This is a genomic window from Paenibacillus kribbensis, assembly GCF_001705305.1.
GTDB lineage: Bacteria > Bacillota > Bacilli > Paenibacillales > Paenibacillaceae > Paenibacillus > Paenibacillus kribbensis_B.
Window position 1 is genome coordinate 287,492 of the sequence record NZ_MCBP01000004.1, and the last position, 115,343, is coordinate 402,834.

The 115,343-nt window shown below is 47.9% G+C and carries 104 protein-coding genes and 4 pseudogenes (2 of these 108 running past the window's edge); 87 read left to right on the plus strand and 21 right to left on the minus strand.

Annotated elements, in window-relative coordinates; translation table 11 throughout:
* From aroH to BAZ21_RS10050, 17 genes are all read left to right on the plus strand, one after another.
* Positions 1-157 carry the 3' portion of a chorismate mutase gene (gene aroH / locus BAZ21_RS09970; RefSeq protein WP_007430824.1) on the plus strand. It extends 218 nt beyond the left edge of the window, so the window shows 157 of its 375 coding nt (coding positions 219-375); its start codon lies beyond the left edge, outside the window; the stop codon is at positions 155-157.
* A 376-nt stretch (positions 158-533) separates the two neighbouring features.
* The gene (gene trpE, locus BAZ21_RS09975) at positions 534-2,084 is read left to right on the plus strand and encodes an anthranilate synthase component I (RefSeq protein WP_068499515.1); all 1,551 of its coding nucleotides are present in this window, start codon (positions 534-536) and stop codon (positions 2,082-2,084) included.
* A gap of 75 nt (positions 2,085-2,159) precedes the next feature.
* A complete protein-coding gene (gene trpD, locus BAZ21_RS09980; RefSeq protein WP_068499517.1) occupies positions 2,160-3,206 on the plus strand; it encodes an anthranilate phosphoribosyltransferase in 1,047 nt (348 codons plus the stop codon).
* Entirely contained in the window at positions 3,196-3,990 is a 795-nt protein-coding gene (gene trpC / locus BAZ21_RS09985) for an indole-3-glycerol phosphate synthase TrpC (protein WP_068499522.1), read from the plus strand. Before trpD ends, trpC begins: the two co-directional genes overlap by 11 nt.
* Positions 3,987-4,673: a phosphoribosylanthranilate isomerase gene (locus BAZ21_RS09990; protein WP_068499523.1), complete on the plus strand. Its 687-nt coding sequence runs from the start codon at positions 3,987-3,989 to the stop codon at positions 4,671-4,673. Before trpC ends, BAZ21_RS09990 begins: the two co-directional genes overlap by 4 nt.
* On the plus strand, positions 4,670-5,866 hold the full coding sequence (trpB, locus tag BAZ21_RS09995) for a tryptophan synthase subunit beta (protein ID WP_068499524.1): 1,197 nt from the start codon (positions 4,670-4,672) through the stop codon (positions 5,864-5,866). Before BAZ21_RS09990 ends, trpB begins: the two co-directional genes overlap by 4 nt.
* A complete protein-coding gene (gene trpA / locus BAZ21_RS10000) occupies positions 5,863-6,669 on the plus strand; it encodes a tryptophan synthase subunit alpha (RefSeq protein ID WP_068499525.1) in 807 nt (268 codons plus the stop codon). Before trpB ends, trpA begins: the two co-directional genes overlap by 4 nt.
* A 60-nt stretch (positions 6,670-6,729) precedes the next feature.
* Positions 6,730-7,833 (plus strand): histidinol-phosphate transaminase, encoded by a 1,104-nt coding sequence (gene hisC / locus BAZ21_RS10005; protein WP_068499527.1) that lies wholly within the window; start codon positions 6,730-6,732, stop codon positions 7,831-7,833.
* A 26-nt stretch (positions 7,834-7,859) separates the two neighbouring features.
* Complete coding sequence (locus BAZ21_RS10010) at positions 7,860-8,948, plus strand: prephenate dehydrogenase (protein WP_068499529.1); 1,089 nt, start codon at positions 7,860-7,862, stop codon at positions 8,946-8,948.
* 820 nt (positions 8,949-9,768) lie between these two features.
* Positions 9,769-10,365, plus strand: coding sequence for an RNA polymerase sigma factor (locus BAZ21_RS10015; RefSeq protein ID WP_007430814.1), 597 nt, complete (start codon positions 9,769-9,771; stop codon positions 10,363-10,365).
* Entirely contained in the window at positions 10,362-10,988 is a 627-nt protein-coding gene (locus tag BAZ21_RS10020; RefSeq protein ID WP_068499531.1) for an anti-sigma factor, read from the plus strand. Before BAZ21_RS10015 ends, BAZ21_RS10020 begins: the two co-directional genes overlap by 4 nt.
* Before the next feature lie 33 nt (positions 10,989-11,021).
* Complete coding sequence (locus BAZ21_RS10025) at positions 11,022-11,624, plus strand: histidine phosphatase family protein (protein ID WP_068499533.1); 603 nt, start codon at positions 11,022-11,024, stop codon at positions 11,622-11,624.
* A 168-nt stretch (positions 11,625-11,792) separates the two neighbouring features.
* Positions 11,793-12,902, plus strand: a complete 1,110-nt coding sequence (locus tag BAZ21_RS10030) for a hypothetical protein (RefSeq protein ID WP_068499954.1) — start codon at positions 11,793-11,795, stop codon at positions 12,900-12,902.
* A 52-nt stretch (positions 12,903-12,954) separates the two neighbouring features.
* Positions 12,955-13,461 carry a gamma carbonic anhydrase family protein gene (locus tag BAZ21_RS10035; RefSeq protein WP_068499957.1) on the plus strand — a complete coding sequence of 169 codons (507 nt, stop codon included), beginning with the start codon at positions 12,955-12,957 and terminating at the stop codon, positions 13,459-13,461.
* 22 nt (positions 13,462-13,483) lie between these two features.
* Positions 13,484-13,663, plus strand: coding sequence for an IDEAL domain-containing protein (locus BAZ21_RS10040; protein WP_068499535.1), 180 nt, complete (start codon positions 13,484-13,486; stop codon positions 13,661-13,663).
* Between the two features lie 277 nt (positions 13,664-13,940).
* A complete protein-coding gene (locus BAZ21_RS10045; RefSeq protein WP_068499538.1) occupies positions 13,941-14,591 on the plus strand; it encodes a DUF1405 domain-containing protein in 651 nt (216 codons plus the stop codon).
* A gap of 86 nt (positions 14,592-14,677) precedes the next feature.
* Positions 14,678-15,535, plus strand: coding sequence for a sporulation protein YpjB (locus tag BAZ21_RS10050; RefSeq protein ID WP_068499540.1), 858 nt, complete (start codon positions 14,678-14,680; stop codon positions 15,533-15,535).
* Between the two features lie 94 nt (positions 15,536-15,629).
* On the opposite strand, the gene BAZ21_RS10055 is transcribed toward BAZ21_RS10050, so the two are convergent.
* A complete protein-coding gene (locus BAZ21_RS10055) occupies positions 15,630-16,499 on the minus strand; it encodes a YitT family protein (RefSeq protein WP_068499541.1) in 870 nt (289 codons plus the stop codon).
* A 211-nt stretch (positions 16,500-16,710) separates the two neighbouring features.
* Between BAZ21_RS10055 and BAZ21_RS10060 the strand changes: the two genes are divergently transcribed.
* The 30 genes and pseudogenes from BAZ21_RS10060 to tnpA form a co-directional block, all read left to right on the plus strand.
* A complete protein-coding gene (locus BAZ21_RS10060; protein WP_010345792.1) occupies positions 16,711-17,040 on the plus strand; it encodes a nucleotide pyrophosphohydrolase in 330 nt (109 codons plus the stop codon).
* A 50-nt stretch (positions 17,041-17,090) separates the two neighbouring features.
* Positions 17,091-17,609 (plus strand): tetratricopeptide repeat protein, encoded by a 519-nt coding sequence (locus BAZ21_RS10065; protein ID WP_068499542.1) that lies wholly within the window; start codon positions 17,091-17,093, stop codon positions 17,607-17,609.
* 31 nt (positions 17,610-17,640) lie between these two features.
* Positions 17,641-18,444, plus strand: coding sequence for a 4-hydroxy-tetrahydrodipicolinate reductase (gene dapB, locus BAZ21_RS10070; protein ID WP_068499543.1), 804 nt, complete (start codon positions 17,641-17,643; stop codon positions 18,442-18,444).
* 57 nt (positions 18,445-18,501) lie between these two features.
* Positions 18,502-18,939, plus strand: a complete 438-nt coding sequence (mgsA, locus tag BAZ21_RS10075) for a methylglyoxal synthase (RefSeq protein ID WP_068499545.1) — start codon at positions 18,502-18,504, stop codon at positions 18,937-18,939.
* Complete coding sequence (gene bshB1, locus BAZ21_RS10080) at positions 18,936-19,628, plus strand: bacillithiol biosynthesis deacetylase BshB1 (RefSeq protein WP_068499547.1); 693 nt, start codon at positions 18,936-18,938, stop codon at positions 19,626-19,628. Before mgsA ends, bshB1 begins: the two co-directional genes overlap by 4 nt.
* A 127-nt stretch (positions 19,629-19,755) precedes the next feature.
* Positions 19,756-20,919 carry an N-acetyl-alpha-D-glucosaminyl L-malate synthase BshA gene (gene bshA, locus BAZ21_RS10085; protein ID WP_068499549.1) on the plus strand — a complete coding sequence of 388 codons (1,164 nt, stop codon included), beginning with the start codon at positions 19,756-19,758 and terminating at the stop codon, positions 20,917-20,919.
* A 54-nt stretch (positions 20,920-20,973) separates the two neighbouring features.
* Entirely contained in the window at positions 20,974-22,320 is a 1,347-nt protein-coding gene (locus BAZ21_RS10090) for a CCA tRNA nucleotidyltransferase (protein ID WP_068499551.1), read from the plus strand.
* The gene (locus BAZ21_RS10095; RefSeq protein WP_068499553.1) at positions 22,313-23,287 is read left to right on the plus strand and encodes a biotin--[acetyl-CoA-carboxylase] ligase; all 975 of its coding nucleotides are present in this window, start codon (positions 22,313-22,315) and stop codon (positions 23,285-23,287) included. Before BAZ21_RS10090 ends, BAZ21_RS10095 begins: the two co-directional genes overlap by 8 nt.
* A gap of 347 nt (positions 23,288-23,634) precedes the next feature.
* Positions 23,635-24,534: a 3-methyl-2-oxobutanoate hydroxymethyltransferase gene (gene panB, locus BAZ21_RS10100; protein ID WP_068499960.1), complete on the plus strand. Its 900-nt coding sequence runs from the start codon at positions 23,635-23,637 to the stop codon at positions 24,532-24,534.
* Positions 24,531-25,472, plus strand: a complete 942-nt coding sequence (gene panC, locus BAZ21_RS10105) for a pantoate--beta-alanine ligase (RefSeq protein ID WP_068499555.1) — start codon at positions 24,531-24,533, stop codon at positions 25,470-25,472. Before panB ends, panC begins: the two co-directional genes overlap by 4 nt.
* A complete protein-coding gene (gene panD, locus BAZ21_RS10110) occupies positions 25,465-25,848 on the plus strand; it encodes an aspartate 1-decarboxylase (RefSeq protein ID WP_007430795.1) in 384 nt (127 codons plus the stop codon). Before panC ends, panD begins: the two co-directional genes overlap by 8 nt.
* An 82-nt stretch (positions 25,849-25,930) precedes the next feature.
* Positions 25,931-26,578: a tetratricopeptide repeat protein gene (locus tag BAZ21_RS10115; RefSeq protein ID WP_068499557.1), complete on the plus strand. Its 648-nt coding sequence runs from the start codon at positions 25,931-25,933 to the stop codon at positions 26,576-26,578.
* 158 nt (positions 26,579-26,736) lie between these two features.
* A complete protein-coding gene (gene dinG / locus BAZ21_RS10120) occupies positions 26,737-29,604 on the plus strand; it encodes an ATP-dependent DNA helicase DinG (RefSeq protein ID WP_068499560.1) in 2,868 nt (955 codons plus the stop codon).
* A 45-nt stretch (positions 29,605-29,649) separates the two neighbouring features.
* Entirely contained in the window at positions 29,650-30,303 is a 654-nt protein-coding gene (locus BAZ21_RS10125; RefSeq protein WP_068499563.1) for a redox-sensing transcriptional repressor Rex, read from the plus strand.
* Positions 30,290-31,591, plus strand: coding sequence for an amidohydrolase (locus BAZ21_RS10130; protein WP_068499566.1), 1,302 nt, complete (start codon positions 30,290-30,292; stop codon positions 31,589-31,591). Before BAZ21_RS10125 ends, BAZ21_RS10130 begins: the two co-directional genes overlap by 14 nt.
* Positions 31,592-31,628: 37 nt before the next feature.
* Positions 31,629-32,153: a cell wall elongation regulator TseB-like domain-containing protein gene (locus BAZ21_RS10135; RefSeq protein WP_068499568.1), complete on the plus strand. Its 525-nt coding sequence runs from the start codon at positions 31,629-31,631 to the stop codon at positions 32,151-32,153.
* A 726-nt stretch (positions 32,154-32,879) separates the two neighbouring features.
* Entirely contained in the window at positions 32,880-33,662 is a 783-nt protein-coding gene (locus tag BAZ21_RS10140; protein WP_218061419.1) for a (S)-acetoin forming diacetyl reductase, read from the plus strand.
* Positions 33,663-34,186: 524 nt separating this feature from the next.
* Positions 34,187-34,720 carry a hypothetical protein gene (locus BAZ21_RS10145; RefSeq protein WP_068499570.1) on the plus strand — a complete coding sequence of 178 codons (534 nt, stop codon included), beginning with the start codon at positions 34,187-34,189 and terminating at the stop codon, positions 34,718-34,720.
* Entirely contained in the window at positions 34,713-36,215 is a 1,503-nt protein-coding gene (locus tag BAZ21_RS10150; RefSeq protein WP_068499571.1) for an AAA family ATPase, read from the plus strand. Before BAZ21_RS10145 ends, BAZ21_RS10150 begins: the two co-directional genes overlap by 8 nt.
* Positions 36,216-36,351: 136 nt before the next feature.
* Positions 36,352-37,224 (plus strand): 3-hydroxyacyl-CoA dehydrogenase family protein, encoded by an 873-nt coding sequence (locus BAZ21_RS10155; RefSeq protein ID WP_068499573.1) that lies wholly within the window; start codon positions 36,352-36,354, stop codon positions 37,222-37,224.
* On the plus strand, positions 37,221-38,417 hold the full coding sequence (locus BAZ21_RS10160) for an acetate/propionate family kinase (protein ID WP_068499575.1): 1,197 nt from the start codon (positions 37,221-37,223) through the stop codon (positions 38,415-38,417). The genes BAZ21_RS10155 and BAZ21_RS10160 overlap by 4 nt, the downstream gene beginning before the upstream one ends.
* Before the next feature lie 128 nt (positions 38,418-38,545).
* Positions 38,546-39,841 carry an asparagine--tRNA ligase gene (gene asnS / locus BAZ21_RS10165; RefSeq protein ID WP_068499578.1) on the plus strand — a complete coding sequence of 432 codons (1,296 nt, stop codon included), beginning with the start codon at positions 38,546-38,548 and terminating at the stop codon, positions 39,839-39,841.
* 3 nt (positions 39,842-39,844) lie between these two features.
* A complete protein-coding gene (locus BAZ21_RS10170; protein WP_068499579.1) occupies positions 39,845-40,573 on the plus strand; it encodes a DnaD domain-containing protein in 729 nt (242 codons plus the stop codon).
* Between the two features lie 316 nt (positions 40,574-40,889).
* Complete coding sequence (locus tag BAZ21_RS10180) at positions 40,890-41,378, plus strand: RNA polymerase sigma factor (protein WP_256020537.1); 489 nt, start codon at positions 40,890-40,892, stop codon at positions 41,376-41,378.
* A complete protein-coding gene (locus BAZ21_RS10185) occupies positions 41,375-41,845 on the plus strand; it encodes a hypothetical protein (protein WP_068499585.1) in 471 nt (156 codons plus the stop codon). Before BAZ21_RS10180 ends, BAZ21_RS10185 begins: the two co-directional genes overlap by 4 nt.
* Before the next feature lie 43 nt (positions 41,846-41,888).
* Positions 41,889-43,163 (plus strand): multi-tm2 domain protein, encoded by a 1,275-nt coding sequence (locus tag BAZ21_RS10190; protein ID WP_068499586.1) that lies wholly within the window; start codon positions 41,889-41,891, stop codon positions 43,161-43,163.
* 1 nt (position 43,164) lies between these two features.
* The gene (locus BAZ21_RS10195) at positions 43,165-43,908 is read left to right on the plus strand and encodes a hypothetical protein (RefSeq protein ID WP_068499588.1); all 744 of its coding nucleotides are present in this window, start codon (positions 43,165-43,167) and stop codon (positions 43,906-43,908) included.
* Positions 43,909-44,065: 157 nt separating this feature from the next.
* Positions 44,066-44,677, plus strand: coding sequence for a flavin reductase family protein (locus BAZ21_RS10200; RefSeq protein ID WP_068499590.1), 612 nt, complete (start codon positions 44,066-44,068; stop codon positions 44,675-44,677).
* Positions 44,678-44,826: 149 nt separating this feature from the next.
* Positions 44,827-45,600, plus strand: coding sequence for an acetoin reductase (locus BAZ21_RS10205; RefSeq protein WP_068499592.1), 774 nt, complete (start codon positions 44,827-44,829; stop codon positions 45,598-45,600).
* 41 nt (positions 45,601-45,641) lie between these two features.
* Positions 45,642-45,970: pseudogene (tnpA, locus tag BAZ21_RS10210) on the plus strand (IS200/IS605 family transposase); the annotation flags it as partial.
* Between the two features lie 318 nt (positions 45,971-46,288).
* On the opposite strand, the gene BAZ21_RS10215 reads toward tnpA, so the two are convergent.
* Entirely contained in the window at positions 46,289-47,143 is an 855-nt protein-coding gene (locus tag BAZ21_RS10215; protein ID WP_043891073.1) for a helix-turn-helix domain-containing protein, read from the minus strand.
* A gap of 111 nt (positions 47,144-47,254) precedes the next feature.
* On the opposite strand from BAZ21_RS10215, the gene BAZ21_RS10220 reads away from it, so the two are divergent.
* The 3 genes from BAZ21_RS10220 (at position 47,255) to BAZ21_RS10230 (ending at position 49,671) form a co-directional block, all read left to right on the plus strand.
* Positions 47,255-48,415 carry an epoxide hydrolase family protein gene (locus BAZ21_RS10220; RefSeq protein WP_068499593.1) on the plus strand — a complete coding sequence of 387 codons (1,161 nt, stop codon included), beginning with the start codon at positions 47,255-47,257 and terminating at the stop codon, positions 48,413-48,415.
* 135 nt (positions 48,416-48,550) lie between these two features.
* The gene (locus BAZ21_RS29565) at positions 48,551-49,000 is read left to right on the plus strand and encodes a hypothetical protein (protein WP_141694962.1); all 450 of its coding nucleotides are present in this window, start codon (positions 48,551-48,553) and stop codon (positions 48,998-49,000) included.
* 143 nt (positions 49,001-49,143) lie between these two features.
* Positions 49,144-49,671 carry an NAD(P)H-dependent oxidoreductase gene (locus BAZ21_RS10230; RefSeq protein ID WP_068499597.1) on the plus strand — a complete coding sequence of 176 codons (528 nt, stop codon included), beginning with the start codon at positions 49,144-49,146 and terminating at the stop codon, positions 49,669-49,671.
* Positions 49,672-49,739: 68 nt separating this feature from the next.
* On the opposite strand, the gene BAZ21_RS10235 is transcribed toward BAZ21_RS10230, so the two are convergent.
* From BAZ21_RS10235 to BAZ21_RS10270, 8 genes are all read right to left on the minus strand, one after another.
* Positions 49,740-50,093, minus strand: a complete 354-nt coding sequence (locus tag BAZ21_RS10235; protein ID WP_068499599.1) for a winged helix-turn-helix transcriptional regulator — start codon at positions 50,091-50,093, stop codon at positions 49,740-49,742.
* A 72-nt stretch (positions 50,094-50,165) separates the two neighbouring features.
* Entirely contained in the window at positions 50,166-50,822 is a 657-nt protein-coding gene (locus BAZ21_RS10240; protein WP_068499601.1) for a methylthioribulose 1-phosphate dehydratase, read from the minus strand.
* Positions 50,823-51,500 (minus strand): 2-hydroxy-3-keto-5-methylthiopentenyl-1-phosphate phosphatase, encoded by a 678-nt coding sequence (locus BAZ21_RS10245; RefSeq protein ID WP_068499603.1) that lies wholly within the window; start codon positions 51,498-51,500, stop codon positions 50,823-50,825.
* Positions 51,497-52,708, minus strand: a complete 1,212-nt coding sequence (locus tag BAZ21_RS10250; protein WP_068499605.1) for a 2,3-diketo-5-methylthiopentyl-1-phosphate enolase — start codon at positions 52,706-52,708, stop codon at positions 51,497-51,499. Before BAZ21_RS10250 ends, BAZ21_RS10245 begins: the two co-directional genes overlap by 4 nt.
* Entirely contained in the window at positions 52,705-53,571 is an 867-nt protein-coding gene (gene proC, locus BAZ21_RS10255) for a pyrroline-5-carboxylate reductase (protein ID WP_068499607.1), read from the minus strand. The genes BAZ21_RS10250 and proC overlap by 4 nt, the downstream gene beginning before the upstream one ends.
* 39 nt (positions 53,572-53,610) lie before the next feature.
* On the minus strand, positions 53,611-54,903 hold the full coding sequence (locus tag BAZ21_RS10260; protein ID WP_068499610.1) for a glutamate-5-semialdehyde dehydrogenase: 1,293 nt from the start codon (positions 54,901-54,903) through the stop codon (positions 53,611-53,613).
* Positions 54,904-54,915: 12 nt separating this feature from the next.
* Positions 54,916-56,022, minus strand: coding sequence for a glutamate 5-kinase (gene proB, locus BAZ21_RS10265; RefSeq protein WP_068499612.1), 1,107 nt, complete (start codon positions 56,020-56,022; stop codon positions 54,916-54,918).
* Positions 56,023-56,363: 341 nt separating this feature from the next.
* Positions 56,364-57,545: a pyridoxal phosphate-dependent aminotransferase gene (locus BAZ21_RS10270; protein ID WP_068499614.1), complete on the minus strand. Its 1,182-nt coding sequence runs from the start codon at positions 57,543-57,545 to the stop codon at positions 56,364-56,366.
* 176 nt (positions 57,546-57,721) lie between these two features.
* On the opposite strand from BAZ21_RS10270, the gene BAZ21_RS10275 reads away from it, so the two are divergent.
* Entirely contained in the window at positions 57,722-58,540 is an 819-nt protein-coding gene (locus BAZ21_RS10275) for a carbon-nitrogen family hydrolase (protein ID WP_068499615.1), read from the plus strand.
* 97 nt (positions 58,541-58,637) lie between these two features.
* Positions 58,638-58,832 carry a hypothetical protein gene (locus BAZ21_RS27820; protein ID WP_256020422.1) on the plus strand — a complete coding sequence of 65 codons (195 nt, stop codon included), beginning with the start codon at positions 58,638-58,640 and terminating at the stop codon, positions 58,830-58,832.
* 285 nt (positions 58,833-59,117) lie between these two features.
* Here the strand turns inward: BAZ21_RS27820 and BAZ21_RS10280 are convergent, their stop codons facing one another.
* On the minus strand, positions 59,118-59,888 hold the full coding sequence (locus BAZ21_RS10280; RefSeq protein WP_068499616.1) for a YukJ family protein: 771 nt from the start codon (positions 59,886-59,888) through the stop codon (positions 59,118-59,120).
* 507 nt (positions 59,889-60,395) lie between these two features.
* Between BAZ21_RS10280 and BAZ21_RS10285 the strand changes: the two genes are divergently transcribed.
* The 3 genes from BAZ21_RS10285 (at position 60,396) to BAZ21_RS10295 (ending at position 62,947) form a co-directional block, all read left to right on the plus strand.
* Entirely contained in the window at positions 60,396-61,346 is a 951-nt protein-coding gene (locus BAZ21_RS10285; RefSeq protein ID WP_068499617.1) for a helix-turn-helix transcriptional regulator, read from the plus strand.
* A 100-nt stretch (positions 61,347-61,446) separates the two neighbouring features.
* Positions 61,447-62,106, plus strand: coding sequence for an NAD(P)H-dependent oxidoreductase (locus BAZ21_RS10290; RefSeq protein WP_068499618.1), 660 nt, complete (start codon positions 61,447-61,449; stop codon positions 62,104-62,106).
* A gap of 64 nt (positions 62,107-62,170) precedes the next feature.
* Complete coding sequence (locus BAZ21_RS10295; RefSeq protein ID WP_068499619.1) at positions 62,171-62,947, plus strand: DNA/RNA nuclease SfsA; 777 nt, start codon at positions 62,171-62,173, stop codon at positions 62,945-62,947.
* 137 nt (positions 62,948-63,084) lie between these two features.
* Here the strand turns inward: BAZ21_RS10295 and BAZ21_RS10300 are convergent, their stop codons facing one another.
* Positions 63,085-64,002 (minus strand): LysR family transcriptional regulator, encoded by a 918-nt coding sequence (locus BAZ21_RS10300; protein WP_068499621.1) that lies wholly within the window; start codon positions 64,000-64,002, stop codon positions 63,085-63,087.
* A gap of 240 nt (positions 64,003-64,242) precedes the next feature.
* On the opposite strand from BAZ21_RS10300, the gene BAZ21_RS10305 reads away from it, so the two are divergent.
* The 3 genes from BAZ21_RS10305 to hydG all read left to right on the plus strand — a co-directional run bounded on the left by BAZ21_RS10305 (position 64,243) and on the right by hydG (position 68,657).
* Positions 64,243-65,859, plus strand: coding sequence for an alkaline phosphatase (locus BAZ21_RS10305; protein ID WP_068499624.1), 1,617 nt, complete (start codon positions 64,243-64,245; stop codon positions 65,857-65,859).
* Between the two features lie 283 nt (positions 65,860-66,142).
* Positions 66,143-67,192, plus strand: coding sequence for a [FeFe] hydrogenase H-cluster radical SAM maturase HydE (gene hydE / locus BAZ21_RS10310; RefSeq protein ID WP_256020539.1), 1,050 nt, complete (start codon positions 66,143-66,145; stop codon positions 67,190-67,192).
* Between the two features lie 52 nt (positions 67,193-67,244).
* Positions 67,245-68,657: a [FeFe] hydrogenase H-cluster radical SAM maturase HydG gene (gene hydG, locus BAZ21_RS10315; RefSeq protein ID WP_068499627.1), complete on the plus strand. Its 1,413-nt coding sequence runs from the start codon at positions 67,245-67,247 to the stop codon at positions 68,655-68,657.
* A 75-nt stretch (positions 68,658-68,732) separates the two neighbouring features.
* On the opposite strand, the gene hydF is transcribed toward hydG, so the two are convergent.
* The 7 genes from hydF to BAZ21_RS10350 form a co-directional block, all read right to left on the minus strand.
* Positions 68,733-70,001: a [FeFe] hydrogenase H-cluster maturation GTPase HydF gene (gene hydF / locus BAZ21_RS10320; RefSeq protein WP_068499629.1), complete on the minus strand. Its 1,269-nt coding sequence runs from the start codon at positions 69,999-70,001 to the stop codon at positions 68,733-68,735.
* Positions 69,988-71,436 (minus strand): aspartate ammonia-lyase, encoded by a 1,449-nt coding sequence (locus BAZ21_RS10325; protein ID WP_084011564.1) that lies wholly within the window; start codon positions 71,434-71,436, stop codon positions 69,988-69,990. The genes hydF and BAZ21_RS10325 overlap by 14 nt, the downstream gene beginning before the upstream one ends.
* On the minus strand, positions 71,433-72,023 hold the full coding sequence (locus BAZ21_RS10330) for a 4Fe-4S dicluster domain-containing protein (protein ID WP_068499635.1): 591 nt from the start codon (positions 72,021-72,023) through the stop codon (positions 71,433-71,435). Before BAZ21_RS10330 ends, BAZ21_RS10325 begins: the two co-directional genes overlap by 4 nt.
* 120 nt (positions 72,024-72,143) lie before the next feature.
* A complete protein-coding gene (locus tag BAZ21_RS10335) occupies positions 72,144-73,655 on the minus strand; it encodes a [FeFe] hydrogenase, group A (RefSeq protein ID WP_256020434.1) in 1,512 nt (503 codons plus the stop codon).
* Between the two features lie 32 nt (positions 73,656-73,687).
* Entirely contained in the window at positions 73,688-74,317 is a 630-nt protein-coding gene (locus tag BAZ21_RS10340; protein ID WP_068499638.1) for a 4Fe-4S dicluster domain-containing protein, read from the minus strand.
* On the minus strand, positions 74,314-76,479 hold the full coding sequence (gene fdhF, locus BAZ21_RS10345; RefSeq protein WP_068499640.1) for a formate dehydrogenase subunit alpha: 2,166 nt from the start codon (positions 76,477-76,479) through the stop codon (positions 74,314-74,316). The genes BAZ21_RS10340 and fdhF overlap by 4 nt, the downstream gene beginning before the upstream one ends.
* A gap of 128 nt (positions 76,480-76,607) precedes the next feature.
* The gene (locus BAZ21_RS10350; protein ID WP_068499642.1) at positions 76,608-76,970 is read right to left on the minus strand and encodes a DUF2294 domain-containing protein; all 363 of its coding nucleotides are present in this window, start codon (positions 76,968-76,970) and stop codon (positions 76,608-76,610) included.
* Between the two features lie 381 nt (positions 76,971-77,351).
* On the opposite strand from BAZ21_RS10350, the gene BAZ21_RS10355 reads away from it, so the two are divergent.
* The 24 genes and pseudogenes from BAZ21_RS10355 (at position 77,352) to BAZ21_RS10465 (ending at position 108,343) form a co-directional block, all read left to right on the plus strand.
* Positions 77,352-78,167, plus strand: a complete 816-nt coding sequence (locus BAZ21_RS10355; RefSeq protein WP_068499644.1) for a DUF2935 domain-containing protein — start codon at positions 77,352-77,354, stop codon at positions 78,165-78,167.
* Positions 78,168-78,391: pseudogene (locus BAZ21_RS30200) on the plus strand (hypothetical protein); the annotation flags it as partial.
* A gap of 124 nt (positions 78,392-78,515) precedes the next feature.
* On the plus strand, positions 78,516-79,940 hold the full coding sequence (gene leuC / locus BAZ21_RS10360) for a 3-isopropylmalate dehydratase large subunit (protein WP_068499646.1): 1,425 nt from the start codon (positions 78,516-78,518) through the stop codon (positions 79,938-79,940).
* A 21-nt stretch (positions 79,941-79,961) separates the two neighbouring features.
* A complete protein-coding gene (leuD, locus tag BAZ21_RS10365) occupies positions 79,962-80,564 on the plus strand; it encodes a 3-isopropylmalate dehydratase small subunit (RefSeq protein WP_007430744.1) in 603 nt (200 codons plus the stop codon).
* Positions 80,565-80,766: 202 nt separating this feature from the next.
* Positions 80,767-82,329 (plus strand): N-acetylmuramoyl-L-alanine amidase family protein, encoded by a 1,563-nt coding sequence (locus BAZ21_RS10370; protein WP_068499648.1) that lies wholly within the window; start codon positions 80,767-80,769, stop codon positions 82,327-82,329.
* 303 nt (positions 82,330-82,632) lie between these two features.
* The gene (locus BAZ21_RS10375; protein WP_068499650.1) at positions 82,633-84,132 is read left to right on the plus strand and encodes an N-acetylmuramoyl-L-alanine amidase family protein; all 1,500 of its coding nucleotides are present in this window, start codon (positions 82,633-82,635) and stop codon (positions 84,130-84,132) included.
* Between the two features lie 45 nt (positions 84,133-84,177).
* Positions 84,178-84,828 carry a GerMN domain-containing protein gene (locus BAZ21_RS10380; RefSeq protein ID WP_068499652.1) on the plus strand — a complete coding sequence of 217 codons (651 nt, stop codon included), beginning with the start codon at positions 84,178-84,180 and terminating at the stop codon, positions 84,826-84,828.
* A gap of 212 nt (positions 84,829-85,040) precedes the next feature.
* Complete coding sequence (nth, locus tag BAZ21_RS10385; protein ID WP_068499654.1) at positions 85,041-85,715, plus strand: endonuclease III; 675 nt, start codon at positions 85,041-85,043, stop codon at positions 85,713-85,715.
* Between the two features lie 58 nt (positions 85,716-85,773).
* The gene (locus BAZ21_RS10390) at positions 85,774-86,046 is read left to right on the plus strand and encodes a hypothetical protein (protein ID WP_007430739.1); all 273 of its coding nucleotides are present in this window, start codon (positions 85,774-85,776) and stop codon (positions 86,044-86,046) included.
* Positions 86,047-86,413: 367 nt separating this feature from the next.
* Positions 86,414-90,091 (plus strand): dynamin family protein, encoded by a 3,678-nt coding sequence (locus tag BAZ21_RS10395; RefSeq protein ID WP_068499656.1) that lies wholly within the window; start codon positions 86,414-86,416, stop codon positions 90,089-90,091.
* 284 nt (positions 90,092-90,375) lie between these two features.
* Positions 90,376-92,151 (plus strand): ABC transporter ATP-binding protein, encoded by a 1,776-nt coding sequence (locus BAZ21_RS10400; RefSeq protein ID WP_068499658.1) that lies wholly within the window; start codon positions 90,376-90,378, stop codon positions 92,149-92,151.
* Complete coding sequence (locus BAZ21_RS10405) at positions 92,148-93,986, plus strand: ABC transporter ATP-binding protein (RefSeq protein ID WP_068499660.1); 1,839 nt, start codon at positions 92,148-92,150, stop codon at positions 93,984-93,986. Before BAZ21_RS10400 ends, BAZ21_RS10405 begins: the two co-directional genes overlap by 4 nt.
* Positions 93,987-94,115: 129 nt before the next feature.
* On the plus strand, positions 94,116-95,300 hold the full coding sequence (gene purT, locus BAZ21_RS10410; protein WP_068499662.1) for a formate-dependent phosphoribosylglycinamide formyltransferase: 1,185 nt from the start codon (positions 94,116-94,118) through the stop codon (positions 95,298-95,300).
* Positions 95,293-95,754, plus strand: coding sequence for a GNAT family N-acetyltransferase (locus BAZ21_RS10415; RefSeq protein WP_010345864.1), 462 nt, complete (start codon positions 95,293-95,295; stop codon positions 95,752-95,754). The genes purT and BAZ21_RS10415 overlap by 8 nt, the downstream gene beginning before the upstream one ends.
* 220 nt (positions 95,755-95,974) lie before the next feature.
* On the plus strand, positions 95,975-96,721 hold the full coding sequence (locus BAZ21_RS10420) for a CAP domain-containing protein (RefSeq protein ID WP_068499664.1): 747 nt from the start codon (positions 95,975-95,977) through the stop codon (positions 96,719-96,721).
* Between the two features lie 229 nt (positions 96,722-96,950).
* Positions 96,951-97,631, plus strand: a complete 681-nt coding sequence (locus BAZ21_RS10425; protein ID WP_068499666.1) for a TIGR00266 family protein — start codon at positions 96,951-96,953, stop codon at positions 97,629-97,631.
* A gap of 206 nt (positions 97,632-97,837) precedes the next feature.
* Positions 97,838-98,784, plus strand: a pseudogene (locus BAZ21_RS10430) (GDSL-type esterase/lipase family protein).
* A complete protein-coding gene (locus BAZ21_RS10435) occupies positions 98,784-99,860 on the plus strand; it encodes an ABC transporter ATP-binding protein (protein WP_068499668.1) in 1,077 nt (358 codons plus the stop codon). The pseudogene BAZ21_RS10430 and the gene BAZ21_RS10435 overlap by 1 nt, the downstream one beginning before the upstream one ends.
* Positions 99,853-100,842 (plus strand): ABC transporter permease, encoded by a 990-nt coding sequence (locus BAZ21_RS10440; protein WP_068499669.1) that lies wholly within the window; start codon positions 99,853-99,855, stop codon positions 100,840-100,842. The genes BAZ21_RS10435 and BAZ21_RS10440 overlap by 8 nt, the downstream gene beginning before the upstream one ends.
* Positions 100,843-100,940: 98 nt before the next feature.
* The gene (gene parE, locus BAZ21_RS10445; RefSeq protein ID WP_068499671.1) at positions 100,941-102,920 is read left to right on the plus strand and encodes a DNA topoisomerase IV subunit B; all 1,980 of its coding nucleotides are present in this window, start codon (positions 100,941-100,943) and stop codon (positions 102,918-102,920) included.
* Between the two features lie 22 nt (positions 102,921-102,942).
* Positions 102,943-105,405 (plus strand): DNA gyrase subunit A, encoded by a 2,463-nt coding sequence (gyrA, locus tag BAZ21_RS10450; protein WP_068499673.1) that lies wholly within the window; start codon positions 102,943-102,945, stop codon positions 105,403-105,405.
* 274 nt (positions 105,406-105,679) lie between these two features.
* The gene (locus tag BAZ21_RS10455; protein ID WP_068499675.1) at positions 105,680-106,150 is read left to right on the plus strand and encodes a MarR family winged helix-turn-helix transcriptional regulator; all 471 of its coding nucleotides are present in this window, start codon (positions 105,680-105,682) and stop codon (positions 106,148-106,150) included.
* Between the two features lie 221 nt (positions 106,151-106,371).
* A complete protein-coding gene (locus BAZ21_RS10460) occupies positions 106,372-106,857 on the plus strand; it encodes a MarR family winged helix-turn-helix transcriptional regulator (RefSeq protein ID WP_068499678.1) in 486 nt (161 codons plus the stop codon).
* Positions 106,841-108,343 carry a DHA2 family efflux MFS transporter permease subunit gene (locus tag BAZ21_RS10465; RefSeq protein WP_068499681.1) on the plus strand — a complete coding sequence of 501 codons (1,503 nt, stop codon included), beginning with the start codon at positions 106,841-106,843 and terminating at the stop codon, positions 108,341-108,343. Before BAZ21_RS10460 ends, BAZ21_RS10465 begins: the two co-directional genes overlap by 17 nt.
* A 130-nt stretch (positions 108,344-108,473) precedes the next feature.
* On the opposite strand, the gene BAZ21_RS10470 is transcribed toward BAZ21_RS10465, so the two are convergent.
* Together BAZ21_RS10470 and BAZ21_RS10475 are read right to left on the minus strand one after the other, a co-directional pair.
* On the minus strand, positions 108,474-109,220 hold the full coding sequence (locus tag BAZ21_RS10470) for an RluA family pseudouridine synthase (RefSeq protein WP_068499683.1): 747 nt from the start codon (positions 109,218-109,220) through the stop codon (positions 108,474-108,476).
* An 8-nt stretch (positions 109,221-109,228) separates the two neighbouring features.
* A complete protein-coding gene (locus tag BAZ21_RS10475; protein ID WP_068499686.1) occupies positions 109,229-110,092 on the minus strand; it encodes a class I SAM-dependent methyltransferase in 864 nt (287 codons plus the stop codon).
* Positions 110,093-110,420: 328 nt separating this feature from the next.
* Between BAZ21_RS10475 and araA the strand changes: the two genes are divergently transcribed.
* The 5 genes and pseudogenes from araA to BAZ21_RS10500 all read left to right on the plus strand — a co-directional run.
* Positions 110,421-111,902 (plus strand): L-arabinose isomerase, encoded by a 1,482-nt coding sequence (araA, locus tag BAZ21_RS10480; protein WP_068499689.1) that lies wholly within the window; start codon positions 110,421-110,423, stop codon positions 111,900-111,902.
* Between the two features lie 212 nt (positions 111,903-112,114).
* Positions 112,115-112,573: a flavodoxin gene (locus BAZ21_RS10485; protein ID WP_068499692.1), complete on the plus strand. Its 459-nt coding sequence runs from the start codon at positions 112,115-112,117 to the stop codon at positions 112,571-112,573.
* Between the two features lie 20 nt (positions 112,574-112,593).
* A pseudogene (locus BAZ21_RS10490) lies at positions 112,594-113,395 on the plus strand (hypothetical protein).
* A 307-nt stretch (positions 113,396-113,702) separates the two neighbouring features.
* Positions 113,703-114,356, plus strand: coding sequence for an HlyD family secretion protein (locus tag BAZ21_RS10495; RefSeq protein ID WP_068499697.1), 654 nt, complete (start codon positions 113,703-113,705; stop codon positions 114,354-114,356).
* A gap of 15 nt (positions 114,357-114,371) precedes the next feature.
* A protein-coding gene (locus BAZ21_RS10500; RefSeq protein ID WP_068499702.1) for a DHA2 family efflux MFS transporter permease subunit crosses the window boundary here: on the plus strand, positions 114,372-115,343 show its 5' portion. The gene runs 546 nt beyond the window's last position; only the first 972 of its 1,518 coding nucleotides appear in the window; the start codon lies at positions 114,372-114,374; its stop codon lies beyond the right edge, outside the window.

The window sequence follows — 115,343 nt, forward strand, 5'->3', positions numbered from 1 at the left end:
TATGTGTGGATTGGAAATTCCTGTCGCGGGTAGTTTACCCAAATGTATCCGTTTGTTGGTACAGGTGAACACCCATAAATCCCAACGGGAAATCAAACATGTATATTTAAACGGAGCGCAGGCGCTAAGACCGGATCTGGCTTCCGAAGGGAAGTAACGCCCTTTTTTAAGTTAATGGTTGCCAAAGTAACATCCTATGATATATAGTGTGTGTAGCAGAGTTGAGTAGAGTTAGCCAGAGCCAGTTGAGATGAGAAGAGTGCAGTACGAGCCAATTCCATATGAGATTACAGAGACCGACGGTGACAGTAAGCTGATGCCTATGAAAAGATGCATCTTCGACATCGAGCTTATTTGAGTTAGCCTGAGGACTATGCAGAGGGATAAGTATATACTTTGCCTGTTTTTTGTAATATTTTTACATATGGTCGCATTCTTATAATTTCAATAACTGACAGCCTCTACCTTCCAGGTAGAGGCTTTTTCATATTCTCTCCTTTGGTTCTGCGCCAAATTGGAAAGGAAGTGATCTCATGTTAACGCCGCATGTAGAGCAAGTGATAACGATGGCGAATGAATTTAACCTGATTCCTGTGTACAAAAAAGTGCTGGCCGATATGGAGACGCCGATTCGGATTTTCCGTCGGTATGCGGAGCGGGACCGAGCCTTTCTGCTGGAGAGTGTAGAGGGAGGCGAGCAATGGGCGCGCCATTCATTCATCGGAACCGATCCGTTCCTGATGGTTTCGGGTAAAAAAGGCCGTTTGATTTTGGAACAACATGGTAAACGGCAAATTTTAAACGACAAGCCGCTTGAAGCGCTCAAGGCATTGCTTCGCAAATATCGCAGTCCCAAACTGAAAGAAATGCCTCCATTTACAGGCGGAGCGATCGGATTTTTTGGATATGATCTGCTTCAATACTATGAAAAGCTGCCGGAGCATTCGGTAGATGACTTGAATATGGATGATATTCGTTTTATGTTCTGCGATCAAGTGATTGTTTTTGATCATGTGAAGCAGCAAATTTTGCTGGTTGGCAATGTACATGTGGGCGAAGGGTTCCGTGATGAGGACATTCGTGCTGCTTATGCTGAGGTGGAGCGCCAGCTGGAGGAAACGGCGCAGTATCTGCGCAAGCAGACACCACCGGAGAGATTGGGATCAGCTTCCATTCCTGATGATGTGGAACTGGGTGAGATTCAATCGAATGTGACGAAGGAGCAGTTTATTGCAAACGTGGAGCAGGCAAAGGAATATATTCGCTCTGGTGATATTTTTCAGGTTGTACTATCCCAGCGTTTTCACATTGATACTGAGGCTTCTCCTTTGCAGGTATACCGCGTGCTGCGCACGATGAACCCGTCGCCATACATGTATTATTTGAAAATGGATGACGAGATCATCGTGGGCACTTCGCCGGAGGCGCTTGTCAAGGTAGAAAACGGTCGGGTAGAAACCCGCCCTATTGCAGGAACGAGGCCGCGTGGCGTCACGGAGACAGAGGATGCAGCGCTTGCTGAAGAACTGTTGAAGGATGAAAAGGAACGTGCCGAGCATCTGATGCTGGTCGATTTGGGCAGAAATGATCTGGGTCGTGTATCCCGGTTCGGTACAGTCAAATGCGATACGTTTATGGAGATTGAACGCTATTCCCACGTTATGCACATTGTGTCCAACGTGTCGGGTGAACTGCGTGAGGATAAAGATTTTTTTGATGCTTTCCTGTCCTGCCTGCCGGCAGGCACCGTATCGGGGGCTCCGAAGCTGCGTGCCATGGAGATTATTGCCGAGCTGGAGAGGGAAGCGCGCGGACCCTATGCAGGGGCTATTGGATATTTGGGATTTTCGGGCAATATGGATGCCTGTATTACCATTCGCACAATTGTGTTTAAAAAGAACCGGGCCTATGTCCAGGCAGGTGCAGGAATTGTGTGGGACTCGGTTCCGGAAAGCGAGTACCAGGAGACGGTGAACAAGGCCAAGGCAATGCTGAAAGCAATCCGCACGGCGGAGGCGATGTTCCCGGCAACGACACAGCCCTACAACAGCGTCATCAACCAGGATTATTTGTACACTCCCTGAGCAAATGTTGATCAAGTAACACTTCATTGCGGGAGACGGAACACACAAAAATCTGATTTAGAGGAGGAGACGACGATGGAAGGACATAACATGATGCAAGTGGGCTTAAGCCAGGTTATTGAGGGACAGCATCTTTCGCGTGCGGAGGCCCGCAGCGTAATGGAGCAGATTATGAGTGGGAGTGCTACACAGGCGCAAATTGGCGGGCTGCTGACGGCTCTTCGTATCAAGGGAGAGACGGTGGATGAAATCACCGGCTTTGCCGAGGCGATGCGGAGTTACGCTAGTCCAGTGCAGACTGGAGAAGGTGAGACTCGTCTGCTGGACACATGCGGAACCGGAGGTTCGGGTATTCACAAGTTTAATATTTCCACAGTATCTGCTATCATCGCCGCTTCGCTGTCTGTACGGGTGGCGAAGCATGGCAATCGTTCTGCAAGCGGCCGCGCCGGGAGTGCAGATGTGCTGGAGGCATTGGGAGTCAACATTCACCTGACGAGTGATCAGGCTCGGTCATGTCTGGATCGGATCGGCATCTGCTTTTTATTTGCGCAGCTATATCATCCGTCGATGAAGCATGCTGCTGCACCGCGCCGTGAGCTGGGAGTGCGGACGGTGTTCAATATGCTGGGTCCGTTGACGAATCCGGCTGGTGCAGATCGACAGCTGCTGGGCATTTATGATGCCGGAAAAACGGAAGTGATCGCCGAGGTGCTGAATCAGCTTGGCTCCAAACGGGCCATGGTTGTCAGCAGTCTGGACGGATTGGATGAAATTAGTATTTCGGCTCCAACGCGAGTATCTGAGCTGAAGGACGGGAAGGTTCACACGTTCGAGCTTCAGCCGTCGGACCTGGGGTTGCAGATGCATCATCTCGATCAGGTGCTGGGTGGAGATGCGCAGGTTAACGCCGACATTATACGGCGGATTTTGAACGGAGAGCGCGGAGCTTACCGGGACGTCGTGTTAGCGAATGCTGGCGCTTGTATTTATGTAGCAGGCGCAGCAGCTACCTTGGCGGACGGAGTAGCGCGGGCGGCGGAAGCGATTGACACCGGGCTGGCACTGTCCAAGCTGGATCAATTAATACAGGCAACGGGGGAATATCAATATGTATCTTGATAAAATTGTGGTGACAAAGCGACAGGAAGTAGAGCAGCTCAAGGAGCATTTTAATATCGCTGAAGCGGAACGGCTGGTTTCCAATTTGCCTGCAACAAGAGGATTTGAGGACGCGATAGCCGTGCGTCGCAACCGGCCGCTGGGGCTAATTGCTGAAGTGAAAAAGGCTTCTCCGTCCAAAGGGCTCATCCGACCGGATTTCCATCCGGTGTCCATTGCTCGTGCCTATGAGGGAGCTGGAGCCGATTGTATTTCTGTACTGACAGATGTGACGTATTTTCAGGGCAGCCCTGAATATTTGCACCAAATTCGTGAACAAGTAAACATTCCGCTGCTGCGAAAGGATTTTATCATTGATGAACGGCAAATTTATGAAGCTCGTCTACTGGGAGCCGATGCGGTGCTATTGATTGCAGCTATACTGGAGCCACGTGTTTTGGGGTCGTTTTTACAGATCGCCAAAGACCTGGGACTGGACGCATTGGTGGAGGTGCATGACAGCGAGGAGCTTAAAGGAGTGCTGGATTTGGGCACAGCAACTCTGATTGGAGTAAACAATCGCAATTTGCGGACGTTCGAGACCCGCCTCCAAACGACGGAAGAGCTGATTGCACTGATCCCTAAAGGAGTTACGTTTATTAGTGAGAGCGGCATAGCCGGGCCTGAGGATGTAAAGTATCTGCATTCGGTAGGGGCACACGGTGTTCTGGTAGGAGAACATCTGATGCGCAAGGATGATGTGGGTCAAGCGGTAGCGGATTTGATGGACGGGGTTACAGTATGAATAAAACGGGCGTAAAAATTTGTGGACTTCAAAGCGTTGAAGTGCTAAAATCTATGGTAAACTTACCGGTCGATTATATTGGTTTTGTGTTTGCCGACAGTAAGCGCCGGATTGACGGCGCACAGGCTGAAGAGCTGCTTCACGTATTGGATGAATGGACTCCGGACAGCAGACCGCGCAGCGTGGGTGTATTTGTAAATCCTGATGATACGTTGTTACATGATGTGATGAAGCAAGCTCCATTAGATGTCATTCAGCTGCACGGACAGGAGAGTCCGCAGCGCTGTAGCGAAATCAGGGAGCGTTTTGGCGTACAGGTATTCAAGGCTTGGTCTGTTGACAGTCATCAGCAGACGAGTAAGGACCAGACGGAACGCCTGGCAGACGAATTGGAAGCCTATGCAGGTACAATTGATGCTTTACTGCTGGATACATATGATCCCCTGTATGGTGGCGGTTCTGGCAGAACGTTTGCATGGGATCGAATTCCGGCCTATCACGCTTGGACTCATCAACATGGAATTCCTTTGTTTGTAGCCGGCGGACTGACTGCTGATAATGCGGAAAAGCTGGTTGCCGAGTATCATCCCGAAGGGCTGGATGTGTCCAGCGGCGTAGAGACAGACGGAGTCAAGGACATTTCAAAAATCACGGCATTCGTAGAAAGGGTGAAGCAGGCATGACACAATTACCTGATAGCAACGGACGTTTTGGGACATTTGGCGGACGCTTCGTACCGGAGACGTTAATGAACGCACTGATTGAATTGGAGGAATCCTACCGGAAGTATGCAGATGATCCGGAATTTAAAGCAGAGCTGAACGGACTTCTAAAGGACTATTCCGGCCGGGAAACACCGCTTTATCATGCAGAGCGTCTGAGCAAGCATTTGGGCGAGGCTAAAATTTACTTGAAACGCGAAGATTTGAATCATACCGGTGCCCACAAAATCAATAATGCATTGGCACAGGGATTGCTGGCGAAACGCATGGGCAAACAGAAGGTCATTGCCGAAACAGGCGCAGGACAGCATGGTGTCGCGACAGCAACCGTGGCTGCGTTGCTCGGACTGGAATGCAAGGTGTTTATGGGTGAAGAGGATACTGTGCGCCAGCAGTTAAACGTATTCCGGATGCAGCTTTTGGGTGCAGAGGTCATTCCGGTGACCTCGGGTACACGTACACTTAAGGATGCCGGGAATGAAGCTTTGCGTTACTGGGTGAGCCATGTCCATGATACATTTTATATCTTGGGCTCGGCTGTTGGTCCCCATCCTTATCCGATGATGGTGCGGGACTTCCAGCGTGTAATTGGGGATGAAACACGTCGTCAGATTTTGGAAAAGGAAGGCAGACTCCCGGATGTTGTCGTGGCAGCGATCGGTGGTGGAAGCAATGCCATCGGCATGTTTTATCCTTTTATCGAGGATGAGGGCGTTGCTTTAATCGGTGTGGAAGCTGCTGGAAAAGGCGTGGAAACAGAATTCCATGCGGCAACGATGAGCAAGGGAACACAAGGGGTCTTCCAGGGCTCGATGAGTTATCTGCTTCAGGATGAATACGGACAAGTGCAGCCTGCGCATTCCATCTCGGCCGGACTGGATTATCCAGGTGTTGGACCGGAGCATTCGTATCTGAAAGATATTGAACGGGCCAAATATGTTCCGATAACAGATCAGGAAGCGCTCGATGCACTTCAGCTCCTCTGCCGTACCGAAGGCATACTTCCTGCATTAGAGTCGGCACATGCAGTTGCGCAGGTCGTCAAACTGGCACCTACGTTGACGGCAAATGATATTATCATTATTTGCTTGTCCGGACGCGGGGATAAAGATGTGGACTCCATTATCAAGTATTTGGGAGGAAATCCGTCATGAATTTAATTGATCAGGCGTTTGAGCGCCTTAAAAATGAAGGCAAAACGGCATTAATTCCTTTTCTGACGGTGGGCGACCCGGATGTGGAGACTACGGTGGAGATTATTCGGCAGCTAGAGTCTGCCGGAGCCGATATATTGGAGCTGGGTGTTCCATATTCCGACCCGCTGGCTGACGGTCCTGTCATTCAGCGTGCGTCTGAGCGTGCGCTCAAACGACAAATCTCGATCCGCACCTGTATGGAGACGGCTTCTCTGGCTAGGGCGGCAGGTTCAAGCCTGCCTTTTATTTTGTTTACGTATTACAATCCTGTATTGCAGATGGGTATGGATGCTTTCTTTAGTGGCTTGCAGAAGCACGGTATCAGCGGTCTGATTATTCCCGACCTTCCACTTGAGGAAGCGGAAGAACTGGGAGCACGGGCAGCAGAGGTAGGAGTGCATCTAATCCCGCTGGTGGCTCCAACTTCTGAGCAGCGGATTGAGCGGATTGTCCGTAATGCCCGTGGATTTGTATACTGTGTATCCTCGCTTGGTGTAACCGGGGAGAGAGCTTCCTTTTTTGAAGGGATTGAGGGCTTTATTACGCAGGTCAAACGGCATACCGACATTCCGGTGGCGATAGGCTTTGGTATTTCAAATCGGGAACAGGTCGTCCGGTTTTCAGACATTTGCGATGGAGTTGTGGTCGGCAGTGCCATTGTACGTCAGGTAGAGGAAGCCATTCCCCTGCTGGAGGATTCTGCACGCAGAGAAGAAGGGCTTTTGCAAATTCGCGATTTTGTGGCACAATTAAAGCAGTAATTTGGCGTAAATATAGAGAGCAACAACATTCAGTTCTGATTGGATAGAGGAGGTAGGGGCATGCAACCTAAACCGCATATTGTACATTTGCCAGTATATCAGCCCGGTAAACCGATTGAAGACGTGAAACGCGAATTGGGACTTGATGAAGTGATCAAGCTTGCATCAAATGAAAATCCGTATGGCAGTTCTCCCAAAGTATTGCAGGCTATTCAGCAGGAATTTGCCAACATTAGTGTCTATCCTGATGGTAGCGCGGTAGCTTTGACACAGGCGCTGGCCAAACAGACGGGTCTGAAAGAGGAGCAGTTTATTTATGGCTGTGGCTCGGACGAAATTATTGCGTTGATTACGCGTGCATTTCTCCTTCCCGGTGAAGAAAGCATCATGGCCGATCAGACATTTTCCGTATACAAAAGTAACGTGGAAATTGAGGGAGCGGTTGCTGTTGAGGTGCCTTTGCGTGACGGTGTGCATGATTTGGATGCTATGCTGGCTCAAATCAATGACCGTACGAAAATTATTTGGATTTGTAATCCGAATAATCCGACAGGCACCATTGTACCTGAAGCAGAGCTGATTGCGTTTTTGAATCAGGTGCCAAAGCATGTGATGGTCGTGCTGGATGAGGCTTATGCCGAGTTTGTGACGGATCGCTCGTATCCAGACGGAATTCGTTTGTTGTCAGCGTATGAGAATTTGGTGGTACTTCGTACGTTCTCCAAAATCTATGGTCTGGCTTCGCTGCGTATCGGCTATGGTATGGGAGCCGTGTCCACCATCCGTTTAATCAATCAGGTTCGTGAGCCGTTCAATACTTCACGGGTAGCACAGGCTGCGGCGATTGCGGCTTTGGAGGACCAGGAATTTGTTCGGGAATGTCGGGATCGCAACGCAGAGGGCAGAGCTTATTTGCAAAATGAGCTGAAGCGTCTTGGGCTGGAGTCTTTTCCGGCACACGGTAACTTTATTATGCTGGATGTGCGTCGTCCATCCGGTGAGGTATTTCAGGAATTGCTTCGTAAAGGCGTGATTATTCGCGCTGGTCATCATAAATATCCGACATATATTAGGGTGTCGGTTGGATCGCAGCCGCAAAATGAATTGTTTATCCGTGCGCTGGAACAGGTCCTGGGGGCGGAAGCGGCGAAAGTACGCCTATAATTTCCGCAGATGGGATTTGATAATTGATGAAGATTGCCATTTTCGGCGTGGGACTGATCGGTGGGTCCCTCGCACTTTGTTTTAAAGGGAAGCCGGGCATCACCGTTGTGGGTCATGCCCATCTCCCTGAACTGGTGGAACCCATGTTAAGCCGTGGTGTCGTGGACACCACGACTCTTTCGGTTGAAGAGGCGGCAGAGGATGCCGATTTTATTTTTTTATGCGTACCGGTTGGTTTACTGGAGCATTATCTGGAACTGTTAAGCAGGCTGCCGCTTAAAGCAGGTTGTATTATTACCGATGTAGGCAGCACGAAATCGTCGATTTCCAAAAAAGCATCGGAAATTTCTTTGCATAACGCTTATTTTATCGGCGGGCATCCGATGGCCGGCTCGGAGCGTTCTGGTGTAAAGGCTGCCTCCGCCTTGCTGTTTGAGAACGCTTATTATGTACTCTCCCCGGCCGAGGGTGTGCCAGAGGAAGCATATAGCTCGCTGGAGCGGCTATTGAAATATACGGGTGCTCAGGTTGTCCGCGTCCAGCCTGACATGCACGATGACATTGTCGGAGCGATCAGCCATCTTCCGCACATTATTGCGGCGGCGCTGGTGAATCAGGTGCGAAAGCACAATGATGAAAATCCGTTGTATCGTACATTGGCTGCCGGTGGGTTCCGTGATATTACGCGGATAGCCTCTAGTGATCCGATTGTGTGGCGGGACATTTTGCTAAGTAATCGTGATGTTTTACTAGGTCTGCTGGAAGAATGGAACGGGCAGATTGAGCGTTTTACCCATTTACTGAGAACACAAGACGGAGAGGGAATCGCTGACGAGTTTTGGACGGCAGGTAATTTCCGTAGTGAACTGCCGGAACGCCGCAAAGGTGTCATCGTCTCAACGTTTGATCTGTATATTGATGTACCGGATACCCCTGGTATTATCGGCAGGATTGCAATGGAGCTGGGAAATCACAGCATTAACCTGAGCAATATGCAAATCATCGAAAGCAGGGAGGATGTTCCAGGTATTCTGCGGCTTTCCTTCCGCCAGGAGCGGGATTGGGAACGTGCCAAAACCCTGCTTGATTCAATGAGCTATAAAGTAGTGGTGTGAAGGTTGGGGAAAGCGGGTGTCTGTTAAGGAGGCCGCTTCGCGATCCATTTGATCTTACGATCGCTGTTGCCGCCGGATTTTTTCGATCAGATGCTTTAATGGGAAAATCCGCAGGCAAAGGCGAACGCTCCGCTTCTCCAGATTCAAATGAACCGCTGCGCTACTGACCGCCTTAAAAGCAACACACACTTTCCGGGAGTGAAGCAGTAGGGAAAGATAAAGCAGGCGAAGAAACCTTCGCCTGCTTTTTTTGTATTTAAAGGTTCTGTTTTTAAACAAAAAAAAAGACCACCCGGGTAAAGCCCCAGGTGGTAGCTACTTTTCAGAAGTAGCTGAGTAGGATAGGAGTGGAGAGAAACCATACTGTACTTTTATTATATGTATACGTTTTCATTTTGTCAATTGTTTTTTAAAGCGTTTTCTTTTTGCTAATTATTCAACCTACGTATCCAAAAAATGGATTTAATAGATAAGTCGCTTTATCCACTTTATCTTGAAAAAACATAAAATCAATTGAAAAGTCGTATATTTGAATCTGTTGCCAGCGTTAGGGAGACATTGATGGAAATTACGGGGATTTTGGACTTTTTTAATGGCGGGTATTTTGTGGTACAATAGGTAAGTCCATTGGGGATATTAAGTAATGTTGGGGATAGCACCGTTAATGTTGGCAGTACATAGGGTAAGAAAATAACAAATGTTCCATGATGCTGTTTCGTCATTTGCGCAGAGGGCGCAACTTTTTTTGACCTGTTCGGTATATATAGACAGAATCGGGTGGGGAAACAGCACATGTATGGGCGAGGAGGGTCTCACTCGAATGATGACAGATTCCCAGATGATTCAGGAAATCAAACAAGGTAATGTTGAGGTTTATTCGGAATTAATGAGGCGGCACCAACGTAAAATTTTAGCTTTTGTTTATCATATGCTGAAAAGTTCGAACCTGGAAATGATCGCTGAGGACTTATGTTCGGAGACGTTTTATAAAGCGTACCGGAGCCTGCATTCTTTTCGTGAGGTCGACGCATCGTTCTCCACTTGGTTATATACGATTGCACGCAATACAGTGCTAAGCGAGCTTCGCAAGCATCGTAGCGGTCAGGTTCCATTGGAGGAGAGCGGTTATGTGCCGGTAGCACCACCGGATGTGATTCCGGAGCAGGCCGTCCTGCGCGGCGAGAAGGTAGAGATGGTCCGTGAAGCGATCAACAGATTGCCTGAAAAGCAGAGATCAGCGCTGATTTTGCGTGAATATGAGCAATTGGACTATCAGGAGATTGCGACTATTTTAGGGCAAACGGTCAGTGCGGTAAAGTCGTTGCTTTTCCGGGCAAGAACCAGTGTGAAGACGCAGTTGGAGCCTTATTTTTTTGAGCCTCTCTATGAGGAAAACGAAGGGATGAGCAGCCAATGAAATCCAGGGACGCTGAGGATTTGTTCGCTACAGGCAAAAATGTATCGAAACAGGACTCGGAGCGCAGACGAGCCAAAGGCTCGTCTGACAAGTGGGAGCTTGGTTCGGGAGAAAAAGAATGGAATTTGCCAAAAGAAAGTCGATCCGCTATCCGTGATGTTTCCTTTGAAATAACAGATGAGCAGGTAGAGGCGATGAATCGCCGGGTCATGGATCGGATTTATGAAGAGTCACCGTGGCTTGTTCCTGGCGAGCATCGACGTGCGCGTGTGAACCCGGCAGCCCGTAAGTATATGTCTGTATGGATTGCCGGCTTTTTGGCCGTATTTTTGTGCAGCTTTTTGTTTTTGAATTGGAATGGAAGCTCCTCTCAGGAAAATCCCCCTCAAGCGGCACCTGTCATGGACACGGGCATTTTACCAACAGGCTTGCTGGAAACTACAAGTATATCTCCACAATATCAATATCACATTAAAGATATGAATAGGGGCATTATGGACCCGCTGGTTGCAAACATTGTTCCTACTTACCCGCAATATTGGATATTGTTGTCCATATTGGCGCTCGCGCTTGCCTTATTTTCTCTGGGCTGGATCCATCGGACGAGAAGGGTTAGAAATTAGCCTGAATAACAGAATAGCGGAGGAAATGACACGATGCTTATTGGTTTGATCAGACATGGATTGACAGATTGGAATGCGGTGGGGAAAATTCAGGGACACAGTGATATTCCGTTAAACGAGGAAGGACGTCGGCAGGCACGCTTGCTGGCAGAACGACTAAAGGAAGAACCTTATCAATGGGACGGGCTTATTACAAGCAGCCTCTCCAGAGCGAAAGAGACGGGAGAGATTATTGCTTCTGCTCTGCAGCTTCCGCTACTGGAGCCGGATGATCGATTAAGAGAACGTGCTTATGGTCAGGTCGAGGGAATGACACAGGCCGAACGTGAGAAAAAGTGGGGAATCGACTGGCATCTGCTTGATCTGGGGCAGGAGAGCGATGAGGCTCTTCAGCAGCGCGGGCTGGCTTTTATGGAAGCCATTTGGTCAGAAAATCGGGAGAAGAATCTGCTGGTCGTTTCCCACGGCGGTTTTTTGGCTAATTTGTACAAGGCCTTGTATCAGGAAAAGTACACAGAACGAATTGGAAATTTGTCATTGAGTATACTTCAACGTGAAGATGCCGATTGGACACCACTGTTGTATAATTGTACGAAGCATCTACAAGAAAAATGTGAATGTAATTCAAAAAGATAAGGAAAGGCCACGATATTCTACGCAACCTAGAATATCGTGGCCTTTTTGTTTTTTAAATTATACCTTTACAAAAAAAGAGGTTTAGAGTCTGAACATTCCGTCAAAGCTGTGGGTACAACAGGTAAGAATCATTTCCGGATGACAGTCCAGTGGCGAGGCGATGGAACGATGAATCTGGCGGATATGCTGACATTTGCGGATATTGTGCACTTGAACAGAATTGCGGTGTATTACGATTGTGACTGTAAGCCCAATTCCAAGCATGAGCTAATCCAGGGTATTTTGACAAAGCTCGGCAGTAGCAGTTTTTTTGAGGCGCAGGTTAGGGAGCTGAGATTGTCAGAGATAAGGTTTTTGAATGCACTGCTGTTCGATGATCGACCTTACTTAAGTATGGAGGAATTGATTGCGATTGCCAAGCAATCTGTCGAGGGGGACGTGGATTCTGGCGAGCGGCCGCGGGACATCGTGACCCGTTTGCGCTCTAGCGGCTGGCTGTTCAACGGTTCTACGCACAATACGAGATATTTATACCAAATTCCGTTGGATATGAAGGAGCGCTTTCGCCGTGTTATGGTGCGTGATCTCCAAAACGGAATGACCCGGGTAAGTGAACCGTCATCGTACCGGGAAGAGGGACATCTTTTGGCGGAGGATTTACGGCTTTTCCTTCAATACATGGAGCAGCATGAGATTCCGTTAAATCCTGAGGGGGCTTGGTACCGTCGCAATCAGCAGCAGCTGATGGAGCATTTGCATATTGCGGAGCCCCTACTGGGTAAGGGAGGCTGGCGCTTCGGATACGGTTCCTCTTTTAAGTTTTATCCAGACCGAATGGCACTACTGTATGATTATGCCCGTTACTCCAGGTACATTGAGGAGAAGGGAGATCGGGTTGTGCTGACGGCAAAGGGGGAGGCGCATAGGGAGCACGCAATTGAGGATGAAATGATACAGCTATTCAGGTTCTGGTTAAGATTGTATAAAGGAGCCGTTCCCAATCTGCTTTCTCTAGTCTATTGGATTGGAGAATGTGCCAGGCCCTGGACATCCTCAGAGTCGCTTTTTGTACATATCGGGCCGCTGATCCGACCGTTTTACTACGATACGCCCCGTTCGGTCTTTGATCAGAGGATCATCCGAATGATGCTGCATTTGGGTATGCTTCGTCAAGGTGAGCACCCGACGGAACCATCTGTACAGATGACAGCCTGGGGGCTGAAGCTGGCAGGGGAGTGCCGAATTGGGCGGAACGACCCGGGTATACGGCTCCATTGACAAGCAGCAAGCATGTTGATAGAATTTCACCCAAAATGAGAGGGTGAAGATGATGCTGATTCACTATAACGGAAATTTGCCGCAACTCCATTCATCTGTCTATGTGGCAGAAGGAGCAAAAATTGTCGGAAAGGTAACGATCGGCCAAGATTCCTCCGTATGGTTTAATGCCGTACTGCGCGGGGATATGGCACCTGTCATCATCGGTGAACGCTGCAATATTCAGGATGGGGTCGTGGGACATGTGAACACGGACCAGTCACTGGTGCTGGCGGATGATATTTCGGTGGGACATGCTGCCATTATCCATGGCTGTACGGTGGGCAAAGGCACTTTAATCGGTATGGGGGCTATTGTACTCAACGGAGCGGAGCTTGGTGAATATGCTTTAATAGGAGCAGGGTCGGTCGTTACGGAAAATGCTAAAATACCACCCTATACTCTTTCTCTCGGTACACCTGCCAAAGTGGTGCGCGAATTGACTGATGCGGATTTGCAGCGGATGTCACGAACGGCACTCAGCTATGTGGCGAAAGGAAAAGAATATAGGATCTCTTAAACTCATGTTGGAGGTGCATCCTATGGATAAAATGAAGGTTACTTATGAAGTCATGTTGGGCCTGTCTGCTGAAATGGTTTTGGACGAGGCACTACGTAAACACCGGAGCGAAAAGCTCTACAAGGATATTGATGAGGCGTTGGCCACCGGAGATGAAGTAGCTTTTCGTCATCTTACGGATGAGCTGAAAGCGATGAGTTGAAACGATTTCAGGAAGCTTCGGCTGGCCATTCCGGCCCCATCGTCAGTTCAAGATCATAATCACCAACCTGACCGTAGCAGCGGCCAGGTTTTTTTGAAGATTATAGAATTGTTCAGCGGAGCCGAACAATTCTATAATCGCAAGAAAAGCTTCCGCTAAGCGCAGTCTGACTTCCGTGAAAGTACGTCGATAGACGTTTTTCTTATACGCTTGGATATGATATAGTCTTGGTTGGAGCCTGCAAGGGCATCTGTCGTATGAACGGAGGATGAAGGACGTGTCATTGTCTTATTGGTGGAGCCGGTCGTTCCTGACGAGCCGGCCTTTTTTATGGCTGCTGTTCTGGTGTAATCTGGTTGGAACTGTATATGGGTACATATGGTATAAAGGACAGCTGGAATATACGCTAAACTATCATCCGCTGTGGCAAATTGTATTTGTGCCTGATAGTCCGACGGCCAGCCTGTTTTTTACGATCTCTATCGCATTTTTGCTTTATCCTCCACGCTTCAGGAGCTTGAAAGTGATTCGTCAGGTTATGGAGGCGTTGGCTATCATTACGAGTGTAAAGTATGGCATCTGGGCCTCGGCTATTATTTTTTGGGGTGTCGCCCAGGGCGGACATATGGTATGGCAGGATTGGATGCTGGTGGCTTCTCATACGGCCATGGCCGTCGAAGCACTGCTGTTCGTGCGCTTTTTTACCTGCAAATGGATTGCTTTAGGATTGGCCGCTTTGTGGACACTGTTAAACGATACGATGGATTATACATTTGGCATTTATCCGTACCTTCCGAAGGCGCTAACGGATGATGTACCGCAAGTGCGTGCGTTTACCTATATGCTGACGCTTTTCAGTATTGTAGCCGCATGGCTGGCCGTGCTGGCGCGCAATCGAAAGGAATCGTCTCATCGAGATACAGCTTGAGTCATAGCCTGACTTCATACGATTCACCTAATGCCAGTTCTAGTCCCGGTAACCTTGCCATACAGTAAGGTGAGGAGGGATGTCCCATGATTTGGGGTCAGGTGTTTCGTGTAACGTTCCGTGTTGCTTTGGGTGTTGTATTATCTATGGTCCTGCTGTCCGTCTGCGTCCCTCCAGGTATAGCAGAAGCACGTGATCAGCCAGAGCCTGTACAATCAAAATCCGTAGGTAATGCAAATGAAATTCAAAAACTGGATCAAGCTGCTGCGATACTGTATCGGGATGTAATGGATGGGAATATTGAAAAAGCGCGCGCAGATGTAGGCGAGGTGAGCCGATGGTTCAGCACCGGTCAGGTACAGGCAGCGCTATCTGTAGAGGCCATTCATGCTTTATCCGGCAGCATTCTTGAGGTGCAGCAGGCTACACAGTCCGTTCAAGCTTCGCCAGATGAGTGGGTGAAGGCAGCGGCCAATTTGCGGCTTGCGACAGATGCGCTTGCACATCCGCGTCAGCCTTTATGGCAGCAGTATTATAAAATTTTAAAAGAAGATGTCAGCGGCCTGAACACCCAATTTGCAAAAGGTAATATGAAGGGTTTCGCAGCAGGAGCCGCGGTGCTGGAGGATCACTATGAGACGATCCGCACAGCAGCACTGATCCACGGCAAGACAAGTGAGGTCGTGCGAACCGATTCATGGATTTCCTACGTCAAAGGATTGGGGGATCAGCAAAATGTAAATGCCTCAGCGATTAGGGGGGCATTGGAGCAGGGCAATCCTACGTTTAATGCTTTGTTTGGACGTGAAAAAGATGCCACAGCACTGGCGCCATTTATCCCGCGTGAAAGCGAGCGCCGAGCAGAATTGGCAATCGGGATGATGGTTCTGCTGGCGCTGACGTATGTAGGTTACCGCAAATATAGAACCGGGTTCTTCGGATAACGCTGAGCAGTTGAACAGTCCGAACTATTCGAACCGTCGCAGTTTTAGCCATTAATCCATTCTGTACGCGTTAGTTCTCGCCCGGTTTTCCGGGCTATTCCTCTTTGAACCCCTCTCCATGCACATCATGTACATCCTGGATGATGATAAACGCTCGTGGATCGACGGACTTCACAATCTGATGCAAACGCCGTATTTCCTGACGGGGTACGACACAGTAGGCAACATGCTTCGCCTGCTTGGAAAATGCACCTACAGCGGGAATAATCGTAACTCCCCGATCCATATCTTTTGTAATCATGTCGGCAATATCCATCGTATGGTCACTGATAATCATAAAAGCTCTGGCTGAATAAGCCCCTTCCTGTATAAAATCAATAATCTTGGACGCGATAAACACGGCGACTAGCGTATAGAGAATTTTTTCTTTGGGTATGTAAAGTAATGAAGCGCCGATAATGACAATATCAATCACCAGCAGAATTCGTCCCATACTCCAGCCAAATTTTCGATTTAAAATACGAGCGATAATATCCGAGCCGCCAGTGGTGCCGCCAAAGCGGAACACAATACCTAACCCCGCCCCGAGTGTAACCCCTGCATACAATGAAGAAAGTATAAAATCGTGTTCGGTCTGAAATGTCCCCATCCATCCGAAATGAATCATTTTTTCAAACAGCCACAGAAAAAAAGTGAGCGACCCGATCCCTACGCCTGTATAAATAATCTGCTTGCCGCCAAGCATTTTCCATCCGATTAAAAATAAAGGAATGTTCAGGAGTAAGGTAGAGAGGGACGGTGGAATGGAAAAAGCATAATTCAGCAACAGGGTAATCCCTGTAATGCCGCCTTCCATCAGCTTGCTGGGTATAATGAAATACAGCAAACCGAATGCATAGATGGCAGTGCCGAGCAGAATGGGTAAAATCATTTTAAGCTGTGCCATGATTTTGGATATCTTCATGTAATCCCTCGCAATAGCAGTTTGGTGATGAACGATTTCATGTATTTAGGGTGAACCGTAGATCCTTATGTTTAGTATACCTTTTTATGGTAGCTTTAAAAGACTAATGATCACAGGTTGGAGGCACAAGTTAAATTAAAAAAAATTTGTTTTAAAATGTGCTTTACGATAACATATGAATAAACCTGCACATAGGGGGATTGTATGCTTCATGGAAAAATCGTTAGATGATATTCAACGTGAGGTAGATCAGTATATATCTCAATTTAAGGAAGGGTATTTTAGCCCCTTGGCGATGTTGGCCAGGATGTCTGAGGAAGTCGGGGAACTGGCGAGGGAAGTGAATCACTCCTTTGGCGAGAAGCCGAAAAAAACGGATGAGGCCGACAATTCCATTGAACTGGAGCTGGGAGACATTTTGTTTATCACGGTTTGCTTTGCGAATTCGCTGGGTATAAATTTGACCGAGGCTCATGACAAGGTCATGCATAAATTTAATACACGTGACGCGAATCGCTGGACCAAAAAGGACACCGATTAGGCGTTTTGTACATATGCTGTACCAAACCGGTTACCCGGAGGTGCAGTGTCATGAAGGCGGAGGAATACGTTCAGAAAGCTTATCAATGCATTTTGCAGAACGATTTTGAGCAGGCCGTGGAATGGTTTGAAAAAGCGATTTCAGCCCAGCCTGATCATGCGGAGCATTATTTCCGGTGTTCGGTTACCTATGCCCGCAGTGGACGTTTGGAGCAGGCGCTCACTTACGCAGAGCGCGCGGTTCGTCTGGCTCCACACCAGAATGAATATGTGCTTCATCTGCACGCGCAGCAAGCCAGGCAACTTACGGAGAAGGCCAGAAAGATGCTTGATGTCGACAAAACTACACCACAGTTGCATCGAGATGCAATCTTGCTGCTGGAACAGGCGATTGCCCTTGATCCGCTATGCGGTGATGCATTTATGCTACTCGCGTTGATTTATGACGAATTGAATGAATATAAGCTGGCTGTGCAGGCTGCTCTCGAAGCGGCTGCCTTGTTTCCTCACAATGTACAGCTTGTCAATCTCATGAAGAAGTTATGCCAACAGATGAATGAACAAATCTAGCACAAATTGATGCATAAGGAGTTGTAGGGATATGTCAGAGCCAATAAAAGTAGCTGTCGTAGGTGCAGCAGGGCGTATGGGCCGTGAGGTTGTCAAATTGGTTCTTCAGGATGAGGAACTACAGCTTGTGGCCGCAGTGAACAGAACGCACGCCGGCAGTGATGCCGGCCTTCTCGTCGGACTGCCGGAAGCGGGCATCGCTATTGTGGAAGATGTGGAGCAGGCTTTGCTGGATAGCAGACCCGATGTCATGGTCGATTTTACAGGGCCGCGTTTTGCGTACACACATACAGCGCTTGCGATCAAGCATGGAGTTCGTCCGGTAATGGGAACTACAGGGTTTACACCTGAGCAGATTGATGAACTGGACAAGCAGTGCCGGGAACAGCAGATTGGTGGTCTGATAGCGCCTAACTTTTCCATTGGAGTCATTTTGATGATGCGGTTTGCGGCTCAGGCGGCGAAATACTATCCTCATCTGGAAATTATCGAATATCACGGTGACCAAAAATTGGACGCGCCCTCGGGAACGGCCATTAAAACGGCAGAAATGATTGCGGAGCAGCGCCAGGAGCTGCGACAGGGCAACCCGGAGGAGGAGGAATTGCTGGAAGGATCACGTGGCGGCTACTATCAGGGCTTTCGTATTCACAGTGTCCGGCTTCCCGGCGTATTCGCGCAGCAGGAAGTGATATTCGGAGGATTTGGAGAATCCCTTAAAATCCGTCAGGATTCTTATGAGCGGGCAAGCTATATGCCTGGTGTCAAAATTGGTATTCAAAAGGTCATGGAGCAGCCTGGACTTGTATACGGGTTTGAGCATTACATTGATTAAGAAAAATGCGAATGAATTGATGAACGGAAATATAGAATGAGGCAGGAGGAATTTCGAATGTTAAAGATTGCATTTATAGCGCATGATCGTAAAAAGGATGAAATGGTTAACTTTGTAACGGCATATGAGCATGTGTTTACAGACCATCAATTGTATTCAACAGGCACGACAGGTCTGCGCATTATGGAGCAAACGAAGCTTCAAATTCACCGTTTCATGTCAGGGCCGCTTGGGGGAGACCAGCAAATAGGGGCTCTGGTTGCCCAAAACAAAATGGATTTGATTATATTTTTGCGTGACCCGTTAATGGCACAGCCGCATGAGCCGGATATTAGTGCCTTGCTGCGTCTGTGCGACGTGCAGGGGATTCCTCTGGCAACCAATGTTGCAACGGCTGAGATACTGGTTAAAGCGCTGGATCGCGGCGATTTTGCGTGGCGTGAGTTGGTACATAAATATAAACCGGGTATTGGCGAGTTGGGTGATGTCAAATGACGCTGGATATACTGATTTTTGGAGCCCATGCCGACGATGCAGAGATAGGTATGGGAGGCACGATTGCCAAACATACAGCCGCTGGTTTCAAGGTGGGTGTGTGCGATTTGACACGGGCTGAAATGTCCTCCAATGGGGATGTGGATACTCGTATGGCAGAAGCTGAACACGCTTCAAAAGTGCTGGGCCTTGCCGTGCGGACGAATCTGGGGCTGCCTGACCGTGGATTATATGTGACACCCGAGCATGTAGCTGCAGTTACAGCAGAGATCAGGCGTCATGCTCCGAAAGTCGTATTTGCTCCGTATTGGGAGGATCGGCACCCCGATCATGTGATGTGCAGCAAGCTGGTGGAGGAAGCGGTGTTTAACGCCAAGCTACGACGCTTTATGCCGGAAAAACCTGCGGTGCAGGTGGAGCAGTTATATTTTTATTTTATTAATGACATCGGCAGAACGGACCTGATCGTGGACATTACGGAGCACTATGAAGCCAAGGAGCAATCGCTGCTAAGCTATGTTTCGCAATTTCAGGCTGCACCGGGCAAGGACACGGTAGCTACGCCGTTAAATCAGGGCTATGTGGAGCGCGTGAAAGCCCGGGATTCTCTGCTCGGTCAGCGCAAACTGATTCCATATGCAGAGGGGTTTGCGTCCAAAACGCCTCATCTGGTTAAGCTATTCACATAAGGATTCATAAAATTCTTGACATATGAATGCACAGAATCCGACGTAAAACGGACAGAGATGTGCACTGTATTTGGTGTGTCACTATTATTAAAAGTCATTACTGATGAACGGAAGGGGGCAGCTTAACTTGAATGACAAATTGAAAATTGGAATTACCTGTTATCCATCGCTGGGTGGTTCCGGCGTAGTAGCGACAGAGCTGGGCAAGTTGCTGGCCGAGAAGGGGCATGAGGTCCATTTTATTGCCAATAGCATTCCGTTCAGATTAGGCGGGGCATTCCAAAAAAATATATTTTATCATGAGGTTGAGGTTAACGATTATTATGTGTTCAGATACCCGCCTTATGATTTGTCGTTGGCGACAAAAATGGCCCAGGTTGCACAAATGAAGAATTTGGATGTACTTCATGTTCATTATGCCGTACCACATGCGGTATGCGCTTATTTGGCCAAGGAAATGGTCGGCGATCACCTCAAGGTGGTAACCACGCTGCATGGTACGGACATTACGGTGCTGGCGCAGGATGAATCGTTGAAGGACCTGATTCGACTGGCTATTAACAAAAGCGACGCTGTGACCGCAGTGTCCAAGGATTTGATTCGTGTAACGATAGATGCGCTGGAGATTACACGGCCCATTGATTTGACCTATAACTTTGTAGACAAGCGCGTGTATTATCCAAGGGATGCAGCTGTGCTGCGGAGAGATTTTGCCCAGCCGGATGAGAAGATCATGATGCATATTTCCAATTTCCGTCCTGTCAAACGGGTGGGAGACGTATTGGATATATTTGCACGAGTGCAGGAAAAAGTACCTTCAAAGCTGCTGCTCGTCGGGGAAGGGCCAGACCTTCCAAAAATCCGCTGTAAAATCGAAGAATTAGGCTTACAGGATAAGGTATTCTTTTTGGGTAAGCAGGATGAGATTGCACAGGTTATTTCCATGGCGGATGTGCTGCTGCTTCCTTCGGAAAAAGAAAGCTTTGGGCTGGTTGCGCTGGAAGCCATGGCTTGCGGGGTGCCAACCGTTGGCTCTCAGGCAGGCGGCATACCTGAACTTGTTGTACATGGAAGTACGGGATATCTTGCTGAAATTGGCAACACCGAGGCGATGGCTAAATATGCAGTCGAGCTGTTATCCGATGAAGCGATGGCAGAGCGTTTCCGTGAAGCCTGTCTGACACGTGCTCGCACTGTTTTCTGTGATAAGCTGATTAGCCGTCAATATGAAGAAATATATTACCGTGTGTTGGGACGCGAGGTGCCGGAGCTTAAACCGATCTGCGTTTAAGGAGGCGGACTCGCGTCCGTTTTTTTATTGAATATTTGCAAAGGGGGAAACCCTATGAACACAAATACCTGGCAATATGCGGATCAAGAGATGGCTCTTCATGGCAAAGAGGTCATACATACACTTACGACAGCAGGTCACGAGGCCTACTGGGTTGGTGGTTGTGTACGGGATGAGCTATTAGGCCGTGCTATTCATGACATGGACCTGACCACTTCGGCTGAACCTGAACAGGTCATAGCCCTGTTCCCTCATGTCATTCCGACAGGAATTCAGCATGGGACGGTTACGGTCATGCAGGGCGGTCATGCATTCGAGGTAACCACATTTCGGACGGAAAGCGGCTATGCTGATCACCGCCGTCCAACGGAAGTTGCTTTTGTGAAGGAGATCCGGGAGGATCTGATGCGGCGTGATTTTACCATGAACGCGATAGCGATGAATGAATATGGAGAGCGAGTGGACCCGTTTGGAGGAGAAGCCGATTTGCGCGCTGCTCTTGTCCGTTGTGTGGGGCGAGCCGAGGAACGGTTTGAGGAGGACGGATTGCGGATGCTGCGTTGCATCCGTTTTGCCTCTGTTTTCCGTTTCCGCGTCGCTTTCAACACATGGAAAGGGATGATAGGGCGCAGAGAAGGACTTCGATATATAGCAATGGAACGCGTGCGAGTCGAACTGGAAAAGATGCTGTCCGGGCCGGACCCGCTACGCGGTCTGGACATGCTGAGCCGGAGTGGATTGCTGGCCTGTACCAAGGTGCCGGTTCCCTGGGAGCAATGTGAAGGGGACGCGCTTAGCGGGATCGTGCAGCTGCCGGATGAACTGCGTTGGGGCCTGCTTCTGTTGTCTTGCAGACTGACCTCAGAGGCAGCGGACGAGTTACTGAGAGCTTGGACCTTCTCCAATGCTGTACGTCTGCGTCTGGTTCATCTGCTGGAATGGGAGACCGAGCTAGTCAGCCGTGCTGTTGCAATAGCTGGTGATTCCGCTTCTGAAAAACATGACGACAGCCACGATGAGGCACTCCGCCGCAGCTGGATTCAACTATTAATTATGCTGGGACGGGATACCGCTTCAGATTGGCTTGAGGTTTATCAAACACTGCCTGCTTCGTTTCGTGGATTATCGCCGGAGGCAGACAATCATGTAGCGAGGTTGGCAGAAATGGCAGACATGTGGACGAAGCAAGCCACAGTGATTCGTATTAAGGATTTAAACATTACAGGAAATGTACTGGTTCAAGCGATGAATCGACCGGGTGGGCCTTGGCTGGGACAGATGATGGAACGGCTTTTGCTGGCTGCCGCCTGCGGAGATATCCCGAATGAAACAGAAGCATTGCTTGAGGAAGCGAAACGGGTGACGAAACAGGTGACGAAACAGGAGATAAGTAATGAATAATCATGAAAGATTGTTAGGCATACTGGAGGAAGGGGCATCCGATTATGTATCCGGGGAGGAGATCAGCCGCCGTCTCTCGGTCAGTCGCACGGCCATATGGAAGCAGATGAACAAGCTGCGTGAGCTGGGCTACACCATTGAAGCCTCCTCGCGTCGTGGCTACCGATTGGTGTCCCAACCAGACCGACTAGAGGTTTCCAAGCTGGCAAGTGCATTGAATACCGAATCGTTTGGTCAACGTATCGTTATTCTGGATTCGACGGTCTCCACTCAGCAGGATGCCATGCGTTTGGCAGAAGAGGGAGCGCCGGAGGGGACCGTAGTGCTGGCGGAAGAGCAGACGGCAGGACGGGGACGTTTGGGTCGGAAGTGGTTTTCACCTCGTGGTAAAGGTGTCTGGATGAGCATTGTGCTGCGACCCACCCAGCCCCTAGGCTTTACTCCCCAGCTGACACTGCTTACAGGTGTAGCGGTGTGCAGGGCTATTCGTCGGCTGACGGGTGTGGAGGCTGGCATCAAGTGGCCGAATGATCTGCTTATTCATGGCCGTAAAGTGTCCGGTATTCTGTTGGAATCTGCAACAGAGGATCAACGGGTCCGCTATTGTATTGCCGGCATCGGCATTGATGTGAATTTGAATACGGATGATTATCCCGAAGAATTAACTCAGTTGGGAACGTCTTTGAAAATAGAAGCAGGGCGTGAAATTGACCGTACTGAATTGATTGCTGCGGTGCTGGAAGAGATGGAGCAGCTATGCAGGTTGTATGCGGAGCAGGGCTTTCAGCCGATAGCCATGCTGTGGGAGGCTTTATCGGTAACGATAAACCGCAGCGTACGGGCACATACCGGACAAGGGATAGTGGTGGAAGGTACAGCCGTCGGTCTGGACCCATCAGGAGCATTAGTGGTAGAAACGGGTCAGGGAGAGCGAATTCAGGTCATTTCGGGCGATATACAATTGTAAGAGCGAGTATAGCTGTGAATAGCGCCCACAATCGCTATAATTCCTGTGCAAAACTTCACGTGAAATAGTGGATGTTTTTTGTTATACTGTGCAGGAGGCGGCATCGGACGGTCCGAGCTGCACTCCAAGGGCACATGCTCTATTTTAGCAAGTTTGTAAAACCATCATAACTTCATTTGAAGGTTACGTTGGATTCTGCTCTGAGCCGAACAGGACCGAGACAGAAGGGACGATCTCAAAATGAGTGTCTTTTTTGGCTGTTCGGACCTTTTAGTGACGCGCATATGCAGGCGTTCATAAAAGGTTATTTTTTGTGCCAAAAAAAGATGGAAGGGAGCCATGAGCAAATGGCGGGAAAACAAGCACTGAATATTGTGAAAATGAAAAAAATGAAGCAGGAGGGCATTCCGCTCAGTATGCTGACCGCGTATGATTATCCATCGGCTAAAATAGCCGAGGAGGCGGGAATTGACATGATTCTCGTGGGAGATTCACTGGGTAACGTGGTTCTTGGTTACGATTCGACCATTCCCGTAACTTTGGACGATATCGTGTACCATTCCCGGGCGGTAGCAAGAGGCGCGGAGCACACATTTATCGTAGCGGACATGCCTTTTATGACATACCACAGCAGTGTATCGGAAAGCTTGCAGGGCATCCGCCGTCTGATGCAGGAAGGACATGTGCATGCTGTCAAATTGGAAGGCGGAGCGGAAATTGCCGATGTCGTAAAAGCGACTGTTCGGGCAGGTGTACCTGTACTGGGACATATCGGTCTTACACCACAGGCAGTCAATCAGATTGGCGGCTATCGCATTCAAGGCAAGGACGAAGCAGACGCACGTCGGTTGATGGAGGATGCCAAGGCACTGGAGCAGGCGGGTGCCTTTGGCGTTTTAATGGAACTGGTGACCGAGGAAGTCGCAACTGCCATTTCCAAAGAACTATCCATTCCGACCATTGGAATTGGCGCTGGACGCGGATGCGACGGTCAGGTGCTGGTCTACCACGATCTGATTCAATATGCATCGCCTTATTACAGCAAGCGCTTTGTCAAAACCTATGCCGATGTAGGCGGCTTGATCCGCAGCAGCATTGAGCAATATGTGAGCGATGTGAAGGATCGGGCCTTTCCGGCTGAAGAGCATGTGTTCAGTGCGGATGACCGTGTCGTGGAAGCTCTGTACGGTAAGGCGAAAGGGCAGTCACAGGAACAAGCTAAGGAAAAGGTGGAATCCCGGTCATGATCATCGTAAGAGAAGTGGCCCAGCTGCGACAGGCTATCGCTGAACGTCGGCAGCTTGGCGCAAATGGAGCAAAGGCGGTAAATGATTCCGCCTCTGTGCAACAGCAACATAAAGTCGGCTTTGTGCCGACGATGGGATATTTGCATGAAGGCCATGCGAGCTTGATGCAAAAGGCGCGTGAAATGTCGGATACAGTGGTGCTCAGCATTTTCGTCAACCCGATTCAATTTGGACCTAATGAAGATCTGGACAGCTACCCTCGTGATGAAGCACGTGACCTGGAGGTAGCACGGCGTGAGGGCGTGGATATTGTGTTTTTGCCAACTGTAGCAGAAATGTACCCGCAGCCAACCCGAACCAAGATTCACGTATCCGCCTTGACCGAACGTTTATGCGGCGCTTCACGTCCAGGACATTTTGATGGTGTGACGACGGTGGTGGCCAAGCTGTTTAACATGGTCAATCCTGATCTGGCCTTCTTTGGGATGAAGGACGCGCAGCAGGTTGCTGTGCTACAGCAGATGGTGACCGATCTCAATATGAATGTGACCATTGTACCTTGCTCTATCGTTCGAGAGGCTGACGGTTTGGCGCTGAGCTCGCGCAATGTGTATTTGAGTACAGAGCAGCGGGAGCAGGCATTGGTGCTGTCCCGGGCACTGCGCAAGGTGCGTGAAGTGAGTGAGGATGTTGTACAGAACACGTTTACGATCCGTCAGGTATATCAAATGGTGGAGTCCACTATTACTTCGTCGCCCTTGGCTGACATTGACTATATTGAAATATTAACTTTTCCCGGCCTGGAGCCCCTTCTCCCCGAGCAGCGGCTAAGTGATGTTGAAGAGGACATCATTGTGGCGCTGGCAGTGAAATTTGGGAACACCCGACTGATTGACAATATAAGATTACAGAAAGCGGAGGTGCTTTCGCATGTTTAGAACGATGATGAAATCGAAAATTCACCGGGCGACGGTGACTGAAGCCAATCTTAACTATGTGGGGAGCATTACAATTGATGAGGATTTGATGGAGACATCTGATCTGCTGGAAAATGAAAAGGTTCAAATTGTGAACAACAACAACGGAGCCCGGCTGGAGACCTATGTTATCCCTGGACCGCGTGGCAGTGGCGTGATTTGCCTCAACGGTGCAGCGGCGCGTCTGGTGCAGCCAGGCGATACCGTCATTATTATTTCCTACGCTTCGATGTCAAATGAAGAGGCAAAAACATACAAACCGACTGTAGTATTCGTGGATGAGCATAATAAACCAGCTCAGACGGCGAATAAAGAAGTACACGCTACGATCATGTAATGAATGGGAGTGCGGATGAAACCCGCCCATTAGGCGAAAAATGTGAGTGTATTAATCCATCTTTCGTAAGGGCGGGATGCACATGTTCCAGCATGTATTCGCAGAAATGAACAGCATGTTAGATGATATCGTGAAGCATTACCCATCAGCCCAAGGCTCGCGCAAACAGGAGCTGCTGCAGCATTGGAGCTTGCTGCGGAAAATGAGTGACAGAATTATGGATGAATGGCTGGCTTTTGAGGAAAAAATGGTTTGCCTGCGAGCGGCCGGTTTTTCCACAGAGTCCGATATGTCTGACACGGAGCTAACTGGAAAGGAACAGCCTGAAAAAGAGCTGCCTGCCTATAATCGGGGACAAGGATATTATCAACTGCTTATGTACCCTGAGGCAATTCAACAGTTCGAGCAGGTATTACAGCATTTTCCGAACAGCTGGCAAAGTCGTATGTATTTAGGAATGGCGTATTTTCAACTGGAGGATACAGCGCAGGCTGTACGCCATTTTGAGCAGGTGCTTGACCTGACTGAGCAGCCGTCACTCAAGGCGGCCATCTATAACGCGCTTGGCTGTCTGATGGCCAAACAGGCTGACGTAGAGGCTGCGCAAAAATGTTTTGCTCTTGCGCACCAGCTCGATCCTGCAATGCCCGAGCCTTTGCACAATATGGAAGCCTGTTTGTCCGGTACCGAAATGCTTCGCTATGACAGCTCCATGATGAGCTGGATGTAGTTGTCAGACACCGGGTAAGACGATGCATGCCCACCTCCCCAGGCGGCGTGTGCATCGTCTTTTTTGGCTGTCTTAATTTCCAAAAAGGCGATCTTCTGATATGCTGTTATACAGAGTTCATATTTTTTGTATGTGTCAAAAGAAAGGATTAAGCTCGAATGAAATTTGCGGTATTGGATTTTGAAACGACAGGCACCCAGTCCGCGGATGACATCATTCAAGTCGGACTTGCAATTATAGATCATGATAACAGCATTTCCCGTGTTTACGGTTCTTATGTGAACCCTGGCAGATCCATTCCGCCTTTTATTACCGGGTTGACCGGAATTACAGACGATGACGTCAAGGATGCTCCTGCACTCGAAGAAATGATGATGGAGCTAGTCCCTATGCTGGATGATGTTGTCCTGGTCGGTCATAATGTAGCCTTTGATTTTAATTTTTTGCAAAACGCCTTAGATCGGTGCGGATACCTGCCGTTTAGCGGCAGAATTTTGGATACGATGGATTTTCTGAAAATCATGTTTCCATCGCTCTCCTCCTATCAACTCGGATTTGTTTCTTCTGAGTTCGGGCTGGCTCATGATCGCCCCCATCAAGCAGACAGCGACGCGCTGGCTACAGCTGAGGTGTTCTTAAAGTGTCTGGCTGAGCTTCAAGCGTTGCCTTTAATCACGATACAGCGGCTCAGCGATTTGTTTGCAGAGGAAGACAGTGATCTTGGCTGGTTTCTTGACGGGGTACGTGAAGAGAAAGAGCTTGATCCCATTCAGGATTTGGAGGGGCATCAGTTTTATCGTCAGCTTGCACTGAAGGTGGAGGATTGGACAGAGCTGGCAGCTCCGCGCAGAGAAGATGATCCGAATCCGCTGTCAGGTGTTTCCTTTGAGGAATACATGGATGATGTGCGAGATCAATTGCGTTCATCCTTGAGCCAATACGAGGAGCGCGAAGCGCAGGTACAAATGATAGAGGATGTAAATCAGGCGCTGAGTGAAGACAAGCATTTGTTGATCGAGGCAGGTACAGGGACAGGCAAGTCCCTCGGTTATTTGCTTCCATCACTGTATCACAGTGTAAAATATGGACAGCGAGTCACGGTAAGTACGCATACCATCAACCTGCAGGAACAATTACGCGAGCGTGATATTCCGATGCTGACAAAGGTGATTACGTTCCCGTTCCGGGCTGCCATTTTTAAGGGTCGAGGGCATTATTTGTGTCTGCGCAAGTTTGAACATAAAATAAACAGAAGAGACTTCGCAACACCAAAGGAAGATCTAATAACAGCGGCTCAAATGATCGTCTGGCTGACGCTGACAGAAACCGGTGATGATGAAGAATTGAATCTGAGCAACCGTGGCGGAGATTTTTGGGAAACGGTGGCAAGTGATTCCGAGTCCTGCCTCGGCCGCTCCTGCCCGTGGTTCCGTAAATGCTTTTATCATCGTGCACGTCATGAGGCGGGAATAGCCGATGTGGTTATTACAAATCATTCCAAGCTGTTTACGGATGTCAAGGCAAGTCATCAGCTATTGCCAAGCTATGAGCATCTGGTCATTGATGAAGCACACCATCTGGAGGAGGTCGCTGGCAAGCATCTGGGCATGCATATGAAATATTTCACACTCGTCCATACGCTGACCCGGCTGTTCAAAGACAGCAAGAATGGACAGCTGCCTTCACTGCGTCAACAGCTGGTAAAGTCTGGTCATGAGAAGTCGGCAGATTGGGCTTCGACCATCGATCAGCTATATCCACTTGTGCTTGAGGTCAAGGAGACATGGGATTTGCTGAGCGACAGGCTATTCGGTATGCTGCCGGAGCGAAGTGATGCGACACCGGGTGAAACAGGGCAGTTTTCTTCCCGGCTCAAGCCATCGGCCAAGCCTGCGAAGTGGGATCAAGCGGCTGCGCTGGAAAATCAGCTAAATGTCACACTAAGCGAAATTTTGCGCAAGGGTGACAAGCTCATGCTGGACGTAAAGGAAGAATATGATGATTATGCGGCTGACAGCCTTATTACGGATATTACGGGACTGCTCAAGGATTTGGCCGGGATCAAGGAGAATTTGCGCCTCTTTATGCGTCTTGATGATGAGACGACCGTCTACTGGCTTGAAGCGAGTGGGCAATTCCGCAGTAAATCATTGCAATTTTATGCAGTACCTGTAGATGTGAGCCGCCAACTGAAAGAAATGTTTTTTGACAAAAAAAGAAGCATTATTCTGACTTCAGCTACCTTATCGGTGGATAAATCGTTTCAGTACATGACCGATCAGCTCGGCTTGCAGGAAGCTGCAGACGAGGGACGGCTGATGACTTCGCAGCTCCCGTCGCCCTTTAACTACAGGGATCAGGTGCTGCTGGTCATTCCCCGCGATTTCCCGAGTGTAAAGGGCAGTGTAGGAGATGCACATTTTGTTAATATGCTTGTCAGCTCGCTAGGCGCGACTGCTCAGGCGACCCGGGGGAGAATGCTCGTTCTGTTTACCTCCTACCGGATGCTCCGGCAAGTGTATGAGCCGCTCAAAGAGGCATTGTCTTCGAGCGACATCACTGTGCTGGGACAGGGTGTAGACAGCGGGAGCCGCAGCAAGCTCACCCGGCGTTTTCAGGAGGCCAAGGCTTCTGTGTTGCTGGGAACCAGCAGCTTCTGGGAGGGTGTTGATATTCCAGGCGAGGCGCTGACGTGTTTGGCCATCGTCCGTCTACCGTTTCAACCGCCGAATCACCCGTTGCTGGAGGCGAAAAGCGAGCTGCTGCAGCAGCAGAAGAAAAATCCATTTATGAAGCTGTCTGTTCCACAGGCAGTCATTCGCTTTAAACAGGGATTCGGGCGTTTGGTACGTACAGCGAGCGACCATGGGGTCGTCATCGTTTACGATACACGTGTCATCGAATCCTATTACGGAAAGCACTTTTTGTACTCGTTACCGGGACCAAAAATGGAGCATATGCCGACGGAGCAAATGGTGCCCCGCATCTCTGAATGGCTCCAATCCACCCCGGAGACTGAGGCATAATGGACGGGCATCTAAAAATGTCCGTTACAATTAGGGGGAGCAAGTATGAAATCAGAAAAAATTTCTGAGGCAGTTGTACGGAGGTTGCCCGTATATTTACGCTATCTGAATGCACTGAACAAAAGGGAAGTGGCTACGGTCTCTTCCCAGGATCTGGGGCAAAGGCTGAATTTGAATCCGGCCCAAATCCGCAAGGATCTCGCATACTTTGGAGATTTTGGCCGAAAGGGTATCGGCTATGATGTGACTTATCTGATTGAAAAAATACGTCATATCCTGAAAATTGACCAGCAAATCAACGTTGCATTGGTCGGAGCAGGTAATCTGGGGCAAGCCCTCTCGAATTATAATGCTTACTTAAAAGACAATATGAAAATTGTAGCCGTATTTGATGCTGTTCCAGAGAAGACCGGAACGATGATCAATACGCTGGTCGTTCAGCCAATGGATCAATTGGAAGCGACTGTGAAAGAAAAAAATATTCGGATCGGGATTATTACGGTACCGGATTTCGAAGCGCAACACGTGGCCGACAAGCTGATTGAGTGTGGTATTGAAGCGATCCTGAACTTTGCACCGATCATTCTGAAAACCCCGGACAACATCCGGGTACATACCACAGATTTTACAACCGATTTGCTAAGCCTCGCTTATTATTTAGAGGATGGAAAGGAAGAATCGCAACATGACAGTGAATAAATGGATGATTAAAAACGGCTCCTTTGCCGTAAACGGACCTGAAGCCGGGGTAATCCATGGCTATATGATTGTGGAGGATAGCCGGATTACTTACATTGGCGAGACTTTGCCTGCGGGAGAGGAAGACACAGAAGCGTTTGACGGCAAAGGCTTGCTCTTTTTACCAGGTCTGATTAATACGCATGGTCATGCGGCGATGTCACTGCTGCGTGGGTATGGCGATGATCTGGCACTTCAAGTATGGCTTCAGGAGAAAATGTGGCCGATGGAAGCCAAATTTACAGCTTCAGATGTATACTGGGGCACTTCCTTGTCTGTGCTGGAAATGCTGAAAGGCGGTACGACGACCTTCCTGGACATGTACGATCATATGGATGAGGTGGCTCGTGTAACTGAAGAGTCAGGCATTCGTGCGAGTCTGATGCGTGGAGCGATTGGATTATGCTCAGAGGAGGAGCAGCGAATCAAGCTGGCTGAGGCCGTGACTTTTGCACGTAACTGGCATGGCAAGGCAGATGGTCGCATTACAACAATGATGTCTCCACATGCGCCATACACATGTCCGCCTGCATTTATCGAAAAATTTGTACAGGCTGCGCATGATTTGGATTTACCGCTGCACACCCACATGTCCGAGACCATTGCCGAAGTTGAGCAAAACGTGCGTGATTATGGCTTGCGTCCAGTTGCACATTTGGATAAGCTCGGCTTTTTCTCCCGTCCTTCGCTTGTAGCCCATGGCGTTCATTTGAACGACGAGGAAATCGCTTTGCTGGCAGAACGGGGTGTAGCGGTTTCGCATAATCCGGGTAGCAATCTGAAGCTGGCAAGTGGTGTGGCAAGAGTGCCTGAGCTGCTGCGTGCAGGGGTTACTGTTTCTCTCGGAACAGATGGTCCTGCCAGCAATAATAATCTGGATATGTTTGAGGAAATGCGTCTGGCTGCGCTTATCCACAAGGGAGTGTCCGGTGATCCTACAGCCGTTCCTGCGAATGAAGCGCTGCGTCTGGCAACAGAGTACGGTGCGAAGTCGATTGGTTTAAACGAGGTGGGAGTGCTGGCAGCAGGCAACAAGGCTGACTTTATCGCTCTGGATCTGAACCAGGCTCATTTCTTGCCGCGTACGGACCTCATTTCCCATGCTGTATACTCCGCAAGCGCCAAGGATGTGGCTCATGTGTGGGTAGACGGTCGTCAGGTTGTGAAAAACGGTGAGTGCCTGACGATGGATGAGGAACGCATCAAACATGAGGCACAAGCCGCCTTTGAAGGGCTGCTGTCGCGCTAATTCAGGTGTCACATCCCCTTAGAGAGGAAGCACAGGTTTGAAAAATAAGAAAAAATGGATAGCGGTCGCCATTTTGGCCGTGATACTGATCCTGGTCAGCTTGTTTTGGTATTATTCTTATGTTACACAAGACCAGGTGGCTGAGAGAAATGCCGCTATCATAAAGGCCAAGCAATCGGGTGGTCTGGTCAGCACGACTCGTACATGGAAGTCAGTATGGAGTCAGGTGTATTGGGTAGTTCAAGGGAAAAATGCGCAAAATGAAAATATAATGGTATGGGTTCCCTTTCAAAAAGTGGAGGGACAGCCTAATGTACCTGCCGCAGATAATAGTGGTGTTCATACCGAGCTATTGAAAAACGGAGTCGACGAGGAGAAAATGACGGCAATTATTCAGCAGCAGCTTCCAGATGCAGAGATCGTGAGCCTCCAGCCAAGTGTGTTCAATGGCGAATATGTGTGGCAGCTGTTTTACAATGATGGAAGCCATCATAACTATACCTTTTACCGTTTCTCAGATGGGGGATCGACGGGGGTAAAGTATACTTTGCCTAATTACTAGAGTGATGTGGGGAGTGGCTGATGGTGGTTTGGTGGGTTAGGAGTGTTAGGAACGTTAGGAGCGCTGCGTAGTCCATTTGATCTTACGATCGCTGTTGCCGCCGGATTTTTTTTCGATTAGATTCTTATGGGGAAAATCCGGCGGCTGTATATGCTTCCGAAGCGAGCTTTCTTACAGAAAGCTTTTAAGGCGAACGCTTCGCTTCTTCAGATTCAAATGGCCCACTCCGCTGGCTGACCGCCATGGAGTCACTCCAAACACCAGGGAATTGAGGTAGGAGGGAACGGACGCCGCGCTGCGCTTGTCTCCGTTTTGAGCTTTATACTAAACCAATTCTTTACGAATTGGAAAATTGTTTTTTTACTTAAAATGCTATTTGAATTTAGAAGACAATGTCTTATAAAAAATGAATAGCAAATGATTGAAAGCTAAGAAAAAGACGTAAATGCGATTTGAATCGTATTTACGTCTTTTTAGTTTTTTTGTTGATTAGTGTTTATCATGGAATGACAGCGATGGGAAGCACCATCTCGCTTGCGAGTGGCTCGACATGTATCTTTCAAACTTACTTGAATTTCCCTTAAACAGGTATTAAATGAAGTCTATTACATATATCATAATAATTTTTTCCTGAAAATGGTTCAATTATAGATGCAGACTAACGTAACCCATAATTTTGTGGCTATGTTATCATGACTACTGATACGCAAAAGGAGATTCATGAACATGGGAAAAATGGATGGGAAAGTTGCATTGGTAACAGGTGGAGGTCAAGGGATTGGACGTGCTATCGCTTTACGGCTCAGTCAGGATGGCTTCGCAGTGGCAGTTGTAGATTTGAATGAAGAAACGGCTAAAAGTGTGGCTGGTGAGATTACAAAGGCAGGAGGGCGCTCGATTGCGCTTAAAGTCGATGTTTCCAACCGGGATCAGGTTTTCGCCGCCGTCAAGGAGACAACTGACAAACTCGGCGGATTTGATCTTATCGTGAATAATGCGGGAATTGCTCCCGCCAAGCTGTTGGAAGATGTTACGCTGGCTGATTTTGATAAGTTGTTTCATATCAATGTGACCAGTGTATTATGGGGCATTCAGGCGGCGGCAGCCAAATTTAAAGAACTGGGCCATGGGGGTAAAATCATCAATGCCTCCTCGCAGGCAGGCCATGTTGGAAATGCCAATTTGGGCATTTACTCCGCTACCAAATTTGCAGTCCGTGCCCTAACACAAACCGCTGCTCAGGAATATGCGCAATATGGTATTACAGCAAACGCCTACTGCCCAGGCATTGTACAAACGCCAATGTGGAGCGGTATTGATAAAGAAATTACGGCCTCCAAAGGTGAAGCTACAGGCGATGCCACCAAGGAATTCGGCAGCAAAATTGCGCTTGGTCGTCTCTCTAAACCGGAAGATGTATCAGCCTTCGTCTCCTTCCTGGCAGGTCCGGATTCCGATTACATGACAGGACAATCCCCTCTGATCGACGGCGGCATGATGTTCCTTTAAAATAAATCTAGACACCAGAAGCAATAAGGAGAAGACGTAAATACGATTAAATTCGTATTTACGTCTTTTTGCACTGCCACTACGCGAAGCTTGGCTGAAAGCCAGCGAAGCATCTTTACTTACCCAACTTTCCTCCTAAGGCGAAATTCATCTTTATGGCGGGCAGTAGCGGAGTGGAGAATTTGAATCTGGAGAAGCGGAGCGTTCGCCTTTGCCATGGGATTCTAACCTTTAAATGTTTTATACAATCAAGAGAATCCCATGGCAACAGCGATCGTAAGATCAAATCCTACACGCAGCGTCTCCCCCGCCCACCCATAACCAATGATTTTGCCTTATCGCAACTCCTCCACACATTGCCTTCGATATTCGATATACGATATGATATACTATATTTCTGAGTGATAGACAAATATGATAGAAAAAGGCTTGCTGATTGCTGCAAGTTCAAGATCATAAGTCTGGTTGTTGTTGACATTCGTCCCGTTTCTTCTTTGTTTTACATTTTGAGAGGAGGATGTTATTTGAAATTGCGTGCAGTTCCTATCGTTGTTGCGGCAGTTTTGGCAGCATCGCTGCTGTTTGGAGGATGGTTCATTTACCGTCAGGTAACAATGCAATCTCCTCTGGAAACATTGGTTACTCAATATCCCGGCGTGACAAGCGCTCAAATAGATATTAAACCGGAAGAGATCGTATTGAAACTGGATCTCAAACCACAGGCAGATGTGGCCGGATTGGTCGATGTAGTTAAGCAAAAAGGGCAGTCTATCATTGGCAGCCGAACCATTAAGCTGGACATTGCAGATCATTCCAATTCAGCACTGAATCAATGGTGGTCTGAGGCTATGTTTCCCGTAGCAGAAGCGATGGAAAATAAAAAATATACTCAAATTTCATCTACCGTTGAGCAGATGAAAAAGAAAAAGACGGGTATTCAGGCTGATACCGATATGGATTCGAACAATGTCTATATCCGACTCAGCGAAGGTAAAGCGACCAAGTTTATCGTTTTGCCACGTCAATCTCAGCAAATGGGGGTATGGCCTAATGCCTAGATGGATCAAGGAAGCACTAATCGGCATTGTGCCGGTAACAATCATATTTCTCATCTTTATCGGGGTGAATATTATCCCTCTGCTGATCGCAGGCATCATGCTCAGCGGCTTGTTAATGCTCATGCATGCGCGTGGTGGCTTGGCTGTAGGTGCCGGGCAAGAGCGTAAACGTAAGAAAAATGGCCCGGACAAGCTGACCTTTGAGGAGATCGGCGGACAAGAAAGCGCCAAGCAGGAGCTGCGCGAGGCCATGGACTTTTTGAATCGGCATGATGAAATTTCAAAATTTGGCATTCGTCCGATAAAAGGCATTCTGCTTACAGGTCCTCCGGGAACCGGAAAAACGCTGATGGCGAAGGCAGCCGCACATTATACCAATTCTGTATTTGTTGCCGCCTCAGGCAGTGAATTTGTTGAAATGTACGTTGGTGTGGGCGCAGGTCGTATCCGTGAGCTGTTTCGCGAGGCCCGTACACGCGCCGCCAAGGAAAAGAAGGAAAATGCGATTATTTTTATTGATGAGATTGATGTGATTGGCGGTAAGCGTGAGGGTGGACAGCAACGTGAATATGATCAGACTTTGAATCAGCTGCTGACAGAAATGGATGGCATTTATTCAACTGATACGCCACGTATTTTGCTCATTGCGGCTACTAACCGTAAAGAAATGCTGGACAGTGCTTTAACCCGTCCAGGACGCTTTGACCGTCATATTCAAGTGGATTTGCCCGATAAAAAGGGTCGTCTTCATATCCTTGAAATCCATGCCAAAAATAAACCGATTCAGGAAGATGCGAATCTGGACAAAATTGCTGAAGAATCCTATGGCTTTTCCGGTGCACAGCTGGAAAGCGTCATGAATGAAGCGGCCATCTATGCGATGAGACAGGAAGAGAAGATGATTGCCCAGAAACATCTGTCGATGGCCATTGACAAGGTGATGATGGGCGAGAAAACGGACCGTGAATCGACGCTGGAGGAGAAAAAGCGTGTAGCCATTCATGAGCTGGGACATGCTATTATGGCCGAAATCGTTCGTCCCGGCAGCGTGAGCCAGGTTGCGCTCAGCCCACGCGGGAAAGCGCTCGGCTATGTGCGTCACAATCCACAGCAAGAGCATTATCTCTACACCAAGCAGTTCCTGGAGGAGCAGATTATGATCTCCCTCGCCGGGGCTGTAGCAGAAGAAATGTACTATGGCGGTCGCAGTACAGGCTCAAGTAATGATTTTGAGCAGGCGCTGAATATCGTTCATACAATGATGACCTCCGGATTGACTTCACTTGGCATTATTAATATAGATATGGTAACCAAAGAAGAGCTTATGCGGGAAAACAGCCAGATTATGGATGAGTTGCATACTCGAGCGCTAGACTTGCTTGAGAAGCATCGTCCTGTGTTCGACAACTCTCTTGACATCCTGATGAAGGAAGAAACACTGTCCGGAGACCAATTTAGATGTCAATTTAGTGAAAATGCTTTATTACCAGCATAATTTTTTATGCTGGTTATTTTTTTTTACTTTTAGTCCGTGCTAAGATATTATTATCTATTGGGACATAAACATGTATTTTTCGACAAAGAAGGATACAATATATGAGAGTGACCAGGAAAGGGTGGAGTTAAGAACTATGCAATTTAAAAAAATCGGCGTCATCGGCGGCGGTACTATGGGCCAAGGTATTTCTGAAATGCTCGCGTCCAAAGGAATCGATGTGCTGCTGGTAGAGCAGACACCAGAGAAACTAGACTACGCCTACAATATGATTGAAACGAGTCTGGACAAACAGCTGGAAAAGTGGGCAATCACACAAGCGGAGAAAAAATTGATTTTATCCCGCATTCAAAAAGTATCCCATTTGGCAGAGCTGGGCAGTTGTGATATGGTCATTGAGACCATTACAGAAAACCTGGACGAGAAGAAAGCTGTTTTCCAAGAGCTGGACCATGTGTGTCCAAGCAACATTATTCTTGCAAGTAATACATCCACGCTGAGCCTGACCGAGCTTGCCAGCTCGACCAAGTATCCAGAGCGTGTGATTGGCATGCACTTTATTTATCCGGTATCCCGCATTGATCTTGTAGAAATTATTCGTGGCTTGAAAACTTCAGACGATACGTTTGAGAACACTAAAATGTTTGTTGAAGAAGTAGTAGAGAAAAAAGGGGTTATGATCTATGAATCCCCAGGCTTCGTAACAAGCCGTATCATTTGCTTGCTGATCAATGAAGCAGCACATGTGCTTCAAGAGGGTGTAGCTTCCGCTGAAGATATCGATGATGCTATGCGAATCGGCTACAGCTTCCAAAACGGTCCTTTGGAAATGGCTGACCGCTTTGGTCTGGATTCCGTTTTGGCCGCTCTGGAGCGGATGTTCCGTGAATTCGGCGAATTGAAATATCGTCCGTCCATCGTCCTGAAGAAAATGGTTCGTGCAGGTAATCTGGGCGTGAAATCGGGCGAAGGCTTCTTTAAGTACGACAAGGATGGTGACCGGATATGAAAATTCTCGTAATCAATGCAGGGAGCTCTTCTCTGAAATACCAATTGTATGATATGACGGATGAGTCCGTTTTGGCGAAAGGTCTGGTAGAGCGTATCGGTATGGACTCCTCCATCCTGACGCATAAGCCAACAGGCAAAGAAGAATATACTGAGGTTAGCGAAATTCTGGAGCATACCACAGCGATCCGTAAAGTGCTAAATGCACTTACAGATGCAGAGCATGGTGTGATTTCCAGCATTAGCGAAATTGAGGCTGTGGGTCACCGCGTGGTTCATGGAGGCGAAATCTTCAAGCAGTCAGCGCTTATTACGCCTGAAGCAAAAAGTGAAATCCGTCGCCTGTTCGACCTTGCGCCACTGCATAACCCGGCTTCCATGATGGGGATTAAAGCCGCAGAAGCGAATATGCCGGATGTGCCGCAGGCTGTAATATTTGATACCTCGTTCCACCAAACGATGCCTGAAAAAGCTTATATGTACGCCATTCCACGAGTGTTGTACAATAAGTACAAGGTACGTCGTTACGGTGCCCATGGTACTTCCCATGATTTTGTAAGTAAAGAAGCTGCCAAATTCCTGGGTCGTCCTCTGGAAGATTTGAAGATCATTACTTGTCATATCGGTAATGGCGGTAGTATAACAGCAGTTCAAGGCGGTCTGTCCGTAGATACTTCCATGGGTATGACTCCACTGGAAGGACTTATGATGGGTACACGTAGTGGTGATCTGGACCCTGCAATCGTGCCTTATGTTATGAACAAAGAAGAATTGACGGTCAATGAAGTTAACTCCATGCTGAACAAGCACAGTGGACTTTTAGCAATTTCCGGTATCAGCAGTGATATGCGTGAAGTCACAGAAGGTATGGAAAAAGGCGAAGCTAATTCTACATTGGCATTCGAAATGTATGAATACCGTCTGCGTAAATACATTGGTTCGTATGCTGCGGCAATGAACGGGGTAGACGTGATTGTATTTACAGCAGGTGTAGGCGAGAATTCCGCTGTTCTGCGTAAGAGAGTGTTGGAGCAACTGACATTCCTCGGTATTGAGTTGGATGAATCGCTGAACGCTATTCGCTCTGGCGAGCCTCGTCGGATTACAACGGCAAATTCCAAGGTAGAAGTATTGGTTATTCCAACGAACGAAGAACTGGTTATTGCCCGTGACACGTTCCGTTTGGTACAATAATTTAGCTGAAATAAAATGAATTTTATGCATACATACATATTTCAGCATGTATGTATTAACCAGTTGAGAACAAACAGCCTGACCCTAGGGAAGGGCTGTTTGATTTTCGGTTAAGAGGAGAGACGTTTATGACGAATAAAAGTACGATTGCCCAAGTGGGCCGCCATGTAGGGGAAACGGTTACAATCGGTGCTTGGGTAAACAATAAAAGATCTAGCGGTAAAATCCAGTTTCTGCAGCTGCGCGACGGTAGCGGATATATTCAAGGGGTTATCGTAAAAAGCGAAGTGTCCGAGGACATTTGGAATGATGCCAAATCGTTGACTCAAGAAAGCTCCCTGTATGTGACTGGAGTCGTGCGTGAGGAACCGCGTAGCCAATCAGGCTTTGAATTAACGGTTACAGGCATTGAAATTATTCATCTGACTGAAAACTACCCGATTACACCAAAAGAGCATGGGGTAGATTTCCTGATGGACCATCGTCATTTGTGGCTGCGTTCCGCCAAGCAGCGTGCTGTTCTGATCGTACGGGCGGAAATCATCCGTGCTGTACAGGAATTTTTTAATGGCAACGGCTTTACGAAGGTGGACCCGCCGATTTTGACGCCTTCTTCTGCCGAAGGCACAACAGAGTTGTTCCACATCAAATATTTTGATGAAGATGCGTATTTGACACAAAGTGGACAATTGTATATGGAAGCGGCAGCGATGGCTTTGGGTAAGGTATATTCCTTTGGCCCGACTTTCCGTGCGGAAAAGTCAAAAACACGTCGTCACCTGATTGAGTTTTGGATGATTGAGCCTGAGATGGCTTTTGTGGATCATGAGGAATCTTTGCGCATCCAGGAGCAGTTTGTAAGCCATATCGTACAGTCTGTTCTGAAAAATTGTGCGAAGGAGCTTGAAACGATTGGACGTGATGTTTCGAAGCTGGAGCAAATTCAAGGCGAGTTCCCACGCATAACGTACGATGAGGCGATTGCGTTCCTTCAAGGTGAAGGATTCGATATTCCTTGGGGTGAAGACTTTGGCGCACCTCATGAAACGGCTATTGCCGAAAGATATAATAAACCTGTATTCATTACACATTGGCCGACTCACATTAAGGCATTTTACATGAAACCTGACCCAACTCGCCCAGAGGTTGTTCTGTGCGCCGATATGATCGCTCCTGAAGGCTACGGCGAAATTATTGGGGGGTCCCAGCGGATCGATGATCCGGCCTTGATGGAAGAGCGCTTTAACGAGCATAACCTGGCACGTGAAGCTTACCAGTGGTATATGGATCTGCGTACCTATGGCAGCGTTCCGCATTCCGGCTTTGGACTGGGACTGGAGCGTACAGTAGCATGGATTTGTGGGCTCGATCATGTACGTGAAACGATTCCGTTCCCACGTATGCTGTATCGTTTGTATCCGTAACCGATGACCGGATCATTCGACAAGACATCTGCGGCAGAATGGGTGGAGGGAGTAGCTTTTGCAATGGAAGCCGGAATGGTCCAGATTCCCTACGCCCTGCTCAAGCATTATCGGACGCTTCGGCTGACGGATGGTGAAATGCTGCTGCTGATGCAGTTGCTTGCTTTTAAACAGGCGGAACGTAATGAATTTCCGACATGGGAGCAATTACAGGCTCGTCTTGGATGTACTGCGAACGAAATTGCGCTTTATTTCAGCAAGCTCACGAAAGAAGGCTTTCTGAGAATTGATTCTGTGGAGGACCGCAGCTCATCCGTACAATTTGAACGCTACAACTTGACGGGACTGTATCGTAAGCTGGCGGAATGTATGGTTGCCGAGCGTACGGAGCCAAATGATGAAGACGACTTTTTGTTTGCCGGGAAACCGGAAATTCAGAATGGAATAACGGAATCTTCGCCTACAGAAGAACGAAATTTGTTCACGATTTTCGAGAAAGAATTTGGGCGACCGCTGTCACCGATGGAATACGAGACGATCAACAGCTGGATGGATCAGGATCGTTATCCCGAAGAGCTGATTTTGCTGGCTTTGAAGGAAGCGGTGTTTGCAGGTAAGATACACTTCCGATATATTGACCGCATATTGCTGGAGTGGAGTCGAAACCGCGTACGCAATGCACAGGATGCCAAAGAATACGCCCAGCGATTCCGTGGTGGCGGACGCAGCTAAAGCAGTGGTCTGTATCTTACAGGAAGTAGACTAGTGTACTATGGCGCTCAGTCTGAAGTGGCCATGCCATGAACAACCCGGGGAATATCGACTGTTGCATATCATTGAAGCAGAAAATTAAAGCGAGCTACTAGGCTTTAACCATAGAGGACACACCACTCCTGTTGGAGGGTGTGTCCTTTTTAAATATTTTTTTAAAATATGCAGGGGGAGGAAATTCCCTGACGTCTATAGTATTGGGAAGGGGGAGAGCGTCATTGATATAGAGAGAATCATTGAGCGAATCCGGTCTGGTGACCGGCAGGCGTTCCGTGAGATCGTAGAACTGTACAGCAAGCATGTGTTTCATATCGCCTTTTCGGTATTGCATGACAGTAAGGAAGCGGAAGATGCGGCGCAGGAAGCGTTCGTTCAGGTGTATAAGTCTCTCCCCCAGTACCGGAACGAAGGTTTCAAAACGTGGTTGAGTCGAATTGCGCTCCACAAAGCGCTGGATATCAAGCGCAAGCAGGACAGGCGGCCGACGGAGCTCGTAGACGCCGCACAAACGCTCGTACAGTTCCCTTCCCGGGATGAGGATATGCTGTCACGCTTGATCCGCGAGGAACGCAATGTAGAACTATCGGAAAAAATCGCCCAGCTGCCCCAGCAGCATCGGGATATTATTCGAGCCTATTATATGCAGGGCAAAACTTATGACCAAATTGCGGATGAGATGCAGGTAGCTTTAAAAACGGTAGAGTCCAGACTTTACCGGGCACGGCAGTGGATTCGAAATCATTGGAAGGAGGAGGAATGGCAATGACTGAACAACAGGATAAACCGTGGATGGAAGGGCAATTAAAGGATTGGCATGCTTATATAACAGGAACTTGCACGGTGGAAGAGTCTGAGCGGCTGGAAAAGCTTTTGCTGGAAGACGAACAGGCACTGGATGTATATCTTGCTGCACTGGAGCAACTGGAACCGACCTTGGAAGACCATGTTGCCCAGATAAATACGGAGCGCTTCACAGATAGAGTCATGGCCGCTCTTCCCGATATAGATGCAGAAGCGAATCAAGCCATTTTCAAAAAGCGTCGCTGGTTTGAAAAGCCTGTGTTTCACTATGTTATAGCGGCAAGCCTGACCTTGATCTTGCTGTCCAGTGGAGCTTTTGACAAAATGATGCTGCAAAACAACGGAAAGCCGATTCCTTCAAAAGAACGTGTCTCTTATAGTGAAGAGGTCATGCGAGCTACGACAAGCTGGCTTGACAAATTAAAGCCCTAAAATTCAGATTTGGCAATCCCAAGATTAGAGAGGAAGTGTAGCTGTGCCTTATACAGAACGAAGCAAACTACTGGCATTTCTGCTGAACATCATCCCCGGTGTAGGACATTATTACTGGAAGCGCAAAGCCAATGCGTTTGTATATACCATTTTGTTTTTTGGATGTCTGGCGGGAGGTTTTTTTCTTGCGGTGGTAGCGAGGGACGAAGGGCCTTTTGTGGCTAGTATTTTTGTGGCCACTCTTTTATGGGGATTGAGTATGCTGCATATCATGATTAGCTTGATACGTAATGATGCTCGTGAAGTTGTTGCTCCATATCCTCCCCATCCTCCTCATGCAGGTCCGAACCCGTATGGCTTTTACGCTCAGAGTGTGCCTTATAGAGATGAAGGCTTGGCGGGAGAAGCATCGGAAGGTGCAACAGATACAAATACGGATATACCGGGAGCAGGATTAGGCTATGGTCCAGGCTATAATCCTTATGAGCAAGGACACTACGGGGCGCCAGGTTCGCCCGCTTACCCAAAAGGGTCGGATAATGAACGTTTTTTCACCATATTGCTATCGTTTATCCCGGGATTGGGGCACCTTCATCTGGGGCTAATGCAGCGTGGTTTATCTTTTCTGATGTCCTTCTTTGGCTTTGGAGTGATTCTCATCTTTATTACCAGCGTTACAAACGAATCTGGATTTATGGCGTTTGCAGGTGTGTTGCCGATTATTTGGTTGTATTGCATGTTTGATGCGGTGCAGCTTGTACATCGCAAGCAAGCAGGAGAAATTCTTCAGGACCGGACTTTGTTTGAGGAACTGGAGCATGGAAGAGTTGAGGGGCGGCGCAGTAAAATGCTGGCTTCCATTTTATCCGTATTTCCCGGTGCCGGTCATATGTATATCGGTCTGCAAAAACGGGGGCTTCAGCTCATGCTGCTGTTTTTAGGAGGAATCTATGTGCTGGATGTGCTGCATCTTTCCCTCTTTTTGTTCCTGATTCCGGTTATCTGGTTTTACAGCTTTTTTGATGCATTGCAGCAAGTAAGCCGTTATGGTCGGGAACCACTGATTGACCAGCCTGTCATCGGCATGTTTGCACAATATCATCGGTGGGTAGGCTTGGGATTACTGGCGCTGGGTGCTTATTACATCCTGATTAACATCCTGGTTCCTGTGCTGGATCGCCTGTTTCCAGAAGGGCAGATCTACAATATCGTTGACACATATTTACGAACAATTATTGTATCCTTCTTGTTGATCGGCGGTGGTATTTGGATGATAATCGGTAATTCTAAAACGAAACGGGCAAAGGAGAAGCGATAGAATGGATACTGAATTTTCAAAGAGTGAGGCTCCCGTCAAGGGAGTCCATCATTCTCCTAGTGACGGGACAAGCTCTAACAAGACATCAACCGCTTCAGCAGGAGTATGGAAGGTCGGAAGGCTTTCAATGGGACTTTTCCTTGTCCTGTTAGGTGGCGTAACGTGTGCCTCCAAGTTTTGGGGAGCGGGCACCCTGGAGCAGATATTGGCCTGGTGGCCAGTCGTATTTGTTTTGCTGGGATTGGAGATTTTAATGTATACAGCGTGGAAAGGGACACGTGAGCGCATTCGTTATGATTTGTTCAGTATGTTCATTACGGCCGTATTGGTTTTTTTCTGTATCGGATTTGCTTTGGTCAGCTCACTGGGACTGACTACGCAAGTCAGGGAAATGATGGGCTCCGTACAGGAAACAAGGCTTCTCCCCGATTGGCATGAGAAAATGCCCGCTGGAGTGACCAAGGTGATTGTGCAGGGAGAAAATCCGTATGCGGTCAAAATTGATACAACCACCTCACCAGAGGTGCATGTGTTCGGAAGTTATGTATACACTAACAACGAAAACGAATTCAAAGGGCAAGAGTTATATCAGACAAAGCAAATTGGAGATACGTTATATGTGCTGCTTGGCCAAATTCCGACACGTTTTATGCAAGATCGGCAGCAGCTTGACGTTACGATTGCAGTTCCCAAGGGAATTGTGGTTACTGTACGTGATAGCCATGGGAATATTATCGGGGATTAGGGAGAGCTTCCGGCTCCAGCTTTACATTCTGCATCATTCACGCGATACTTTAAAGGAGAAGCCCTTGTGATTCACTCAGTGTATGTGATCTTAGGGCAAACTTGAAGTAAGTGAATTGAATGCAACTAGGAATGTAACCTGGAAAGAGAGGAAAACTATGATACCATTAAATCCTGATACGCTTACAGCACGTGAAAATTATAAACTGTTAAGTGGAAGTATTATACCGAGACCGGTAGCCTTTGTAACGACGTTGAGCAGCGAAGGAGTGCTGAATGGAGCCCCGTTCAGTTATTTTTCCATCGTAGCCTCCGAGCCGCCGCTTCTGTCCGTATCCGTACAACGTGTGGACGGAGTGTCCAAAGATACAGCGCGCAATGCGATGGAACAAAAAGCTTTTGTCGTACATATCACAGATGAGGACAATGTAGGCGCAGTGAATGTGACGGCTTCTCGTCTGTCGCCGGATGAGAGTGAAATTACGTTAGCAGGACTAACGCCGATCCAAAGTACAAAAATTGCGGTTCCGGGTGTGAGCGAAGCGAAAATACGGATGGAATGTGTCCTGGAGCGGGCAATACCGCTGGGAGGTACGGAGAACGCACCGGCCTGTGATCTGCTGATCGGGCGTGTGGTACAGTATCATTTGTCCGAGGAAGCGTATCAAAACACCTACGTCATTGCCCAAAATTTGCGTCCGGTGAGCCGATTGGCTGGAAATGATTATGCGAAGCTGGGTGAGCAATTCAAGCTGGAGCGTCCCCAATAGGGGGCGTTTTTTTATAGCATAAAGTGCTAGTGAATACTCTGTCCATTGTTGCATATAAATATAGTCCGAATACTTTTCTTTTGAACAAGTATTATAGTTAATATGAGAAGTTCGTAATACAATTTTCTCATCAAAGGAGGAAAATGGTTATGAGCAAGGTTGCAATCGTTACGGGTTCTGCAGGCGGGTTAGGAAAAGGTATCGCAGAGAGGCTGTGCAAAGATGGTTTCAGTGTTGTACTTCATGACATAAATGAAGCGTTGCTGAACGAAACGGTTTCTGAACTCAAAGGAAAGAGCTTTAATGTTATCGGAGTTAAAGGAGATGTATCTAAACGTGAGGACCAATTCAATCTGGTCAAAGAAGCGGTCGATCAATTTGGGCGTTTAGATGTTTTTATTAACAATGCGGGTATCGACGCCGTTGCTCCGTTTTTGGAAATTACAGAAGAACAACTGAACAGACTATTCAAAATCAACGTAAATGGCGTCGTTTTTGGTACTCAAGCAGCTGCCAATCAATTTATTAAGCAAGAAGCCAAAGGAAAAATCATTAATGCATGCAGTATAGCAGGCCACGAATCCTTTGAAATGCTCGGCACATATTCTGCGACCAAGCATGCTGTGAAATCTTTTACCCACTCGGCCGCTAAGGAGCTGGCTAAATATAAAATTACAGTAAATGCATATTGTCCCGGTGTTGCAAAAACGAAGATGTGGGATCGGATTGACGAAGAAATGGTTAAGTATAGCGACGACCTAAAACCGGGGGAAGCATTTGAGAAGTTTTCTTCGGAAATTGCCCTCAAAAGATATCAAACGCCTGAAGATGTCGCCAATTTAGTATCTTTCTTGGCTTCGGATGATTCGGATTATATTACAGGTCAAGCCATACTCACGGATGGCGGTCTGGTTTATCGTTGATACATTAGATTTTAAAATATCGAATTTACTTTCACAAAGAGAAAGGCGTAGAGATCATCGAGGGCGCTTAATGCCAGATCATATTCATATGCTGGGAGCATTCCACCGAAGATGAGCGTATCGAGCTTCATGGGATACCTCAAGGGGAAGAGTGCCCTCATGATCTTCGACAAACATGTGAATTTGAAATATAAGTACGGAAATCATCACTTCTTGGCCGAAGGTTACGATGTGAGTACAGTAGGTCTTGAAAGAAGCAACGATCCGGAAATATATTCAGGAGCAGGAAAGTTACGATATTGCACCGGACAAGCTCAGTGTGAAGGAATATGAGAATCGCTTAGCGTTTCCCGTTACTCCAATGGATTAGTTATAGGTAATTAGTTGTCTATAAATATTCCCTGACATCCATAATCCTTTCTTATGTGTCATTCCCGGTGGTTCAATTGAAGATAAAAGGCTTCCTTTCGTTGCACCGCTTCTCTTAATCCCCTCCCAAAAAAATGTATAGAAAAAATGTATAGATAGTATTGTTCCAAATAGAACAATTATACCGTATTAACAGTGTATCGAACTTCCTCATTAATCTCTGCGGCTAGATACTGTAGATCACGAATGTCACTGCAGCTAATATTCCCCAGAACAATGATTCACATGAAAAGTTTATAAATAGATCAGTCCTTATCTTCTATTGAGTAGTGGCAAACTTACGAGAGATGGTCCTATACTTTGTAGGTGAGATCCCTTTTTTAGCTTTAAATTGCTTGATAAAGTAAGTGTCATACTCAAATCCAGTAGCGCGTGCAATTTCATTAAGCTTCATACCTGTATGTGTTAAAAGATCACACGCAACTTTCAAACGATATGAAAGTAAGTAACCTATTGCTGTATTTCCACATCTTTCCTGAAATAATTTATTAAGAGTTACACGGTTCAAATGAGCACAATTCGTCAAATCCTCCAAAGAAATCTTTCTCAGGTAATTAGTGTGTATATATTCTAACGCTAAATCAACGGACGACCGTTCACTATTCCGATTTAGATCCTCAAGCAACCCCAAAATTTGGATGAGGTACTTTTTTATTCTGCATACCCAGCGTGTATCGCTTTGCGCCTGTACTTCTGTACCAAGTACAAAAAACCATTCAAATAAATGTGGATATGCTTTTTCCGTTACACGAGGTACACCAAAATATAGATGATCACGTTGAAAAAGTGAAAGACCTGTTTGTATTCTCGGACCAGTTGGAAAGTAACCCTGCGTTTCGGAAAGAGTTATTGTGTTAAGAAATTCTAGATGAAAACTAAAGGATTGCGCAGCTACGTTATGCTTCTCAATGACTTGTATATCATCATCTTCAGCCAAGCAAAGGACACCCGGAGCGACAATAGATATTGGATGTTCGTTTAATATCCCACTCATTGTTCCAGACGTAACTAAAATTAGAGTAAAACGCCCCGGATAAGGAAGATTACTAAAGTCCTCCACTGCGACAAATTCAATGTTCACGGAACGGTTTTTATACCTGTCAATTTGTGGCATAGTAGTCACCTATCAAATAGTATAGTTAGATGCTTCATTTATAGCATTGTACCACAGAAGTTCAAGGGATATCATTATGATGCAACACAACAAAAAAGGAGGAGAAACGTTATGGCAGTTAAACGTTTTCATATTCACATCTCTGATGAAATCCTTGATGATCTAAAATACAGACTACATCACATCCGCTGGCCAGATCAATTAGAAGACTCGGATTGGGATCGAGGAACTGAATTAAATTATTTGAAATCTCTCGTTTCGTATTGGCGGGACCAGTATGATTGGCGCACACAAGAATCTCAGTTGAACCGCTTTTCCCAGTTTTGCTGCAATATCGATGGGATTGATGTGCACTTCGTTCATGAGCGTGGTAAAGGACCTAACCCTTTGCCCATCATTCTTACTCACGGATGGCCAGACAGTTACCTTCGTTACCAAAAAATCATCCCTCTTCTTACTGATCCAGTCAGCCACGGCGGTGACCCTGAGGACTCTTTTGATGTAATTGTCCCTTCATTGCCTGGATTTGGGTTCTCCAGTCGCCCTGACCGTTCTGGAGTCAACAATTTTCGTGTCTCCGAGATGTGGGCTAAATTAATGACAAAAGAATTAGGATACAAAAAATTTGCTGCTGCGGGTGGGGATATTGGTTCCGGTGTTACAAGATATCTAGCATCAAATCATCCTGAACTTTTATTTGGAATCCACCTAACTGATCTTGGTATTATAAGAAATCTCCTCACATCACATGAGCAGGTAACACTTTCAGAAGAAGAGCTGCAATACAAGAAAAATGTTTTAGAATGGATTTCTCTTGAGGGGGGGTACATGTCACTTCAATCGACACGCCCCCAGACTCTTGCTTATGGACTTTCTGACTCACCGGTAGGCTTAGCTGGCTGGATTATTGAAAAATTCCGTGCTTGGAGTGATTGTAATGGTAACCTTCGGCAAAGATTTAGCGAGGATGAACTGATTACGCATATAATGGTTTATTGGCTTACTAACACAATTGCATCATCAACACGTATGTATTATGAAAATTCACATTCTTTGCCGCCATTGGGCTACATAAAAGTACCGACCGGAATTGCATTATTCCCAGCAGATATATTGTTACCGCCTAAAGAATGGGCAGTGCGAAACCTAAATGTAACTCGCTGGACTTCAATGGCTCGTGGCGGACATTTTACCGCCATGGAAGAGCCAGAGCTTTTAGCCCAGGAGATTCGTGCCTTCTACAAGCCTTTTAGAGCGAAAAATAAAAATTAATATTTAATCAAGATCTAACCAGTGCATTAACTGGATTAATAATAGGAGCTATTATAAACGGCCAGAATCTGGATTGCACTTGCTCAACCGGATCCACATATAAAGTCAGGATTTTAATGTATAGAGGAAATTAACTTGATGCTGGATCAGCCTCATCTTCAGGATAAGGTGGCGGGCTACTTGACGCTTACCTGTATGTTGTACAATATAACAGTGTCTGATGCGGTTAGAAGGCTCACTCCACTTGTTGAAGATGGGATGAGCTTTTTTGCATGCAGAAAATCTAAGGAAATGGACAATTATTGGCAAAACGTGAACAGAACAGGGGCAAATGTTATTGATTCTCGTCGTTTGGACCGCATTGCACAGCTCTCGGGGTTTATAGAAGGGCTCGCTCTGGAAGAAAAACGGGCCATTGCATCTGTAATCCCTGCATTAAGGCGTCATTTTCTTGAGAGCGATCGCGCTCCCTGGTATAACCATGTGAACATCGCAGCCCATGAACATAGTGGACACTTCATACCCTGGGAAATTCCGGATAAGTGGGTCGACGATTTGCCTCGCACCTTCCGAGGTCGACGATAAGTGGTTACCCCCATCAGTTCAATACAATGAAGTGATACTTACCTTTATGATAGTACCTGTAGTAAAAGTGCGTACTTTTTTATTTATAGTGTGATCTCTATACTCAAGAAGAGAAATATATACAACTCAAGGAGGGCATCGCTTTGAAAACTCTTGTTATCGTAACACATCCAAGTATAGAGACATCTATCATTAATAAGCGATGGGTAGAAGAGCTCAAAAAATACCCGGAAAAGTATACAGTTCACGAATTGCATAAGGCTTACCCTGATGGAAACATAGAAGTGGAAAGAGAACAAAAATTGATTGAGAGTCATGATAAACTTGTTTTGCAGTTTCCTATTTTTTGGTTTAACTGCCCTCCACTCCTTAAAAAGTGGTTAGATGATGTATTTACTTACGGCTGGGCTTACGGATCGAAAGGAGATAAACTAAAAGATCGTAAGATTGCTTTGGCTGTATCAGCTGGTATAAAAAGTGAAGATTACAGCGAGAACGGTAGATACAAGCATACCCTGGAGGAAATTTTAGTACCTTTCAAAACAACCGCTATTTATTGTAAAGCAGACTACCGTTCGTTCTTTGCTTCATACGGTGCTGAATTTGAACCCACGGCTGAAACAATTGAAAAAAGTGCACAAGACTATTTAAACTTCATCGATCAAATGTAAATAACAAAAAAACAAGGAGGCATCCGTATAGGGTGCTTCCTTGTTTTAGTGAAATTATTATTCATTCTTCATGTCGTGCTTAAATCAAGGTCTGCGTTTTTTTCACCCCATTCACACATCATGTCTAGAATGGGAATTAGTGAACGCCCGCGATCTGATAATGAATATTCAACTTTAGGAGGTACCTGGGGAAATTCCGTGCGTATGATCAGGTCATCTGCCTCCAGTTCTTTTAGCATGATGCTTAGCGTTTTAAAGGAAATGGTACCGATACATCGCTTTAGCTCATTAAACCGCATAACCTTATTTTCGGAAAGCCAATACATAATGATCATTTTATATTTACCGCCTATTAAGGATAACGTGTATCCAAAGCCAGTATCTTTTAGTTTCACGCCAGTGGGAACACAGGTTTCAGGCACAAGCTACACTCTCCTTTCGATAAGGATAGGATATGAAGAGGAGAGGACATCATGTCGCAGGGGGTGCATTTTTCATTTTGAACTTTTTAGCAGCAGATAGCGGTACGTCGTTTCAAACAAAAATTCAAACGCCTCCAGGTGCTTTTTAGCTTCAAACACATCACGTCCCCACGCATAAATGCCGTGATTACGCAATAAAATGCCCGGAACCCGCTCATTCAGCACGCCCGGCACCAGCTTGGCAATCGAGGCGATATCGGCATAATTCGGCAGCACGGGAATGTGGATGGCAGCATTTTCTTCCCAAATGTTAAAAGCCTTAATCAGCTCGATTCCTTGCACAGGTACAGAGCCCTGCTCCCCGTAATACTCTGAAATCAGGTTGTTAAACACGGTATGCACATGGAAAACGGCTCCGCAGCCTGTCAGGCGGTAAATTTCACAATGAATCAGCGTTTCGGCACTCGGCTTGAGGTTTGTGCTTTCTGCGGCTTTCCCGTATTGGTCAACAAACAGAAAATCTTCCGGTGTCCGCTTTGTCTTATCCTTGCCGCTGGCGGTAACTGCAAAATAAAATTGTTCGGGCTGAAAATCACCGATGCGGATCGACAAATTGCCGCTCGTGCCGGGGAACCAGTTGCGAGATGCAAATAGCTCCTTGACATCGGCGAGCTTTTCCAATGCGCGGCGTTTTTCTTCCAATGTAATGTCTGTCCAGCTAAAGCTCATTTACAGCACCCCTTGCTTCTGTTTTTGCTTTAAATCCTCGATAATGTCATCAAATGTTTCAAAGGGTACATGCGGTACGCCAAGCTCTTGACACTTTAATGTCAGGTGCGAGCGGGAGTACACCAGGTCGGCAATTTTGGCTCCTTCAAAATCCGTCAGGCTGTCGCCGATCAAGATTCGTTCGTACTGTTCGGCAGGGTATTGACGAATGATGGTCGTTTTGCACATGCCGCAGTCATTTGTACACGGCTTCTCACATGGATGCGGCCACGTAATCCGGATGTTATCTCTGGAGAAATCTGCTCCATTACAGAAGATATGATCCTGTGGGACATCGAAAGGCTTAAGCAATGGGTCAATAAAAAAATCAATGCCGCCGCTGGTGACGAAAAATTCAATCTGCTGCTTCCGTACACAGCCCAAAAAGCGTGCAAAGCCCTCGCGTATACCCGCTTGTCCAAGTACATATGAGATGATTTCGTCCTTTTGCGCCGAAGGCATGAGGGCAAACATGGCACCTACGCCTTCACGAATGGAGGTATGTCCGTTTACGATATGATGCATGATGGGCTCATAGCCTTCAGGCTGAAAATGCTTCATGATAGCGACAATATTGTCGCTGTTCGTAATCGTCCCGTCAAAGTCGCAAAAAATGACGGGCTTCTTGGATGAACTCATTGTTCGCCTCCCCACGTATCAAGTGCGGATTGCAGCTCAGCATGAGAGCGGGCGTATTCTGCCAGCGGTACATTCTGCTGCACCGCCTCAATCGCCTGCACAAAAGCGCGTCCGCCAGCTTGAGTGCCCATCGGATGACCGTGAATGCCGCCTCCGGCGTTGACCACAACGTCCGTACCAAAGTCACGTACAATTAACGGCACCAGGCCGGGATGAATTCCTGCGGAGGGCACAGGCATGCTGGCCTTCAGCGGCAGCTCCGGGGTGATCAGCTCATCGCGGATCGCCATGTTTTCCTCTCGCGGCATCGTCACCGAGCCGTAAGGAGAAGGGAAGAGCACGAGGTCAGCGCCAGCCAGCCGCATCAACTGACCGAGCAGCACGGACGCCGAAATACCGTAATGCGGCGATGGATAGACAGCACCCGCCAATGAAGGGTGGGCGGCAATCGGTACGGAGACAGCAGGATCGCTGCTGAGCTCATGCAGCACATCGTAGCCGTAGGCCAGCACGTTGAACAGCAGCGCGTTCGCGCCTGCGTCGATGGCTTTGAGGGCCTGCGCCTTAAGCTGTGAGGTGGGGCCGGTCAAATTAGCTGCATACAACAGCTTTTTACCGGTTTCACGCTCAGCCGCCTCGGCGGCTTTGATGCAGGCTTCGACGCGTTTTTCAATCGGTGTCAGTGCATTTTCGAACCAAATTTCGTCGTCCTTGATCAGATCGACGCCAGCGAGAGCCTGTCGGGTAAATTGCTCGCTCAGCTCGTCCAGATTCAAACCGATCACCGATTTGAAAATGCTCATGAGCAACGGGCGATCATACACGCCGAGACGCTCACGCAAGCCCTCGATGCCAAATTTCGGTCCCGGAAAAGCGGAACGGAATGCTTCCGAGAAGCCCAGCTTCGTCAGCTTGATTCGACCGTCCATCGAAATTTTGCCGAAGACCGTCACCAGCAGCGCGGGAATGTCCCGGCTGAAATTGATGTCCGGGTAAGCGATGGTCAGATCGGCATAACGTTCACCGGGGCCTCCATCATGAACCTCCACGGATTGAACCGAGCCCAGATGCTTTTGCATCTCGTCCCGCTTGGCTTGCGGAAGCTCGGTCCAGCTGCCCACCGTCATGCCGATGGCAATGGATTGGGCCTTTTTATTAAAATCGGCTTTGTCATCGTATACCCGGTAGGTCGCCAAGCAATAGCTCATTCAATTCCCTCCTTTAGTACAGCTCCCATCTCACGGGATCGTTCAGCACAACGCTGCACCGCCGCAATCACGGTTTCATAGAAATCGCCTTTGTCCAGTGTCTCCAAAGCGGCTACCGTCGAGCCATTGGGTGACATGATTTTGTGACGCAGAGCAGAAGGCTCCTCTCCGGTTTGTTGTACCATACGTGCCGCCCCAAGCGCGGTTTGGACTGTCAGCTCGTGCGCTTGCTCAGGGGTCAAGCCACCACGAATTCCACCCGCAATCATGGCTTCCATCAAATAGTAGATATAGGCAGGACCGCTTCCAGAGATCCCGGTTAAAATATCCATTTTCTCTTCTTCTACCACAGTCACCGTACCTACAGACTCGAACATGGTGAGCACATTTTTACGCTGGTCTTCGCTGATCTCCTTGGAAAAGCTGATGCCTGTCGCTCCCAGCCCAATCGAGCTGGAGGTGTTTGGCATCGTCCGTGCGATGGGCTGTTTGCGGCCGAGCAGCGTTTGCATCGTACGAATGGACAGTCCGGCGATCAGCGAAATGATCAGTTGATCATCTGACAGGAGCGGGCCGAGCTGTCCCAGTGCCATAGCAGCATCCTTGGGCTTCATGGCAAGCACGATGACCGGAGAACGGCGCAGCAGTTCGGTTTTGGCGGCTTCCTCGGTTTGGAACAGCACCCCATATTGCTGCTGGAGTTCTTCAAGCCGCGCCTGATTACTGCGGTTGATAACGGTAATACCGCCACGTTTGACGACGGAACGAGCCGTCATTCCACGAATGATAGCCTCTGCCATTGAGCCTGCTCCGAAAAAAGTAATTTGCTCGTTAATTAAAAACTTCGTTTGTGATTCACACATTGATTTATAACCTCCAAGGATACGGATTGATTTATGATATTATTCCCTGATTTGCCCAGTACCGTACACACGGTATTTGGTTGAAGTCAGCGCAGGCAGACCCATAGGGCCGCGGGCATGTAATTTTTGGGTGCTGATCCCGATCTCAGCGCCAAACCCAAATTCAAAGCCATCGGTGAAGCGGGTAGAGGCATTGTGATAAACAGCCGCCGCATCCACTTCCTGAAGGAAACGTTCGGCATGGGCTGTATCCTCGGTGACAATACATTCCGAATGCATCGTACCGTAACGGGCGATATGCTCAAGTGCTTCGTCCAGTCTGTTTACCACCTTAACGTTCATAATGTAATCATTATATTCGGTGCCGTAATCTTCCTCCGTAGCTGGAACCGCCCAAGGAACCAGTGTGCGTGTCCGTGCGCAGCCGCGCAGTTCGACGCCAGCATCACGGAAGCGATCGGCCAAGCTTGTTAAGTGTACCTGTGCAAAATCGGCGTGAACGAGCAGCGTTTCCATAGAGTTGCACACTGACGGTCTTTGCACCTTGGCGTTCAGCGTAATGGCTTCAGCCATCTGTGTATCCGCCGTAGCGTCCAAATACGTATGGCATACGCCTGCGCCGGTTTCGATGACAGGCACGGTAGCGTTCTGAACAACGTTTTGAATGAGCGAACGTCCCCCACGTGGGATGATCACATCCAGCAGACCGTTCAAAGTGAGCATTTCATTGACGGAGGCACGGTCTGAATCTTCAATCAGTTGAAGCGCCTCGCGGGGTACGGCTGTTGTGTCCAGCGTCTGCTGGAGCACTTCAATGATTTTGCGGTTGGAGGAAAGGGCCGCCGAACCACCGCGCAGCACAACCGGATTGCCTGTTTTCAAGCACAGACCCGCAGCATCTACTGTTACATTCGGACGGGCTTCATATATGATGCCGATGACACCCAGCGGCACACGTATTTTCTCAATCCGCAGACCGTTAGGACGTTCGATATGCTCCAGCGTGTCACCGACTGGATCAGGCAACTCGGCAATTTGGCGCAGTCCTTCGGCAATAGCTCCGATTCGCTCCTCGGTCAGCTTGAGACGGTCGAGCAGCGATTCCGACGTTCCCAATTCCCGTCCACGCTGCAAATCATCACGGTTCGCTGCAATCAGCTCTTCGGTATGGCTCACCAATGCCTCTGCCATAGCGAGCAAGGCTTCATTTTTTTGTGCTGTTGTCAGTCGGTTCATGGCTCCGGCACTTTTTTTGGCCAAAGTCGCTTTGGCCCGTACTTCACTGAACTGGTTTTCCTCTGTTGCAGCTGTGTTCGTCGTTAATTCACTCATGTTATGGCCTCCCTACATATATAGTGTAATCCATTCATCCCTGTGGATCACCTCAAGCCGGTGAATGGGACCGATTTTGCCCACAACCTCGCCGCTGGGTAATCCTTGTACGATTCGAAGCTGTTCATCGTCATAATTGACGATGCCGCGACCTAACACCTTATTTTCCGGCCCCAGCACCTCTACGACATCTCCGGCATGAAAGCTGCCCTCGACACGTCGTACGCCAACGGGAAGCAGACTGTGGCCCCCGTGTACCAACGCCTCCTCAGCCCCGTGGTCTACATGCACTGTACCCAGAGGGGTGGACATAAAACCAAGCCATTGCTTTTTCATCGGCAGTGAAGAGAGGTGAGTGTCAAAATAAGTTCCCGGCCCGTGTCCTTCAACGGCTGCATCCAGATCGCCGTTAGCACTGACACGTCCTACATACACAGGCACACCGCCGCGCGTAGCCACCTTGGCAGCTTCGATCTTGGATCGCATGCCGCCCGTGCCTACTGCTGAGCCGGAGCCTCCAGCGAGTGCATAAATCTCCTCCGTAATTTCGTCGATACGTTCAAAGCGTACGGCGTTCGGATGCTTGCGCGGGTCTGCCGTATATACGCCATCAGTATCTGTAATGATGATTAAATGCTGGGCTTTGACCAGATTGGCGACCAGGGCTGAGAGCATATCGTTATCACCGAATTTCAATTCGTCAATCGATACGGTATCATTTTCGTTAAAGATCGGGATGACCTGCTGGCGCAGCAATTCTTCCACGGTCATTCCAGCATTATTCATCCGCTTGCGGCTCAAAAAGTCACTGCGGGTCAGCAGGATCTGCGCGCTCACCAAGTCAAAATCTTTAAATGCCTGTTGATAGGCCTGCATGAGAAGAGCTTGACCTACGGCCGCTGCCGCCTGCTTTTCATGCAGCAGCTTAGGACGAAACGGGTACCCGATCTCCCGGAACCCGGCGGCTACTGCGCCCGATGTGACCAGCAGCACTTCATGACCTTTTGCACGAAGCAAGCTGATTTCCCTGGCGAAATAAGCGATGGCTTCCCGGTTCAGGCCGCCTTCCACTCCAGTCAGGGAGCTGCTTCCGATTTTAATGACGATTCGTGTTGACAAGACGTCCACTTCCTTAATGTGTACTCTTTTTTAATGCAAAAAAACTTCCATCCTTTGTATGCAAAGGACGAAAGTTTATACTTCCGCGGTACCACCTTCATTGATGATTCATGATCATCCCACTTGAAACCTGTTAACGGCAGGCACCGCCTGATTACGCAGGACGCTCGGGGGTAGGAGTTGGGAGAGAATCCAGGTAAATTCTTGCAGCCTATCGGAATTTACTCTCTGAACAGGACGAGTCTCTCTTAATAATCCCTTCAACGCGCTAAATGATATTGGATACAGAATACCACGAAAAGGTCGAGTTTGGCAAAGAAGTTGTCGCTGGAAAATAGGGCTTAACGAAATAAGTTCAGCTTGCCGATTCGTTCAGCAGCCTCAGATAGCCTGGCTTCCGAGCTAAGCAGCCCCGCCCTCACATATCCTTCACCGCCACTGCCGAAGCCGATCCCTGGAGCGACAGCTACCTTGGCCTCACGCAGCAGTAGATCGGCAAAGGTGGTCGAAGTGTAGCCCTGCGGTACAGGCAGCCAGCTAAAGAAGGAGCCCTTTGGGCGTGTGGCCTTCCAGCCGATTTGTCCAAGTGCATCATAAAAAGCATTACGACGTGATTCATAGCGGGCCACCAGCTCGCCTACACAATCCTGCGAGGACGTCAGAGCTGTCGCTGCTGCTGCCTGAATGCCTCCAAACAAGCTTACATAAATATGATCCTGCAGCAGGTTAATCATGGAGATGATTTCAGCATTACCGAGCGCAAAACCGACGCGCCAGCCCGCCATATTGTAGGTTTTGGATAGCGTATAAAACTCAATTCCTACGTCCTTGGCCCCCTCGGCCTGGAGGAAGCTGATCGGACGTTCGCCGTCAAAGCCGATCGCACCATAAGCAAAATCACTGGCAACCACAATCCCGTTGCGCTGCGCGAATTCGACCGTTTCTTCGTAGAAGGAAAGTGGGGCAGTTGCCGAGGTCGGATTATTCGGATAGTTGAGAAACATCAGCTTGGCACGGCGGCGCTCTTCTTCAGAAATAGCCCCGTAATCGGGCAGAAAACGGTTTTCTTCCTTCAATGGAAGAAAAGACATCTCTGCTCTAGCCAAGGCTACGCCTGACCAGTAATCCGGATAGCCGGGATCAGGGACAAGGCATACATCGCCGGGATTGAGCAAGATTTGCGGCAATTGCACCAAACCTGTTTTTCCGCCAAACAAGATGGCGACCTCGGTTTCCGGGTCTAGCATCACACCGTAATCCTCCTGATAGCGCTGTGCTATGGCTTCTTTGAGAAAGCCATAGCCGCGAAAAGGCGAATACTTATGATAAAGCGGGTTGTCCGCTGATTCCTGCAAGGCTTTTACAATATGAGGTGGGGTAGGTGTATCCGGGTTCCCTTGTCCGAGATTAATGACATCATGCCCCGCCGCAATTTCACGGTTTACATTTTGTACAAGTGTGGCAAAAAATTGAGTGGGTAGCTGTTTCATCACGTCAGCGGAGGGAATGGAAAAATGACTCATGCATTCACACGACCTTTTGGAATAGTTTGAGGATTAATTTATCATGATTTTACCGAGTTGTATAGGGAGATTTAGGCCTGGACGGTTGCGTGCCAGAGCTTGATCGGGCTATGATGGGAGAAAATACTGGATCAGCAGTCACCGTATGCTCCGGTTAACAGGGAGGATGAACGATTTTGACATATCCAGAAGCTCAGCCGTTCCGTGTTGCACTTATACAAGTTCATATTGAACTTGGAAATCCATCAGAAAACCGCAATCATATACGTACTTTAATGGAACAGGCGGTAACAGCCGCACACAAGCCGGATTTGATTGTCCTGCCGGAAATGTGGAACACGGGCTATGCCCTGGATCGCATTCATGAGCTGGCGGACAAGGAAGGGGCAGTGACCCGGGAATGGATAGCTGCATTTGCCGCCACGCATCAGGTGAACGTGGTAGCCGGGTCGATTGCAGAGAAAAAAAGCGATGGTCATGTGTACAATACAATGATTATTTTTGACCGGACAGGAGCCGAGGTGGCTTCGTATTCCAAAATCCATTTGTTCCGTCTTATGGAGGAAGAAAAATATTTGCAGCCTGGTGAGGAAAAGGTTTTGTTCACGCTGGATGGCGGGATTCAGGCGGGGGCGTCGATCTGCTACGATATCCGTTTTCCGGAACTGGCTCGCAGCCTGGCCTTGTCTGGCGCCAATCTGCTTATCGTACCCGCGGAATGGCCTCATCCCCGGCTCCATCACTGGCGTACCCTGCTGACCGCACGGGCCATTGAAAATCAAATGTATGTCATTGCCTGTAACCGGGTTGGTCGCAGCGGGAACACCGATTTCTTCGGGCATTCCCTCATCATTGATCCGTGGGGAGAGATTATTGCCGAGGGCGGAGAGCAGGAGGAGATTATTACAGGAACGATAGAGTCAGCCTTGGTGCAGGATGTGCGTGGGCGTATTCCGGTATTTGAGGATCGTCGTCCCTCTTTGTATGACCGATAAACGTCGTTCTGTTTAGTCGTCCTGCATAATAGAAAGGAACGAGTTTTTCACCGTCTGACTTGGGCTGTGTGTCGCCTATAACGGGTATTGTTTTGCCATGGGTTTCGTACAGGAGGCGTTGTTAACGCTGTCTATGGCGGAGGCCAATCTGGTCTATCTGGAAAATGCGGCGGATATGCTCACGACAATCCTGAACAACCAGATTATTATGCTGACGTCGATTGGCGAGCTGGATAAGGCTTTAAAGGAAGTGATCGGCGTATTACCGCAAATTGGTCTATCTTTTACGTGAAAAATAGTCTGCATTCCCTCGTTTTTCACAAAATCGGCCGATAATCTGGCAATTGAATACTCCAAAGTGTGCAAAATTTTGTGTAAACCAACTCTATGCTCAAAACAAAACCGGCAAAATACAGGTTAAAGCTCCTGATTTTCCGGTTTGTTTGTATGTGCCAAAACGTATTGTGGTGCCGGATACCGCCTTCCATACTGAATTTATAAGGAACGACAATTCAGAATACGAGGTGCAGGCAAATGATGACGGGCAGAGCCTCTGGATGTGATGGCGATCTGACACTTATCCTACGGGGACAGGCTCATCTCTTTGCAGCTCGACTTGAACAGTACTGTATTTGCATGCTCCCAGAGGATGCCCGTCTTGATCGATGCTACCTTGCAGCGGTTTCCCGTGATCGTCTGTGCACCATGACTGGCTTTGAAAGGCCAAGAAATAAGCAATCCATTTATTCTCCGTTGTGAAATGGACCAGAAAACAGCCGTCATGGAAAATGTCATTTTCCTCCGGTGAATATTTGCTGTTCCCTTGATTCATATGGATGTTGTGAACGCCAAGGCCGTTTCCCGTAAAATGCGTACCGTAAGCGTAAATGGTCGCATCCTCATTATTCAGCGCCTTGTGCATGTATTTATCAATAAAATCGTATAAGTCATTGTTTTCACCGGGAGCTGTAAAAGGCACAATCTCCATTTTATTGGGGTCAAATAACCCGCTGCGAATGAAATCGACGGCAATGTCTGCATTTACATTCTGATGATAATTGATGTCATGAAAACCGGAGTTCATCGTTGGCAAAATGGTAATGGCTTGTGCATTATAGTTTTCGTCGCTGTAATAAAGCGACCGGGGAAGGTCTGGATCAATGGACTGAACGTTGATGGGGAGCTTATATTTTTTCCCATGATCCGCCTCGACAACGATATTGTAGTGGGGAGACTGGTCATTTTCCGGATCTTTATGAATGTCAATGACGCGGCCGATTAATACACCATATCTTGAATTTGCGCCTGAGCCTGAACCTCTTCTCGAATTTCTTCTTGAATCAGACATGTTTACCTCCAAATATGTGATTTTTTGTACCTAAATATTTTTCTCTGTAGTGAGCAGGATTATTCAATAGAATTTAATTGACATTAATAGAAGAATATCTTATTTTCTCGAAAAAAGTGAACAGCAATGATATGGGTGAAGCGGATGATTTTGGTAAGCTCATGTTTGGCTGGGATGAAGTTACGATATAACGGGACGAACAACGATAAATTTAAATGTCCGCTAATATGAAATGGGAAATGAAATAATATTCTTGTCATTCATGAGATAATGTTCTCGCTTATCATCCGACAATTGCGCCACCTGATAATAGAATAGAAGATATCGTAGTCAAACAATCCTTTCTGATTCATTCAAAAGCTTCGGCAGATGTCAGGGATCTTTTGGCCAAGTATTAAAGCCCTACAGACATATAGTTGTCAGTAAGGTTTTAATATAATAATTTGAAAGTAGGATATCTATGCATCTCTCAAGCCTACTCGCAAGCTAGTAAAGGAAGGGATATTATTGAATAAAACTGAAAGACAGTTTGCTATTGTCTTAGAATTACAACGAAATAAGTTGCTAAAGGCCGAGGACTTAGCGCAAAGATTCGAGACCAGTGTACGAACTATTTATCGGGATGTCCAAGCTCTAAGTGAAGCTGGCGTTCCTGTTATAGGATCTCCTGGGTACGGCTACTCCTTAGTAGAAGGTTACTTTTTGCCACCAGTAAGCTTAACCGTCGAAGAAGCAGTGGCCCTTTTGATTGGAGCAGAGTTTGTAGAACAAAGCTTTGACAACCAATATAATGGAAATGCCCGTTCTTCACGAGGAAAAATAGAAGCTATTTTGCCTGAGCCGATAAAATATGAGGCTGCTCGTGTGCGCAACAATATCCGTCTTCGAATCGCAACAGAAAATAATGAGCTTCAGGTTGAAGAAAAAAGAAATATGGCTATTATCCGTCAAGCTATGCTGGATGGAAAAAAAATTCGGTTCAAATATTCAAAGCGAGTACCTGAAGAGGATGGTAGCCGTGAGACTACACGAACTGTTGCCTCTTACGGATTGGTTTTTGTACAAGGGGGGTGGTTGATAGTATCCCAATGTGATTTACGCAACGATATTCGTCATTTCAAAGTCTCCAGGATGAGCAATGTGACCATAACAGACGAAAAATACGAAATTCCTGCTGACTTTGACCTCCACACTTATCAACCACTCGATGATCGAAATGTCCAAGTTCGGGTATGGTTTAATCTCAACATTGCAGACAAAGTGAAAGAGGCAAACAATTATTATATGGAGGACGCAGAATTGCTTTCCGAGGGTTTGTACGTTAAGTTTAGGGTCCGTCAGCCAGAAGAGTTGTTACAATGGTTACTTGGCTGGGGAGCAGATGCAGTGGTCATCGAACCTCTTTCTTTCAAGCAGAGAGTTAAAAAAGAAATTGAAAAAATGCAAAAACGCTACTGACACACTGATGTCAGTAGCGTTTTTGTAATATTACATCATAGAGGAACTGATAGAGCTACTTCTCATAATAAAATAATTCGAAAATCAGGAGGAAATCATCTTGAAGAAAACTGTACTTTATATTACTGCTCATCCACTTGATCCACAATCTTCCTACAGCTTGGCTGTAGGTAAGGAATTCATTGATACGTATCGCGAAGCAAATCCGGAAGATGAAATTGTTCATTTGGATTTGTTTAACATGGATGTACCGGTAGTAGACGCTGATGTCCTGAGAGGACGGCATAAACTTTTTGAATGGAGACAATCCGGTTCGACTACTCCATTCCATGAAATGCTGTCCGAAGGCGAGCGAGTTAAGATGGAACAAATCGATAAGCTTTGTGATCAATTCATAGCAGCAGATAAATATGTCATCGCTTCTCCGATGTGGAATCTTACAATTCCTCACGTATTGTTAAATTATACGAATTGTCTCGTTGTACCTGGAAAAACTTATCGTTATACAAATATGGGTCCTGTTGGACTTCTGAATGGTAAGAAGTCTCTTCACATCCAAGCTTGCGGTGGTGTCTACACTGAAGGACCTACTGCTTCAATAGAGTCCGGTCACGCTTATATTCGCACAATTATGCAGTTCATGGGCGTAACTGATAATGAGAAATTGTTCGTCGAGGGAATGGCGCAAACTCCTGAAAAAGCCAACATTATCAAAGAAGAAGCTATTGTAAAAGCAAAAGCATTAGCAAAACAATTTTAATTGATTATTATAATACTTCCAGAGAAAAAATTGAAGAAATTGTTATTTAAAGGTGGATTGCTTGGTGAGTGATACAGACATTATTTTTTCTTCTCCGCTTATAGAGGGAATTATCTTGAAGAGAAATAGTCAGTTTACAATGGATGTAATGGTTGAAGATGAAGTGGTTAAATGCCATTGCCCAACCACAGGAAGAATCGGTGAATTGGATTTACCTGGAATCCCATGCCTTCTGTCCAATAGTGACAGTGCAAATAGGAAAACACGATTTACAGTGGAGGCAGTATCCCTGGACCTTCCACAACAAGAACAAAAAACATGGATTGGTATCAATCAAAATGCTGCGAATCGATATGTCGAGCATTTTTTAATGAAACGTCAATTTCCGGAAATGGTTTCCGATTATGATGATATACAGCGAGAACGATGGTTAGGACAATCCAAATTAGATTTCTTGGCAGGAGATACTTATTTAGAAGTCAAGACACCTTTGCAAAATTTAATCTTAGATTACCCGCCGCATATCAAAAGGAAAAAGATAACTCCCTTTAACTCGACAGATCGCTTTATTAAACATATAAATGAGCTTGCCAACAGCTTAGAAAACCATCAACGAGCTATCTTACTGTCATGCTTCATTTATTCCTGTTCTAGTTACAAGGTACCTTTAAATGCCCCTAACTCGGACTATATTCATGAACAGGTGAAACGATGCATAAAGAAAGGGGTTGAGATTTGGCAGGTGAATTTTACGATTACTAAATTCGGAGTATCTCTTGAGCGATACTACAACACTACGAATAACTTTTTGGATGGAGGATCGGCTTTACAGGGATTATAGTTTTTTATGTTAAAGTCCGCCAGACTCAGGACGACCCTGATCACGACCAAGCGAGGACAGGCACTCTGGGATCACACAGGACCGTCTTCTTCTCTGGCTTTAGCCGGGAAGGAAGACGGCCCTTTTCGTATTCGCAGCTACTTTTGAGAAAGCTGCTTGACCGTTTCCCGGAAAGTATCAATAAAGGCTTCGGCAGCTTTGGACAGGTAACGTCCGTTGCGGTAAGCGATGGCTAAGGTACGGCTTGGCGTCGGTTCGGCCAGAGGCAATAAGGCCGGAACGAACTCGCTGCTGGCGGCCCGGGCGATAAAACGGGGGACGAGCGTCACCCCCATACCTGTCGCTACGAGCGATTGGAGGGTCTCCATGTTGGTGCTTTCAAACACCACATGAGGTTCAAAGCCCGCCTGATGGCACAAATCCATCGTCAGCTTGCGAAAGCCCTGCCCTTTTTTCAGGACGACAAAAGGTTCGTCTTTTAGCTCCTCCATATGCACAGGCTGCGGCTGATCACCGTTTTTACGCAGGGCTAGGGGGTGACCTGGGGGAACGGCGAGATCAATCCATTCTTCACCGATAGGCACATAAGAGAGTGTAGGTTCTACCAAAGGGAGAGACAATAGGCTGAGGTCGGTATCTCCACTGGCGGTTTTTTTCTCCAGATTCATGGATGAATCCTCGACCAGCACGATTTCAATGTCGGGATGAGCCTTTTTGAATATAGGCAACACATGCGGCAGCAAATGAGAGCCCGTAATCGGCATGCTGCCAACGACGACCTTCCCTTTGCGGAGCTGGGAAATATCGTCCATTTCCTGCCGGAGCTGCTCGACCGCATCGACGATTTTTTTGGCTTTTTCTACAAAGCTTGCGCCTGCATGTGTTAATTCCACCGTGCTTGTATTGCGTTGAAATAACAGCACCCCGAGTTCCTTTTCCAATTTGGACAATTGCTGGCTCAGCGAAGGCTGAGCAATATGCAGCTTTTCTGCTGCGCGCGAGAAGTTCTTTTCCGCCGCAATTTGCAGGGTGTATTGAAGCTGTCTGAATTCCATCGAATTTTGGGCTCCTTTTCTTATAAGATTCACCTATTACATCATAGATTGATTATACAATATTAAAATTAAATTCCCACTCCCAATCCTTTTCATGTGTCACAACTGTTATATAGATGAAGCGTTTTTTTTCACAAACAAGACTTTTAATATAGATAGACAGCTCTCTTGACATTCTCCTTACAAAATACAATTAATCTTAGTTCTGGTTAGACAATAAAGTGTCTGGGAGGAAAATGAATGCTAAAATGTTGGGGAATACATACAAAAAAATCGGTAGCTGCACTGGTAGCAACGATGATGTTAGCGGTTAGCGGTGGTACGGTGATGGCGGCCGAGAAAGACACGTCGATTAAAAATGTAATTATTCTCATTCCCGATGGAATGGCTAATGACGCCACTGCACTGGCCAGATGGTATAAAGGCTCTTCCTTAACGCTCGATAGCATGGCCAGCGGGATGGTTCGTACACATTCTGCAGATGCGCCGATTGCAGATTCCGCTCCGGCGGGGACTGCTTTTGCCACAGGACATAAATCTCATACCGGCTATGTAGGCGTCCTGCCTGATGAAGCGACCATGCCCGGAGAGCAGGCCATTGCAGCAGGTGATGCCAAAAAGCCTGTAGCCTCCATCCTTGAGGCTTCCAAGCTGGCAGGCAAATCGACCGGGATCATTGCGACTTCGGAGATTATGCACGCCACTCCGGCAGATTTTACCGCACATTACCCTGACCGTAAAAACTATGATGCACTCAGTATGCAGCAAGTCTATAACGGTGTTGATGTTGTGCTAGGTGGCGGGGGCAAGTTCCTGGAAGCATCCGAACGTAAGGATGGGCAGGATTTGGTTGCTCAAATTAAAGACCAGGGCTATGACTTTGCCACAACACCTGAAGGCTTAAAGAAATCAACCTCTAGCAAGCTCTGGGGCAGCTTCGCTCCAGAAGCCCTTGCATACGATCTGGATCGGGATGCTTCGAAGGAACCTAGTCTGGCAGAAATGACAACGAAAGCGATTGATGTGCTGTCCAAAAACGATAAAGGCTTCTTTTTGATGGTCGAAGGCAGTAAAGTGGACTGGGCAGCACATGCAAACGACCCAACGGGTATTATCAGTGATGTGCTTTCGTTTGACGATGCGGTGAAGGTCGCTTTGGACTACGCCAAACAGAACCAAAATACGGTTGTTGTAGCCGTAACAGACCACGGAAACGGCGGATTGACGATCGGCAGCAGCAATACGACTAGCAATTACGACAAAACGCCTTTAGCTTCCTTTATTGATCCGCTGAAAAAAGCGAAGCTGACGGGTGAAGGATTGGAAGCCAAGCTGAATGCAGACCGCAGTAACATTAAAGAAGTGCTGTCGACGTATTTCGGCATTACGGATTTGACGGACGAAGAAGTAAAAACCATTAAGGATGCCAAAGAAGGCAGCATGAACTATGCTGTCGGGCCGATGATCAGTAAGCGTGCGAATATTGGCTGGACGACAGGGGGGCATACAGGTGGTGATGTCGTGTTGTACACGTATGCGCCAAACGGAGACCGTCCATCTGGTGTCATCGACAACACGGATGTCAATAAATACATGACACGTGTCCTCGGACTGGATTTGGATACGGTCAGCAAGCAGTTGTTTGTACCTGCGAAAGCCGCTTTTGAAGCTAAAGGAGCCAAGTTCACTGCGGATACGAAAGTCATTACCGTGACCAAGGGCAGCAACAAGCTGGAGCTTCCTGTATACAAAAACATCGCTACGCTTAATGGTAAAGATTCCACGCTCAACGGTGTGGTTGTGTTTAACGGTGTTGATTATTTTGTACCACAGCAGGCGATTGATTTGATTCAATAAAATAAACATAACGTTCGACAAGAGCTGTTTCTTCCCTAAAAGGAGGAGACAGCTCTTTTGTGTCTCTTTTTGTGCTGCTGCTTTTTGTGCTTAGGCAATTATGTATTTTTTGAGGCAAAGAGCGGAGCTGGAACTTAGAAAATGGGATATTTTGTGAAACTAGTCACGTTATATCTCCACTAATGTTGCTAGAATTATACATGTACGATACAAGCTGCTGACGAAGTGAAGTCCGGATGGACGAGGGAAGAAGGGATGAGCCACGGACGAATTATTACTGCGTCTGGCTGACGGCAAGAAATGGACGCATACGGAAATGACAGGGCTGCTGACACGTCTGGATGAAGATCCGATTGTGCGGGCTCAATTACAAGAGCTGGCAGCTCGCACCAAAATGGAGCGTTATGGCAAGGGTGTTTTTTTACGGGGATTAATTGAATTCTCCAGTATATGTCGCCAGGATTGCATGTACTGTGGGCTGCGCGCTTCCAACAAACAGGCAGACCGCTACCGATTGAGGCCGGAAGAAATTCTGGCTTGCTGTGCAGAGGGATATGAATTGGGCTATCGGACGTTTGTACTGCAAAGCGGTGAAGACAGCTGGTTTACGACAGCCCGATTGACGAAACTGATTCGGGACATTAAAAGCCGTTTTGCGGATGTGGCGGTTACACTGTCTATTGGTGAACGGGATGATGAAACGTATGAGCTATTATACGAGGCGGGAGCAGACCGTTTTTTGCTGCGTCATGAAACAGCCTCGCCTCAATTGTACGCCAAGCTGCATCCAACCATGACAATGGAAAGCAGGCGCAGCCGTCTACTGGCACTGCAGCGAATTGGCTATCAGATTGGGGCCGGATGTATGGTGGGGCTGCCGGGACAAACCAACAGTGAGCTGGCAGACGATCTGGTCTATCTGCATAGCCTGAACCCGGATATGATCGGAATTGGCCCTTTTTTACCGCATAGCAACACGCCGCTCCGGGATGCCAGCCAGGGGAGTATGGAAAAGGCACTGGATATGATTTCGTTGTCCCGATTGGTTGTTCCGGATGCGCTCATTCCGGCGTCTACGGCGATGGGGACCATTCATCCCCAAGGCAGGGAAAAGGCCCTTCAGGCAGGGGCGAATGTGGTTATGCCCAATCTGTCCCCGCTGGCGGTGAGACCCAAGTATGCGATTTATGAAAATAAAATATGCTTGGGCGATGAGTCTGCTCAATGCCGACATTGCCTGGAGCTGCGAATCCGTGGAGCCGGGTTTGAGGTGGATATGGGACGAGGGGACAGCTTAAAGGCCCAGCGACAGTTCGAGAGTCAGGAAATCTAGAGAGACTATGACGGAAACATTGCAGTAACCATAAATAAGGAGATGGGTATACGTGAGTGGAGTACGGGAGAAAGTGTCGGCGGATTTTATTAATGAAGCAGAGATTATGGCGGCCGTGGAACAGGGGAAGCAAGAGGCGACAGATCGAAATCGGATTTTAGAAATTTTAGAAAAAGGGAGAGCCTGCCGGGGACTGAATGCGAGTGAAGCGGCGGCTCTTTTGCATGTAGAAGATCCTGAATTATTGGAAGAGATGTTCAGATCATCGCGTGCGGTTAAAGAGCAGATTTATGGCAACCGGATTGTGCTGTTCGCTCCACTATATGTTAGCAACCACTGCGTTAATAACTGCGAATACTGTGGCTATAAGCATACCAATGACAGCTTTACCCGCAGCCGCCTGACACCGGAGGAACTGGCCGAGGAGGTTAGGGTGCTACAGGAAATGGGGCACAAACGGCTTGCACTGGAAGCGGGAGAGGACCCGGTCCATTGTTCTATTGATTATATCGTCGATTGTTTGCGTCAGATCTACGATATAAAGGTGGACAACGGGAGCATCCGGCGGGTTAATGTTAATATTGCCGCAACGACGGAGGAGGATTACCGGAAGCTTGTGGAGGTCGGGATCGGTACGTATATTTTGTTCCAGGAAACGTATCATCGCGAAAGCTATCGCAAATATCATCTGCAAGGACCAAAACGGGACTATGATTGGCATACGACCGCCATGGACCGAGCTATGCGTGCAGGCATAGATGATGTGGGGATCGGTGTGTTGTACGGTTTGTACGATTTCCGCTATGAAACGGTAGCGATGCTTAAGCATGCTGAGCATCTGGAAGAAGTGTTTGGCTGCGGCCCTCACACGGTGTCTGTTCCCCGACTTCGTCCGGCTGAAAATGTGGACCCGGAACGCTATCCGTATCTGGTGAGTGACGAGGATTTTATGAAAATTGTAGCGGTTCTACGGCTGGCTGTACCTTATGCGGGAATGATCCTGTCTACGCGTGAGGAGTCTGAATTCAGGGACCGTGTTATTGGTTTGGGTGTATCGCAAATCAGTGCTGGTTCTGCTACCGGTGTTGGAGCATATGCAAGACAAGAGGCAGATGACAAGCCTCAGTTCGAGGTCGGGGATCATCGTTCACCGGTCGAAATTATCAAAAGTCTGTGCCGTGGCGGATATATGCCGAGCTACTGTACAGCTTGCTACCGTGAGGGACGGACCGGAGATCGCTTCATGGAGCTTGCCAAATCCGGACAAATTCACAATGTGTGCCAGCCGAATTCGCTGCTGACCTTTCAGGAATATCTGCTGGATTATGGGGATGAAGAGGCACGTGAGCTGGGAGCCGCCGCCCTGCGAGAGAATCTGGAGCGTATTCCACGTCAATCGACGCGTCGTTTGACGCTTGACCGGCTGGAACGGCTGGAAGCAGGCGAGCGCGATTTGTATTTTTAGCTAATAGAACGGAAAGTAAAAAGCAGTTGCGTTGGGGATCAGCGCGACTGCTTTTGTGTGTAGAAAGAAAAAACATTAATGATGGGATCTTTCAGCAATAGCTGTTGGCTCCAAGGCGTGCTCCCAAGCCAGCAATGCAGATGGAAAGCATTCAATAGCACGGGGAAAGACTCCCTGTACATAAGCGATAAAAACACCATAGTTCACAATCGGCACCCCTGCGGCTTTTGTTTCCGACATTCGATGAAGCATCGTACGCCGATTGAGCATGCAGGCACCGCAATGAATAACCAGTGCATACTCGCTTAGATCGTCAGGAAAGCTGGGGCCAGATGCATGCTCGATAATGAGGCGCTTGCCTAACGTTTGACGGAGCCAGCGGGGGATTTTCACCCGGCCGATATCGTCAGATTGGCACTGGTGCGTACAGGCCTCGGCAATGAGTACACGGTCCCCATCCTTGAGACGGTCAATAGCTCTTGCACCTCGTACCAGTTCGTCAAGATCGCCTTTATGACGGGCGAACAGGATGGAAAAGGAGGTAAGGGGCACATCCTTGGGCGTGTCTGCCGCTACCTTCATAAAAACCTGTGAATCGGTAATGACCAAGCGAGGCTTGCTTCCCAGTCGTTCCAACGTCAACCGTAATTCATGCTCTTTGGTCACGACTGCGATGGCATCGCTTTCCAGCGTATCGCGGATCGTCTGCTGCTGCGGCAGAATCAATCGTCCCTTTGGTGCAGCTTTGTCGATGGGAACGACCAGCACGACAACATCGCCGGGTGACAGCAGGTCACCGACAATGCGAAAACGATCGTCGTTGTGGGGAAGCGTACTGGTGATAGCCTTTTTCAGTTCCGTATCTCCCCAGAGCATAGAGGCACTGAAAGGAATCAGGGTGAGATCCAGCTTAGCTTCCAGCGCTGAGGTCATTTGTTCGGATTCACTTAGGGTATCTACTTTGTTTAATACCCCGATGACGGGAATCTTTTTGGTGCGGAGCTTGTCGAGCAGTTCAAGCTCGAAGGAACTGACTCCGACCGTAGCGTCGACAACCAACAGCGCCAAATCTGTACTGTTTAGTATTTGTAGCGTTTTGTCACGACGCAGCGCCCCGATCTCACCCTCATCGTCCAGTCCGGCGGTATCCACCAGAACAATAGGTCCCGCAGGGAGTAGCTCCATCGGCTTAAAAACCGGGTCCGTGGTTGTTCCCCCTATAGGAGATACCACAGCCAAGGACTGACCCGTCAGGGCATTCAGAATACTGGATTTGCCTGCGTTGCGGCGACCGAGCAGGACGATATGTGGTCGGTTGCTACGAGGGGTATCATTCATTCCCATGGTGAGTTCCTTCTTCCTGCCCGGGAATTCCGGGCTTGGTTACGGTATAGGGATGGCACAATTGCTCAATCCGTGAGCGTGTCAGTAGACCGCGCTCCTCTGCAATATCCTCTGGTGTGCGACCCTGTGCAATAGCTGCTGATGCAATAGAGGCAGCTTCATCGTAGCCAAGCTCCGCGACCAGCGCGGAAGCCATCACAGCTGAGTTGCGCAGATTTGCAGCGCAGCGTTCCTCATGTACGACCAGACCGCGCACACACCGTTCCTCGAACAGACGAACGGCATTGCTGAGAATATGCAGCGATTCCAGCAACGATTCGCAAATCAGCGGCAGGAACGCATTCAGCTCCAGCTGTCCGGAGGCAGCCGCCATCGTAATAGCCGCATCCTCCGCCATCACGCGCATCGCGGTCACTCCGGCCATTTCAGCCATTACCGGGTTGACCTTCCCCGGCATGATAGACGAGCCGGCCTGAACCGGAGGCAGCGTGTATTCCCCGATACCACCAAAAGGACCAGAGGCCAGCAGACGAAAATCGCCAGATATTTTGAGCAGGTTTACAGCGGCGGATTTGAGCAGACCCGATACCTCTACGAAGACATCCATATTCTGAATCGGGTCCATAGGATGATCGCTGCGACAGAGCCCCAGGCCAGTCTCGTCCGCCAGCTTTTCCACCATTCGATAGCTGTAAGCGCGAGGCGCATTCATACCTGTGCCAATGGCCGTGCCGCCAATAGGGATTTCCCGCAGCCGTTCTTCGGCTTTGTAGAGCCGCCAGCGGTCACGTGCGATGGCCTTGGCGTAGGCGCCGAAGCCTTGCCCGGCCATCATGGGCAGGGCATCCATCAGCTGTGTACGGCCCAGCTTGAGCAGGTCGGCATATTCCGTTTCTTTATGCTGCAAAGCCTCCTGTAACGAAGACATGGTGTCACATAAAGGCCGAAGCAACCGTATCGCTGCAATTCGCAGCGCTGTCGGATAGACATCATTCGTAGACTGGCAGCAGTTGACATCATCTAGCGGATGTACAAACTCGTATTGTCCGGGCTGGCCTCCGAGCTGTACGATGGCCAGATTAGCAATGACTTCATTCACATTCATATGGGTACTGGTGCCTGCGCCGCCTTGCAGGGCGTCGACGGTGAACATATTTTGATACCGTCCGGCGAGTAATTCGTCGCAGGCATTTATAATGGCAGCAGCACGGTGAGCAGGAAGTCGTTTCTGTTCACCGTTCACTTGAGCGGCTGCTTTTTTGACCAGCACAATCGCTTGAATCAGTTTTTGGTTCACAGGCCTGCCACTGACAGCAAAATTGTTCATCGCGCGTGCGGTGTGAATACCGTACAAGGCATCCGCAGGAATTTCCATGTCTCCTAGTGCATCCCGCTCGGTTCGCGTATCTTTGACCAGAGGAGAAGATGAGGTCATAGACCTGTCGCCGGAATGCGTGTCATATGCAGCAGCTGACGCGCACTTGCAGCCCGTTTTTCCTCAACCCGGGCATGAACCAGATCTGGCTCCACCAGCTTGAGGGCTTGTGTTGGACATTTCCCAATGCAGGCCGGACCGCCGTCTACACCTTCGCACAGATCACATTTGCTGGCAATCATGCGTTCTTTGGGCTGCAAACGTCCTGACATATTGGTATACAGTCCGTCTTGCACGACAGGCTGCCCATCTCTATATTGAGGGACCATAGTAATTGCGCCGTAAGGGCAGGCGATCATACAGGTTTTACAGCCAATACAGCTTTCGCTGTTAATAAGAATACAGCCGTCTGCATTCGTAATAGAGCCGTTCGGACAAGCGTTGGCGCATGGGGCATCCTCACAGTGACGGCACTGAACGGGTGCGGTGACTCCATATGATTTGATAACCTTCAGACGAGGGTGAAAATGAAACTCGTCATCCGGCGAGATAAAAGGATTATCCGCTGAATGTGCGATGACACATGCGATTTCACAGGTGCGACAGCCGATACACTGATCGGGATCAGCTAAAACAAAGCGATTCATACAAATTCGACTCCTCTCTAACTAACGACAAAATATAATCTCTACTGCACCATTCCGGCTACTCCGTTTTAATGTGTTTCTTTCGAGTTCAACTTATATATTCTTATGTGTATACCGAACTTAATGAAGGGAGTAATCGTTATTCCCATTGGTGGAAACATCACTGCTGCGGCTCTGTCTGCCGGGTCCGCGTTTGTGGAAGGTTGTGTGCAGCAGATGGTGCGATACATGACCAAGCGGCTCACCCAAAAATTCATCATAAAGCTTGATGATAAAAGGGTTCTCATGCGATTTGCGCACCTGAGATGCAGCATCATGCCCATAGATGGATGATTTACGCGCACGATAAGCCTCAATTTTTTGTTTTTCCAACATGAGCTTGGGTTGCCCTCCTCCGCTGATACATCCAGCAGGACAGCCCATGACCTCGATAAAATGATAGTCACATTCGCCCGCCTGCACACGATCCAGCAGCTGATAGGCATGTTGCAGCCCAGCGACGACCGCCACCTTGAGCTGCAGCTCGCCCACCTGAACTTCGGCTACTCGAATACCTTCTTCGCCACGTACAAAATCCAGCTGGAGCTTCGGCAGCTTCTCATTCGTCAGCAGCTCGTAACCTGTACGGATAGCAGCCTCCATTACCCCTCCAGTCACACCAAAAATAGTGCCGGCACCTGAATATTTTCCTAACGGTGAATCGAATTCTTCATCAGGCAGGTTCATAAAATCAATTCCGTGCTGCTTGATCCAGTATGCAAGCTCACGCGTTGTCAGCACCTCATCCACATCACGGTAACCGTCGGATTCCATTTCGGGACGATCGCATTCAAATTGTTTACAGGTACATGGCATGATCGCGACGCTGTAAATATTCGCTGGCTCTACCTCGTCCAGCTGTGCACCATAAGTCTTGACCAGCGCTCCCACCATTTGCATTGGCGATTTGCAACTGGATAGATGGTCCAGCAGATCGGGATATTCAATCTCGGCAAAACGAACCCATGCCGGACAGCAGGATGTGAACATCGGTAACGGTCCACCCTCGGTCACGCGGCGAATCAGCTCGGTGCCTTCCTCCATGATAGTTACGTCAGCTCCGAAATTCGTATCATATACCCGATCGAAGCCGAGGCGGCGAAGGGCAGCGGCCATTTTGCCAGGCGTCAAGGTACCGAACGGCATACCAAATTCCTCTGCGAGTGACACGCGAATGGCTGGAGCGCATTGAACGATCCGAAGCTGTCCTGGTTTCTTCATCATGTCAGTTACCTTATTCAGGCTGTAGCTATAATAGGCAGCAAATAGCGGTTCGCCGATGTCGGCAGGCATATCGCGTTCACACATACGTGCTTGCCGTCTGATGGCGGCTTCCTGTGGAGATGCATCCGCCCAATCTGATGCGTATACACTGCATATTTGTACACATTGACCGCAAAAAACGCAGCGGTCAGCATTCACGGTTTGCGGTTCTCCCGGCAGCCCCTCAATGGCACCTACCGGGCAAACTCCCGCACAGCGTCTGCAGCCAGTGCATAACGTAGGGTCGATATGAATGACAGGGACTGTACAATCAGAATCAGTCGCCTCCATACAAGGAGGGGACGAGCTCTTGTCTGTTGTCGTTGACATGGTATTCTACCTTTCTGCGGCTGATTTTGGCCTTACAAGCGTGGAAAAAAGACTTCCCGCCGACGCTCTGGAGGCGAGTCGACTGCGCCCTTGGCCAGTCGTAGCACCTGATTTGGGCAGGCCTCTACACAGGCGGGCTGTCCGTCTGCTGTTTCTGCGCACAAATCACATTTGCTTGCAGCGGTGCGGGGGAGGGCGGTCCGATTTGCATGGCGAGTCAAGCCGGATTGCGTTACAACGCGTCCTGCCCGATAGACCGGAGTTACCTCAATGGCCCCGAAGGGGCAGGCCAAAACACAGGAGGTACAGCCGATGCATCGCTCCTCATCAATCATGACCACACCGTCCTCCTGACGAATGGCCTGCACCGGACAGGCATGCGCACAAGGGGCATTTTCACAATGCCGGCATTGCACAGGCACATACGCATCTCCGGTGCGTACCACATATACTTTGGGTACGACAGGCACGCTGACGGTTCCGACCGATGCGCCTACGCCGCCCGCCTGACTGTGAACGGCGAAGCACGCCAGTTCACAGGCTTTGCAGCCAATACATTGCCCACCGTCTGCGACTACGAAGGAGGAGGCGACAGCGTTTGTTCTATCGGCTGCGCCCATTCTGCTCTTAGGACGGTGCAGTGTGTTTCGTGCGCCGCTCATCTTGTCACCTTATCAGCCAAAACGGCTTCATGGACGTTCATCTGTCTGCGAATCCGCTGATACGATTCATGTACATCGCGTTCGGCCTGCGCTTGGTCGGCAATCCGTTCCAGCCGAATGGCGCAATATTTTAATTCCGGGGTCTTGGATACCGGATCGAGAAAATCGGCGGTCAGCTCGTTACAGGCTCCAACCCACCAGTGATAGGTCATGTAGGTCGCACCTTGCTGCACGCGGTCACTGACTTGTGCCCGTGCCATAATGCGCCCCCGGCGGGAGGATATGGCGACAATTTCGCCATCGAGAATGTTCAGACCCGCTGCGTCTTGCGGGCTAATCTGAATAAAGCCCGGCTCATCAGCCAGCTGGCGCAGCGCACGGCAATTCCCGGTCATGGTACGTACGGAATAATGTCCTACCTCGCGAACGGTAGACAAGACAAGCGGATACTTGGCATCCGGCTGTTCTTGAGGTGGACGCCATTCGCAGGCGAATAGACGGCCTTTGCCACTAGGCGTGGAAAATTGATTGCCTTTGTACAAATACGGAGTACCAGGATGATCCTCTGTAGGGCAGGGCCATTGCACGCCGCCTTGCTCCTCCATTTTCTGGTAGCTGGCACCGGCGAATAATGGGCAGAGGCTGCGCATTTCATCCCAAATTTCCTCTGTATTTGCATAGGACATAGGGTAGCCCATGGCAGTAGCCACTTCGCTAATAATAGCCCAGTCCGGCTTGACATCGCCCTGTGGCTCGACGGCCTTACGGATGCGCTGAAAGCCACGGTCTGCCGAGGAATATACACCGTCATGCTCGCCCCAGGCAGTAGAAGGGAGGATGACATCGGCGTGCAGCGCCGTTTTATTCATGAAGATATCCTGTACCACGACAAATTCCAGTTGCTCCAACGCTTCACGCAGCTCGGCGGCGTTTGGATCACTTTGTACAGGGTCCTCGCCGAAAATATAGTAAGCTTTCAGCTTGTTCTCCTTCAGGATGAGGTGCGGTACCTCTGTAAGGGAATATCCTTTTTTACGCGGCAGCTGCTCGACACCCCATGCTTTTTCAAACTTTTTGCGAACCGCATTATCCGTTACATCCTGATAGCCAGGATACACATTCGGCAATGCGCCCATGTCACAGGAGCCCTGTACATTGTTTTGTCCACGTACTGGTCCGATGCCCACATTCGGCTTGCCCAGATTCCCGGTCAACAGGGCAAGGGAAGCGAGTCCCTTCACCACGTCAACAGCCTGTGAAAATTGACATACGCCCATTCCGTACAGAATGGTAGCGGTAGGGGCCTTGGCATATTCCCTCATAGCCGCCCGGATGTCAGCCGCCTTGACTCCCGTAATGCCTTCCGCATATTCGGGAGTATATTTTTGAATACTGTCCACATACTCGGCAAAGCCCTCAGTATTTGCTTCCACATACCGTTTGTCGTACAGTTCTTCATGCACAAGCACATGACCAAAAGCGTTGACCAAAGCCATGTTCGAGCCGCCTTTTAGAGGCAGCCACATATCTGAAATGCGTCCAGTTTCAGTCATGCGCGGATCGCATACAATAATTTTGGCACCTCTTTGCTTGGCAGCTACAATGCGTCTGGCGACGATCGGATGCGTTTCGGGTGCATTATATCCAAACACGAAAAGAAGATCAGAGTGTTCAATTTCAGGAATCGAGTTGGACATGGCCCCATCCCCGAGGGAGTAAGTCAAGCCTGCCACAGAAGGGCCGTGGCACACACGAGCGCAATGGTCAATATTGTTTGTGCCAATGACCGCCCGCATGAACTTTTGCATGACATAATTGGCTTCGTTTCCCGGACCGCGTGCAGAGCCCGTCCCCATAATGGAGTCGGGTCCGTATTTTTCCTTAATTGCTGACAGCCGTTCGGCAGTATATTGAATGGCTTCTTCCCACTCCACTTCCTCCATGACCCCATTTTTGCGAATCATGGGCTTGCGCAAGCGCGCAGTCAGAATCTGTGGGTCATTCAGAAAATCCCAGCCATAGTGTCCTTTCAGACACAGTGTTCCTTCATTTGTACGGCCACCAGCTGGCTCTGCGCCAATTACCTGCCCCTTGTCCACCAGCAAATGAAGCTGACAACCGCTTCCGCAGTAGGGACATACCGTTAATACCTTGTCTGCCATGTGTGCAGCACCTCTTTTTATATGAAATAGATGAAACTCGTAATACGAAAAAAGCCAATACAAAAATGCCGCTTTACGCTGCATCCTGTACTGGCTTATCCGCGAGCGAGGAGACAAGCTCCTTCCCGCTAATCCAACCGGTGTATATGTTGTAGTTCAAGAGTAATGATAATGTGTCCTTCTCCATGGACGGAGGGGCAGATCTCCCAGGTGTAAGTGAAGGGACTGCCGAGTGTTTTTTCCGCTTCGCTCATAAACTCCTTTTCCAGATAAGGACGAAGAACGCTCCAATACTCCCTGACCTTGTCCTCGGCCCCTTCATGAACGAGAATTTCAGACAGGTTGGATAAGGTGCCTAAAATTTCTACCGTAATTCGGAGCGGCGAATCCAGTGAAACCTTGACGTTATCCGGACCTTTTCCCCGGTAATGCTTAACAATGCATACGGCTAGCTTCCTTATGCGCTCACGGTACTCCCATTCGGTATTCACATCTGGACACTCCGCTTCGAATCAAAATAAAAGCGTACTTGCCGCGCGTGCCGGACAGCCTGTGTAGCTGGTTTTGGACAGAACCAGCGTCCTGTCCAAAGTGGTCTGCCCAGCACGGCGTATCACCCTTCTATGGTAGAACAGGTTGACCCGGAAAGATGTGAAATTCATTACACCAAACCAAAATTTTACATGGGTTAGATTGGAGACAGGCGTGCTGGGGATTTAGTGGAAGCTTTTTGCTATAGGTGGTCATTCTCAGTCCTTATAGTTTATAAAGTATTCAACTCTAATAAGCTTGCTCACTTAAAAATTCAGGTATTATGCCAAGATATATTCCATATCCTTAATTAAATGTTTTGCTGCAGAGGAGGGATATGATTGGATGCCTTTGTTGCCCGCTCGTTAGATGAGATACGATTCTGGTCGAGGATTATGAAGGAGCATTCATTTTTCTTGGGATTAGGCTTTAGAGCTGAAGATACCCGACTTATTCAAGAAGCCAATCAGTTTCACGCTATTTTTGAGGGGATTGAGAGGAGATCACACGAGTTTAATAACGATACAGACCCGCACACAATAAAAGAATTTAATACAGAGGTCAGGAATGCTGCGACTAATATTTGGGCGTTTAAGAGAATGGTTTTGGGGCTTATATTGCAATGTAAACTTCCTGGACAAACAAATTTCCCCTTATTGGTAGATCATGTAAGCCGGGAAGCGAATTATTTCAGAAACCGTTTGGAGGAGCTCAATTCGGGAAGGCTTGAACCACTGCCCGATGCTATTATTGATGAGAATGTCTTTTTCTTGAAGATTATGGCCGATCACTCGAAATTTATAGGTCATTTGCTTGATCCTTCTGAGCGCAAACTGGTCGAACAAGCAAGGGAATTCAGTAATGATTTCGATATGTTGATGTTTCAAGCGATTGATTTAAGTAATATGCGACCACAGTCGCAAACCGTTCCGCTCCTGAGTCAATTTGTTGATGAAAACCGTGTCTCTGTTAAATCCTTGCGTGATTTTAAGAAAACGGCGCGTGATTTAATTGATGAATGCCGAATAAAAAGCATTATTCATCCTTTATTGGCCGATCATGTATTTCGCGAGGCTGAGCGGTTCCTTTTTATTCTTGATATGTTTGATCAATCTTTATCAGGTATTAAGGTAAATAAGAAAGAAATCATGCACTGATATGCAGGAACATCATTTAACGATCAACATACGAACATCATTATAGGAACAACAGGACCAGCAATTCAATTGGCAGGTGGTGGGCATTACCACCATTTTGAAGGGTACGCAACGGTAAATGGTAGAATCCCTCATGCCATAGGTATGATGGAAATACTGGAGATGGGGAAGGATACCGACCTCATCCCCCTCCTCATAACATTCCAAGCATGCTTATAGGTTAAAGCTATCACTTTTATAGATATCATATCTTAGACCAATCAAACATGTCGTGGTATATTGTTGACATTCAAAAGAGAGCCGTATAGCTTCTCTCCACTAGTTCGAAAAACACAGGGGTGAATGTTGATGAGTAAAAAGACCATGTTCGAGAAAATTTGGGATAACCATGTCATCTATCAGGAAGCGGGAAAGCCGAGTATTTTGTACATTGATCTTCACTTGGTACATGAGGTAACCTCGCCGCAGGCGTTTGAGGGACTTCGCCTCAGCGGACGCAAGGTGCGTCGTCCAGAGCTTACGTTTGCGACAATGGATCATAACGTACCGACGTTTGATCGCTACAATATTACGGACCCGATTTCCAAACAGCAGATTGATACGTTAACTCAAAATTGCCGCGATTTCGGTGTTACACTGTATGATCTGGATACCATTGATCAAGGTGTCGTTCACGTTATGGGGCCTGAACTTGGTCTGACTCATCCGGGGAAAACGATTGTTTGTGGTGACAGCCATACCTCCACACACGGTGCGTTTGGGGCACTTGCTTTTGGTATCGGAACAAGCGAGGTAGAGCACGTACTGGCAACGCAATGTCTCCAGCAGGCGAAGGCAAAAACGATGGAAGTTCGTTTTGTAGGCCGCCGCAAACCGGGTGTAACAGCAAAAGATATGATTTTGGGTGTCATCGCCAAATACGGCACAGATTTCGCTACAGGCTATGTTATTGAATACACAGGTGAATCCATCCGTGAATTGAGCATGGAAGAGCGTATGACGGTGTGTAACATGTCCATTGAGGGCGGAGCTAGAGCAGGAATGATTGCACCAGATGAAACGACCTTCAATTACTTGCGTGCACGTGAGCATGTACCGCAAGGAGCTGCTTTCGAGCAGGCAGTTGCTGAGTGGAAAGAGCTTGTTACAGATGAAGGCGCCGAGTTTGATGTTGTGCTGGAGTTTGACGTGGATTCTTTAATTCCACAAGTGACTTGGGGCACCAGCCCAGGTATGGGTACAGATATTTCTTCGAATGTACCCATTCCGGCAGAATTGCCGACAGAAAACGAACGTAAAGCGGCTGAAAAAGCGCTTGAATATATGGATTTGAAGCCAGGTACACCGATCACGGATATTGCGATTGATTATGTGTTTATCGGTTCCTGCACCAACGGACGGATTGAAGATTTACGAGCTGCGGCCGAGGTTGCCAAAGGCTACCAGGTATCTGACAGAGTAACGGCAATCGTCGTACCAGGCTCAGGTCGTGTGAAAATTCAGGCAGAAGAAGAAGGACTGGACGTTATTTTCAAGGAAGCAGGATTCGAGTGGCGTGAAGCGGGATGCAGCATGTGTCTTGCGATGAATCCGGACGTGCTCCAACCGGGACAGCGTTGTGCATCCACCTCTAACCGTAACTTTGAAGGTCGTCAGGGACGTGGAGGACGGACTCACCTCGTATCTCCGGCAATGGCAGCCGCTGCGGCGATTCATGGACGTTTTGTCGATGTACGGGATTGGAAATTCAAGCAGGAAGCAGTAGTCCGCTAGGATACAGAGGAGGAATTTACGATGGAAGCATTCACAACATTAAAAGGAATCGTAGCGCCTGTGGATCGGGTGAACGTGGATACAGATGCTATTATTCCTAAGCAGTTCTTGAAACGAATCGAGCGCACAGGCTTTGGACAGTTTCTGTTTTATGAGTGGCGTTTTGATGAGGCGGGCAATATCAATCCTGAATTTGAACCGAACAAGCCTCGCTATGCAGGGGCATCTGTGCTGATTTCTCGCGCCAACTTTGGCTGCGGCTCCTCCCGTGAGCATGCGCCGTGGGCGATTATGGACTATGGGTTTCGTAGCGTAATCGCACCATCTTTTGCGGATATCTTCTACAATAACTGTTTTAAAAACGGTATTCTGCCGATCAAGCTGTCTGAAGAGCAAGTAGAGGATTTATTTCAGCGCACGGCGAAGCATGATAACTACCAATTGAACGTTGATTTGAACGAAAAAACAATTACTGATGATTATGGCCTGCATATTGATTTCGATCTGGATGAGCACCGTCGTCAATTCCTGCTGCAAGGTCTGGATGACATTGGCTTGACGCTTCAGCATGAGGCTGAAATTCTGGCTTATGAACAAAAACGTGCTGCCAAGCAAGGCGCATAATCATAATGTGAACAGAAAGCCCGTATTGGCAATTCTTTTGCCTGCGGGCTTTTGTTATTTTTAAAATTAAATTGGTAAATAAGGGGTTGACGGCTCGACTGGGCATGGTATTGTAAATGTAAAATGGTTGAGGACTATACCTATGCAGGATACCTATGCAGGAGCACAAAAAATATTACATATATAAGTTAGGGGAATGAGGATGAAGAAATACGGTTGGGTGATATTGGCGGCGATCTTGATCTGGTTGTGGCCGTCCTTCCCTCATGCGAATGCGGCAGGAGCAGATTTGTTTCTGGATGGTAAAAGAGTGGAAGCACCGGCGGATGCCAGGCCTGAAATGGTCAATGGCAAAGTCATGGTACCACTTCGAGTGGTTGGGGAGCAGCTTGGATATCAGTTCAAGTGGGAGCCACAAGCCTATAAAATTTCAATTCAAAAAAACAGCACGGATATGGCTATGTATGTAGGCCGCACATCGGCTGATGTGAATGGTAAAACAGTTAGTCTGGATGCGCCTCCTGTGCTGCGTGGCAACTCGACGATGGTTCCGTTGCGTTTTGTCGGGGAGCAAATGGGACTAAAAGTAGATTGGAATAATAAAAGTAAATCCGTAAATCTCAGTCAAAAGACGACAACTCCGCAGACAGATCAACAGGCTGAATCTCAGAAAACGTCGACACAGAATACGTCGAGCAAACAGAAAACGTCTGCGACGACAACAACGACAAATGCCGCTGAAGCAGACAAGCGTACGGAGACTGTACTTTCACCGTCCAAACAGCAGAATACAGAGCAGTCAAAAGCAAATACGCTGCTTGTGCAAGATCTCACTTTTGAACATGATGCATTAAAGATTTCTCTGAATAAAACAGCAACCCCCAAAGTGTTCAAAATGACGGAGCCTGACCGCATTGTGGTGGATTTACCGGGAGCGGCGCTGTCATCCGGGTTTTCCCAACCGTTTCCGGTTCGTGGCGATGGCTCACGGTTACTGACGAATAGTGACGGTACCGACGGCATACAGGAAATCAGATTTGCTCCCGCTGACGGACAAAATGGGGGCGTTCGTGTCGTCATTGCTTTGAATCAAGCACGTGATTACGAGCTTTCAACAAATAGCACGGGTGAAATCACCCTCCAATTGCGTGAGCGTAGTGAGAATCCGGTGGTCACACCGACTCATGTCGAAGGACGGCAAATTGTTGTAATTGATCCTGGACATGGTGGCAAGGACCCTGGAGCAGCCAGTGTGACTGGACGACGCGAGAAGGAGTTTACATTGGCTGTAGCCTTAAAGGTTCAGCAGCTTTTGCAAAATGACCCTTCATTTCAGGTCGTAATGACCCGAGATGAAGATACGTATCCGACGCTCGATGAACGTGCCCAACTGGCGAATGATCAACAGGCGAGCGTGTTTGTTTCCATCCATGGCAACAGTATGCCAGCCTCCAATAACGGAAAAGCGAATGGCTCTGAAACCTATTATGCACGTCAGGAAAGCTTGAATCTGGCAACGACGATGCACAAGCATCTTGTAGCGGCTACCGGTTTTAAAGATAACAATATTAAGATGGCAAACCATTTGGTAACAAGAAAATCGCAAATGCCGGCCGTGCTGCTGGAATGCGGCTATCTGAGCAATCCGTCTGATGAAGCAGCCATGTTTACAGAAGAAACACAGGAGAGGATTGCACAAGGTATTGTCGATGGATTAAAAGAGTATTTAGGAACGGAAACGGTGACAACAGAATCGCTTAACTAAGTGATTAATTAAGAGGGTTAAAAAAAGAGCTGTTTTCCACTTTTATGGAAATTCATGGAGGTGAAAAGCAGCTTTTTCTATTTTTTCGACGATGACTTTTGACGGAAAGCGAAAGGACTATTTTTTTAGTCATAATTCGACAAAAATAGTTCTTAGGCACGTATATTTCTGATATGATGGAATATATTCGCAACTTTTGGTGTGGGATAACGTCTAAAAGGTTGTCTGATATTACATAAGCGCGTATATCAGGTCGCCGCACCGGAGCATGTGGCAAAAAAAATATGAATGGAAGGGTGACGAATGAAGAAATTTGGTTTTTTGTTGTTATTATTTGTCTTCATGTGGGCGGTTCCGGGTTATGGACATGCGGCTTCGAGTGGAACGCAAATCTATCTCGACGATCAACAGTTAAGTGTCCCTAGTGGTGCTAAGGCACAAGTGATAGGCGGAAGCACAATGGTTCCGCTACGCGTAATTTCTGAAAATTTAGGATATGACGTGACATGGAAGCAGCAGGCGCGAACCATAACGATTGAGAAGGACAGTACCTCGATCCGAATGAACATCGGAAGCAAGACGGCGACTGTCAATGGAAGCGACATTAGTCTGGATGCTTCGCCTCTGCTGCGTTCCAATTATGCCCTTGTACCGCTTCGTTTTATCGGGGAGCAAATGGGACTGGACGTAAAATGGGACAGCAGCTCCAAGTCCGTAAAATTATATACCCGCAGCAGCGGGTCTGGGAACGGGGAGTTTACACCTCCGAAATCCGGGAATAACAGTTCTAGTACAGGAAGTGTAACTACACCAGCTAATAATGCCAGTACAGGTGTTACGCCAGTGCAGGAAATCAGTTTCAGCCAAAATCGTTTAACCATCACAACTGCGAGTACAGTCAAGCCAAAAGCGTTTACGATGACAGCTCCTGACCGGGTTGTTGTGGATTTGCCAGCAACTGCGTTTGCTGACAATTTTGGAGATCAGCAGAAGCTGGATAACACCTTGAATGGTTCACTGGACATTCAGAATGAAGCGGATGTGTCCGGTATCCGTTATGCCTTGTTCCAAAAGGAGCCTTCAACGGTCCGTGTTGTTATTGATTTGAAACATGCCATGAACTACACTGCATACAATGATGGATCCAATCATGTCATCGTCGATTTGGCATCCAAGGATTCAATTAATACAACGCCTGACTCTACGCTGCCAGATGGTTCATTACCAGATGATACACAGACATCACCAGTGAACAGTAATGGCAAAAAGGTCGTTGTTATTGATGCGGGTCATGGAGCAAAAGATTCTGGAGCAGTTGGGGTTTCAAGAAAAAATTATGAGAAGACCTTTAACCTGGCTATGGCGTTGAAAGTGGAAAGCATTTTAAAGCAGAATCCCAAGCTTGAGGTCGTATTGACGCGCAGCGACGACACATTCCTGGAGCTTAAACAGCGGGTAAAAGTGGCTGAAAATCTCAACGCTAACGTATTTGTGTCCATTCATGCTAACAGCAGCGGCAGTTCAGCTTCCAACGGTACAGAGACGTATTACCAGCGGAGTGCCAGCAAAGCGTTCGCGGACGTTATGCATAAGTACTTTGCTCCTGCAACGGGTCTGACAGACCGGGGCATTCGTTATGGCAATTTCCATGTGATTCGGGAAACGACTATGCCAGCCGTTTTGCTTGAGGTAGGATATTTGAGTAATGCAAAAGAGGAAGCCACACTGTTTGATGAAGATTTTCAAAACCGGGTAGCTCAGGGGATTGCAGATGGCATCACAGAGTATCTTGGTGTAAAATAAATCTTCAACAAATCGCTTGCTAACGTCAAGCAAGGAGGGGGACATATGAACAAGAAAATCGTAATCGCAGGTCTGCTGGCACTGTTTGCTATAGCAGGCGCAGGCTGTGCCTCCAAGCAGACAGCTGCTCCGGCAGCTCCGACTCAAGAAACACAAACACCTGCTGCGCCAAATAGTACGCCTGGGCAAACGACTCCTGATTCATCGGCTCAGTCTGCTGACAATAACGGGGCGTCTCAGACCCCTGCATCCCCGTCAACGGAACCTACAAAAACCAAGACGGAAACAGGAAAATCAGGAGATCACCAAACGCAGCAGATCACAGTGTACTACACCGATACTCAAGAGACTGGCTTAAAAGAAGAGAAAAAGGAAATTACCTACCCGAGCGAGCTGGAAAAATACCAAAAGGCGTTTGAAGCTCTGCAAAAAAGTGGGAATTCCGCTCTAGTACCGCTGTGGTCGGATAAAATTTCCGTGCATAAGATCAAATTGGATAACGGAGCATTAACCTTTGACATTTCTTTGCCGGACGAAGCACGTTTGGGTGCAGGTGGCGAGGAATTGGCGATTGATGCCTTGAAGAAAACGATGTTCCAGTTCAAGGAAATCAAAACACTGGATTTGCTCGTTGATGGGCAAGCTCTGGAGTCCTTAATGGGACATGTAGATTTGGAACATCCAATGAGCCGTTAACAGATCAGATTGTATGAAAATTTCTCGGAAATTTGCACACTTTTCACGTGCAATTTGTGACAAATAATGATAATATAGGAGTGTGTTTCTCGCCTATGCAGGCAGTCATGCACAAATAGTATTCGTTTCTTTCCGGATGATTATTTAGAGTGACCGTCTTGATGCGGGCTATCCCGTATCAAGACGTTTTTTTTGGTAGGAGGTAGGATTCCGTGAATGCAGCAACCGCACGTCATATATTGGACACCATCGGTACGATGTTTCCAGATGCCCATTGTGAGTTGAACCATGACAATGCCTTTGAATTAACGATTGCCGTGTTATTGTCGGCTCAGTGCTCCGATCAGATGGTCAATAAAGTAACGGCAGACCTGTTTCAAAAATACAAGTCACCCGAGGACTATTTGGCTGTTCCTATTGAGGAGCTGGAGCAGGATATTCGCAGAATCGGCTTGTACCGAAACAAGGCCAAGCATATTCATAACCTGTGCCGTTTATTGATAGACCAGTACGGGGGAGAAATACCATCTGAGCATGATCAACTGGTCAAGCTTCCCGGTGTTGGACGCAAGACGGCTAATGTCGTCGTATCTACCGCATTTAATGTACCGGCTATTGCGGTGGACACGCATGTAGAGCGCGTTTCCAAACGGCTTGGCTTTGCAGGATGGGATGATTCAGTGCTTGAGGTGGAAAAAAAGCTGATGAAAAGAGTACCTAGGGATGAATGGTCATTGACCCACCACAGGCTTATTTTCTTCGGTCGCTACCATTGCAAGGCTCAAAACCCTCAATGTCAGGTATGTCCGTTGCTCGATGTATGCAGGGAAGGCAAGAAACGTATGAAAACGTCTCTTATCAGAAAAGATAAGGAACGTAGAGCTTAAAGACCCGTAGAGATTGCAAAGGGTTTAACCATTTATGTGTAGAAAAGGATGAAGAGTAATGAAGTGCATTTCGGTATATACAGACAATTTTGAGGCGTTTTCTGATATTTTTGAGCAGATTGTAACAACAGAGTTTGCTGAAAATGAAGAGCGCGATCTTGAAGGGATTACGGTCAGCCATTCCGGGGATGTACCTGAGCACTATCTGGAACGTATGTCACAAAAGCCAGAAGTGGTCGTAATGAAGGACAAATCCCGCGGAATTACGATTTTGCAGCATGGTCAAGTATTTGAAATTTTGCTGCCAGTGCTTGAGACAGCAGCAAATTAAGTGCAATTAACGGATGACATGCGCTGCATGTTCCGGTGTAGGCGGCTCGGCTGGTCTGACCAGCCCGAAGGCGCACGATCTACGCGAATCTTGAAGACCATCCGTTATTTACATATCTTGCTTCGTCGTTGCCCTTTGTGGCTTTGATGAAACGTATGAATACTTACGAGGAGATTCGATCAAAAGGAATTTTACAGAACAAAATGAACTTATTGTTATCATTTGCGAAAACAGCGTTCCCCAAAGTCAGCTACTTACGGGGAACGCTGTTTAGTTTTTTTAATTGTGATGATTCTCACAGTGGCACAGGAGTGCTACAATATAGCTATTTGATGCTGTCAAGAGACAAGGAGTGGAACCGTAGCTTATGATGCAAACGATTACAGGGAATGCCGGAAAGTGGTCAGATACAATTGAACAGATACGGAATACTTTGCATAAAGCAGGGGACAGGGCTGGAGCCAAAGCATTAGCTGATCTACTTGAGAAGGCGGATGCGGACGAGCTGACCATTGCCTTTTGTGGACATTTCTCGGCGGGAAAATCAAGCTTGATTAACAGCCTGAGCGGTAAAACGGTGCTGCCCTCCGGACCCGTGCCTACGAGCGCTAATGTGGTGTCCATCCGGCATGGACATTCAAGAGCACTCATTCATCCAGTCCGAACATTGGAAAACCCCGAGCCAGAAGTGATGGAAACCTCCATAGCCGAGCTGGCTGAATATTGTAAAAATGGCGGTGCCTATGAATCCATTCAGGTATGGGAGGATATCCCGATGCTATCCGGCGGAGGGGTGCTGCTGGATACACCAGGCGTAGATTCCACAGACCAAGGGCATGCGCTGGCGACACATTCTGCTTTACATTGGGCAGATATCGTTTTTTATGTAATGGATTATAACCATGTCCAATCTGAAAATAACTTGTCCTTTGCCAAAAGCTTATCGGATTGGGGCAAGCCGTTATACTTGATCATTAATCAAATCGATAAACACCGGGAGCGGGAGCTTTCATTTACACGTTATCGCAATGAGGTGGAGACCAGCTTTCATGCGTGGCAGGTCCATTATACAGATATATTGTTTACTTCCTTAAAAGAGCCAAATCACCCTTGGAACCAGTGGCAACAGCTCCCGTCGTTGATCCAGCAATTATTGAAGCGCAAAACGGAGCTTTTCGCATACAGCCTGGTATCCTCCATGCACCATTTGGTAGAGCAACATGTGAAGGATGTGGAGGCAGCTGAAGAAGAGGAACTGAGCATGCTGCTGCAAGAGGCGGGCGGAGAAGAGGCGATTTCCCGCCTGGAAATGGAGCAGAAAGCCCTGCAGCAAGAGGATGAGCAGTGGCGGATGCTTCCGGAACAAGAGCACACACGGCTGCGGCAAGAGCTGGATCGTCTACTGGAGCATGTGCATTTGACACCAGCGGAGCTACGTGAAGCAGCGGGTGAATATTTGGAGAGCCGCAAGCCCGGCTTTAAAATCGGGCTGTGGTTTGCCGGCGGGAAGACGGAGCGAGAAAAGGAGCATCGCTTGGAACGGCTGACACGGATGCTGACCGATCAGGTGGAGGGGCAACTGCTCCCCCATATACGTGAGCTGCTGAGAGCTTGGGGAGAAGGCCATGGGTTGTGGTCTGCTGCGATGGAGCAAGAACTGGATGGCATTCGTCCGGTGACGGATCGGCAGCTGATTGAGCAGACGGTCAAGGAAACGGCGCTGTCGCCGGAGTATACGCTGAACTATTGTAAGGACCTTCGCGCCGCAGTCACGGCAGATTGCCGCCGCAAGGCGCTGGAGCTGGCAGACCGCCTGCTGGCCCAGCTTGCGGTGCAGGCCGAAGGCCGTCGCGCGGCTCTTGCGTCCGCTCGCCATGCGCTGCTGGCGCAGGCTGACGCGGCGAGCCGCTACAGCGCACGGGTGCGCGCTGCGGCTGCACACGCCACCGCGCTGCGCAGCCTGCTGCCGCAGGCCTCCGCGCCTGCCGCGTTGCCCCGCTCGGCTGCGCTTGCTGCTGGAGCCGACGCCGCATCCCCGATGGCTCCAGCCGCACTAACAGATCCGGCGCGGCCCGCCATCGCTGGCACACGCGCCGCATCGGCGTTGCCGCAAGCGGGCACAGCGGCGGCACAGTCTGCCGCCGGAGGGCGCCGCACGCGGCTGGAGGCAGCAGCGGCTCGGCTGAAAACCGCCGCTGCCTTGGTAAGTCCGTACCCTGCCATGCAGGCGGCGGTACGGGATTTATATGCCCGCGCAGCTGCGCTGGAGGGCGGGCGGTTTACGTTGGCGCTGTTTGGAGCGTTCAGCGCCGGGAAGTCCAGCTTCGCCAATGCTTTGCTGGGCGAAGCGGTGTTGCCCGTATCGCCGCATCCAACGACAGCGGCGATTAACCGTATTATGGCGCCAGCCAGCCCTGAGCGCCATGCCACGGCTGACGTCCACATGAAATCAGTGGACGCATTGCGGGACGATCTTAAATATTCGTTCCGATTATTGGGCTTGGGAGAACCGGAGGCAGTAGGCTGGCAGGAAGTTGTACGTGAGTTGTCCCCGGAAGGGATTCACCCTGCCGGAAGACCGCATTACAGTTTTTTGAAGGCTGCCGCAGCCGGATGGGAAGAAGCTCAAAGCTTGCTGGGTCAGCAGCTTCAGGTCAATCTGGAACAGTACCGGGATTTTGTCGCGTCCGAGCACAAGTCATGCTTCGTGGAGCATATCGACCTTTATTATGATTGCGCTCTGACCCGTCAGGGAATTGTGTTAGTGGATACACCTGGAGCGGATTCTGTGAACGCGCGGCACACTGGCGTGACCTTCAGTTATATGAAGCATGCAGACGCGCTTGTATTTATCACATACTACAATCATGCGTTTACCCAAGGAGACCGGCAATTTTTGAACCAATTGGGCCGAGTTAAAGAGACGCTGGCAATGGATCAGACCTTTTTTATCGTCAATGCCTCAGATTTGGCTTCATCCGAAGAAGAATTGCAATCCGTGACCCGACATGTACAGGAACAACTACAGGCGAATGGAATCCGTAAGCCGCGTATTTATCCGTTGTCCAGCATGCTCGCACTGGAAGCAGCCGAACAGGGAGAGCCCTTGCTGCGTACAGCTTCACGTTTTGAAGGGTTTGAAAAAGACTTTTCGGCATTTGCAGCTGATGAGCTGGCGGGCTTATCTATTGCTTCTGCCATGCAGGAACTGGGGCGGCTGCGAAACCGGATAGAGCAACATGCCGCTGATGCCCGGTATGGCGTAGAAGAACGCGCGATTCGATTAGAGCGATTACAACGCACTCGCAGCGAGCTGGAGCAGCTACTCCAAAACCTGTCTGATCGCAGCGGTGCAGCTGTTTTATCAGGTGAAACCGATGAACTACTGTATCATGTGCGTCAACGGCTTGCTTACCGGATTGGAGAGTTTATGGCCGAGGCGTTTCATCCGTCTGTTTTACGCGAAGGAGCAGGGGATCTTCGTTCAGCCTTTGCCTCTTGTGGTCGTGAACTGATGCGATTATTTGAGCTGGAGCTATCCCAGGAATTATTGGCAACCACACTCCGACTGGAAAAAACGGGAAAATCCTTGGTAGGCAAGGCTATACAAGGGTGTGCGGAAGAGATGAACCAGCGGCTGACAGGTTTGGATTGCACAGCACCTGAAGCCAGAGAATGGTCTGTTCCTGAACTGATTGAAATTTCGCTGCAGGATTCAGTCCTTTGGAAGGAGTACTGGAATAGCTTTAAAAATCCGAAGCTCTTTTTTGAAGGGGCTGGTCGGGTGAATCTGCAATCCAAATTGGAGCCGATACTACGCGAGAAAGTTGGCGAAGCTGTAGAGCTTCAGCGGGAACAAATGTCTTCTTTTTACGTTACAATGATGCAGGAGGAGCAAACGTGGCAGACGGCACAGCTTCGTGAGCAGATGCTGGAAACGCTTGACGGTATGGAGCATGCACTCGCAGGTGACGAGCAGCCGCAGGTCTGGGAAGAGCTGGCAGCCCTTATTGCGAGCCTGGAGCAGGAAGAAACACTGACGTAACGCCATCAACATGATTATGTATGTAACTCTATACACGATTGCTTAAGACTTCAAAACACCGGGTTGTGGGACAATCCGGTGTTTTGCGCATGCTTCAAAAAGAAAGGAAAACTGAGGAAATAGCCATATTCAATGATAAGAAAGCGATTTAATTTGCCTAATCACCCGCCAATTGCGAACCTGCCTGAAAACGGTCTGTTATCCTCTTTGCCGCCTTGGAATGCGAATGGTAAACTTCACTAAGCCATATAACAACGTCGTGCAACTAATGGAGGGACAATGACATGGAAGTGCTCAGGCAACTGCAAGTCTTTTTTCGCGAGAGGAGACATTATCTGTTTCTTTCCATTCTATGCCTTGCGATAGCGACGGCCCTGGGACTGGTGTATCCGAACCTGCTCCAAAGGCTCATTGATAACGCTATCATTCCTGGTGACTTCGAGAAAGTCCCGGTGCTGGCTCTGACTGTACTGGGAGTCGTGATCATCAAAGGGTTTATGCAATTTTTACATGGTTTTTTTGGTGGACGGCTAGGAAACTTTCTGGCGTATCGACTCCGCAATGCCTGTTACGAAAAGCTGCAATTTCTGTCCTTCAGATACTATGACACTGCCAAAACAGGGGATCTCATGTCCCGTCTGACCGGTGATCTGGAGGCGATTCGCAACTTTATCGGGTTTGGTTTTGCCCAACTCCTCAATGTGGTACTGATGGTCGTATTCGGCTCTATGATGATGCTGTATATCAACTGGCAGCTCACCCTCTTTACGATGATCAGCATGCCTTTGCTGCTCTTCGTCACATTTAAGTTTGAATCCCGAATTCATCCCACCTTTCAGGAAATGCGGATTGCGCTCAGCGCCTTGACGACAGCGGTACAGGAAAATATAACAGGGGTGCGCACCGTCAAATCCTTTGCCCGTGAATCCTATGAAGTTGAAAAATTTTCAATACGAAATGAACAGTACAAAAGGAATCAAATTCAGGCTGCTTCCTTGTGGAGTCGCTTCTTTCCCGCCATGGAGCTGATCGCTTCTGTTAGTGTAGTCCTTCTATTGGGTATGGGGGGATATCTGGTCATTGTAAAGTCGATGACTCTGGGACAGCTTGTCGCTTTCTTTAGCTTAATTTGGTATATTATCGGTCCGATCTGGAGCGTTGGCTTTCATATTAATAACTATACGCAGTCTAAGGCTTCCGGTGAACGGGTCTTGGAGCTATTGAATCAGCATGTAGATGTAACCGATGAACCTGACGCTCTTGCGCTCCATACTGAGCAGGTGAGGGGACATATTACGTTTGAACATGTCACGTTTGCTTACGGGAATAAGCTGCCCGCTGTTGTTGACATCAATCTGGACGCTCCGCCAGGGTCTGTCATCGGGATTTTGGGCGGAACCGGTTCAGGGAAATCGACCATTATTCAGCTTCTGATGCGGGCTTACAACGTGAATGCAGGGAGCATCAAGCTGGACGGGACGGATATACGCCATTTGAAAATTCGTGATTTACGTGCTCAGATTTCTTCTGTGTTTCAGGAAACGTTTTTATTCTCATCGTCTATCCGCAACAACATTGCTTATGGTTTAAGCCATGTCAGTATGGATGACATCATACGCGTTTCCAAGCTGGCTCAGGCACATGAATTCATCAGCGAGCTACCGCTGGGTTACGATACCGTCGTCGGTGAACGTGGACTGGGGCTGTCTGGGGGACAAAAGCAACGGATTGCCATCGCGCGTGCCCTGCTCAAAAATCCGAAAATTCTCGTACTCGATGATGCTACCAGTGCGGTCGATATGGAGACGGAGCATGAAATTCAGACCGGTTTTCAAGAGGTTATGCGTGGACGCACGACATTTATTATAGCTCATCGAATCTCGTCGCTTCGTCATGCCAATGAAATTGTGGTGCTTGAGGAAGGGAAAATTGTCCAGCGAGGAACACATGAACAGCTTATTGCCACTCCAGGCCCGTACCAGGATGTATACCATATTCAATACGCCGACTACATAGACCAGGCTTCAGACGGTGTATCCGAAAGGCAGGTGAGACCATGAATATACCCGCAGAAAAAGCTAATCCGTTAAAAAAGCCCAAAAATGAACGTTTTGTGTATCAGGATGATGATGTCATTGACAAACCGTTTAACTGGTCAGAATTTAAACGTTTGCTTGCCTACATGAAGCCTTATGCCCGTCAAATCCTGCCGATTCTTCTGGTCATGATGATTCTCGGTACCGTTACCAAGCTGACGGTTCCTTATTTGATCAGTCTGGCGATTGATAAGGCCATTGCTCCCGCATGGCCGGCGATGCCCAGCGTGAAGTTGCTATTGTTTATTACGGGTGCGGTGCTATTGCTATATTTGATTCAATGGGCAGCCAATACGTACCGCATTAAATTCACCAATATTATCGGTCAACGCGTTATTTACGATCTGCGTGAGGACCTGTTTAAGCATATTCAAAAGCTTTCCTTCCATTTTTTTGATAAAAGACCAGCCGGGTCTGTATTAGTACGTGTGACGAATGACATTAACTCGCTACAGGATCTATTTACGAATGGGGCTGTGAATGTCCTGATCGACTGCGTACAGCTCATGGGAATCATTGTTATTTTACTGCTGATTAACTGGAAGCTTGGCTTGGCGGTCATTGTGACCGTCCCCATCATGTTTTTGATCTCAACCAAGCTGCGCGTTCGTATCCGTCGTGCCTGGCAGGAAGTGCGCATGAAGAACTCACGCATCAACTCTCATCTGAATGAGTCCATTCAGGGGATTCGCGTGACACAGGCCTACACGCAGGAGCAGGAAAACATGGCTTTTTTCGATGACATGAACAGCTCCAGCAAAAGGTCGTGGGATAAAGCCTCCGCCATGAATCAGGTTTTTGGTCCGCTGATTGATATTACAGGAGGGCTGGGTACGCTGGTGCTATTCTGGTTTGGGGCGCATCTGATTCAGACGGATCAGCTTACGGTGGGTCTGCTGGTTGCGTTTGCCAACTATGTAGGGAACTTTTGGGAGCCGATTAATCGCCTGGGTCAAATGTACAATCAGCTGCTGGTTGCGATGGCTTCATCGGAAAGAATATTTGAGTTTATGGATGAACAGCCGAATATTGCGAACAAGCCGGGAGCCAAGGATTTGCCGCTTATTCGGGGCGATATTCAATTTGAAAATGTTGTGTTTGAATATGAAAAGGGACGCCAGGCGCTTAAAGGCATCACTCTTTCTGTCGAGGCGGGCCAGTCCATTGCCCTTGTGGGTCATACCGGATCAGGTAAAAGTACAATCATTAACCTGCTCAGCCGGTTCTATGACATTACGTCAGGGAGGCTTACCATTGATAGTCATGATGTGCGTGACGTGACGGTGGAGAGCTTGCGTAGCCAGATTAGCATCGTGCTTCAGGATACGTTTATATTTTCAGGCACGATTCGCGATAATATTCGTTTTGGCCGTCTGGATGCAACGGATGAGGAAATTGAAATGGCTGCGAAGGCAGTCAATGCTCATGAATTCATCGTTCAATTACCGGGCGGCTATGAAACAGAGGTGGAGGAGCGTGGCGGTATGCTGTCCATGGGTCAGCGGCAGCTGTTATCCTTTGCCCGGGCATTGCTTGCTAATCCGCGAATTCTTATTTTGGATGAGGCGACAGCCAGCATAGATACGGAAACAGAGCTGAAAATTCAGGACGCCCTTCAGGTCCTGCTGAAAGGAAGAACGTCTTTTATGGTCGCCCACCGTTTGTCTACCATTCGGAATGCTGATCATATTGTTGTACTGGACCATGGAGAGATTCAGGAGAGTGGTAATCATGAGCAATTGATGAAAAAACATGGAATATATCGGGGGCTGGTGGAAGCACAGTTCAGATTTTTGTAAAAAAAAGATCAAAAAATCGCGCTTTTTGTAAATTTTAATGCCGAGCACTATTGCATTCTTGAAGCTAAACCCTGAAAATAAAGATGAAAAGAGATCAGAGCAATATCGTCAGAGGGGGAAGAGTTCAAGATGTGGGGTGCTCCTTTTTCTGCCAACGCTAAGAAGATGCTGCTGCTGGGCAGTGGAGAATTGGGAAAAGAAGTCGTTATTGAAGCTCAGCGGCTTGGCGTGGAGTGTATTGCTGTAGATCGGTATGAACTGGCTCCAGCAATGCAGGTAGCCCATCGTTCTCACTGTCTGGATATGCAGGATGCTGAGGCGTTGAAGGCACTAATTCGCAAGGAAAAGCCCGACATAATTGTACCTGAAATCGAAGCTATTGCTACGGGTGCTTTGGAAGAATTGGAGCAAGAGGGATTTCACGTAGTACCAACAGCCCGGGCCGCCCGTCTTACGATGGACCGGGAGGGCATTCGCAGGCTTGCCGCCGAGAAGTTGCAACTTCCGACCGCCGCCTACCGCTTTGCAGATGATTTTGAGCAGTTGCGGTCAGCGGTTCATGAGCTTGGCACGCCCTGCGTGGTTAAGCCCTTGATGAGCTCGTCAGGTAAAGGGCAGTCTGTATGCCGGACACCTGAAGATGCAGAAGTCTGCTGGAATACGGCGCTGGAAGGCGCACGTGCCAAAACAACACGTGTCATTGTTGAAGCTTTTGTCCCATTTGAGAGCGAAATTACGTTATTGACCGTCAGATCGGTTTCAGGTACGACTTTTTGCCCACCGATTGGCCATATTCAGAAAGACGGGGATTATGTCGAATCCTGGCAACCTCATGGCATGACGGACAAGCAGCTTTCAGAGGCAGAGGACATTGCCCGTACGATTACGGATGAACTGGGTGGTTACGGATTGTTTGGCGTTGAGCTGTTTTTAACGGCTGATGGCGTCATATTCAGTGAGGTATCCCCTCGTCCGCATGATACTGGAATGGTAACAATGATTACGCAGGATTTGTCGGAATTTGCGCTTCATGTGCGGGCAATTCTCGGTTTCCCGGTGCCGTCAGTCACGCTGCTTACACCAGGGGCCTCGGCTACCTTGAAGGCAGAATTGGCTACGCGGGATTTTGCAATAAGTGGTATGGATGATGCTTTGTTGTTACCCCGGACACAGGTGCGAGTGTTCGGGAAGCCTGAAACCAAGCCGGGACGCCGGATGGCTGTAGCGCTTAGCGCTGCAGGAGATGTGGAGACAGCACGGAAGACGGCCAAAGAGGCTGCTAATATGCTGAAAGTGGAGGTAAATCATGTCTAACAATGTGATGATTCCAGTACTGACAATTCGTTCCGTAGAGCTTGGCGATTGCGAAGCCGTAACTGGATTGCTAAGAGAAGTCGGATATCCGATGACTTGTGGCGTAATGAAAGAAGTTATGGGAACAACGCAGGAGGACAGTCAAGCGAATATGATGGTTGCAGAAATGGATGGTCGTGTTGTCGGAGTAATCGGCATGCATACGGCTCAAAGCTTGGCTTATCCTGATCCTGCTGTACAAATCACCATGCTGGTCGTGAATGGGGAGTGTCGCGGCGAGGGCATTGGCAGACGTTTGGTGGCTTGTGGTGAAGATTGGGGACGTGCGCAAGGATGCTATCATTTATTCATTACTGGAGCGAATAACCGCATCAAACAGGTGGAGGCCAGAGCCTTCTACAATCGAATTGGCTTTGAGAAGCAAGGCTATCGTTTCAGCAAAAAGCTCAAGTAGCTGCCTGGTTAACGCGAAAATTATATATAAAGTCTTATTATTTATATCAGTCCCGTGCTGGCTATTGCCGACCGGGGCTATTTTTTTACCAACTTTTACACCATTGATCCTGCTAGGAAACATGATATACTGCTAGAGTAAAGATTACAAAGTTGTAACCGGGCACGTTCAGAGCGAACATGTACACACCAAGAAATTAATACAACAAGGAGATGACGAAATGAAGAATATGTTGAAAAAAACACTGGTGATGGGAAGTTTAAGCGCCGTTTTATCCGCAGGATTCATCGTTCCGGCATCAGCAGCACCGGCTGACGATTTGTCAGCGCAGCTACAACAGTGGCTACAAAATAACGGATACTCTGTTCAATTGTCCAATGGGACGACAACAGTAACGAAGAACGTAATTACGGATTGTTTCGGACAGGACAAGGCTAAAACTCAAACAGGGAATCCTTCTTCGGGCAAGCAAGTAACCAAACAAGGTAACCAAGGTAACCAAAACGCTTCACAGTCTGCTAACAAGCAGCAGAATCAAGCTCAAAACACCAATGCAGGTGCAGGTCAGTCCGCAGGATCGAATGCACAGCTCAGCAAGTCTCAATTTGCAGCAGAGGTTGTAAAGCTGGTAAACAACGAGCGTAGCAAAAATGGTCTGAAGCCCTTGACTTCCGACGCGAAGCTTACAGAAGTAGCTTTGGCTAAAGCGAAGGATATGAGTAACAACAATTATTTTTCCCATACATCTCCGACTTACGGCTCACCATTTGATATGATGAAGAAATTCGGCGTAAGTTATACGTATGCGGGTGAAAATATTGCAATGGGACAACAAACACCACAAGAAGTGATGAAGGCCTGGATGAACAGTCAGGGACACCGTGAAAATATTCTGAAGGCAGAATATACGCAAATCGGTGTGGCTTACTACAATGGATATTGGGTACAGGAGTTCACACGTAACTAAAAACGATAACTAAAGCGATAGCAAGACGCTTTTGTAGCACTCATATAAAGCGACATCGCGTTAATCTAAAGGCCTGCTGACACGTTCAGCAGGCCTTTGATATCATTATTTATCGAATAGTATTTAAACCATTGCTTTTATGCAAAAACAGGCATACAGGACGTAAGTATAGTATGATAGCAGCAAGCAGCATAGATAGCATACTACTTATAGAAAGCCAGGTGAACAATTGAGCTACGAAATCGTGCATGAAGGCGCCTTTGCCATGCTCAAGGTGCAATTGAGCCCCGGAGAAACCATTAAAGCGGAAATGGGAGCGATGGTTTCCATGTCTTCCAGTGTAGACATCAAAGGAACAGTGGATGGTGGACTGCTGCGTGGTTTGGGTCGGATGCTGAGCGGGGAAAAATTCTTTTTTCAAGAGTTGAGAGCAGCTCGGGGGCCGGCAGAAGTACTGCTAGCCCCAGCCAGTATAGGAGATGTACAAGCCGTGGAGCTGGACGGCTCATACAGGCTGTTGGTTCAAAAGGACGGTTTTCTGGCATGTACAGAAGGTATCGAGGTTAGTACCAAAATGCAAAACCTGATGAAAGGACTATTTTCTGGCGAAGGCTTTTTTATCGTTGAAATCAGTGGTCGGGGTACGGTGTTTTTATCCTCTTATGGAGCCATTTATCCTCTGTATGTTGCGCCCGGAGAGGAGCGCATTATTGATAATGCTCATCTGGTGGCATGGCCAGACTATATGGAATATAAAATTGAGAAAGCATCGAAAGGCTGGTTGTCCAGCGTAACGAGTGGAGAAGCGCTTGTATGCCGGTTTCGTGGTGAAGGAACGGTGTTGATACAGAGCCGAAATCCAGGCAGTTTTGGACAATGGATCAAGAGTTTTATACCTGATGGCAAATAGTTTTTCGTCTTTACGGTACAAACAAGTAGACATCGTATAAGGATGGCAATTTGCCATTCTTTTTTTACATACTTGGGAAAAATAATATAATGATATTCACAAAAGTTTCACACAATCAAACCTCAAATGATGTTATTTTCTTTTTTTCACAGGTGTGCATAATGAATCTGAGAACGGTTTATTTGCAAAATGGTATGAGAAGCTTTATGTTTATTTCACTAAGCTATCAGGAGGGAACACGAGTGAATTCATCAAAATGGATATGGCGGTCTGTCGGTTCCATTTCCATCGCCGCTACACTGCTATTATTATACGGATTTTTTGCCGCAGTGCGAAGTATCACGGCTCCAGAGCCGATGGTTAGCACTCAACCTGTAAATACCGGTTCATCGCAGACACCAGCTGCGCCATCTGTTGCTATTCAGACGGGAGAGTTTCGGGTAGCCGCCATTGGCGATTCGCTGGCCAAAGGAACGGGTGATGATTCCGGCAGTGGATTTGTGCGTCGAGCGGTGACCTTGTTAAATGGTCAGGAAGGTCATAAGGCGCAGCTTATCAACAATTTGGGCATTAATGGATTGACGACTCAAGGACTATTAACCAAGCTGGATGAGCCTGGTGTATCTTATGTGCTAAAGAAGGCTAACGTTATTATTGTCTCGATTGGTGGCAATGATTTATTTCAGGGTGCACAGGCTGCTCAAACGGGTAAAGAGCCACCTACACTTGATGGTTTGCGCAAAGCCTTGCCTGATGCCTCCAAACGACTGCAAAAAGCACTGACCAAAGTGGGGAAAATCAATCCGCAAGCTAAAATTATCTATGTCGGGCTGTATAATCCATTTAGTGACTTGCCTGAAATGAAGGTGCCCGGCAACCTTGTTGTAACAGAATGGAATTTGGCAGCCATGGCGATTACCAACCAAAACAGTAATATGACGCTGATTCCAACTTTCGATTTATTTCAGCAAAATCTTCCAGTCTATTTGTCATCAGATCATTTTCATCCCAACGGACAGGGCTATCAGGCGATCGCTGAACGGATAGCGCAGGGATTTGCAGTTGCAGTGACGAAGGATACCGATCATGCAGATCGTGAACAACAATCTACCAGTAGCAGCCGGCTGAAGTGAAGAAGGGAGGGAACAAGTAATGAGCATCCAACCTATTGACAAGACCAGAGCTGAAGCAGCACAGGATTCGACATCTGCAGATGCAGCGTCCAGCTTCCATTCCGCTAGTCAGCTTGGCAGCGTAGACCGAGACAGAAGCGACAACGAAACGGTTCTATCTGTTCAGCACGTCAAGAAACGTATCAAACGTAAAATGATTATTCATGATGTGACATTTGACGTTCGTGCGGGCGAGATTTTTGGTTTTCTCGGCCCGAATGGCGCCGGAAAAACGACGACGATTCGTATGCTGGTCGATTTAATTAAGCCTACGGAAGGGAAGATTACGATATGCGGCCACGATGTGAACCGTGATCCGGAGCAGGCTTTACGGCATATCGGCTCGATCGTGGAAAATCCAGAGGTGTACAGCTATTTGACAGGTTGGGAGAACCTGGAGCATTTTGCCCGGATGCAGCCTGGTGTAGATGAACAGCGCATCCGCGAGGTGGTTGAGCTGGTTCGGCTTGATCGACGTATCCATGATAAGGTAAGTACATATTCACTGGGGATGCGCCAGCGTCTTGGCATAGCTCAAGCCTTGCTTGGCAGACCGAAGTTACTTATTCTGGATGAACCGACGAACGGCTTGGACCCCAAGGGAATTAAGGAAATGAGAGCTTTTATCCGTCTGCTGGCTTCCGAGGGTATGGCCGTGTTTGTTTCCAGTCATTTGCTCAGCGAGATTCAGTTATTATGTGATCGTGTAGCTATTATAAGTCGGGGAAAGGTGCTGGCTGTCGGTGGTGTGCGGGAATTAGTCGAAACGCATTCGCGCATGGCCGTGTGGCAATTGGAACCTTATGAACAGGGACTTGCCCTATTGCAAAAATCGCCGTATGTGCAAATCATTACAAACGCCGATGAATTAATTGATGACAGCATTGTTGCAGCCAGCGGAGACAAGGCCATTTTTACAGAAATGGATGAAGAGCATATTGCGGAGCTAGTTGCACAAATGACAGCTTCCGGTATTTCCGTTAAAGGTGTAACCAAAATCAACCCTACACTGGAGCAGCTATTCCTGAAAATGACGGAAGGTGAGATACTTGAATAACATTTTACCGCTCATACAAAATGAAACACTGAAAATTATCAAGAAGAAACGATTTTATGTCATTTTACTTGTTTTGCTTGTGTTAGTGCCGATTTTTACGTACGCTCAATTGAAAGTAGCAGAAAATAATCGTGAAAAATTCGGCAGTGATTGGCGGCTGGAGCTGCGTCAGGCGATTACGGATAACCAAAACTCGCTTGGCAGCGACCGGGTTCCCGAGGAATGGAAGACCTACCGGCGGGTTTTTGTCCAACAGATGCAATATTATCTAGAAAACGACGTGAATCCGAATGAGCCAAGTGGCGTAACCTTTACGAGAGAGTTTATGGATAATTCCATTAATCTGTTTGTCCCATTGCTGATTATGGCGATTGCCTCGGATCTGGTTTCAGGAGAACGGACGACAGGCACGATAAAAATGCTGCTGACCCGTCCTGTCAGGCGGTGGAAAATACTGCTGAGCAAGCTGCTGACACTGTACATGTTCGTTTCGCTCATCATTTTGAGTGTATTCGTGATTAGTTATCTCATTTCAGGCTTGTTTTTTGGCTATCGCGGTTTTAACGTGCCTGTATTTACCGGCTTCCAAATTGTTGGCCAGGCGGTGGATGTGTCTGCGGTTCATGCGATTCCACAATGGCATTATTTAATGCTTCAAGCCGGCTTGATCTGGTTTGTCAGTCTTGTGGTGGCATCGCTGGCCTTTATGGTGTCTGTTCTGGTACGCAGTACGGCGGCAAGCATCGTGGTCATGATGGCTGCACTTATTTCAGGCACTATTTTAACTAATATGGCGTCATCTTGGCAGAGCGCAAAATATTTATTTATGGTTAACCTCGAATTAACCGATTATTTATCTGGAAGCCCTGCTCCGATTGAGGGAATGACCTTGCCCTTTTCTTTAACTGTACTGGGCATTTGGGGGGGAGCGGCGTTGATTGTTTCATTCGCCGTCTTTACGAAACGGGATATATTGAATTAAAATGGACAAGGTAAAAGAAAACATCTGTTTGCATTTCTGGTGAAAATCATCAGAAATAAGGCAAAACACGGTTATGATTAGACAAAGGGGGAGCATGAATGGTCGACAAAATCGACTTGTCTGCGGAAGCGTCCGACACTCAGAACGGAGCTTTAGAATATGGCGCGGACGACATTCAAGTGCTCGAAGGGCTTGTGGCAGTTCGCAAACGGCCGGGCATGTATATAGGGAGCACCAGCTCTTCGGGGCTGCATCATTTGGTATGGGAAATTGTAGACAACGCGGTGGATGAACATCTCGCCAAGTTTTGCTCTCGCATTGATATCACAATGCATAAGGACGGTTCCGTTACGGTAACAGACAACGGGCGCGGTATTCCGACCGGAATGCACAAAACGGGAATCCCGACGCCTCAGGTTGTATTCACCATTTTGCACGCCGGAGGTAAGTTTGGCGGTTCGGGATACAAAAAGTCCGGAGGTCTGCACGGTGTGGGTGCGTCTGTAACGAACGCTCTTTCGGAATGGCTTGAAGTGGAAATTTACCGGGACGGCAAGATTCACCGTCAGCGGTTTGAATATTGGCAGGACAAGAAGGGCGTGGAGCATGTCGGGGAACCGACCACAGGCCTTGAAGTGCTGGGCAATACCAACAAGACAGGCACGAAAATTACATTTAAACCAGATATTCGCGTTTTCCAGGCAGGCATTCACTTTAACTACGATACGCTGGCTGAGCGTCTTCAGGAAATTGCTTTTCTGAATTCGGGGCTTCGTATTCAGCTTAAAGATGAACGCAGCGGGAAGTCAGATGAATATTATTATGAGGGTGGAGCAAGCCAGTTTGTTGCTTTTCTGAATGAGGGCAAGGATGTACTGCATGATGTTATTCACTTTAATGCTGAAAAAGAAGACATTGAAGTGGAAATTGCCATTCAGTATAATGCGGGTTATACAGAGACAATTGCTTCGTTTGTTAACTCTATTCCGACACGTGGCGGAGGCACGCATGAGACAGGATTCAAAACCGCTTACACTCGGGTTATGAATGACTATGCGCGCCGAACCGTGATGCTGAAGGAAAAGGATAAAAATCTGGAGGGTAATGATCTGCGTGAGGGCATGATGGCTGTAATCAGTGTCAAGATGGCTGAGGTTGAATTTGTCGGTCAGACGAAGGATCAACTGGGCAGCGCCTCGGCACGGAGTACAGTGGATGCCATCGTATCTGAGCAGATGCAGCGTTTTCTGGAAGAGAATCCTCAGATCGCGCAAACCTTGATCAAGAAGGCCATTCAGGCATCCAGAGCGCGTGAGGCTGCACGTAAGGCGCGGGACGAAATGCGTTCAGGCAAGAAGCGCAGTGAAAGCTCGAATTTGAATGGTAAATTGTCACCTGCGCAGTCCAAGGATTTTACACGCAATGAATTGTTTATCGTGGAAGGCGACTCAGCCGGGGGCTCGGCCAAGCAGGGAAGGGATTCCAAAATTCAGGCTATTTTGCCGTTAAAGGGCAAGCCGATGAATCCGGAAAAATCCAGGCTGGCGGATATTATGAAAAATGATGAGTACCGTGCTATTACAGCAGCGATTGGTGCGGGGGTAGGAACCGAGTTTTCGCTCGAAGATAGCAATTATTCCAAAATCATTATTATGACCGATGCTGATACAGATGGCGCGCATATTCAGGTGCTGCTGTTGACGTTCTTTTATCGATACATGAAAGAGCTGATTGACGCAGGACGCATATTTATTGCTCAGCCGCCGTTATATAAAATAACACGCAAGTCGGGCAAACTCGAAACAGTACGTTATGCCTGGACTGATGAGCAGCTTGAAAATTACTTGAAAGAATTTGGACGGAATTTTGAGCTTCAACGCTATAAAGGACTTGGGGAGATGAACCCTGATCAGTTATGGGAAACAACGATGAATCCCGATTCACGTACCTTGCTGCGCGTTCAGATAGAGGATGCAGCCAAGGCTGAACGTCGTGTGTCTACCTTGATGGGTGATAAGGTGGATCCGCGTAAGCGCTGGATCGTGGAAAACGTAGATTTCACGGAATACGTAGAGTAGTGCTATTAAATGGGGTGTAGACATGAGCTTATCGGAGCAATTTTTGCCAGCTTTTCTGGAGGAAGTGGTCGGTGACCGCTTTGGCCGATATTCCAAATATATTATTCAGGACCGGGCGATACCCGATGTAAGGGACGGATTAAAACCTGTGCAGCGCCGTATACTTTACGCGATGTACGATTCGGGCAATACACCGGATAAAGCATATCGTAAATCTGCGAAAACGGTCGGGGACGTTATGGGTAATTACCACCCCCACGGTGACGCTTCGATTTACGATGGTATGGTGCGGATGGCACAGCCTTGGAAAATGAGTCACGTGCTGGTGGATGGTCACGGCAACTGGGGCTCACAGGATGATGATCCGGCAGCAGCTATGCGGTATACGGAGGCACGTCTGTCTCCGATCGCGATGGAATTGCTGCGTGATATCGAAAAACGTACGGTTTTGTTCAAGGATAACTTTGATAACTCGGCAAAGGAACCGGTTGTACTTCCGTCCCGCTATCCCAATCTGTTGGTGAACGGCTCCAGTGGCATCTCGGCGGGATTTGCGACTGAGATACCAACGCATAGTTTGCGTGAGGTTATTGACGCTACCATCGCAGTGATGGAAAAGCCGGAGATTGAGCTGGAAGAGATTATGACCTTTATTAAGGGCCCGGATTTCCCGACTGGCGGACTTATTATGGGTGGCGAAGGCATCAAGGAGGCTTACAGAACAGGCAAAGGACGTATTTATATCCGTTCCAAAACGGAAATTCAATCCTTGCGTGGAGGTAAGCAGCAACTGGTCATTACAGAGATTCCTTACCAGATTGTCAAATCCAGACTCGTAACCGCAATGGAAAATATCCGTCTGGAGAAAAAGGTAGAAGGAATTGCTGAGGTTCGTGACGAGAGTGGACGAAATGGCCTGCGTATTGTTGTGGAACTGAAGAAGGAAGCTGATGCGGAAGGAATTTTGGCGTATCTGCTGAAAAAAACCGATCTCCAGGTTGCATATAATTTCAATATGGTTGCTATTGTGAACAAAGCACCGCACCAGCTTGGATTAAAGCCCATTTTGGAAGCGTATATTGCACACCAGCGCGAAGTTGTCACAAACCGTATCAAGTTTGAGCTGGAAAAGGCGGAGGACCGCGCACATGTACTGGAAGGTTTAGTCAAGGCGCTGAACATTCTGGATGAGGTCATTGCGGCTATTAAAGCTTCCAAAAATCGTCAGGATGCGCAAAATAATTTGCAATGGATGTTTGGCTTTAGCGAACGTCAAGCGGATTCGATCTTGACCTTGCAATTGTACCGTCTTACGAATCTCGAAATTACCACCCTCGAAAAAGAGCTGGGCGACATTCAGAAAAAAATCGCTCAATATCGCTCTATTCTGGAAAGTGACCGCAAGCTGATCAGTCTGATCCGCAAGGAACTTCTCGAAATTCGTGAAAAGTACGGCGTGGATCGCCGCTCCGAGATACAGGGTGAGGTAGAAGAGATTAAGGTAAATCTGGAGGTCATGGTTGCGGCAGAGGATGTGCTGTTGACCCTCTCGAAAGATGGCTATGTGAAACGTACAAGTATGCTGTCGTTCACTCGTTCCGGTGGGGAGCGATCCAATTCCGGTGTTAAAGAAGGGGACTATATTACCCAATTCCTTGACGTGAATACACTGGATGTGCTGCTCGTCTTCACCCAGCGTGGACAATACTTTTTGCTGCCTGTGCATCAGGTGCCGGAGTATAAGTGGAAAGATCCGGGCACTCCGATTGTCAATGTTATTTCGCTATCGAAGGAAGATCGCATCGTAAGCGTTATTCCGATCAAAAACATGGAGGAAATCGGCCAAAGTCTGGTGTTTGTAACTAAAAAAGGGCAAGTCAAGCGAACAGAACTGACAGAATATGCTACAAAGCGCTCCAGTGCCGTAGCCGCCTGCAAGGTGGTAGGGGACGATGAGATATTATCAGTAACGTTGAGCGACAATACCAAGGATATTATGCTGATTACCCGTGCGGGGATGAGCATACGCTTCAAGGAGCAAGAGGTTAATGCCATGGGCCGCGTCTCGGCTGGTGTCAAAGGGATACAACTGGCGGAAGGCGATGAAATTGTGGCAGCGCTGTGGGTGGATGAGGATGAAGGAGAGGTGCTGGTGCTGACCGAATCCGGTTACGGCAAGCGTACGCTTCTGCTCGATTATCCTTCTCAGGGAAGAGGCGGTAAAGGAATCGCCACCTTCGAATTCAAGGAAGGCAAACGGGTGCGTTCGAACGGAACTCGAATCGTGGCTGCCTTCTATTGCCGTGAAGCTATTCAGCTGCAGGTCATCACTACAGAAGGACAAATGCTGTCGTTCCTCTCAGAAAAAGCTCCGCTGGCTGACCGCAAGGATACGGGTAAGCTGTTGGCTCCTGTGGAAAAGAAAGACGAAATTGTGAACGTGCTGCAGCATAGTGAGCCGCAGACTTCACAGTCCGTAGAATAATTGTGAAGTCAAGCGCTGTTTAGCTCGAAAAAGAGAGGTCCTCACGTGCCAATCCGGCACGAATGAGGACCTTTTTGCCGTCATGCTGTCGAACCTTGAAAAGCCTCCAAAACCGGAGTGAGACTTCCTTCCCGTTTTCAATGAATGCCCCAAAAACAGCAGGAAACCAGGGGGAAATGGCGAAAATTTAATGTGATGAAATACAATCCGGACGGTGGCCGACGCGGTAACTTTGTTTTTTTACCGATCCTGTTATTCAAAGGAGTGAGGCAAAATGCAAACGACCGAATTTGCGAAAATCTGGTTCAGAATGGCTAAGGATTACAAGGTTCATATGGAGCAGCAGTTGGCTCCATCACTAACTGAGGCTCAGCTCACGGTGCTGGAGGTTCTGAACGAATACGGCCGCATGAAGCCGTCTCAATTGATCCCGTATCTGGCGACCACCCCTGCGGCGATTACGATGCTACTGGATCGAATGGAGCGGAATCGACTGGTCACCCGTTTCAGAGACGTAAAGGACCGCAGAATTGTATGGATTGTCATATCAGATCAAGGCAGAGAAGAGGCGGAACGCGGTTTGCAGATCCGTGATGATTTTTTGGGCTCCGCACTAAACCGGATTTCTCAGCATAATCAAAATTTGTTGGTCTATTTGTTGGGTAAAATCACAACAAAGACGAAAACTTCAGTATCGACAAGTGAAGCAGCGGGAGAAAAGGAACAAATCGAGCAAGCAGAGTAACACACATCCCTAATAGCAATTACGACCGTGCGGATAGATATGTCCATCAGGGCATTCCTATCCGCATTTTTTGTACTATAAACAAGGGGTCATTGGGTTAAAGTTGACATATACATAGAAAGTGATAAAATTAGTTATAACTTCATAACATTTTGTATGCGAATAGTTGCTTGATTATGTATATGGAATGTGACTGGGAAATGGGAAGAAGGATGGTTCCGATGGAGGACAGAGAGAAGGAAAGACTTGAGGTGTACCGGATTATTCAATCGATAAGGGAGGTTAACAAAACGATATTTCACGCCTTCTGGAATGAAGAACGGCATTTGGATCTGACTGCCATTCAGCATTTGGTGCTGTCGGTTTTGAATGAACGCCCCAGCATTGGGCTATCCGAGCTGGCGGACATCGCTCGTATGGGATGCAGCTCCATGAGCGGCGTGATTGATCGTCTGGCGAAGGCAGGATATGTCACTCGTGAACGAGATGAGCATGATCGCAGATCATTGGTGCTGTCCCTGACGCCCGAAGGAAAAGATACTATGCAAAAAGTGGATGCCATGTGGATGGAACGCATCCTGCCTATTTTGGACATTCCAAAGGAGCAGCTGGACATGGTCCTGGATATCCACAAGCAAATGATTATGAAACTGACATCGAAGGGAATGAATCAACTTGAGCAGTCCTCAAATGACACTAGCAGGTAACGTGCGCAGGGCACCGATTGTGGCCGCTCTGTTGATTGGCGCGTTTGTTGCCATTTTAAACCAGACATTAATTAGTGTGGCTTTACCCAAAATGATGGACGATCTGAATGTAGATGCGAATGTGGCCCAGTGGCTTAGCACGGGTTTTATGCTCGTGAACGGAGTGTTGATCCCGGTGACCGCATTTTTGATTGCCCGTTTCTCCACTCGCAAATTGTTTATTAGCGCGATGATTATTTTTTCAATAGGTACGCTGTTGTGTGCTATAGCACCAAGCTTTAGCATTCTGCTGATCGGACGGCTTATTCAGGCCGCGGGTGCAGGCATTATGATGCCTTTAATGATGGTCGTTATCCTGAACATCTTTCCGATAGAGCGTCGTGGACGGGCGATGGGCACACTCGGGATTGCGATGGGCTTTGCCCCAGCCATTGGACCAACCCTATCAGGTTATATTGTTCAAAATTATGATTGGCGGGTTTTGTTCTGGATCATTTTGCCGATTTCAATCATTTCAGTGATCATTGGGGCTATTTTTCTGAAAAATGTAACGGAGCAGTCTAAGCCAAAGCTGGATATTCCGAGCATCATTTTATCCACACTCGGGTTCGGCGGCTTGTTATATGGCTTTAGTGATGCGGGAACATCAGGCTGGGGAAGTGTCCCGGTTTTGTCTACGCTTATCGTTGGGACGATTGCGCTTGTCCTGTTTATTGCCCGCCAACTGAAGGTCGATGAACCGATGCTGGAGTTCCGTATTTTTAAATACGATGTGTACAGCTTGACGACGATTATTAATGTCATTGTGACGATGGCTTTGTACGCCGGTATGATATTGCTGCCGATTTATTTGCAAAATATTCGCGGTTTCTCGCCGCTCCAGTCCGGTATGCTCATGTTGCCGGGAGCGATTCTGATGGGGATCATGTCTCCGGTGACGGGAGTGATCTTTGATCGAATCGGAGCGCGCTGGTTGTCTGTCATCGGCTTGTTGATTATGGTTGTGACAACTTGGGAGTTTACACGGTTGACCGAATCAACCACCTATTTGACACTGTTAATTAATTACACGGTACGGATGTTTGGGATGTCATTGCTGATGATGCCGATCCAAACAGCCGGATTGAATCAGCTTCCACAACGATTAAATGCGCATGGTACGGCGATGAGTAACACGCTGCGTATGATTTCCGGCTCCATAGGGACGGCAATTCTGGTGACGGTGATGTCGACCCAAACCAGCAACCGTCTGACAACGATTGTTGCATCCGAGGGACTCAACGTTACAAACAAAGCGGAGATGCTGGTTGCAGGCAATCAGGCTACGATTTATGGTATTAACTCGGCCTTTATTATTGCAACTCTGCTGAGTGTGACAGCTCTGATTTTAGCGTTTTTCATCAAAAACACGAATGTTCAAAACGCTCAACCACGCCAGCAACTGGTGAACAGCAAGCAAGGGCAAACCGTGGCTTCCTCGTCATAAGGATGAGAGTTACTGAAAATTTTTCGCACAAAATAACCCGCAATGCATGTTTGTTTGATACATGCACTGCGGGTTATTTTTGCGTATGGATTGACGATGTCGAAAACGAAATGGGACAGGGCTTGTCCACTCAATTTCCAGGCATAATCATGCTCTCATAAAGCGACACAGGCCACTCGCTCCACGGAAATTGGGCGGGAGGCAGCGAGTGAAAACTCATATCCTCCTTGCTGACTGGATGCGGTGCGCCAGCAAGCAAGGACCAGAGTGCGAGCTGTTGACCGGGGCGGCTCAGGCTGCCACCATATTTTTGATCCCCGTAGAGAGGACAGCCGATCGCCTGCATTTGCACACGAATTTGGTGCGAGCGTCCGGTATGCAGTTTAATCTGCACCAGACTGAGCCCATCTACTTGCCCAAGCACGCGATACTCCAAAATAGCTTCCTTGGCGCCAGCCGTGCCGTGCCGAACAGCTTGAACGGTGTTCGTGCGGCTATCCTTTAGCAGGTAATGGGTCAGACGACCTTGCGGAGCCGCGGGAACACCATTCAGGACCGCTGTATACATTTTGCGGAAATGGCGGCCTCGAACCGATTCTGACAGGCGCGAAGCAGCCTTGGACGTCTTGGCAAAGATCATGGCTCCGCCTACAGGGCGATCCAGTCTGTGAACCAGGCCCAAAAAGACGTTGCCAGGCTTATTGTGTCTGATTTTAAGGTCTTCCTTGAGTAACGACAGCAGATCAGGATCTCCGCTGGAGTCCTCTTGTGTCGGAACGTTGACGGGCTTTACAACCGCCAAAACATGATTGTCCTCATATAAAACAGGAATATTCGGTTCTGCATGCCCGTGTCGGGTAAGTTCATCTTGAGTCATAAAGGGAATTAAGCCTCCCAGCGTCCGAGAATACCGCAAGGTAAATTCAATCCCGAGCGCGTGATTGGTAATCCGATTTCACCAGCGCTAATTTGTCCGCCGTACTTTTGTTGCATAGTCATGCTCAGCATATTATGCAGTACAGTAGGTGAAATACCAGTGGTATAGGAGTTGATCAGCACAAACAACGGTTGATCCGAGATGATGCTCATGCAGGATTCCAGAAACGGATACAGGCTTTCTTCAAGCTTCCAAGTTTCTCCGTTTGGTCCGCGTCCGTAAGAAGGAGGGTCCATAATAATCGCATCATAACGGTTGCCTCTGCGCTGTTCACGTTGCACGAACTTAAACACGTCGTCTGTAATAAAGCGTACCGGTCGGTCGGCCAGTCCGGACAAATGCACATTCTCCTTCGCCCACTGTACCATGCCTTTGGCGGCATCCACGTGAACTACGCTGGCCCCGGCATACGCTGCGGCCGTAGTGGCTCCTCCTGTGTAGGCAAACAAGTTCAGTACGGAGATCGGTCTGCCTGCTCCTTTGATTTTATCCATCATCCAGCTCCAGTTTGCTGCCTGTTCCGGAAAAAGACCGGTATGCTTGAAGCTGGTCGGTTTAATGTGGAATTTAAGCGGTCCGTAGCCGATCGTCCAGCGCTCAGGGATAGGCTTTTTCATATCCCATTGGCCGCCCCCGGAAGAGCTGCGGTGGTAATGCCCATGAACATTACGCCATTCGGCTGTTTCCTGGGTCAAAGGCCATATAATTTGCGGATCGGGACGACGCAGGACAATATCGCCCCAGCGCTCCAGTTTTTCGCCACCGCCTGTATCCATAACTTCATAGTCTTTCCATCCTTGTGCTACATACATGTACAATCCATCCTTCAGCAGTCAATTCAGGATTCCGGCAGCACGCTGCACAAAATCCCCATATGGAATCTATTGTACAACAAACCTTAGCAACAATCGAATGATTCCATCAAAGTAACAGGCAGGAGGACAGAGACAAAATATTTTTTTCAGATGTACTTGTAATTAGAGCGCTTCCATATTAAAATGAAGTCAATCCCACTTGTACGTACAACTATCCATTTTTCAGTATAATAATGAAAAACGGATTAGATTGTACGTACATAATATTTCTATTTATGACACAGCTGCAATTATACTTATTTCCTGACAGGAGGAATTTTGAATTATGAAACCGTTTAAATTTTGGTTTGCTACAGGAAGTCAGCATTTGTATGGACCCGAAACGCTTGATCAGGTACAAGAGCATTCCCGCAAAATTGTAGAAGGATTGAACCGCAGCGGTCATTTGCCGTTTGAAGTTGTATTGAAACCTGTACTGACGAATTCCGACGCAATCCGTCGTTTGATTATTGATGCGAATGGGGATGACCTGTGTGCAGGGATTATTACGTGGATGCATACGTTTTCTCCAGCGAAGATGTGGATTGCCGGCTTGACTCGTTTGGCGAAGCCTTTGCTGCATCTGCACACTCAATTTAACCGTGATATCCCTTGGGATAGCATCGATATGGACTTTATGAACCTGAATCAATCCGCACATGGTGACCGTGAATTTGGCTTTATCGGTGCACGCCTGGATGTAACACGCAAAGTCGTTGTTGGCTATTGGGAGGAAGAAGGGGTTCAAAAACGCATTGGCAGCTGGATGTCTACTGCGGCTGCTTATAGCGAAAGCCAAAACCTCAAAGTAGCACGTTTTGGTGATAATATGCGTGAAGTTGCGGTTACCGATGGTAACAAAGTAACTGCTCAAGCCCAATTAGGCTGGTCGATCAACGGCTATGGTGTGGGTGATCTGGTTGAAATTGTGAATAACGTGACGGAAGGCGAAATCAGTGCATTGTTCGAAGAATACAATGAACTGTATGAATTGTCCGCAGCAGCGAAGCAGCCGGGAGCGGTTCGTGATTCCATTCTGGAACAGGCTCGTATCGAATTAGGCATGAAGAAGTTTTTGGAAGCGGGGGACTTCGGAGCCTTTACCACAACGTTCGAGGATCTGCATGGACTGAAGCAGCTGCCTGGTTTGGCTGCTCAACGCTTGATGGCTCAAGGCTACGGCTTTGGCGGTGAAGGTGACTGGAAAACAGCAGCATTGACGCGCCTGATGAAGCTGATGGCTAACAATGTGGATACTTCCTTTATGGAAGACTACACCTACCATCTGGCGTCAGGTAATGAATTAATTATGGGATCACATATGCTGGAGGTGTGCCCTACCATTGCTGTAAACAAACCGCGTATTGATGTCCAACCGTTGGGTATTGGCGGTAAAGCCGACCCGGCTCGTCTTATTTTTGAAGGTAAACCAGGTAACGCACTTGTAGCGTCCATCATTGAATTGAAAGGCCGTTTCCGTCTGATCATTAACCAAATTCAGGCTGTGGAAAATAAACACAACATGCCTAAGCTGCCTGTAGCCAGTGTTTTGTGGAAACCTGAGCCTTCGCTTGAAGTATCCGCCGAAGCATGGATTCATGCGGGGGGAGCACATCATACGGTATTGTCCTATGCTGTAACCACTGAGCAATTGCTTGATTACGCTGAGCTGACAGGCATAGAAGCTGTTGTTATTGATAACAACACGAATATTCGCCAGTTCCGTCAAGAACTGCAATGGAATGAGTTGTACTGGCGCAATAAATAAGTAAAAACAATAAATAAGCAGGCTCATTATAAAAGGTGCTTATTCATAGGCTTTATTAGCGAACAGCCGCATGTGATGCGGCTGTTTTGTGTGTGTTTTTACCATGGATAAAAGCCTTGTTCAAAATTTATATTTGACAATGAGAATCATTATCAAATATTATTTGAGTAATAGGGAATGAAAGCATCCCATATTTCAAGTAAAGGTGAGGGATGAACTTGGGTAAAATCTTGATTGCTTATGCCAGTTTGACCGGTAACACTGAGGAAATTGCGGAATTGATTGCCGAGGGCGTTCGCCAAGCAGGGCATGAGGCAGAATTAAAGGCTTCATATGATTGCAACGCGCAAGAGCTGCTCGAATATGATGGGTTCCTGCTGGGGGTATATACTTGGGGAGATGGTGAGCTTCCTGATGAATTTTTAGATTTTTATGAGGAAATGGATGAACTTGATCTGTCGGGCAAAAAGACGGCTGTATTTGGCAGTGGAGATACTTCTTATGAGCAATTCTGTGGTGCGGTTGATTTGGTGGAGGAAAAAGTTAAAGAACGCGGCGCCTCAGTGATTCAGGAGAGCCTGAAGATTGAATTCAACCCATTGGATGATGACAAGGAAAATTGCCGGGCCTATGGAAGACAATTTGCACAGGCGGGTATTGGAGTGTCCTGAGATGAGAGTGAGGGATAGGTATGCGCAGTAGCGATAGCTTAAGCGGTTTTCCTCTTCTGCACGACTATCAGCTTGAGGAGATGTGGAGAACGCCGCAGCCAACCCATCCGTCACAGGCAAAACGCGGACGCGAGGGCTGGAATTGGCGGCAACGGGTTCAATATGCGGTAGGCCATGCACTGAACGAATACTTTGGAATGGAAGTAGAGGTGCGACGGGAAGTCCCCGTCCAGTATGTACTTGAGAAATGGTGGCCCAAGCAGCCCAACGGCTTTGAATCGTTGTTCCACTATTGGGACATCAAAAATAAAGTGTCAGGTGAACTGTCTAAAATATGTGCCTTAAACAAGGACCTGCTCACGCCGGTAATGCTGTATGAACAATTTTCTACGCCAGTGCCTGAACTCAAGGTCGATATTTCACTGATTGTTCAGGCTGCCTGGCAGCTATCAGCTGGAGCCGATTCTTTACTGATTCAAAAGTATATCGTGGACTATAATCCTAATGTCATTCATACATTTCAACATTTGACGAATGTATTCTGTCATTATGCATTTGGGGCTCTGCCACAGCTTATTGAGGTATATTGTCTGCTGGAAGGCAAGAAGATTCGCTTTATCCCAGGGCCCGCTTCTTTGCAACAATCTTTGGATTACGTACAGCTTTTGCGGGATTCCAGAGACGATGTGCATAGGAGCACAGCACGCTGCCGTTGCGGAAATTGCATGGGACAGCAACGATCCCAGGATAATGGAACCGCTAACCAACAAAAAAGAGGAGCAGGAGGCGAAAAATCGTAAATCAAACTATTCCATTTCATGAAGGGCCTTGGAGACAAGGTTCTTTTTTGTGAAAAAAATTATGAAAAAAATGAAAATTTGTATTGCCTGAATAGATAAATATATCTATAATATTTCAATGTACGATAGTTATATGAAAATATTTAAATATAGAGGGCAGTTTGTGAGCATGGGTTAGCTTGTTTTATGTACATAAAATAAGTCCTGTTTGCATGGTATGTAGCCATGCGTTATTTTACGTTCTAATTTTGGTTTAATGGCCTAATATTTCAATTTTAAAATATTAGCGTTGAATAATAAAAATTTTTTGGACAACAGAGGTGGAACAAGTGAGTAAGAAAACTGTATTGCCGATTCTCATCGTACTGCTCATTCTGAGCGGGGGAGCTATTGGCTACTATTATTGGTATCAGGCAACACACTTTGTTAAAAGTGACGATGCGCGTATTCAAGCCGATCAGTATAAGGTGATGCCGCAAATCTCTGGAGAGATTAGCCACATTGATGTGGAAGAGGGCGATGTACTGCAGCGCGATGAACCGATTGCCGAGCAGGATGTATCGGGACTGGATGCAAGTATGATTAGCAAGTCTGTACTGCGTGCGCCGATTAACGGAACTGTGATTAAGATTTATTCGAAGGAGCATGAAATCGGAACACCGGGTAGTGCTGTAGCGACTATGGTTGATATGAACAGCCTGTATGTGTCCACGAATATTGAAGAAACCGATATTAACCGCATTAAACCAGGGCAGCTTGTTGACATTACGCTTGATGCAGCAGGTGACCAGGTCATTCAAGGTAAGGTTCGCAAAGTGGGCGAGGCTTCAAATGCAGTGTTTTCGCTCGTTCCTGCTGTGAACACAAGTGGTAACTTTAATAAGGTGACTCAACGTGTACCTGTAGAAATTGCCGTGAACAAGCCGAAGGATTTGAAGCTCATTCCTGGAACGAACGTGGAAGTAAAAATTCATACATCTTAAAAAGGAGGGGTCCATGTGGCTGCCAATGAAACTGCTGCTGCTCCTTCGACAGATTCTTCCAAAGAACGCTGGCTTGCCTTTTTTGCTATCGTTTTAGGCGCCTTTGTCGCCATTCTGAACAACAGTCTGATCAATGTCGCCATTCCACGATTGACGACGGACTTAGGATCAACGACGACACGTATTCAGTGGGTTATTACAGGTTACACGCTTGCATCCGGCGTAATCGTCCCGATTACCGGATATATGGAGCAGCGTATCGGATACAAAAAGTTTTTGATTCTTGCCCTCAGCGTGTTCTCGCTGGGAACAGGAGTATGTATTTTTGCATGGAGTGATTCTTCCCTGATCGCGGCGCGTGTGCTGGCTGGTCTGGGCGGCGGTGTTATTATGCCGCTGAGTATGACGATTATTTACAAAATCATGCCGCGTGAACAAATTGGGATGTCCCTTGGTATATGGGGGATTGCCGCAATGGCTGCGCCAGCTGTAGGACCTACGCTGAGCGGCTACTTAATTGAATGGTTTAACTGGCGTTTCTTGTTTATTGTCAGTCTGCCTGTTGCTTTATTTGCCATTTTAATGGTCATTCTCCTCATCAAAGAGCCGCCTAAAGTAAAGCCGAAGCCGTTTGATCTACCGGGCTTTTTGCTGGCCGCAACTTGCGCTGGAACACTTTTGTACGCACTGACAAATGGTCAGCGTGATGGCTGGACTTCTTTTGGAATTGTATCCTTGCTGTTTATTGCTTTCTGGGCACTTGTCTTTCTCATCTATGTAGAAAGCGGCAAGGATAATGCTGTAATTGAAATTTCATTATTCAAGAATTCAAAATATACGATTAGTGTTATTGCCTCCAGTCTGGTCATGATGGGGATGTACGGAGGAACGTTCTTAACACCGCTATTTTTGCAAAATATTCAGCGTGTATCGCCGATTGATACCGGTATTATCCTCATTCCACAGGCCATTGCGATGGCGGCTATG

Excerpts from the sequence above, each read along its gene's own strand:
- trpE (WP_068499515.1), top strand. The coding sequence starts at position 534 with ATGTTAACGCCGCATGTAGAGCAAGTGATAACGATGGCGAATGAATTT.
- trpD (WP_068499517.1), top strand. The coding sequence starts at position 2,160 with ATGGAAGGACATAACATGATGCAAGTGGGCTTAAGCCAGGTTATTGAG.
- trpC (WP_068499522.1), top strand. The coding sequence starts at position 3,196 with ATGTATCTTGATAAAATTGTGGTGACAAAGCGACAGGAAGTAGAGCAG.
- BAZ21_RS09990 (WP_068499523.1), top strand. The coding sequence starts at position 3,987 with ATGAATAAAACGGGCGTAAAAATTTGTGGACTTCAAAGCGTTGAAGTG.
- trpB (WP_068499524.1), top strand. The coding sequence starts at position 4,670 with ATGACACAATTACCTGATAGCAACGGACGTTTTGGGACATTTGGCGGA.
- trpA (WP_068499525.1), top strand. The coding sequence starts at position 5,863 with ATGAATTTAATTGATCAGGCGTTTGAGCGCCTTAAAAATGAAGGCAAA.
- hisC (WP_068499527.1), top strand. The coding sequence starts at position 6,730 with ATGCAACCTAAACCGCATATTGTACATTTGCCAGTATATCAGCCCGGT.
- BAZ21_RS10010 (WP_068499529.1), top strand. The coding sequence starts at position 7,860 with ATGAAGATTGCCATTTTCGGCGTGGGACTGATCGGTGGGTCCCTCGCA.
- BAZ21_RS10015 (WP_007430814.1), top strand. The coding sequence starts at position 9,769 with ATGATGACAGATTCCCAGATGATTCAGGAAATCAAACAAGGTAATGTT.
- BAZ21_RS10020 (WP_068499531.1), top strand. The coding sequence starts at position 10,362 with ATGAAATCCAGGGACGCTGAGGATTTGTTCGCTACAGGCAAAAATGTA.
- BAZ21_RS10025 (WP_068499533.1), top strand. The coding sequence starts at position 11,022 with ATGCTTATTGGTTTGATCAGACATGGATTGACAGATTGGAATGCGGTG.
- BAZ21_RS10030 (WP_068499954.1), top strand. The coding sequence starts at position 11,793 with ATGAATCTGGCGGATATGCTGACATTTGCGGATATTGTGCACTTGAAC.
- BAZ21_RS10035 (WP_068499957.1), top strand. The coding sequence starts at position 12,955 with ATGCTGATTCACTATAACGGAAATTTGCCGCAACTCCATTCATCTGTC.
- BAZ21_RS10040 (WP_068499535.1), top strand. The coding sequence starts at position 13,484 with ATGGATAAAATGAAGGTTACTTATGAAGTCATGTTGGGCCTGTCTGCT.
- BAZ21_RS10050 (WP_068499540.1), top strand. The coding sequence starts at position 14,678 with ATGATTTGGGGTCAGGTGTTTCGTGTAACGTTCCGTGTTGCTTTGGGT.
- BAZ21_RS10055 (WP_068499541.1), bottom strand. The coding sequence starts at position 16,499 with ATGAAGATATCCAAAATCATGGCACAGCTTAAAATGATTTTACCCATT.
- BAZ21_RS10060 (WP_010345792.1), top strand. The coding sequence starts at position 16,711 with ATGGAAAAATCGTTAGATGATATTCAACGTGAGGTAGATCAGTATATA.
- BAZ21_RS10065 (WP_068499542.1), top strand. The coding sequence starts at position 17,091 with ATGAAGGCGGAGGAATACGTTCAGAAAGCTTATCAATGCATTTTGCAG.
- dapB (WP_068499543.1), top strand. The coding sequence starts at position 17,641 with ATGTCAGAGCCAATAAAAGTAGCTGTCGTAGGTGCAGCAGGGCGTATG.
- mgsA (WP_068499545.1), top strand. The coding sequence starts at position 18,502 with ATGTTAAAGATTGCATTTATAGCGCATGATCGTAAAAAGGATGAAATG.
- bshB1 (WP_068499547.1), top strand. The coding sequence starts at position 18,936 with ATGACGCTGGATATACTGATTTTTGGAGCCCATGCCGACGATGCAGAG.
- BAZ21_RS10090 (WP_068499551.1), top strand. The coding sequence starts at position 20,974 with ATGAACACAAATACCTGGCAATATGCGGATCAAGAGATGGCTCTTCAT.
- BAZ21_RS10095 (WP_068499553.1), top strand. The coding sequence starts at position 22,313 with ATGAATAATCATGAAAGATTGTTAGGCATACTGGAGGAAGGGGCATCC.
- panB (WP_068499960.1), top strand. The coding sequence starts at position 23,635 with ATGGCGGGAAAACAAGCACTGAATATTGTGAAAATGAAAAAAATGAAG.
- panC (WP_068499555.1), top strand. The coding sequence starts at position 24,531 with ATGATCATCGTAAGAGAAGTGGCCCAGCTGCGACAGGCTATCGCTGAA.
- panD (WP_007430795.1), top strand. The coding sequence starts at position 25,465 with ATGTTTAGAACGATGATGAAATCGAAAATTCACCGGGCGACGGTGACT.
- BAZ21_RS10115 (WP_068499557.1), top strand. The coding sequence starts at position 25,931 with ATGTTCCAGCATGTATTCGCAGAAATGAACAGCATGTTAGATGATATC.
- dinG (WP_068499560.1), top strand. The coding sequence starts at position 26,737 with ATGAAATTTGCGGTATTGGATTTTGAAACGACAGGCACCCAGTCCGCG.
- BAZ21_RS10125 (WP_068499563.1), top strand. The coding sequence starts at position 29,650 with ATGAAATCAGAAAAAATTTCTGAGGCAGTTGTACGGAGGTTGCCCGTA.
- BAZ21_RS10130 (WP_068499566.1), top strand. The coding sequence starts at position 30,290 with ATGACAGTGAATAAATGGATGATTAAAAACGGCTCCTTTGCCGTAAAC.
- BAZ21_RS10140 (WP_218061419.1), top strand. The coding sequence starts at position 32,880 with ATGGGAAAAATGGATGGGAAAGTTGCATTGGTAACAGGTGGAGGTCAA.
- BAZ21_RS10150 (WP_068499571.1), top strand. The coding sequence starts at position 34,713 with ATGCCTAGATGGATCAAGGAAGCACTAATCGGCATTGTGCCGGTAACA.
- BAZ21_RS10155 (WP_068499573.1), top strand. The coding sequence starts at position 36,352 with ATGCAATTTAAAAAAATCGGCGTCATCGGCGGCGGTACTATGGGCCAA.
- BAZ21_RS10160 (WP_068499575.1), top strand. The coding sequence starts at position 37,221 with ATGAAAATTCTCGTAATCAATGCAGGGAGCTCTTCTCTGAAATACCAA.
- asnS (WP_068499578.1), top strand. The coding sequence starts at position 38,546 with ATGACGAATAAAAGTACGATTGCCCAAGTGGGCCGCCATGTAGGGGAA.
- BAZ21_RS10170 (WP_068499579.1), top strand. The coding sequence starts at position 39,845 with ATGACCGGATCATTCGACAAGACATCTGCGGCAGAATGGGTGGAGGGA.
- BAZ21_RS10185 (WP_068499585.1), top strand. The coding sequence starts at position 41,375 with ATGACTGAACAACAGGATAAACCGTGGATGGAAGGGCAATTAAAGGAT.
- BAZ21_RS10195 (WP_068499588.1), top strand. The coding sequence starts at position 43,165 with ATGGATACTGAATTTTCAAAGAGTGAGGCTCCCGTCAAGGGAGTCCAT.
- BAZ21_RS10200 (WP_068499590.1), top strand. The coding sequence starts at position 44,066 with ATGATACCATTAAATCCTGATACGCTTACAGCACGTGAAAATTATAAA.
- BAZ21_RS10205 (WP_068499592.1), top strand. The coding sequence starts at position 44,827 with ATGAGCAAGGTTGCAATCGTTACGGGTTCTGCAGGCGGGTTAGGAAAA.
- BAZ21_RS10215 (WP_043891073.1), bottom strand. The coding sequence starts at position 47,143 with ATGCCACAAATTGACAGGTATAAAAACCGTTCCGTGAACATTGAATTT.
- BAZ21_RS10220 (WP_068499593.1), top strand. The coding sequence starts at position 47,255 with ATGGCAGTTAAACGTTTTCATATTCACATCTCTGATGAAATCCTTGAT.
- BAZ21_RS10240 (WP_068499601.1), bottom strand. The coding sequence starts at position 50,822 with ATGAGCTTTAGCTGGACAGACATTACATTGGAAGAAAAACGCCGCGCA.
- BAZ21_RS10245 (WP_068499603.1), bottom strand. The coding sequence starts at position 51,500 with ATGAGTTCATCCAAGAAGCCCGTCATTTTTTGCGACTTTGACGGGACG.
- BAZ21_RS10250 (WP_068499605.1), bottom strand. The coding sequence starts at position 52,708 with ATGAGCTATTGCTTGGCGACCTACCGGGTATACGATGACAAAGCCGAT.
- proC (WP_068499607.1), bottom strand. The coding sequence starts at position 53,571 with ATGTGTGAATCACAAACGAAGTTTTTAATTAACGAGCAAATTACTTTT.
- BAZ21_RS10260 (WP_068499610.1), bottom strand. The coding sequence starts at position 54,903 with ATGAGTGAATTAACGACGAACACAGCTGCAACAGAGGAAAACCAGTTC.
- BAZ21_RS10270 (WP_068499614.1), bottom strand. The coding sequence starts at position 57,545 with ATGAGTCATTTTTCCATTCCCTCCGCTGACGTGATGAAACAGCTACCC.
- BAZ21_RS27820 (WP_256020422.1), top strand. The coding sequence starts at position 58,638 with ATGGGTTTCGTACAGGAGGCGTTGTTAACGCTGTCTATGGCGGAGGCC.
- BAZ21_RS10280 (WP_068499616.1), bottom strand. The coding sequence starts at position 59,888 with ATGTCTGATTCAAGAAGAAATTCGAGAAGAGGTTCAGGCTCAGGCGCA.
- BAZ21_RS10300 (WP_068499621.1), bottom strand. The coding sequence starts at position 64,002 with ATGGAATTCAGACAGCTTCAATACACCCTGCAAATTGCGGCGGAAAAG.
- BAZ21_RS10305 (WP_068499624.1), top strand. The coding sequence starts at position 64,243 with ATGCTAAAATGTTGGGGAATACATACAAAAAAATCGGTAGCTGCACTG.
- hydF (WP_068499629.1), bottom strand. The coding sequence starts at position 70,001 with ATGGGAATGAATGATACCCCTCGTAGCAACCGACCACATATCGTCCTG.
- BAZ21_RS10325 (WP_084011564.1), bottom strand. The coding sequence starts at position 71,436 with ATGACCTCATCTTCTCCTCTGGTCAAAGATACGCGAACCGAGCGGGAT.
- BAZ21_RS10330 (WP_068499635.1), bottom strand. The coding sequence starts at position 72,023 with ATGAATCGCTTTGTTTTAGCTGATCCCGATCAGTGTATCGGCTGTCGC.
- BAZ21_RS10335 (WP_256020434.1), bottom strand. The coding sequence starts at position 73,655 with ATGTCAACGACAACAGACAAGAGCTCGTCCCCTCCTTGTATGGAGGCG.
- BAZ21_RS10340 (WP_068499638.1), bottom strand. The coding sequence starts at position 74,317 with ATGAGCGGCGCACGAAACACACTGCACCGTCCTAAGAGCAGAATGGGC.
- fdhF (WP_068499640.1), bottom strand. The coding sequence starts at position 76,479 with ATGGCAGACAAGGTATTAACGGTATGTCCCTACTGCGGAAGCGGTTGT.
- leuC (WP_068499646.1), top strand. The coding sequence starts at position 78,516 with ATGAGTAAAAAGACCATGTTCGAGAAAATTTGGGATAACCATGTCATC.
- leuD (WP_007430744.1), top strand. The coding sequence starts at position 79,962 with ATGGAAGCATTCACAACATTAAAAGGAATCGTAGCGCCTGTGGATCGG.
- BAZ21_RS10370 (WP_068499648.1), top strand. The coding sequence starts at position 80,767 with ATGAAGAAATACGGTTGGGTGATATTGGCGGCGATCTTGATCTGGTTG.
- BAZ21_RS10375 (WP_068499650.1), top strand. The coding sequence starts at position 82,633 with ATGAAGAAATTTGGTTTTTTGTTGTTATTATTTGTCTTCATGTGGGCG.
- BAZ21_RS10380 (WP_068499652.1), top strand. The coding sequence starts at position 84,178 with ATGAACAAGAAAATCGTAATCGCAGGTCTGCTGGCACTGTTTGCTATA.
- BAZ21_RS10390 (WP_007430739.1), top strand. The coding sequence starts at position 85,774 with ATGAAGTGCATTTCGGTATATACAGACAATTTTGAGGCGTTTTCTGAT.
- BAZ21_RS10395 (WP_068499656.1), top strand. The coding sequence starts at position 86,414 with ATGATGCAAACGATTACAGGGAATGCCGGAAAGTGGTCAGATACAATT.
- BAZ21_RS10400 (WP_068499658.1), top strand. The coding sequence starts at position 90,376 with ATGGAAGTGCTCAGGCAACTGCAAGTCTTTTTTCGCGAGAGGAGACAT.
- BAZ21_RS10405 (WP_068499660.1), top strand. The coding sequence starts at position 92,148 with ATGAATATACCCGCAGAAAAAGCTAATCCGTTAAAAAAGCCCAAAAAT.
- purT (WP_068499662.1), top strand. The coding sequence starts at position 94,116 with ATGTGGGGTGCTCCTTTTTCTGCCAACGCTAAGAAGATGCTGCTGCTG.
- BAZ21_RS10415 (WP_010345864.1), top strand. The coding sequence starts at position 95,293 with ATGTCTAACAATGTGATGATTCCAGTACTGACAATTCGTTCCGTAGAG.
- BAZ21_RS10420 (WP_068499664.1), top strand. The coding sequence starts at position 95,975 with ATGAAGAATATGTTGAAAAAAACACTGGTGATGGGAAGTTTAAGCGCC.
- BAZ21_RS10435 (WP_068499668.1), top strand. The coding sequence starts at position 98,784 with ATGAGCATCCAACCTATTGACAAGACCAGAGCTGAAGCAGCACAGGAT.
- parE (WP_068499671.1), top strand. The coding sequence starts at position 100,941 with ATGGTCGACAAAATCGACTTGTCTGCGGAAGCGTCCGACACTCAGAAC.
- gyrA (WP_068499673.1), top strand. The coding sequence starts at position 102,943 with ATGAGCTTATCGGAGCAATTTTTGCCAGCTTTTCTGGAGGAAGTGGTC.
- BAZ21_RS10455 (WP_068499675.1), top strand. The coding sequence starts at position 105,680 with ATGCAAACGACCGAATTTGCGAAAATCTGGTTCAGAATGGCTAAGGAT.
- BAZ21_RS10460 (WP_068499678.1), top strand. The coding sequence starts at position 106,372 with ATGGAGGACAGAGAGAAGGAAAGACTTGAGGTGTACCGGATTATTCAA.
- BAZ21_RS10465 (WP_068499681.1), top strand. The coding sequence starts at position 106,841 with ATGACACTAGCAGGTAACGTGCGCAGGGCACCGATTGTGGCCGCTCTG.
- BAZ21_RS10470 (WP_068499683.1), bottom strand. The coding sequence starts at position 109,220 with ATGACTCAAGATGAACTTACCCGACACGGGCATGCAGAACCGAATATT.
- BAZ21_RS10475 (WP_068499686.1), bottom strand. The coding sequence starts at position 110,092 with ATGTATGTAGCACAAGGATGGAAAGACTATGAAGTTATGGATACAGGC.
- araA (WP_068499689.1), top strand. The coding sequence starts at position 110,421 with ATGAAACCGTTTAAATTTTGGTTTGCTACAGGAAGTCAGCATTTGTAT.
- BAZ21_RS10485 (WP_068499692.1), top strand. The coding sequence starts at position 112,115 with ATGAACTTGGGTAAAATCTTGATTGCTTATGCCAGTTTGACCGGTAAC.